We start from the raw sequence: 113,997 nt of genomic DNA on the forward strand, positions 1-113,997 counted from the left end.
TCAGCGGCGTGCTTGATGATGCCGAGGCCGTCGCGCAGCCATTGCACGGCTGAGCCTGCGACGAAAATCGAGCCTTCGAGCGCATAGGTGCGTTTGCCGTCGAGCTGGTAGGCGACGGTGGTGAGCAGCTTGTTCTTCGACACCACCGGCGTGGTGCCGGTGTTGAGCAAGGCAAAGCAGCCGGTGCCGTAGGTGGACTTCATCATGCCCGGGCGGAAGCAGGCCTGGCCGATGGTGGCGGCCTGCTGGTCGCCGGCGATGCCGGAGATGAGAATCGCGCCGCCGAACAGATCGGGGGTGCTTTCGCCGAAGCGGGCAGACGAGTCCTTCACCTCGGGCAGCATCGAGCGCGGCACGCCGATGATCTCAAGAAGCTCGTCGTCCCACTGGCCGGTGTGGATGTTGAACAGCAGCGTGCGCGAGGCGTTGGTGGCGTCGGTGGCGTGGACCTTGCCGCCGGTCAGGCGCCAGAGCAGGTAGCAGTCGACGGTGCCGAACATCAATTCGCCGCGCGCGGCGCGGGCGCGGGCGCCGGGGACGTGGTCGAGGATCCAGGCGATTTTGGTGCCGGAGAAATAGGGATCGATGATCAGCCCGGTCTTCTGCGAGATCACGGGCTCGCGGCCATCGGCCTTGAGCTTTGCGCAAATGTCGGCGGTGCGGCGATCCTGCCAGACGATGGCGCGGTGCACGGCCTGCCCGGTCGCGCGGTCCCACACCACGGTGGTCTCGCGCTGGTTGGTGATGCCGATTGCGGCGATGTCCTTTGCGCCGATGCCAGCCTGCGCGATCGCGTCGCGGCAGACCTTCACGGTCGACGTCCAGATGTCCTCAGGCTCGTGCTCGACCCAGCCCGAGGCTGGAAAATGCTGCGGGAACTCGGCCTGCGCCTTCGCCGCGATGGAGATGTCGCCGCGAAACACGATGGCGCGCGAAGAGGTGGTGCCCTGGTCGATGGCGAGGACGAAAGACATGGCGGCTTACCCTTGGCGTTGTCCCGCGGGGGATCATTTCGCGGCATAGGGAGCGGATTAACGCGGCAACGTCAAGGCAGGTCTCACTTACCCTCCCCTGGAGGGGGAGGGTCGGATCACATGCAGCGCAGCGGAATGTGATCCGGGGTGGGGTGAAGGTCTTTCCACATCCGACACTGCCCGTGTTGAGAGATCACCCCACCCCGCTCGCGCTGCGCGCGATCGACCCTCCCCCTCCAGGGGAGGGTAAGAAAGAGCGCGGCTCGATTCAGGTCGAAGTCTTCCGCTTGCGCCGGTGCTCAAGCGGCATGGCTTCAGCTTCGCGCGAGCCGTAGAGCTCGACATAGATGCGCTCCATTACAGCGGTTAGATCGTTCGAGACCTCCGAATTCCAGAATCGGACGACACGGTAGCCTTCGTTCTCAAGCCAGCGCTGGCGGACTAGATCGCGCGCCGCGTTGTCGTCCTCATTGTGGTGCCCGCCATCGAGCTCGATGATGAGACGCTTGGCCGGACAGAAAAAATCGACGACGTAGGGACCGACAGGTGCTTGCCGGCGGAAGTGCGAGCCGTCCAGCGGGAGTTCCTTGAGAGCACGCCACAGCATTCGCTCATGCGGCGTCGTGTTGGCTCTCAGCTTCTTTGCGGCGGCGCGTCGAATTGATGTTGAGACCATCGCTGTGGCTTCCACCCACCCCGCTCCGCGCAAACGCGAAACGACCCTCCCCTTCCAGGGAGGGTAAGGGAAGCGTAGCGTCGATGCAATCTCTCGTGGTGCGAGACTTACACCGCCGCCGTCGTCACACCACCATCGATCACGATGGTCTGCCCCGTCATGAAGCTCGACGCGTCCGAGGCAAGATAGGCCACCGCGCCGGCGATTTCGTCGGGTTCGCCGATGCGGCGCAGCGGGGTGGTGGCGGTGCGGCGCTTGAGGTTGGCTTCGTCTTCCCACAATGCGCGGGCGAAATCGGTCTTGACGAGGCCGGGCGCGATGCAATTGACGCGAACGCCCTTCGGACCCCACTCCCCGGCGAGCGAACGGCACAGCGCGAAGTCGGCGGCCTTGGAGATGCCGTAGGCGCCGATCACGGTGGAGCCGCGCAGGCCCCCGATCGATGAGATGATGATCACCGAACCCTTGCCGCGCTCGGCCATCTGGGGGATCGCCAACGCGGAGAGCCAGATGTTGCTCTTGACGTTCGAGCCCATGATCTTGTCGAAGGCCTCGTCCGTGATGTCGAGCAGCGGACCGTAATAGGGGTTCACCGCGGCGTTGCAGACCAGGATGTCGATCTTGCCGTAATGCTTCGTGGCACCGGCGATCAGCGCCTCGACCTCGGCCTTGCGCGCGATGTTGCAGGGGATGACGGTAGCCTCGCCGCCGGCAGCCACGATGCCGTCGGCAACTTCCTTGCAGGCATCGGCCTTCCGCGAGGAGACCACGACCTTGGCGCCGAGCTTCGCCAGCAGTTCGGCGGAGGAGCGGCCGATGCCCCTGCTGGAGCCGGTGACGATTGCGACCTTGCCGGTGAGATCGAAGGGGGTGTTTTTCATGGGTGTTGCCTCGCTGACGCCTCTCGTTCAGGTGTCATCGCCCGGCTCGACCGGGCGATCCAGTACGCCGCGGCTGAAATTGCGTGAACGAACTACCGCCGCGGAATACTGGATGCCCCGGTCAAGCCGGGGCATGACAGTTGTCGTGTGGTTCAGATCAACTCAGATCAACCCGCCGCCATCCGCGACGCGGCGCTGGTGGTAGTCGGTGTCGCCGAACGAGTTCTCGATCATGGTGAGGCGCTTGAAGTAGTGGCCGATCTTGGCTTCCATGGTCATGCCGATGCCGCCATGGAGCTGGATCGCCTGCTGGCCCACGAACTTCAGCGACTTGCCGATCTGCACCTTGGCCGCGGCGATCGCGTTGGAGCGCTCCTTGGCGTCCTCGAAATCACCGGCCATGGTCGCAAACATCGACATCGATCTCGCCTGCTCGGCGGCGACGAACATGTCGGACGCCCGGTGCTGCAGCGACTGGAACGAGCCGATCGCGACGCCGAACTGCTTTCGCGTCTTGATGTACTCGACCGTGGACTTGAGCGACTCGTCCATCAGGCCGACGGCTTCGGCGCAGAGCGCGATGCGGGCTTCATCCACCACGCGCTCGATCAGCGCGAGCGAATCGTCGGGATTGCCGAGCACGGCGTCCGCACCCACCTCGACACCGGTGAAGGTGATGTCGGCGGCGTGCAGGCCGTCCTGGGTCGGATAGCTCTTCTTGGCGACGCCCTTGGCATTGGCCGGGACCAGGAACACGCCGATGCCGGACTTGTCGCGACGGTCGCCCTTGGTGCGCGCCGTGACGATCAGGGTGTCGGCGTTCTCGCCGTTGAGCACGACGAACTTCTCGCCATCGATGACGTAAGCCTCGCCCTTCTTCTTCGCGGTCGTCGCGACGTCGAACAGATCGTAGCGCGAGTTCTTCTCGAGCTGGGCGAAGGCCAGCGTCTTGCTGCCGTCGATGATGCCGGGCACGTACGCGGCCTTCTGCGCATCCGAGCCCGCGTGACGCAGGAAGCCGCCGCCGATCACGACCGTCGCCAGATAAGGCTCGAGCACCAGCGCCTTGCCGAGCGCCTCCATCACAATCATGGTCTCGACGCCACCGCCGCCGAAGCCGCCATCGGCCTCTGCGAACGGCAGGCCGAGCAGGCCCTGCTCGGCGAGCTTGCCCCAGACCGCTTTGCTCCAGCCGCCCTTCTCTTTCATGTACTTCTTGCGGCTCTCGAAATCGTAGGAATCGGTCAGCAGGCCGTCGATGCTGTCCTTGAGAAGCCGTTGCTCCTCGTTCAGATCAAAATCCATTTCTCTCTCCAAAAATCGACGCCGCGCTTCTCGCCGGCCGTCGCCTCATCTTCAGACGTCATCCCCGCGAAGGCGGGGATCCAGTAAACGCAGCCGTCCGTCGTACTTACGACCGCCGCGGCGTACTGGGTCCCCCGCCTTCGCGGGGGACGACACCGTCTTTGTTGCGTCAAAGCCCCAGCACCGCCTTGGCGATGATGTTGCGCTGGATCTCGTTGGAGCCGCCGTAGATCGAGACCTTGCGGTTGTTGAAATAGCTCGGCGCGATCTGGGCGGTCCAGTCCATGGCTTCGTTCGAGCCGTCGTCGCCATGCACGTCGTAAGGTGCGGCGAACGGGCCGATCACTTCCATCAGCAGCTCGGTGGTGGTCTGCTGAATCTCGGAGCCCTTGATCTTCAGCACGGAGGAGGCCGGATTGGGCTTGCCCTTGCCGTGCTTGCCTTCGTCGGCGACGACACGCAGCTGCGTCAGCTCGAGCGCCTTCAGCTCGATCTCGCAGGCCGCCAGCTTCTCGCGGAAGGCGGGGTCCTGGATGATCGGCTTGCCTGATGATTCGACCTTGCCGGCGAGATCGCGGATGCGGCGCAGCCGCTCCTTGGAGACGCCGACGCGGGCGATGCCGGTGCGCTCATTGCCGAGCAGGAATTTGGCGTAATCCCAGCCCTTGTTCTCTTCGCCGATCAGATTCTCGACCGGAACTTCCACGTCGTCGAAGAAGACTTCGTTGACCTCATGGCCGCCGTCGATGGTCTGGATCGGGCGCACGGTGACGCCCTTCGACTTCATCGAGAACACGATGAAGGAGATGCCCATCTGCTTCTTGGCGTTGTTGTCAGTGCGGCAAAGGCAGAAGATCATGTCGGCGTGCTGGGCCAGCGTGGTCCAGGTCTTCTGGCCGTTGATGATCCATTTGTCGCCACGGCGCTCGGCCTTGGTCTTGAGCGAGGCGAGGTCGGAGCCGGAGCCGGGCTCGGAGAAGCCCTGGCACCACCAATCGTCGACATTGGCGATGCGCGGCAGATACTGCTTCTTCTGCGCTTCGTTGCCGAAGGTGTAGATGACCGGGCCGACCATGCTGACGCCGAAGGCGAGCGGCTGCGGCGCCGGATAGGACTGCAGCTCCTCGTTGAAGATGTAGTGCTGCACGGAGGTCCACCCGGTGCCGCCATACTGCTTGGGCCAGTGGCTGACGCCCCAGCCCTTCTTGTTGAGGATGCGCCACCAGGTCACCATCTCGTCCTTCGAGAGGTGACGGCCCTCGACCATCTTGCGCCGCGTATCCGGCGGCACGTTGTCGCGGAAGAACTGCCGCACTTCCTCGCGAAACGCCTGCTCTTCTTTCGTGAATGCGAGATCCATCGGATCCTCCTGTAAATTACTGCAACACCTCAAAAAGTCCCGCCGCGCCCATGCCGCCGCCGACGCACATGGTGACGACCGCGTATTTCGCCTTGCGGCGGCGGCCTTCGATCAAGGCGTGGCCGGTGAGGCGCGCGCCGGACATGCCGTAGGGGTGGCCGACCGCGATCGCGCCGCCGTCGACGTTGATCTTGTCGGGGTCGATGCCGAGCTTGTCGCGGCAATAGAGCACCTGCACCGCGAAGGCCTCGTTCAGCTCCCACAGGCCGATGTCGTCGACGGTGAGGCCGTGGCGCTTCAAGAGGCGCGGCACGGCGAAGACCGGGCCGATGCCCATCTCGTCCGGCTCGCAGCCGGCGGAGACGAATCCGCGGAAGATGCCGAGCGGCGTGAGGCCGCGCTTGGACGCTTCCTTGTCGCTCATGATCACGCTCGCGCTGGCGCCGTCCGAGAGCTGGCTGGCATTGCCGGCGGTGATGGAGAAACCTTCGCCGCGGACGGCCTTGAGACCGGCGAGGCCTTCGAGCGTGGTTTCCGGGCGCGGACCCTCGTCCTGCGACAGCGTGATGTCCTTCATCGACACGGTGCCGGTCGCCTTGTCGGTGACCGCCATCTGCGTCGTGATCGGCGCGATCTCGTCCTTGAACTTACCGCCCTGCTGGGCAGACGCGGTGCGGCGCTGGCTCTCGAGCGAATACTCGTCCTGCTTCTCGCGCGAAATGCCATAGCGCTTGGCGACGATCTCGGCCGTGTCGATCATGGGCATGTAGACCTCGCCCTTGATCTTGAGCAGCGCCGGGTCCTGGGCGTGGAAGCCGTTCATCTTGTCGTTCTGCACGAGGCTGATCGACTCGCCGCCGCCGCCGACCGCGATCTCGACGCCGTCGAAGATCACCGAGCGCGCGGCCAGCGCAATGGCCTGCAGGCCGGAGGCGCATTGCCGGTCGATGGTGGTGCCGGCGACGGTCACGGGAAGGCCGGCGCGGAGCAGCGCCTTGCGCGCGATGTTGCCGCCGGTCGCGCCTTGCTGCAGGGCTGCGCCCATCACGACGTCCTCGATCTCCTTCGGATCGACTTTCGCGCGCGCGACGGCCTCGCGAATCGCGTGGCCGAGCAGCGTTGCGCCTTCGGTGGCGTTGAGTGCGCCGCGATAGGCCTTGCCGATCGGGGTGCGGGCGGTGGAAACGATGACTGCGTCGGTCAAGAGCGACCTCCTGGTTGCGTGGATTGTGACGGTTTCTGCTGCTGGCGCAATTCGTGGCGCGACAATTTTCCGACCGGCGTACGCGGCAAATCGTCGACGAACTCGACCTCGGCCGGCAATTCGTGCTTGCCGACCTTGCCGGCGAGCTGGTTGCGCAGCTCCTCGAGCGCGAACGGCGTGACGCCAGGCTTGAGCTTGATGAAGGCCTTCGCCGCCTCGCCCCGGTACTGGTCGGGGATGCCGAGCACGATCACCTCGTGCACGCCAGCAATGGTGTAGATCGCCTGCTCGATCATCTGCGGATAGACGTTGAAGCCGCCGGAGATGATCATGTCCTTCTTGCGGTCGACCAGGAAGAAATAACCGTCGGCGTCGACATAGCCGATGTCACCGGTGAGGAAGCGGCCATCGACGAAGGCATCGGCGGATCCCTCCGGCCTGTTCCAGTACCCCTTGGTGACGTTCGGGCCCTTGATGCGGATCTCGCCGACTTCACCCGGCGGCAGCACACATCTCGGATCGTCCAGCGCAACCACGTCGAGCTCGATGCCGGGCAACATCAGGCCGATCGAGCCGGGCTTCTCCGGGCCGGTGGGCGGATGGCCGGTGCCGGGCGAGCAGGTCTCGGTCATGCCCCAGCCGCTCTTCAGCTTCTTGCCGACCTTGCGCTCGAAGAAGTTCGCGATCTCCACGGGCAGCGGCGCGCCGCCGGAGCCGATGGTCGCCAGCGAGGAGAAGTCACGCTTGTCCAGATCAGGGAGCGCCGCGATCGCGATCCACATCGTCGGCACGCCCGGAAAATACGTCGCGCGCTTGACCTCGATGTCGCGCATCACGGCCTCGACGTCGAAGCGCTGATGCAGCGAGATCAGATTGCCGCGGCTGAGCGAGGACAGCAGCACGACGGTGAGCGCGTAGATGTGGAACAGCGGCAACACGCAGATCACGCGCTCGATCACGTCGCCGCGCGTGGCGCGGCCAGGCTTGCCCCAGACGTCGTAGATCGACACCGCGGAGGTGAGATTGCCGTGCGTGAGCATCGCGCCCTTGGGCAGCCCGGTGGTGCCGCCGGTGTATTGCAGCAGCGCGACGTCGTCGGCCGTGACCGACGGCCATTGTGCCGGTGCTGTCGCCCCCTCGACGAAGGTCCTGAAGGTGACGATGCGGTGATCATCCGGGATCGCCGCCTGCGGCGTGCCGACCTTGCCCCAATGATCGTCCTCGCAGACGACGAGGCGATCGATCAGCCCCTTTTCAAGGAACTTCAGCGCGGTCGGCAGCAGGGCCTGGAGGTTCGAGGTAACGAGCAGGCGCGAGCCGGAATCCGACACCTTGTGCGTCAGCGCGATCTCGCCGTCGAGCGGCGACAGATGCGCGACGCGGGCGCCCGCCTTCAGCGCGCCAAAGAAATTGACGGGGTGGTCCGGCGTATTGCCGAGGAACAGCGCGACCGAATTGCCCTTGCCGATGCCTGCGCGCAGGAATGCCGCTGCCGCGCGCTCGGCCTGAGCTGCGAGCTCGGTGTAGGTGATCGGGCGATCGCGGAATTCCAGCGCGGTACGCGGGCCGTAATCGGCGGCGGCCTTCGACAGCAGGTCGGGCAGCGAGCCCTGGACGATGGGATCGTCCCACCGCACGCCCTCGGGGTAAAACTGTTCGCCGGGATGGGTCATTTTCTGCATCACATTCAACCGTCATTCCGGGGCGATGCAAAGCATCGAACCCGGAATCCATCTGGCAGCACACTCGAAGGTGAAATGGAGTCCGGCCTGGCCCCGCGGGCCATCTCCGTTGCGCAATTGCGCAACGGAGAATGACGCCGAGAGTGCAAGCCCTCCTCACGCCGCCTTCGACGCCGCCAGCGAGGCGAACGTCTTGCCCTCGGCCGCGAGCTTCTTCAGCAGCGGCGCGGGCTCGAGGCTGGGGTCGTTGGTCTCCTTGGCGTAGAAGGCCAGGCGATCGGCGATGTGCTTGAGGCCGACGCTGTCGGCCCAGAACATCGGGCCGCCGCGGTAGATCGGCCAGCCGTAGCCGTAGAGCCAGACCACGTCGATGTCGGAGGGACGCGCGGCAATGCCCTCCTCCAGGATCTTGGCACCCTCGTTGATCATCGGGTACATCATGCGCTCGAGGATCTCGTCATCGCTGACGACGCGCTTCTTGCGGCCGAGACGGGCGAGCGTCTCGTCGATCAGCTTCTCGACCTCCGGATCGGGCAGCGCCGAACGGGAGCCGGCTTCGTACTTGTAGTAGCCCTTGCCGGTCTTCTGGCCGAAGCGGCCGGCTTCGCATAGCGCATCCGCGATCTCCGACTTGATGCCGCGGTCCTTGCGCGAGCGCCAGCCGATGTCGAGGCCGGCAAGATCGCCCATCGCGAACGGCCCCATCGGCATGCCGAACTTGGTCACCACGGCATCGACCTGCTGCGGCAACGCGCCTTCGAACAAGAGCTTTTCCGACTGCTTGCCGCGCTGGGCCAGCATGCGATTGCCGACGAAGCCGTCGCAGACGCCGACCACGGCCGGCACCTTCGCGATCTTGCGCGCAATGTTCACCGCAGTGACCAGCGCGTCCGGCGCGGTCTTGTCGGCGCGCACGATCTCGCACAGCTTCATGACGTTGGCCGGCGAGAAGAAGTGCATGCCGAGCACGTCCTGCGGACGCTTGGTCGACTTCGCGATCTCGTCGATGTTGAGATAAGAGGTGTTGGAGGCGAGCACGGCGCCGGGCTTGACGTACTGGTCGAGCTTGCCGAACACTTCCTTCTTGACCGCCATGGTCTCGAACACGGCTTCGATGACGAGGTCGGCATCGCCGACATTCTCGATGCCGACGACGCCGTTGATCAGCGCCATGCGCTTGGCGGGCGCGTCGGCCGGGATGCCGCCGCGCGCCGCGGTCGCTTCCCAGTTCTTCTGCATGATGCCCATGCCGCGCTTGAGCTGCTCTTCGCCGGTCTCGATCAGGGTGACGGGGATGCCGGCATTGGCAAAGGACATCGCGATGCCGCCGCCCATGGTGCCGGCGCCGAGGATGGCGACGCGATTGACGGGGCGCGGCTTGGTGCCTTCAGGGACGCCGGCGATCTTGGCGGCTTCGCGCTCGGCGAAGAAGGCGTAGCGCTGCGCCTTGGACTGGTCGCTAGCGACGAGCTTGAGGAAACCCTCGCGCTCTTTCTTCAGACCTTCGTCGAAGGGTAGGTCAATGGCGTAGCCCACGGCGTCGGCGGCGGCGAACGGCGCCTCCAGCCCGCGCGACTTCTTGGTCATGGCGGCGACCGCATTGGTGAAGATCGAGCGGTCGGCCTTGGCGGCGGCGATCTTGGAATCGTCGTCGCGCAGGCGCCGCAGCGGACGCTTCTCGGCCAGCAGCTTGCGCACGAAGGCTTCGCCGCCCGATGCCGGCCCCTCGATGATCTCCTCGATCAGGCCGTTCTTGAGCGCTTCCGCCGCACCGATCGGATCACCGCCGACGATCATCTTGACGGCGAGCTCGGGCCCGACCGCGCGCGGCAGGCGCTGGGTGCCGCCGGCGCCCGGCAGCAGTCCGAGCTTCACCTCGGGCAGACCGAGCTTTGCCTCTTTAACAGCCACGCGGAAATGACAGGCCAGCGCGACCTCGAGGCCGCCGCCGAGCGCCGTGCCGTGGATCGCTGCAACCACCGGCTTGGGCGAATTCTCGATCTCGGACAGCACGTCGTTGAGGGCGGGCGGCTTCGGCGGCTTGCCGAATTCGGTGATGTCTGCGCCGGCGATGAAGGTGCGGCCGGCACAGGTCAGCACGATGCCCTTGATGGCGGGATCGGCGATTGCGGCCTTGATGCACTCCAGGATGCCACCGCGGACCGCGGCACTCAGCGCATTGACCGGGGGGCTGTCGACCGTGACGATCCCGACCTCGTCATGACGCTCAAGCTTGACCACTTCGCTCACAGTGTTCCCTCCTTGGTGAGGATTTACTTTTGTTCGATTTCGCGGTGCGGAATTTAATTCCGCATCTTGACGGCAGGGTTATTTTGAAGCACGTGGCTTGTCAACGACTCCGCGCAAGAAGCAGATCAGGGATGAAGCGTACAGGAAAGAAGACCGCGACCGATCGGAATTTCGTCGTCGCGCTCTCCCGCGGACTGGACGTATTGCGCGCATTCCACCCCAATGACGGCCTTCTCGGCAACCAGGAGATTGCGGCTCGGACCAACCTGCCGAAGCCGACCGTGTCCCGGCTGACCTACACCTTGACCAAGCTCGGCTATCTTGCGCCGGTTCCCCGCTTCGAGAAGTACCAGCTCACACCCGCCGCGATGTCGCTCGGCTACGCTGCGCTCGCCAATCTCGGCGTTCGTCATTTGTCCGAGCCGTTCCGCGAGGATGTGATGCGCGCAACCGGCGGCGCCGTCGCCGTCGGCGGCCGCGACCGTCACAGCATGATCTATTTCGGGCAAAGCCGCGGCAGCGAGACCGTCGGGGTTCAACTCGACGTCGGCTCCCGCGTGCCGATTGCAACCAGTGCGATGGGCCGCGCCTATTTCTGGGCGCTCGACGATTCGGACCGCGCAGAGCTGTCGCGCCTGTTGCGCGAACATTACGGCAGCCGCTGGCCCAAGATGCGCGACGGACTGGAACGGTCCGGCGAGACCGTCGCGAAACACGGCTTTGCGATCTCCGTCGGCGACTGGCACGACGACATCGGCGCGGCCGGCGTCGCACTCAGGCTCAACGACGGAACCGGTCCCTACGCATTCAATTGCGGCGCGCCGGCATTCCGCTTCACGGAAGAGCGTTTGATCAACGACATTGGACCGCGTCTGCTAGCGATGGTAAGGAACATCGAAGCGGCACTCGGGGGTCTGATGCCGCATTCCAAAAAAGACGTCAGCAAAAAGCTGAAATCAGGAGGGAAACTTGCTCGTGTGGCCGAGGGGATCAGATAGCCTTTGTCATCATCGGGAGCGGTTCGCATCGCCCCTTCGCTCACTGAACGACGTGAGCGAGACGAGATGACGCAGGCACAGCTCGCGCAGGGGACGTCGCCCCTGCTCGCGGTTCGCGACGTCAGCGTCGTGTTCGGCGGCATCATTGCGCTCAACGGCGTGTCCTTCGACATGCACAAGGGCCAGATCCTCGGCTTGATCGGCCCCAACGGCGCCGGCAAGACCACGCTCTTCAACTGCCTGTCCCGGCTCTATCAGCCGTCGTCCGGCGACATCCTGATGGAGGGCGCGAGCATCCTGTCGCGGCCGCCGCACCGGATCGCCGAGATCGGCATCGGCCGCACCTTCCAGAACGTGGCGCTGTTCCCGAACCTCTCGGTGATGGACAACGTCCGGGTCGGCGCGCATTCGAAGTCCTCGAGCGACATCATCAGCGACTCGCTCCGCCTCGCCTGGGTTCGCCGCAGCGAAGCCAGCATCAACAAGAAGGTGCACGAGATCCTGGCCTATCTCGATCTCGAGGACGTCGCCCACACCGTCGTCTCCGGCCTGCCCTTCGGCACGCAGAAACGCGTCGAGCTGGCGCGGGCGCTGGCTGCCGATCCCAAGATCCTGCTGCTCGACGAGCCCGCCGGCGGCCTCAACCACGAGGAAGTCTACCTGCTTGGCGACCTCATTCGCCGCATCCGCACCGAACGCCACATGACGGTGCTGCTGGTCGAGCATCACATGGGCCTCGTGATGTCGATCGCCGACCACGTCGTCGCGCTGAATTTCGGCAAGAAGCTCGCGGAGGGCACCCCCAGCCAGGTGCAGGCGGACCCCGACGTCATCAAGGCCTATCTCGGGAGCAAGGACCAATGACGACATTGCTCAACGTCAAGGACCTGCGCGCCTATTACGGTCAGGTCCAGGCGCTCCATGGCCTGTCCTTCTCGCTCAACGAGGGCTCGCTCGTGACGCTGCTCGGAGCCAACGGCGCCGGCAAGACCACCACGCTGCGCGCGATCTGCAACATGGTGCGCTCCACCGGCGGCATCGAGTTCGACGGCAAGCCGCTGAACAACCGCTCCACCGAGAGCATCGTGCGGTTCGGCATCGCCCACGTGCCGCAGGGCCGCGGCACCTTCACCACCATGACCGTGGAGGAGAATCTCCAGCTCGGGGCCATCACCCGCAAGGACAGCGCCGGGATCGTCTCCGACATCGAGCGCATGTACGCGCATTTCCCGGTGCTGAAACAGCGCCACACCCAGCAGGCCGGCACGCTCTCCGGCGGCGAGCAGCAGATGCTCGCGGTCGCGCGTGCCCTGATGCTGCGGCCGCGCCTGATGCTGCTGGACGAGCCCTCCTTCGGCCTCGCGCCGCTGGTGGTACGCGACCTGTTCGGCATCCTCGGCAAGATCAACCGCGAGGACAAGGTGTCGATCCTGGTGGTCGAGCAGAACGCCCAGCTCGCGCTCGAGCTCGCCGACCAGGCCTATGTGATCGAGACCGGCCGCATCGTGATGTCGGGCAATGCCAAGGACATCGCGAACAACGAAGAAATCCGCAAATCCTATCTGGGTTACTGAGGGAGCCGGGACAAATGGAGCTTTTCACCAACCAGGTCCTGGCTGGAATCGCCACCGGCGCCATTTACGCCTGCATGGCGCTGGCCGTGGTGATGATCTACCAGGCCATCGACCATCTCAACTTCGCGCAAGGCGAGATGGCGATGTTTGCGACTTTCGTCTCATGGCAGCTGATGCAGTGGGGCGTGCCCTACTGGGGCGCTTTCGTGATCACGCTGGTCTTCGCCTTCGTCGGCGGCGTCGCGATCGAGCGCATCCTGTTCAAGCCGCTCGCCAAGGCGCCGGTGCTGACCAATGTCGCCGGCTTCATCGCGCTGTTCGCGATCATCAACTCCTCGGCGGGCCTGATCTGGGATTTCACCATCAAGCAATACCCGACCCCGTTCGGCTCCTCGCCGTTCCTGGGCAGCCAGCTGATCTCGACCCACCAGGCCGGCATGATCGGTGTCACGGTGCTGCTGCTGATCGGGCTCTACTTCTTCTTCCAGTACACGCGGATCGGCCTCGCCATGCGGGCCGCCGCCTCGGTGCCTGAATCCGCCCGCCTCGTCGGCATCAACACGAGCTGGATGATCGCGCTCGGCTGGGGCATGGCCTCGGCGATCGGCGCCATCGCCGGCATGCTGATCGCGCCGGTCGTGTTCCTGGAGCCCAACATGATGGGCGGCGTGCTGATCTACGGTTTTGCAGCCGCCGTGCTCGGCGGATTGACCAGCCCGTTCGGCGCCGTCGTCGGCGGCTTCCTCATGGGCATCTTCGAGAATCTCGCTGGCACGTACATCCCGGGCGTCGGCAACGAGCTGAAGCTCCCGATCGCGCTCGCGCTGATCATCTCCGTCCTGGTCGTCAAACCCGCTGGCCTGTTCGGCCGGCACATCGTCAAGCGAGTTTGATCATGAGCGCAGCAGAAGAAGTCGTTGCCGAAGGCCACGAGGCGGTCGAGGCCGTTCCGAAGCGGGCCATGACGCTGGGCACGGGCACCTCGCTGGTGGTGCTCGCGGCGCTGATCATCATGCCCGTCTTCGTCAAGAACTTCATCATCTTCCAGATGACGATGCTCCTGATCTACGGGCTCGCCGTGATGGCGCTGAACATCCTGACCGGCGGCTCGGGCCAGTTCTCGCTCGGCCAGAGCGCCTTCTACGCCGTCGGCGCCTATACGTCGGCGGTGCTGATGGAGTACTTCAACGTCAACTATGCGCTGACAATTCCGATTTCCGCCGCGGTCTGCTTCGGATTCGGTTACCTGTTCGGCAAGCCGGCACTGCGTCTGTCGGGCGTCTATCTCGCGCTCGCGACATTCGCGCTTGCCACCGCGATGCCACAGTTGCTGAAGCTGAACTTCCTCGAGCACTGGACCGGCGGCGTGCAGGGCCTCGTCGTCACCAAGCCGGACGCGCCGTTCGGGCTACCCATGTCGCAGGACATGTGGCTGTACTACTTCTCACTGGCCGTCGTGATCGCGATCTACATCTTCTCGGTGAACCTGCTGCGCTCCCGCTCGGGCCGCGCCTTCATGGCGATTCGTGACAACGAGATCGCGGCCTCCTCCATGGGTGTCAACGTCGCGCTGTACAAGACGCTGGCCTTCGGGGTCTCCGCCGGTATCACCGGCGTTGCCGGCTCGCTTGGCGCCATCGCCGTGCAGTTCGTCGCACCCGACAGCTACACCATCACGCTCGCGATCTCGCTGTTCCTCGGCATGGTCGTCGGCGGCGTCGGCTGGCTGCCCGGCTCGTTCGTCGGCGCCGCGTTCATCATCTTCGTGCCGAACATGGCGGAGAGCATTTCCAAAGGCCTCTCCGGCGCCGTGTTCGGCGTGCTGCTTTTCCTCGTCATCTACCTCGTGCCGCATGGCGCAAGGCAGATCGCGATCCTGGGCCAGCAATTGGTCGGCAAGCTCAGGAAGAACTGAAGACCGTTAGATTAGAGAAGGAGATCGATTTGTCGTTTGGAAGAACACTCCGAGCCGCCGCGCTGGTCACGGCAACGGCGGCCGTCACTCTCGCCTCCGGCGCAGCACTTGCCCAGAAGAAGTACGACACCGGCGCGTCCGACACCGAGATCAAGATCGGCAATATCATGCCGTACAGCGGTCCGGCCTCGGCCTATGGCGTCATCGGCAAGACCGAAGAAGCCTTCTTCAAGATGATCAACGACAAGGGCGGCATCAACGGCCGCAAGATCAACTTCGTCACCTATGACGACGGCTATTCGCCGCCGAAAGCCGTCGAGCAAGTCCGCAAGCTGGTCGAGAGCGACGAGGTTCTCGTCGTCTTCAATCCGCTCGGCACGCCCTCGAACAGCGCGATCCAGAAGTACCTCAACGCCAAGAAGATCCCGCAGCTGTTCGTCGCCACCGGCGCCACCAAGTGGAACGATCCGAAGAACTTCCCCTGGACCATCGGCTGGCAGCCCTCCTACCAGAGCGAAGCGCAGATCTATGCCAAATGGCTGATGAAGGAGAAGCCGGACGCCAAGATCGCGATCCTCTATCAGAACGACGATTTCGGCAAAGACTATCTCAAGGGCACCAAGGACGGCCTCGGCGCCAAGGCCTCGTCCATGATCATCATGGAAGAGAGCTATGAAGTGTCCGAGCCCTCGATCGACGGCCACATCGTCAAGATCAAGGCGGCCAACCCCGACGTGCTGCTGATCTACACCACGCCGAAGTTCGCGGCCCAGACCATCAAGAAGACCGCCGAGCTCAGCTGGAAGCCGCTCCAGATCCTCACCAACGTGTCGATCTCTGTCGGCAGCGTGATGAAGCCGGCCGGCTTCGAGGCCGCGCAGGGCGTGCTGTCGGCGGCCTATGCCAAGGACTCCACCGATCCGCAATGGGCCAACGATCTCGGCATGAAGAAGTGGAACGAGTTCGTCGACAAGTACATGCCTGGTGCCGACAAGTCCGACACCAGCATGGTCTATGGCTACGGCGCGGCCTCGACCCTGGCCAAGGTGCTGGAGATGTGCGGCGACGATCTCACCCGCGCAAACATCATGAAGCAGGCCGCGAGCCTGAAGGACTTTGCGCCGGATACCCTGCTGCCGGGCGTCAAGATCAACACCAGTCAGACCGACTTCGCCCCGATCGCCCAGCTCCAGATGCAGCGCTTCAAGGGCGAGAAGTGGGAACTGTTCGGCGAGATCATCAGCGGCGACGTCACCTCCGAGTGACGCTGACGCCATAGTCCGGATCTGGTCCGAAACGACAGAGCCCCCGCGGGCAGCCCGCGGGGGCTTTTTGTTGACGTCAGGCGTCAATCTTGTTCAATGCGGCGCACCGATCCATTCCGGGGTGGGAGAAAGATGACTGCCGTTCGTTCTCAGGTTGCGGCCCTCTGGACCGCGCTCGCTTTGTGCACCGCAATGAGCAGCCCGGCACTGGCCCAGAAGAAGTACGACAGCGGCGCATCCGACACCGAGATCAAGATCGGCAACATCATGCCTTATAGCGGCCCGGCCTCGGCCTATGCCGCGATCGGCAAGGCCGAGGAAGCCTATTTCAACAAGGTCAATGCCGAGGGCGGCATCAACGGCCGCAAGATCAAGTTCATCTCCTATGACGACGCCTATTCGCCGCCGAAGACGGTGGAGCAGGCGCGCAAGCTGGTCGAGAGCGACGGGGTGCTGCTGATCTTCGGCTCGCTCGGAACCTCCACCAACAGCGCCATCCGCAAATACATGAACGAGAAGAAGGTGCCGCAATTATTCGTGGCGAGCGGCGCCTCGAAGTGGAACGATCCCAGGCAATATCCCTGGACCATGGGCTGGCAGCCGAGCTACGCGAGCGAGGCGCGCATCTACGCCAAATACATCATGAAGGAGAAGCCGGACGGAAAGATCGGCGTGCTCTACCAGAACGACGATTTCGGCAAGGACTATCTGAAGGGGCTGAAGGACGGCCTCGGGCCCAAGGCCTCGATGATCGTGCTGGAAGAGGCTTACGACACCTCCGAGCCCGCGATCGACGAGCACGTCGTGAAGCTGAAGGCCTCGGGCGCCGACGTCTTCATCAGCATCACCACGCCGAAATTCGCCGCGCAGGCGATCAAGAAGGCGGCGGAGATCAACTGGCATCCGGTCCACATCGTCTCCAACGTCTCCGCCTCCGTCGGCGGCGTGATCGAGCCGGCGGGCATCGAGATCTCGCAAGGCTTGCTGTCGGCGAGCTACACCAAGGACGGCTCCGATCCGCAGTGGAATGCCGACGACGGCATGAAGAAATTCTACAACTTCGTCGCCCAATACGACCCCAAGGCCAACAAGCTCGATGCCGGCGTCGTGTTCGGTTATGCCGCAGCTCAAACCATGGTAAAGGTGCTGCAGATGTGCGGCGACGACCTCACCCGCGAGAACGTCATGAAGCAGGCAGCTTCCTTGAAGGATTTCGAGCCCGACACGCTGCTGCCCGGCATCAGGATCAACACCGCAGCCGACAATTTCGCCCCGATCGAACAGCTGCAGATGATGCGCTTCAAGGGCCGGAAATGGGAGCTGTTCGGCGACATCATCTCCAGCGAAATGGGCCACTGAAGCAGCGCAACTCAAAATCGCTCGGGGATCCGTTAAGCAACTCAAGACAGCCGGATCTTCTCGCAGTCGCACAAGAGACCGGCCGCGCCCTTGACTACTAAAGAAGCAGCCCCTGCGACCCCGTCGCGGGGGCTTTCTGTTGAAGGCATCAGCCAAATCGTATTGAATTGCGGCAGCGTCGCCAAAAAAACCGAGACAAGAAACGGGGCGCACACACACCAAAGAAAATAGGGAGATAGGAATGCCCGCTGTCACCGGCAAACTTGCGGCCGCGTCACTGGCGCTTGCGCTCATTGCGGCCTCGGCCTCAACTGCATCGGCCCAGAAGAAATACGATACCGGCGCGACCGATACCGAGATCAAGATCGGCAACATCATGCCTTACAGCGGACCTGCCTCCGCCTACGGCATCATCGGGCGGACCGAAGCCGCCTATTTCAAGAAGATCAACGAGGAGGGCGGCATCAACGGCCGCAAGATCAACTTCATCTCCTACGACGACGGCTATTCGCCGCCGAAGACCGTGGAGCAGGCGCGCAAGCTGGTCGAGAGCGACGAGGTGCTGTTGATCTTCAATTCGCTCGGCACGCCGCCGAACTCGGCGATCCAGAAATACATGAACTCGAAGAAGGTGCCGCAATTGTTCGTCGCCACCGGCGCCACCAAGTGGAACGATCCGAAGGACTTCCCGTGGACCATGGGCTGGCAACCCAACTACCAGAGCGAAACGCAGATCTACGCGAAGTACATCCTGAAGGAGATGCCGAACGCCAAGATCGCCGTTCTGTTTCAGAACGACGACTACGGCAAGGACTATCTCAAGGGCCTGAAGGACGGGCTCGGCGCCAAAGCCGCGACCATGATCGTGGCCGAAGAAAGCTACGAGACGTCGGAGCCGACCATCGACAACCACATCGTCAAGCTGAAGTCGACGGGTGCCGACGTCTTCGTCAACATCACCACGCCGAAATTCGCAGCGCAGGCGATCAAGAAGAACGCCGAGATCGGCTGGAAACCGACTCATTTCCTCAACAACGTCTCGGCCTCGGTCGGCAGCGTGATCAAGCCGGCAGGGTTCGACAACGCGCAAGGCATCATCTCTGCGGCCTATCTGAAGGACACCACGGACACCCAATGGGCGAATGACGCCGGCATGAAGGGCTTCGTCGACTTCATGACGAAATACTTCCCCGAAGGCGACAAGACCGACAACGGCACCATCGTCGGCTACGGTGTCGCGCAGACACTGGTCCAGGTGCTCAAGAACTGCGGCGACGACCTCACGCGCGCGAACGTCATGAAGCAGGCCGCCAGCCTGAAGGACTTCCGCACCGAGGTGCTGCTGCCGGGCATCAAGATCAACACGTCGGCGACCGACTTCGCGCCGATCAGCTCGCTGCAGCTTCAGCGTTTCAAGGGCGAGCGCTGGGACCTGTTCGGCGACGTGATCAGCGCCGACGTCGGCGGCTAGCCGCCTGACGATTTGACCACGGAAAGCCCCCTGCGAGACCGTCGCAGGGGGCTTTTGCGTGGCCGCCGATCATGATCACGCGATTGCATAATCGAATGACGGCAAAGCCGGCTTACGCTTTGGCGCCCGATGCGGTAGGCAGGTGAACGGCGGCAAAGGCCGCCGGTCTCTTCCGTCTGCCGAAAGCCATCGTGATGACCGACCGCCGTCCCCTGCTCCGCGCGCTCTACGACGCCGCCGTTGCCGCCGCCCATCCCGATGTGGTGCTGGCGCCGCACTTGCGGCCCGCGCCCAAGGGACGCGTGATCTGCCTGGCCGCCGGCAAGGGCGCAGCCGCCATGGCGGCTGCGGCCGAGCGGCATTATCTCGACACGCTGCAGCTCGCACCGGAGCGCCTGGTCGGCGTCGCCACCACGCGCCACGGCTACGGCGTGCCGACGCGCCGCGTCCGCGTGGTCGAAGCGGGCCATCCCGTGCCCGACGAGGCCGGCTTGAAGGGCGCGGCCGACACGCTCGCGCTCGCGGGCGAAGCCGGGCCGGACGATCTGCTTCTGGTGCTGCTCACCGGCGGCGGCTCGGCGAACTGGATCGCCCCCAGCGAGGGCATCAGCTTCGCGCAGAAGCAGGCGGTCAACAAGGCACTGCTGCGCTCGGGCGCGCCGATCGGCGAGATGAACATCGTCAGGAAACATCTGTCGCGGATCAAAGGCGGACGTCTTGCGCGAGCGGGCAAAAATGCCGCCGAGATCGTGACGCTCGCGATCTCGGACGTGCCGCATGACGATCCTTCCGCGATCGCCTCCGGTCCCACGGTGCCCGATCCGACCACGCTGGCCGATGCGCGCGCCATCGTCGCGAGATACAAGCTCGACATCGACGATGCCGTGCGCCGCGCGCTCGACGATCCCGCCAACGAAAGCTGCAAACCCGGCGATGGCGCCTTCGCCCGCGCGCATTTCGAATTGATCGCGCGGCCCAAGCAGTCGCTCGACGCCGCGGTGAAGCTGGCGCGCTCCTCCGGTTACGAGACCGTCGACCTCGGCGCCGATCTCGAAGGCGAGGCGCGCGAGGTTGCCGCCGATCACGCCAGGCTGGCGCTGCAAGCGCGCGCGCAAGGCAAGCGCCTCGCGATCCTTTCCGGCGGCGAGCTCACGGTGACGGTGCGCGGCAATGGGCGCGGCGGGCCGAACCAGGAATACGCGCTGGCACTCGCCGCCCTGCTGCAGGACACGCCTGACGTTTCGGCGTTGGCCGGCGACACCGACGGTGCCGACGGCGGCGCCGGCAACCCCACCGACCCCGCCGGCGCGCTGATCGATGTGACAACGTTCGCGAAGATGAAGGCGCAGGGGCTTCAACCGCAGGCGTACCTGGACAACAACGACGCGACCAGCTTCTTCGAGGCGACGGGGGATTTGCTGCTGCCGGGACCGACGCTGACCAATGTGAATGACATCAGGGTGATCCTGGTGGATTGAGGCGTCTCAATCCCGGCACGTCATTGGCGAGCGCAGCGAAGCAATCCAGGATCCCTCCGCGGCGACACTCTGGATTGCTTCGCTGCGCTCGCAATGACGGGAGATGACAGTCCGCCTCAGAACTCGTTCGCGACCTTCGCGAGCATCGCGATGAGGGCTTCGCGGTTGGCCTGCCCGAGCAGCTCGTTCAGCCGGGCCTCGTGCTTGGTGGCGACGAGCTTCTTGGCGCGCGCCAGCACCGCCTTGCCCTTGTCGGTCAGCACCAGGATGTGCGAGCGGCGGTCGTTGGTGGAGCGGATCCGCGCGCAAAGGTCGCGACTCTCGAGATTGTCGAGCATGGCGACGAAGTTCGGCCTGAGGATGCCGAGGGTGGAGGCGATCTCGGTCTGGTTACGGCCCGGGTTCTTCTCGACCAGCAGCAGCACGGAGAACTGCGCCGGCGTGAGCTGGAGCGAGGCCATGCAGCGCAGGAAGTTCTCGAACACCTTGAGCTGCGCCCGCTTCAGCACGTAGCCGAGCTGTTCCGAGAGTTCGCCGAGCTGAAGCGCTTCGCCCGCCCCCTGACCTTGCAGCTCGGCCGCGTCCTTGCGGCCCTTGGCCGTGTCGGCCGGCTTTTCGGAGGACTTTTCGGCGGCTTTGGAAACGGTCATCGCCTCGTGCTCGTAATCCCGCTAAATTCGGGAGGGATCGTTCCCGCCCTTGATGTTATATTTGATAATTGTTATGGACCATATCAAATATCGTCAGCGTTTTTCAATGGCTGTGAGCAGACCATCCACCGCAATCCGGGGGACCGGTCCGTTATCTTAAGGGGGAGCGTCCGGTCTTGAATACCACCATCATGCTGTTCCTGGTGCAGGACGGCATCACCAATGGCGCGATCTATGCGCTGCTCGGCCTGGCGCTGGTGCTGGTGTTCGCCGTCACCCGAGTCATCCTCATTCCCCAGGGCGAATTCGTCACCTACGGCGCGCTGACCTATGCCTCGCTGGCCGCGGGCCAGATGCCGGGCACGGCCAAGCTCGCGCTGGCGCTGGGCATCGGCGCCTTCGCTTTCGACCTGTTCGTCGCACGCAAGGCGCTGCACGCTCGCCTGATCGTCCGCAGCGCCCTCACCAATATTGTGCTGCCGGCCATCGTGCTGGCGCTGACGGTCTACTTCGCCGCCCAGAAGCCGCCGGTCGCGGTCTCGATCGCGCTGTCGCTGGTGATCGTGGCGATGATCGGCCTCTATCTCTACCGCGTCGCATTCCAGCCGCTGGCACACACCTCCGTGCTGGTGCTGCTGATCGCATCCGTCGGCGTCCATCTGGCGCTGCAGGGCCTCGGCCTGCTGTTCTTCGGCGCCGAAGGCCAGCGCGGACCTGCGGTGCTGTCCGGCGCGTTCACCGCGGGCTCGCTGCGCTTCACCGGCCAGAGCCTTACCGTCTACGGCATCACCATCGCCTTCATCGTCGGCCTCTGGCTGTTCTTCGGCCTGACACTCTACGGCAAGGCGCTGCGCGCGACCGCCGTGAACCGGTTGGGGGCGCGGCTCGTCGGCATCCGCACCACGCTGTCGGGGCAGATTGCCTTTCTGCTGGCATCCGTCATCGGCGCCTTGTCGGGCATCATGATCGTGCCGATCACCACGCTCTACTATGACTCAGGCTTCCTGATCGGCCTGAAGGGCTTCGTCGCCGCGATCATCGGCGGCCTCGTCAGCTACCCCCTCACCGCCGTCGCGGCGCTGGTCGTCGGCCTCGTCGAGGCATTCTCGTCCTTCTACGCCTCCAACTACAAGGAGGTGATCGTCTTCATGCTGCTGATCCCCGTGCTGCTGCTGCGTTCGCTCGCCGCGCCCGCCGTCGAAGAAGAGAAGGACTGAGGCTTAAGATGCAGAGCCGCCTTCCCATCATCGTCTTCGCACTCGTCATGGCCGCGATTCCGTTCGTCCCGGGCATGCCGCCGTTCTGGATCGTGCTGCTCGACAATATCGGGCTTGCAGCCCTCGTCGCGATGGGCCTCGTGCTGCTGACCGGCGTCGGCGGCCTGACCTCGTTCGGACAGGCGGCCTTCGTCGGCTTCGGCGCCTACACCACCGCGGTGCTGTCGACGGCCTACGGCCTGTCGCCCTGGCTGACGCTGCCGCTGTCGCTTGTGGTCAGCGGATCGCTGGCGGTGCTGCTCGGGCTGATCACCGTCCGCCTCTCCGGCCATTATCTGCCGCTGGGCACACTCGCCTGGGGGCTCGGGCTGTTCTATCTCTTCAGCAAGCTGGAGTTTCTCGGCCGTAACGACGGCATCTCGGCGATCCCGCCGCTGTCGATCGGATCGTTCAAGATGCTCTCGCCCGGCTCGATCTATTACGCGATCTGGGTCGCGGTGATCGTCTCGGCCCTGCTGACCATGAACCTGCTGGATTCCCGCACCGGCCGCGCCATCCGTGCGCTTCGGCGCGGCCATGTCGCAGCCGAAGCCTTCGGCGTGCACACGCCGCGCGCCAAATTGCTGGTGTTCATCCATGCCGCGGTGCTCGCCGGCCTGTCGGGCTGGCTCTACGCGCATCTCCAGCGCGCGGTGAACCCGACGCCGTTCGGCGCGCAGGCCGGCATCGAATATCTCTTCATCGCGGTGGTCGGCGGCGCCGGCTATGTCTGGGGCGGCGTGCTCGGCGCGGCGATCGTCGTGGTACTGAAAGAGGTGTTGCAGAGCTATCTGCCGCTGATCCTGCCCGGCTCCGGGCAGGTCGAGACCATCGTATTCGGCATCATGCTGGTGGCACTGCTGCAGCTTGCACCCGGCGGCCTCTGGCCCTGGCTGATGTCGTTCCTCCCCGAGCGGACCGGCGGCAGGAAGCCGGACACCTCGCTGAAGCTGGAGCAGCGTCCCCGCGCGCCGGGCCAGTCCAACATCCTGCTCCAGGTCGACAAGGCGCGAAAGCAGTTCGGCGGCGTGGTCGCCGTCAACAACGTCTCCTTCGACGTCCAGGCCCGTGAGATCGTCGCATTGATCGGTCCGAACGGCGCCGGCAAGAGCACGACCTTCAACCTGATCACCGGCGTGCTGTCGGCCACGTCGGGCTCGGTCTCGGTGCTTGGCAAGAAGGTCGACAAGGCGCCGCCGCAGGAGATCGTCAAGCTCGGCATCAGCAGGACCTTCCAGCACGTGAAGCTGGTGCCCGACATGACCGTGCTGGAGAACGTCGCGATCGGCGCGCATCTGCGCGGCCATTCCGGGCCGATCGCCTCGATGCTGCGGCTCGACCGCGCCGACGAGGCCAGATTGCTTGCGGAAGCCGCGCGCCAGATCGAACGCGTCGGCCTCGCCGACCAGATGCATCAGCTCGCAGGCTCGCTCTCGCTGGGCCAGCAGCGCATCGTCGAGATCGCCCGGGCGCTCTGCGTCGATCCGATGCTGCTGCTGCTCGACGAACCTGCCGCCGGCCTGCGCCACATGGAGAAGCAGCAGCTCGCCAAGCTGCTGCGCGACTTGCGCGACGGCGGCATGAGCGTCCTCCTGGTCGAGCACGACATGGGCTTCGTGATGAACCTCGCCGACCGCATCGTGGTGCTCGATTTCGGCACCAAGATCGCCGAGGGCACGCCCGCCACGATCAAGACCAATCCCGAAGTGATCAAGGCCTATCTCGGAGTGGCGGCATGAGCGCGCTGTTGTCCGTCACCGACGCCCACGTCGCCTATGGCAAGGTCGAGGCGGTGCGCTCGGTCTCGCTCGAGGTCGGCCAGAACCAGATCGTCACCATCGTCGGCGCCAACGGCGCCGGCAAGACCACGCTGCTGTCGGCTATCATCGGCATCCTGCCGCTGAAAGGCCGCGTCACTTTTGCGGGGCAGGATCTCGCCCGGCTCGACATCGAGGATCGCGTCGCGATGGGGCTCGGGCTCGTGCCTGAGCACCGCGAGCTGTTCGTGACCATGAATGTCGAGGACAATCTCGAGCTCGGCGCCTTCCGCATCGAGCGAAGCAAGGCGAAGGCCTCGATAGAGCGGGTCTACACGCTGTTTCCGCGATTGAAAGAGCGGCGCAAGCAATTCGCCGGCACGCTCTCCGGCGGCGAGCAGCAGATGCTCGCGATGGGCCGCGCGCTGATGGGCGAGCCGAAACTGCTGATGCTGGACGAGCCGAGCCTCGGCCTCGCCCCGATCATCGTCGCCGACATCTTCCGCATCGTCACCGAGCTGCGCGCCAGCGGCGTCTCCGTGCTGCTGGTCGAGCAAAATGCGCAGGCCGCGCTGAAGATCGCGGACCAGGCTTACGTGATGGAGCTCGGCGAGTTCGTGCTCAGCGGCAAGGCCAGCGACATCGCGGCGAACGAGCGGGTCGCAGCGAGCTACCTCGGCTTCCAGCATGAAGGCGAGAGTGTGACCTGAGTTCGAGGCTCCGCTTCGATCTCAGCTGTCATCGTCCGCGAAGGCGGACGATCCAGCACTCCGCGGCGATCATGATTGAAGCGAGAGGCATCGGCCTACTAGATGCCCCGCCTTCGCGGGGCATGACAGCGAAGAACGCGGCGAGATCTGTGCCTAAGAGCCTGCCTTCTCCCCCTTCAACGCCGCCACCTCCGCCTCCAGCTCCGCGATCCTCGCATCCCGCGCCGCCAGCGCCGCGGCAACATCGCCCGCGTCGAATTTCTGCGGAATGTGCTGCGGGCAGTTGGTGTCCCAGGCTTCGATCTTGAACAGGATCACCTGCTCCGGCCGCGCGCGGTAGCCCTTCGGCATCAGCGACGTCGTCAGCGCCTCGTCGTCCTCGACCACGCGCGCCTCGCCCCAGAGCTTCACCCGGCGGCGATGGGCGTAGTCCATCACGAAGATATAGGCCTTGGGATTCTCCGAGAGATTGCCCTGGGTGATAAACTGCTGATTGCCGGCATAGTCGGCAAAGGCGAGCGTTTGCTTGTCCAGGATCTTGAGGAAACCCTTCGGGCCGCCACGGTGCTGGATATAAGGCTGGCCATCGGCCGATGCGGTGGCGAAGTAAAAGCTGTTCGCGTCCGCGAGAAAGGCCTCGAGGTTTTCATCGACCTCGGTGCGCCAGCCGCGCTGCTCGACGCGGCCATAGGCCTCGCGCGAACCCTTGCGCGCCTGGATCGCCTTCACCGCGGGGGTGAAGGCAACGTCGCTTGCATAAGTGTGGGCTGCCGTCGTCATCGGAACATCTCCTAAAATTCCGGCGCATTGCTGCGTCTTTCGCCCCCCAAGATGGACATTTCTCCGATCGAAACAATCGGCCTTCTTGACACTTCATCGTTGCAATATATGAAATAATGAGATGGACCGCCTTGAAGCTATGCACGTCTTCGTCACCGTCGCCGATCTCAGCGGCTTCGCGCCCGCAGCCCGAAAGCTGCGGCTGTCGCCCTCGGCCGTAACGCGGCTGATCGCGGCGCTGGAGGAGCATCTCGGCGCCCGGCTGCTGCAGCGGACCACCCGGCAGGTGAGATTGACCGACGTCGGCACGCGCTACCTGGAGCGCGCGCGGCGGATCCTCGCCGATGTCGAGGAGGCCGACGGCTCCGCGCGGGAGGAGCGCAACCGGCCGAGCGGACGGTTGGTGGTCTCGGCGCCGGTCGGCTTCGGCCGGCTGCATGTCGGGCCGGTCATGACGGCCTATCTCAAGCGTCATCCCGAGGTCGGCGCGGAACTGCGCCTGTCCGACCATCTCGTCAATCTCGTGGAGGACGCCGTCGATGTCGCGGTGCGGATCGGTCATCTCGCCGATTCCTCGCTGGTGGCGCGCCAGGTCGGCGAGATGCGGCGGATCGTGGTGGCGGCGCCGGGCTATCTCAAGCGCCACGGCGAGCCGAAGACACCGGACGCATTGCTCCAACACCAGACCATCCAGTTCGGCCCAACCGCCGGCTGGCACTTCGTGCAGGACAGCCGCGACGTCGAGGTCACCCCATCGCCCCGCTTCATCAGCAACAGCGCAGACGCCGCCCTGCAATACACTGAAGCCGGCGGCGGCGTGACCCGCGTGCTGGCCTATCAAGCCGCCGAAGGGCTGAAGCGCGGACGGCTGAAGATCGTGCTGGCGAAGTACGAGCAGCCGGCGCTGCCGATCCACATCATCTACCCGACCTCGCGCCTGCTCTCGGCCAAGGTGCGCGCGTTCGTCGATCTCGTGGTGGAAACCGCGGAGTGGAGGTTCGGGTGAGGCGCGTGTTGAGCGAGCCTACCCCTTCTTCGGAACCACGCGGAACGTGCCGCTCGCCCGCGCGATGGCGACGTCGTCGGCCTTGACCAGGCACTGCGCGAAGCAGATCGTCTTGCCGGTCTTGATCACGTCGCTCTCGATCGAGCACCACTGGCCGATCTCGGCGGAGCCGGCGAAATCGACCGTGAGCGAGACCGTTACGAACGACGTGGTCCAGCCCGTCGCCTGCGCGCAGCTATAACCCATGGCATTGTCGGCGAGCGCCGCGATGAGACCGCCATGGATCAGGCCGCGGCCATTGGTGTGCGGCTTGGCGAGCCGCAGGCCGATGATCACGGCCTTGTCGGTCTTCTTCGCGTAAAGCGGCTCCCAGGGCTCGGTGAGAGGACTCTTGCGGAACAGCGGCTCGAAGCCGTCGGGGATGTCGGTAGAGGTCATGACTGCCTCGCGTTGTCGTGTCGCCGGCATTGAACGCGATGTGGACGACAGTTTCACCGCCTACAAAGTTTTAAACGGGATTTGCGTGGGTGTTTGAAATGGGGTGCGCGCCGTTGCCACACCACAGCTGTCATCACCCGCGAAGGCGGGTGATCCAGTATCCAGTGACGGCCGTGATCGAATGGAGGGGCCGCGGCGTACTGGATGCCCCGCCTGCGCGGGGCATGACAGTCTTGGTCAAACCGGCAGCGCCTCCCTAAAACGGCAACCCCACGTAATTCTCCGACAATGACGTCATCGCGGCTTGCGACTGCGTGACGTAGTCGAGCTCGGCGAGCTGGATGCGCGCGCCGATGGTGCCGGTGTCCGGGAATTTGTGCAGCATCGAGGTCATCCACCAGGAGAAGCGCACCGCCTTCCAGACGCGCGCCAGGGCCGTGGCGGAATAGGCGTCGAGGCCCGTGCTGGATTTCTCGTCGTAGAATTCGCGCAAGGCGCTCGACAAATAATGCGCGTCGCTGGCGGCGAGGTTCAGGCCCTTGGCGCCGGTCGGCGGCACGATGTGGGCGGCATCGCCGCACAGGAACATCCGGCCGAAACGCATCGGCTCGGCGACGAAGCTGCGCAGGGGCGCGATGCTCTTCTCGATCGAGGGGCCCGTGACGAGGCTGTCGGCCGCCTCCTGGTCGAGCCTGCGCTTCAACTCGTCCCAGAAGCGGTCGTCCGGCCATTGGTCGACATGGTCGTCGAGCGAACACTGCACGTAATAGCGGCTGCGCTTCGTCGAGCGCATGGTGCAAAGCGCAAAGCCGCGGGCGTGGTTGGAGTAGATCAGCTCATGGCTGACCGGCGGCGTCTCCGAGAGGATGCCGAGCCAGCCGAACGGATAGATCCGCTCGAACTCCTCGATCGCGGATGCCGGGACGCTGGCACGGCTGACGCCATGGAAACCATCGCAGCCGGCGATGAAATCGCAATCCAGCGTGTGGGTGACGCCGTCTTTCACCCAGGTTACGCGCGGGTGACTGCCGTCGAAATCATGCGGCTGTACGTCCTTGGCCTCGTAGACCGAAGTAAGACCTGCAGCTTTCCGCGCATTCATCAAATCGAGCGTGACCTCGGTCTGGCCGTAGATCATGACCGTCTTGCCGGTCGCACCCTTCATGTCGATGCGGTGACGTCGGCCGGAGAAGGCGAGCTCGATGCCTTCATGCACCAGGCCCTCGGCATGCGCCCGCGCGCCGGCGCCGATCCGGTCGAGCAGCCCGACGGTTCCCTCTTCCAGAAGGCCGGCGCGGATCCGGCCGAGCACGTAATCCGGGCTCTGCCGCTCCAGGATGACATTGTCGATGCCGTAGGCCTGCAGCAGTTGCCCAAGCAACAATCCGGCCGGCCCGGCCCCGATGATTGCGACTTTTGTCCGCAATATCTGCTCCTCCCTGTCCCTTAGGCTTTCGTCGCAGCCCGCTTGTCGCGCTGCTCCGTGCAGGATAATTATATCATATAACAGTTGGGCAAAAGGGAGTGCTCGTCGCCGCGAACGGCGACAAATTCCTGCGACAGGGCTGACGGTTAAGGATACGACAGAGGTGCGCGCCAGTTCCGGCTTGAACACGTCCGGCATTTAGATAACATGTTAATTAATGAGACCGGGCCATCGAAGCCCGCCGTCGAAAACAGGGAGAGACGACCGATGAAGAAAGCCTGTCTGGCTTTGCTGCTCGCAGCAAGCGTGACGCCTGCGTTGGCGCAGGACAAGACCTTCGACCTGAAGGTCTCGCACTGGGTGCCGGCCTCGCATCCGCTGCAGAAATCACTGGAAGACTGGGTCGCCGCGGTGAACAAGGATTCCGGCGGCACCATCACGGGCAAGGTGTTTCCGGCCCAGCAACTCGGCAAGGCTTTCGACCATTACGACATGGCGCGCGACGGCATCGCCGACGTCACCTATGTCAATCCCGGCTACCAGCCCGGACGTTTCCCGATCATCGGAGCGGGCGAACTGCCGTTCCTGATCTCGGACGCCAAGGGCGGCTCGATGGGGCTGGACGCCTGGTATCGCAAATATGCCGAGAAGGAGATGAAGGACGTCAAATACTGCCTCGCCTTCGTCCACTCGCCCTCTTCGTTCCATTCCAAGACTAAGAAGATCGTGATGCCCGAAGACGTGAAGGGCATGAAAATCCGCCCGGCTCACGCCACCATGGCGAACTTCGTGACATCGCTCGGCGGCACCAACGTGCAGTCCTCGGCGCCTGAGGTCCGCGACATCATCGAGCGCGGCGTCGCCGACGGCGTCACCTTCCCCTGGGGCTCCCTGGTGCTGTTCGGCATCGACAAGGTAACCAAGTACGACATGGAGGCGCCGCTCTACACCACGACCTTCGTGTTCGTCATGAACAAGGACAAGTACAATGCGATGTCCGACAAGCAGAAGGCGGCGGTCGACAAGAACTGCTCGGTCGAGATGGCCGGCGTGGTCGGCGAGCACTGGGGCAAGTTCGAGGACGCCGGCATCGACAAGGTGAAGGCGGAATCCGGCCACGAGGTCTACAAGCTGACGCCCGAGCAGACCGCCGCCTGGAAGAAGGCCGCCGAGCCGCTGGTGAAGACCTGGTCCGAGGGCGCCAAGAAGGCCGGCGTCGATCCGGATGCTGCGATGACGGAGCTCAAGGCCTCGCTGAAGAAGTACAACGCGCTGGCGGAGTGACGGCGAACTGCGGCCACGCACTCGCTGCACCTCTCCCGCTTGCGGGAGAGGTCGCGCCGAAGGCGCGGGTGAGGGCTTTCTCCTCTTGGGGGTTCTCGATTGTGGAAGCACCCTCTCCCCAACCCTCCCCCGCAAGCGGGGGAGGGAGCGCACCTTCTTCGCGGCAACAGCTGAACCCAGCTTCGCTAATTCTATATAGGACTCATCGCCCATGAAGCGCTCCTGGATGGACCGCATCATCGATACGATCGAATGGATCGCAGCCGGCTTCGTCGGCATCGTCGCGCTCGACATTTTCCTGTCGGTGCTGCTGCGCAACACGCTGAACTACTCGATCCCCGACAGCTTCGACATCGGCCGCTTGCTGCTCGGCATTCTCATCTTCTGGGGGATCGCCGCGACCTCCTATCGCGGCACCCACATCACGGTCGACCTCGTGTGGGGCAACGTCGGGCCGCGCCAGCAGCGCTGGATCGACGTGTTCGCGACCCTGGTGCTGTTGTTCGTCGTTACCGTGCAGACCTGGACGCTGTTCGACAAGGTGCGCGGCACCTACAACGACAACGTCCAGACCTTCGACATGCACATGCCGACATGGCCGTTCTTTGCGGTCGCTTGGATCGGCGATGCCGCGGCCGTGCTGCTGATCGCGATCCGCACCTACCGCCTGATCTTTCATCCCGAAGACATGCACGATCCCAAATTGAAGGCGACGGAGTAATCATGAGCACCGATGCCGTCGCCTTAATCGGCTTCGTTTCCCTGTTCGTCCTGATGCTGCTGCGTGTGCCCGTCGGCATGGCCATGGGCCTCGTCGGCGTCTCCGGCTTCGCCTATCTCGTCAACGGCAATGCGGCGCTGAAGCTGGTCGGCCAGACCTCGATGCGCACGGTGACCGACTACACCTTCGGCGTCATCCCGATGTTCCTGCTGATGGGCTCGTTCGTGTCCAATTCCGGCATGAGCCGCGAGCTGTTTCGCGCCGCCAACGGCTTCGTCGGACATTTGCGCGGCGGGCTCGGCATCGCCACCGTCGGTGCCTGCGGCGGCTTTGCCGCGATCTGCGGCTCGTCGGTGGCGACCGCCGCAACCTTCTCCGCCGTCGCCTATCCCGAGATGCGCCGCTTCGGCTATCCGCAGTCGTTCGCCACCGGCGTGATCGCGGCGGGCGGCACGCTTGGCGCGATGCTGCCGCCCTCCACCGTGCTCGCGGTGTACGGCATCATCACCGAGCAGGACATCGGAAAGCTCTTCATCGCCGGCATCATCCCGGGCATCCTGGCGATGAGCATGTACATGGTCACGATCTTCCTGATCGGTTATTTCCGTCCCAATTTCCTCCCGAAGGGCAAGGTGACGCCGTGGCGCGAGCGCTTTGCGGGCCTGAAAGAAATCTGGGCGCCTGTGCTGTTGTTCGTATTCGTGATCGGCGGCCTCTACGGCCTGCCCTTCCTGCCGCGCTTCACCCCGACCGAAGCTGGCGGCGTCGGCGCCGCCGGCGCGTTCATCATCGGCGTTGTGACCGGCCGGCTCGACCGCGAGAAGATCCTGGCCTCGCTGCTGCAGGCGACGCGCACCGCGGCCGCCGTCTTCACCGTGCTGATCGGCGCGTTGATCTTCGGCTATTTCCTCACGGTGACGCAGACGCCGCAGAAGGTGACGGAATTCCTCACCGGCCTCGGTCTTGGCCCCTACGGCGTGCTGGCGCTGATCATGGTGATGTATCTCGTGCTCGGCTGCCTGATGGATGCCATGGCGATGATCATCCTGACCGTGCCGATCATCTTCCCCGTCATCACGCATCTCGGTTTCGACCCGATCTGGTTCGGCGTCATCATCGTCATGACCGTCGAGCTCGGCCTGATCCACCCGCCGGTCGGCATGAACGTCTTCGTCATCAAGAGCGTGGTGAAGGACGTCTCCTTCTCCACGATCTTCAAGGGCGTGATTCCGTTCGTGGTCACGGACCTGATCCGCCTGGTGATCCTGATCGCCTTCCCGCTGCTGGCGACCTGGCTGCCGACGCGGATGATGGCGAATTGAAGAGGTGAAGCGATGACCACACCGATGCTCGAGACCAAATATGTCTTCACCGTCACCGCGCGCATCGGCGACGTCGTCACCGCCGGGGAGACCGGGATCGGCGTCCGCCGCATCATCCCGATTATCGGCGGCGAAGTGACGGGCGCGATAACAGGCAAGGTCCTGCCGTTCGGCGCCGACTTCCAGACCATTCGCCCCAACGAACTGATTGATCTCGAAGCCAAGTACGCGTTCGAAACCAACGATGGCGCGATCGTCTATGTCGAGAACAAGGGCATGCGCTTCGGCCCCGTCGAATTGCTGCAGAAGCTCAAGCGCGGCGAACCGGTCGATCCCAGGCTGATCTACTTCCGCACCGTGCCGAAATTCGAGACCGGGCATGAGAAATATCGCTGGCTGATGGAGCGCATTTTCGTCGGCTCGGCCGCGCGCCATGCGGACCGCGTCGTGATCGACGTGCATCAGGTGATGTGACCACGTACTCCGCCGTCGTCCCTGCGAACGCAGGGACCCATACCTCATAATCTGTCGAGTGTGGGCGGGCGGAGTACAGAATGACGAGTCTCCGCCAAATTTCTTCCTAGGGTTATGGGTCCCTGCGTTCGCAGGGACGACAAGGTGTGCGGAGCAGCATTCTGCCCGGCCCTCCTTGACTCCCCGGGAATTCGTTATACAACATAACTATTCTAACAAGGACGCAAATGACACAGGGAAACGCCGAGACCGCTGACGCGGGCGCCTCCGGGCTACTCCGGATCGAGAGGGCGGACCGGGTTCTGACCGTGGGTCTGAACCGGCCGGCCAAGCGCAATGCGCTCAACGACGGCATCATCCTGGAAATCGGCAAGTGTTTTGCGTCCCTGCCCGAGGATATCGGCGCGGTCGTCATCCACGGCATCGGCGATCATTTCTCCTCAGGCCTCGACCTGTCCGAGCTGACCGAGCATGACGCGACCGGCGGCCTGCTGCATTCCCAGATGTGGCACCGGGTGTTCGACCGCATTCAGTACAGCCGCGTCCCCGTGATCGCAGCCCTCAGGGGTGCCGTGATCGGCGGCGGGCTGGAGCTCGCCTGCTCGGCGCATATCCGCGTCGCCGAGCCCTCGACCTATTTTGCGCTTCCGGAAGGACAGCGCGGCATCTTCGTCGGCGGCGGCGGCTCGGTGCGTCTGCCGCGCCTGATCGGCGTCGCCCGGATGATGGACATGATGCTGACCGGCCGCGTCTACAGCGCGACCGAAGGCGCGTCCTACGGCTTCGCGCAATATGTCACGGAGGCCGGCAACGGGCTCGGCAAGGCGATGGAGCTTGCAGCCAAAGTCGCTTCCAACGCGCCGCTGACGAACTTCGCCGTACTCCAGGCGCTGCCGATGATCGCGGAGGCCAATCCGCAGACCGGCCTGCTGATGGAATCGCTGATGGCGACCGTCGCGCAGAGCGACAAGGAGGCAAAGCGCAGGATCCGCGAATTCCTCGAGCACAAGACCGCAAAGGTGAAGCCAAAGTCATGAACGAGCAGCCGTCCTCTTCCAGCATGGAGCGCGGCGCGAGCACTTTCCCGCTGCGGCGCATCTCGTTCGGCGATCCCGCCGTCAACATCGAGCGGCGCGACGATGGGACAATTTACCTCAGGCCGAAGCAGCCGCTCGGCGACTACCCGGTGCGCCTCACCGACCGCCTGCATCATTGGGCCGCCACGACGCCGGACCGCGTCTTCATGGCCGAGCGCGAAGGCAGCCGCTTCTGGCGCAAGATCACCTATGCCGAGCTGCTCGTCGCCAGCCGTCACATTGCGTCGGGCCTGATCGCGCGCGGCCTGTCGGCGGACCGGCCGGTCGTCATCCTCTCGGGCAATTCGATCGATCACGCATTGCTCGCGTTCGGCGCGTTCTATGCCGGCATTCCGTTCTGCCCGGTGTCGCCGGCCTATTCGCTGGTGTCGAAGGACTACGGCAAGCTGTCCTATCTGATGAAGCTGCTGACGCCCGGCCTCGTCTTCGCCGAGGATGCCGACAAGTTCGCCGATGCGCTTGCCGCCAACGTCTCGCTCGGCACCGAGATCGCCGCGTCCTATGGCCACGTGCCGGGGCGCGACGTCACCCTGCTCGCCGACCTCATGGCGACGCCGATCCGCAGCGATCTCGACGATGTCCATGGCAGGATCGGCCCGGACACGATCGCGAAATTCCTGCTGACCTCCGGCTCGACCGGCAACCCCAAGGCCGTCATCAACACCCAGCGCATGATCTGCGCCAACCAGGTGATGCTGCGCGAGACGCTCGCCTTCCTCAAGGACGAACCGCCCGTCATCATCGACTGGCTGCCCTGGAATCACACCTTTGGCGGCAACCACAATATCGGGCTGACGCTCTACAACGGCGGCTCGATGTACCTGGACGCCGGCAAGCCGATGCCCGGCGGCATCGAGGAGACCGTGCGCAATCTCCAGGAGGTTTCGCCGACGGTCTATTTCAACGTGCCCAAGGGCTATGAATCGCTGCTGCCCTATTTGCGCGACGACCAGGGCCTGCGCGCAAAGTTCTTCGACCGCCTGCACGCGATGTTCTTCTCGGGCGCCGCGCTGTCGCCGTTCATCTGGGACAGCCTCGACGAACTCGCCGTGAAGGAAAAAGGCTATCGGGTGCCGATGCTGACCGGCCTGGGAGCGACCGAGACCGCGCCGTTCTTCATGTCGGTCAATCCACGCACCAGCCGCTCCGGCCATGTCGGATTGCCGGTATCCGGCAATGACGCCAAATTGGTGCCGAACAACGGCAAGCTGGAAGTGCGCGCCAAGGGGCCGAACGTGATGCCCGGCTACTGGCGCCAGCCCGACATCACCGCGAAATCCTTCGACGAGGAAGGATTTTACAAGATGGGCGACGCACTCAAGCCGTCCGATCCCCATGATTTCAACGCCGGGTTCGATTTCGACGGCCGTGTCGGCGAAGACTTCAAGCTTGCCAGCGGCACTTGGGTCAGCGTCGGCCCCTTACGCGCGCGTCTCACGGCGGCCTGCGCCCCGCTGGTGCGCGACGTCGTCATCGCCGGCATCAACCGTGATGAAGTCTCCGCGCTGGTGGTGCTCGACCTCGACGGCTGCCGGCTGATCAACCCGACGCTGCCGACCGACGATCTCGTCGTCGCGACGCGCGACCGGCTGGTCCGCGAAGCCTTTCGCGAGCGCCTGACCCGTTTCCTCGGCCAGGCCACGGGCTCCTCGACCCGGATCACGCGCGCGATCCTGATGGACGCGCCGCTCTCGATCGACAAGGGCGAAGTCACCGACAAGGGCTCGATCAACCAGCGCGCCGTGCTCGAGCACCGCACCGAATTGATCGAGGAGCTCTACGCTGCCAATCCATCCAGCCGTGTGATATCGGTCGGCTAAGAAATCACCATATCAGGAGAACGCCATGTTGTTGAAGGACCAGGCAGCCATCGTCACCGGCGGCGCATCGGGGCTGGGCGCTGCCACCGCGCGAAAACTGGCGGCGCAGGGCGCCAAGGTCGCGGTGTTCGACCTCAACGCCAAGCTCGCTGAGACGGTTGCGGCCGAGATCAAGGGCGTCGCCGTGACCTGCGACGTCTCCGATGCCGCCTCGGCCGAAGCCGCGGTCGCACAGGCCGCGAAGGCTCACGGCCCGGCGCGCGTGCTGGTCAATTGCGCCGGCATCGGCGTTGCCAAGCGCGTCGTCGGCCGCGACGGCCCGATGGCGCTCGCCGATTTCGACAAGGTGATCAAGGTCAATCTGATCGGCACCTTCAACATGCTGCGCCTCGCCGCCACCGAGATGTCCAAGCTGGAGCCGCAGGCAACTGGCGAGCGCGGTGTCATCATCAACACGGCCTCCGTTGCCGCCTATGACGGCCAGATCGGACAATCGGCTTATTCCGCGTCCAAGGGCGGCATCGTCGGCATGACGCTGCCGATCGCGCGCGAACTGGCGCAATTCGGCGTCCGCGTGCTGACCATTGCGCCCGGCCTGTTCCTGACGCCGCTGCTGGCGAACCTGCCGCAGGAAGCCCAGGACTCGCTCGCCGCCGCGATCCCCTTCCCGCGCCGGCTCGGCCACGCCGACGAATTCGCCGCGCTCGCTTTGCACATGGTCGAGAATTCGTACCTGAACGGCGAAGTGGTGCGCCTGGACGGCTCGCTGCGTATGGCACCGAAATAGGACGCGGCGCATGTTCGTGAACCGGCGCGAGGTCCAGATTCAGTGGGGCGATTGCGACCCCGCCAATATCGTCTACTACCCGCGCTATTTCGCGATGTTCGACGATTCGACCTCGACCCTGTTCGAGGTCGCCGGATTCTCCAAGCAGGACCTGGTCCGCAAATACGGCCTCGTGGGCATCCCCATGGTCGACACGCGGTCCAAGTTCTACATCCCCTCGACCTATGGCGACTGGATCACCATCGAAACGAAGATCGAGAGCATCAAGCGCTCGAGCTTCGAGGTGAAGCACAACGTCTACAAGGGCGAGGCGCTGGCGATCGAGGGTTTCGAGACCCGCGTTCTGGTCGGCCGCGATCCCGTTAACCCCGACAAGCTGAAATCGGCACCGTTCCCGGCGGAAATGGTAGCCAAGTTCACAGGGAGCCAAGTCCGGAGCTAAATCGCCGCATCGCCAAAAGAGGGGGCTGAATTACCCCCCGATTTCTGCTTTCAAAGAAACACGTAAAGGGAGGAATAAATGAAACGCTTTTACCTGACCGCCGCCATCGCCGCGGCAACGCTTGCCCTGCCGGCGCTGCCTGCACTGGCCCAGACCAGCGAAATCACCATCGGCATCACCACCACCACGACCGGCCCCGGCGCAGCCCTCGGCATTCCCGAGCGTAACGCGCTGGAATTCGTGCCGAAGGAAATCGGCGGCGTGCCGCTGAAGGTGATCGTGCTCGATGACGGCGGCGATCCCACCACCGCGACCACCAACGCCCGCCGCTTCGTGACCGAATCCAAGGCCGACATCATCATGGGCTCGGCGCTGACGCCGCCGACCATCGCGGTCTCCAACGTCGCCAACGAAGCCGGCATTCCGCATTTCGGCCTGGCGCCGTTCCCGATCACGCCGGAGCGCATGAAGTGGTCGGTGGCAATGCCGCAGCCGATCCCGATCGTGGGCAAGGTGCTGTACGAGCACATGAAGAGCAAGGGCGTGAAGACGCTCGGCTATATCGGCTATTCCGACTCCTATGGCGACCTCTGGTTCAACGATTTGAAGGCACAGGCCGTGCCGATGGGCATGACCATCGCCGACGAGGAACGCTTTGCCCGTCCCGATACATCGGTGACCGGCCAGGTGCTGAAACTCGTCGCCGCCAATCCCGATGCGATCCTGGTCGGCGCGTCCGGTACCGCGGCCGCGCTGCCGCAGACCGAACTGCGCGAGCGCGGTTACAAGGGTCTGATCTACCAGACCCACGGCGCCGCCAGCATGGATTTCATTCGCATCGCCGGCAAGGCGGCGGAGGGCGTGCTGATGGCCTCCGGTCCCGTCATGGATCCCGAAGACCAGCCGGATAGCGCGCTCACCAAGAAGCCGGGCCTGGCGCTGAACTCGGCCTACGAAGCCAAATACGGCCCGAACAGCCGCAGCCAGTTCGCCGGCCATTCCTACGATGCGTTCGAGATCCTCAAGCGCATCATTCCCACGGCGTTGAAAACCGCAAAGCCCGGCACGCCGGAATTCCGCGAAGCGATCCGCCAGGCGCTGCTGTCGGAGAAGGAGCTGGCGGCGAGCCAGGGCGTCTACAACTTCACCGAAAAGGACCGCTACGGCCTCGACGACCGTTCGCGCATCCTGCTGACGGTGAAGGACGGCAAATACTCGCTGGTGAAGTAAACGCAGCAGCAGTTCTGAGACGCAGCAGTTCTTAGACTACGAGAGCCGGCCCGATGGGCCGGCTCTTTTTTGTTCACCGAGCCCGCGGATACACTGCGTGCCTCAAGCCGCCTGCCGCAGCGGGGTCCAGGCGAACTCGGGATAATAATTGTCCATCATGCGGTCGACGTAGGCCGTGAGGTTCGGAAAGCCTTCGGCGCGCTCGCGCAGGGCCGATTCGAAGAACGGCGAGAGGATGCCGGCGAGCATACCGAAGGCGGTGGCGTCGACGCCGCAGGGCTTGCTGCCCATCAGATACGACTTGTCGCCGAGCTGCACCGAGAGCGCGAACAGCGAGCGCACGGCGAGCGCGACGTCGTCATCGGGCCCGTGGCGGCCGAGCCCCGAGAGCAGATAGTTCTCGGCGACGCGGAATTGCGCATCCTCGCGCAGCTTCTCACGATTGTGTTCCGGCGCGCCGTCGAAGAAATGCGCAGGCCCCTTGGCGAAATTGACCGGATCGACCCAGCGCGCGCCGACCAGCCCCCAATAGACGTGGTGCTCGATCATCCGCTCGAACGCCCAAGCCTGCGCGCGTTCGGCCAGCGACAGGCCCGCATCGAAATCGAAGCCGTAGCGGCGTTCGATATGGGCGCGGATGAAGGTGGAATCGGCCACCGCCTCACCGCCGTCGTCGATGAACGGCAACTGCCCCTTGGGCGAGGCCGGCGGCATCGCCCGTTCCTTCCGGTAGGGCAATCCCGCCATCTTGAGCTGCACTTCCGTCTTGATGACGAAGGGGCTGATTTCCGGCAGGCCGAAGCCGGTGCCAAATCCGTAGAGCGTGATCATGAAGCTTCTCCTGAACCACCGAAAAAGTTTGACGGAACCTAATGACCGGCTGCTGCCACCATGGTGGCAGCAGCCGTGATATCTTCTGCGAAACGGGCCCCCCGCCAGGCACGGCTCATCACATGTCGGGCCAGCGCGTCCGCAGCCTGGATCAGCGAGCGTGCCACCACGCTTGCGAGGGCAAACCGGAGGTCGACGGCCATGAAATCGAGTGAAACGAGGCGGCCGAACGCCGATGCGGACCACGCCTGTGCCCGCAACACCGGAATCGCCGGGCCGAAATGGGTCGGAATGATCATGGACAAATCCCCTTCAGTCGATGTGTTGTCCCGGTATAGAACCCCCCTGCTGCCAACATCCTGTCAGCAGCCGCGCGCCGTTTCCTGAAAGACCCCCAACGAGAGACCCGTCATGAGACGCGCCGACCGGCTGTTTCAGATCATCCAGGTGCTGAGGCGCACGCGTAAGCCGCTGACGGCGGATGCCATCGCGGCCGAGCTCGAGACTTCGAAGCGCACGATCTATCGCGACATCGCGACGCTGATCGGCCAGCGCGTGCCGATCCGCGGCGAAGCCGGCATGGGCTACATCCTGGAGAAGGGTTTCGACCTGCCGCCCTTGATGCTGACGCCCGACGAGATCGAGGCGGCGGTGCTGGGCGCACAATGGGTCGCCGGCCATGCCGATTCGGCACTGGCCCGCGCGGCCGAGGATCTGATGGCCAAGATCGCCGACACCGTGCCCGAGCGCCTGCGCCCCTTCGTGCTGGAGCCGGCGAGCCGGGCACGGCCGAGCTGGAACAGGGAGCCGGACCGCCTGGACATGGTGCGCACGCGCACCCAGATCCACGAAGGCAAGAAGATCATGCTGCGCTATCGCGACGAGCAGGGCCGCGCCAGCGAGCGCATGATCTGGCCGATCTCGGTCGGCTATCTCGAGGCCGTGCGCCTGCTGGCGGCCTGGTGCGAGCTACGCGGCGACTTCCGCAGCTTCCGCACCGACCGCGTGGTCGATGCCAACTATCTCGACGAGAGATATCCGGAGCGGCGCGACGTGTTGCGCGCGAAGTGGCGGCAGAGCCTGGTCTGGGGCCCGCCCAAGGACACCTGAGGGATACGTGACGAGATGGAAGAGAGCTCCCCCATCGATCTGTCGAGCTGTTGCCAGAGTTGCGGCGCTTGCTGCGGCTATTCGGCCAACTGGCCGCGCTTCTCGATCGAGAGCGACGAAGAGCTCGCCGCGATTCCGGAAGCGCTGGTCAACGACCGCCAATCCGGGATGCGTTGCGAGGGCGATCGCTGCTCGGCCCTGCAGGGGGACATTGGAAAAGCGACCGCATGCGGCATCTATGCGGTACGGCCGGAGGTGTGCCGCACCTGCATGCCGGGCGACGCCGAATGCGCGATGGCGCGGCGGAAGTTCAGGCTTCCGGCGCTTGAAGCAAGTTAGGCCGGAACGGCTTCGCTGATGTCGTCGTCGATCTCGTCGTCCAGCGGTGCGAGCACCGAGAGCGGCTTGGTCGACAGCGTGATCGGCTTGCGTCCGCCCGACAGCGACGGCGAGGATTTCGCCGTGCCTTCGCGCGCCAGCGCGTAGAGCGTCGAGCCGACGCGGCCGCCGTTCTCGATCAGGTCGCGCTCGTTGCAGCTGCTTGCGATCGCGACCGCCAGCGAATGCAGATGGCTGCGGCGATAGCAGAACAGCGCCAGCTTCGCGCGTGCATCTGGGGAAACACTCTCAACCAACCTCGGCAGGCCACTCTCGCTGGCGCGATACATCTCGCCAAGGAGTTCGTCCTGAACCGGGCAGAAATCGCTTTCAAAGGCGTCGCGGCTTGAAAACATTGCAGTTCTCCCTCGACGCCGAAGATGCAGTGCAATTCTATAATGAAAGGTTAACCACCCTGCCCGGTAGTCACCCGGTGTGCTTGCGCGCGCGCCGCGAATCAGAGGGGGCTTCAGACCAAATCTCTTGAGGGGGGCTGAATAGCCCGGATGGAGCGCAGCGCAATCCGGGAAGGGCGCAATACGTTGCACGGCCCCGGATTACGCTGCGCTCCATCCGGGCTACGAACTAGCCGCCGCCTTACGTGCGAGGCCTGCCGTCAGTTCGCCGCCATGAAAATGGAGAGGCCGAAGCCGGTGAGGTGGTGCAGCGCCTGGTCAACGCCGATCAGGGTCCAGAACCAGGGATGCGCAAGATCGACCCCGAAATTAGCCGAGACCAGCCCCTTGGCGCGGTCGATCGTGATGTGGATCACGAAGTCGATGAAGGCAACGAACCAGAATTTCGGCGCCACGATCAGGATCAGCGGCAGCGCAACCGCAAGGTGAATCAGGCAATGCACCAGCAGCGGCAGGGCCCAGCCGTGCTTCTGGTCCTTGCCGTGCGCCATCCAGGCGGTCTGAAGAACGAAATCGGCGATGATGTGCTTGAAGGTGAGCAGCAGCATCCAGCCAATGAGCGCTTCGACCGGAACCGCCGATGACATGGGTGGAAACGACAAAGCCGACGCCCTCATTGAGGTGACAAGAAAAATTGGAGCGTTCAGCGCAACTTCTTCTTGGGCCGGTCAAATCGCCGGGACCTCCGATTTATGACATCTCCCGCGGCGGAATGCAGCCGGGGGGAACCGGAAAATCGCCAAGTGTGGCTAACCGGTGATAGGATGCTCTTTCGTCGAGGCCGGATCGAGTAAGGTTACCCTCGGCTCGAAATTTGCATTCCGGACCTGGCGCGCTATCATTGCCGGCACAGAATATCGTTCTTTTTTCAGACGTTTAGGAATTGCAGGGCACTCGCCGCGATCACGTATGCGAGCCGCCCGTCACCCGAGAATAAGGCCAGAGTGCTGCCATGAGTACTGAACATGAGTACTGAAGGCCCCACCGCATCTCCGATCGAGCCGCCGCCGCGGCGCCCCAAGGTAATCAAGACCAATCAGCAACAGGTCTTCCTCTACGTCGTGCTGACCCTGCTGCTGTCGCTCGCCACCGTCTGGGGCGGCCGCGCCTTGCTGCATAATTCGGAGACGCTGACTTTTGCCGTCGGCGCCCCCAACAGCGACGAGGCGCTGTTCGCGGCCAAGCTCGCTGCCGTGCTGAAGTCCAACGCCTCGCGCTTCCGGATCAAGATCGTCAACAACGCCGACAGCGCCAAGGCGCTCACGCAGTTCGACCGCAAGCAGGCCGATCTCGCCGTGCTGCGCACGGACGCCAAGGTGCCGCTGCGGGCGCGCACGCTCGCGATCCTCGAGCACGATCTCGTGCTCCTGCTCGGTCCCGGCAACAAGAAGATCAAGTCGATCGCGGAGCTGAAGAAAAAGAAGATCGCCGTTCTCGCCGAGAGCGAAGCCTCGCTCGCCTTCGTCCGCAGCATCCTCGACATCCCCGACGGTCCGGACGCCGCGAAGATCCAGATGGCGCCGCAAGGCACGACGCTCGACAAGCTATTCGCACCGTCAAATGGCTTTGGCGCGGTGATTGCCATCGTCCATGCCTCCAGGGCGGTGCGCGACAAGGCTTATGAGCAGGTCGCCAAGCGCGGCGGCTTCACGCTCAACGCGATCGACGAGGCCAAGGCGCTGGAGCGCAGGCTTCCCGGCATTTCCAGCGAAACGCTGACGGCAGGCACGCTGTCGACCTCGCCGCAGATTCCTGACGACGACCTCGACACGGTCGGGCTCGAATGGCTGCTGGTCGCGCAATCCAGGATGGCGGCCTCCACGGCGGGCGAGCTGGCGCGTACCATCTACGAGAACAAATCCGCACTCGGGCTCGACAACGGCTTTGCCAGCAGAATTGAGCCGGCCTCGACCGAGAAGGACGCCTTCGTGATGGCGCACCAGGGGGCGGCCGACTACATCAACGACGACACCAAGTCGTTCATGGATAAATACAGCGACCTGATGTATCTGGGCGCCGCCGCGCTCAGCGTCATCGGCTCGATCTTCGCGGCGATCTACGCCAAGATCACCCGCATCGCGCCAGAGAAGGCCAGCGAGCTCTCCACCGCCATCCTCGACATCGGCGAGCGCATCGAGCACGCCCACTCTCTGGACCAGCTCGAATGTCTGCAGGACGAGCTGGAGGGCATTTTGCGCGGCGCCGTCATCGGCCTCAGGGACGGCACGATCAGCACCGACGGGCTCGACACCTTCAAGCTCGGCTATGAATTCGTCCGCGACGAGATCGGCATGCGCCGCGACTATCTGAAGCGCCATGCCGGCGAAACCGAAAAGACGGTGCGCGATGCCGGCCCTGCCCAGCACGACGACAGCAATGTCGTGGTGGTGAAGACCGCCCAGAGCGCCTGAAGTGCGGGGCCGGTCGGCCGCCCGTTACTCTGTTGTCCCGGTCCAGCAGCACGGCCCAAAGGCGTTGCGGCGCAGATAAAGCCTGCCACCTCGTTGACGGCCTCCGCACAGGCAGGCACTTTGGCGCGCCGCCGTCCCAGCCGGGACCTCGCAAAACCAGTCCCGATACCGAGCCGCCTTCTAGCATGTCCAAGCCGTTGACTACCGCTCTGGCCCAGTTCACGGCCGCCACGGCCGGCCGCAACATGACCAAGGCGGCCTATGTCGCGGTGACCGCCGGCGTGCTCAGCATGGTGCTGCTGACGGACAAGCGGGCCAACGAGGCGCACAATTGGGTCAGCGGCCTGCTCTGGACCTGCCTCGTCTATTTCGTGTTCGAATGGCTGGTCCGGCTGCGCCATATGGCGCGACAAGGACGGCTGTCGCTCTATGTGTCCTCCTCGGCCGGGCTGGTCGATGCGATCGGGGCGCTGGCCGTGCCGTTTGCGCTTCTCCTTGGCGCCGAGCCCAGGACAGCCTGGCTGCTCAGCGTGCTGTGGGTGCTGAAGGTGGTGCCGGGCATTCCGGGCCTGCGGCAGCTTCGCCGCGTGCTGGTGCTGGAATCGGGCCCGCTGCTCAGCGTGCTCGTGATCTTCCTGATGGTAGTCTTCCTCGCCTCCGTCGCCGAATACTTTTTGGAGCGGGACGTACAGCCGCAGACTTTTGGTAGCGTGCCGGCTGCGCTGTGGTGGGCCGTGGTGACCCTGACAACGACGGGCTACGGCGATGCCGTGCCGGTCACACCGGTCGGGCGCCTGGTGGCGGCCGCGGTGATGATCTCCGGCCTTGGTGTGTTCGGCCTCTGGACCGGTATCCTGGCGACCGGATTTGCCGCCGAGACGCGGCGCGACAATTTCCTCAAGACCTGGGAGTCCGTCAGCAAGGTGCCGTTCTTCGCGGCCCTCGGGCCCTCCGCGATTGCCGACGTCACCCACATGCTGCGGACCATGGAGCTGCCGGCGCGCACTTTGGTCATCCGCAAGGGGGCGCAGGGCGATTGCATGTATTTCATCGCCGCCGGCGAGGTCGAGGTCGACCTGCCCGGCAAGAAGGTGCAGCTCGGCGAAGGCGCCTTCTTCGGCGAGATGGCGCTGCTCGGCAACAATTTGCGCGGCGCCAACGTCTCGACCACGAAAGTGTCGCGGCTTCTGGTGCTCGACCTCGTCGACTTCCGCGTGCTGATGGCACGGCATCCCGATCTCGCCGAGACCATCGACGCCGAAGCGAAACGGCGCACACTCGAGAATAAGTAAAGGGAGACAAGAATGTCGGACATCACCGACGCAGCCACCGGCCCCGTGCTCGAACGCGACGGCGCACGCGCCACCATCCGCCTCAACCGGCCCAAGCATCTCAACCGGCTTCAGGCCGAGGACCTCGGCGAGCTCGTCAGACTGTTCGACCAAGTCGAGGCGGATCCTGAGATCCGCGTGCTGGTTCTGACCGGTACCGGCCGCGCCTTCTCCGCGGGCTACGACCTCAATTCGGTCGCCGAGCGCGCGGTCAGCGCCAACGCGCAGCCGAGCGCCGGCTCCGCCTTCGAGGTGGTCGTCAACCGCCTGGAGGATTTGGGCGTGCCGACGATCTGCCGGCTCAACGGCAGCGTCTATGGCGGCTCGACCGATCTTGCGCTCGCCTGCGATTTCCGCATCGGTATCGACACCGCCGAGATGTTCATGCCGGCGGCCCGCCTCGGGCTGCACTATTACCGGAGCGGCATCAAACGCTACGTCACCCGGCTCGGCGTCGACAATGCGAAGAAGCTGTTCCTGACGGCGCAGAAGATCAGCGCGCCGGAGATGCTGCGCATCGGCTATCTCACCGCGATGGTGCCGGAGGAGACGCTCGACGAGGAGGTCGATAAGCTCGCCAATATCCTCGCCGGCAATGCGCCGCAGGCGATGCGCGGCATGAAGCGCGCGATCAACGAATTCGCTCGCGGCGAGTTCGATGAGGCCGCCGCCGACCAGCGTCACCGCGACAGCATGCGCGGCGACGAGATCAAGGAAGGCATCAAGGCGTTCGCGGAGAAGCGAGCGCCGAAGTTTTGAGCGCGCCCCTTATCCTCCAACAGCTGCCGCGTGCTGAGCCGCCATCTCCTCGTCCGCCGCATTGATGCGCTGGAATGCCGGTCGCGCGGTCATGCGCTCGGCATAGCGGACGAACACGTCCTTCTTCGGCACGATGCCGAACATCATGGTCCAGTTGAACGCTACGCCCCACAGCACATCCGCGGCCGTCATCCGCTCGCCGAGCAGATACGGCCCCTTCGACAGCTGCGCTTCCAGCGCGCCGAGCATGGTGTCGTAGTCGGCATAGGGTGACTGCGTGATCGGCGCCGGCTCGCGCTGCATGAACTTGTCGATCAGCGCCGGCTCGAAGGATGAGCCGTAATAGGCGATCCAGCGCAGATAGGGCCCGCGCAACGGATCGTTCAGCGCGGGCGTCAGACCTGGCTGCGGGAAGAGATCGGCGAGATAGATGGTGATCGCGACCTGCTCGGTCACAAGGGCACCGTTGTGGCTGATCGCCGGGACCTTGCCGAGCGGATTGACGGCGAGATAAGCGGGCCGGCGCTGCTCGCCGGCCTTCATGTTGAGCACATGCAGATCGTAGGGCGCGCCCAGTTCCTCCAGCAGCACCCGCGTGCCGGTGGCGCGGCTTTGCGGCGAGTAATGCAGCGTGATGCGGTTCGGATCGGTCATGGCGGGTCTCCATCTGGCCTGCTGGCGATGACGCACCTTGTACGCAACCATACCTGACATCCTGTGTCAGGTATGATTTAAGCAATCATGCGCGCGAGCCGGATGTTGTCGATCCTTACTACCCTCCAGGCCAGGGGGCAGGTCACCGCGCCTGAGCTTGCGCACGCCTGCGAGGTCTCGGTCCGCACGATCTATCGCGACATCGACGCGCTCGCCGCCTCCGGCGTTCCCGTTTATGCCGACCGCGGCGCGGAGGGCGGCTATCGGCTGCTCGACGGCTATCGCGTGCGGCTGAACGGCCTGTCGCAGAGCGAGGCCGAGACGCTGTTCCTGGCGGGCTTGCCGGGCCCGGCGGCGGCGCTCGGGCTGGATGCGGCAATGATCGCTGCGCAGAACAAGCTGATGGCGGCGCTGCCCGTCCACCTGCGCCAGGATGCCAGGGGGATGCAGGAGCGCTTTCATCTGGACGCGCCCGGCTGGTTCGGCGAGGCCGAAGAGCCGAAGCATCTGCGCACGATTGCGGGCGCCGTGCTGCGCGGGACGCGGATCAAGATCCGCTATCAGAGCTGGCGCGCGGAGAAGCAGCGGCGCCTCGCGCCGCTCGGCCTCGTGCTGAAGGGCGGCAGCTGGTATCTGGCCGGACAAGTCGACACCAGCATACGCACGTACCGCATCGCGCGCGTGCTCGACTGCACCGCGCTCGACGACCGCTTCGATCGTCCCGCCGATTTCGATCTCGCCGGCTATTGGCAGGCCGCGACGCTGCGCCTTGAAGCGGAGATGCATCCCAATATCGCGATCGTCAGGCTGTCGCCGTTCGGCGTCAAATTGCTGGGCGCGCTGAGCCAGCCTTACGTCAAGGCGCGCACGCAGTTCGAGGAGACACCCGATGCAGAGGGCTGGCGCATTGCGCGCGTGCCTGTCGGCAAGACGTCCTGGCACGCCGCGTCCGAATTGCTGCGGCTTGGCTCCGAGGTCGAGGTGCTGGAGCCCGTCGATCTCCGCGACAAGATGGCTGAGATGACGCAAGCGATGGCTGCGCGATATCGCGCGGCGCGAAAAGCATGACGCCGGCATATTTCGCCGACACCCACGAAACAGTCCTGAAACACGATTCTCCCCCGACGGTGTGAACGCATTCGCGTTTCGGCCCGACCGAGATGCAGGGACACAACAACGGCCTTAGCGCCACACTGGAGAATGAAGATGTTTCGCAAGCTTGCTCTTGGTCTGATCGCTGCCGGTTCGCTCGGCGTCGCCGCTCTCGCGCCCACCGCGGCGTCGGCCGGCGGCTTCTATCCTCATCATCATTGGGGTCACGGCTGGGGCTACGGCGGCGGCATCTACCTCAACACCGGCGTCAGCAACTGCTACCAGGAGCGCGTCGTCCGGACCCGCCACGGCCTGCGCGTGCGCGTCGTGAATGTCTGCGCCTACGGGATCTACTGAGCCCGCCTGCATCGGTTGACGCAACCCCGGTCGTTCCGCGACCGGGGCTCGCGTTTCAGCTGGCCAAAGCTGTCAGCGTCGCCTGTTCGTCCGCGAAGGCATTGCGCTCCGATATCCATCGTTCGGCGCGCGAGCGCCGCAGCGAGGGCGCAAACAGGAAGCCCTGTGCAACGTCGCAGCCGATCCGACGGATGATCTCGAGCGCCTCCGGGCTCTCGACGCCTTCGGCCACCACCTTCATGTTGAACGCCTTCGCCAGCGCCACGGATGCCTCGACAATCTTCATCATGTCGTCGTCGGATTCGCAGCCCTTGATGAAGGACTGGTCGATCTTCAGCTCGCTGAACGGCAGCCGCACCAGGGCCGCAAGCGACGAATAGCCGGTGCCGAAATCGTCGATTGCCGTGCCGATCTTCTTGATGCGCAGCCTCACCAGAATGTCGTTGGCGCGGTCGACGTCGGCCATCGCCGAGGTCTCGGTGATCTCTACCATCAGCGACGATGGAGAGATGCTTTCGCGGCGCAGGATCTCCTCGATCCGGTCGGGCAGCGCCAGGTCCGACATCAGCGAGCCCGAGATGTTGACGGCAATGGTGAAGCCGGGGTTGCGCTCGATCAGCTTGCGGCCCTGCGACATCGCCGACGACAGGATGCAATCGGTCAACTCGCGCATGAGGCCGGCCGCCTCGGCGATCGGAATGAAGACCATCGGCGAGACCGACCCGAATTCGGCCGTGCGCCAGCGCGCAAGTGCCTCGGCGCCGACGACCCTGCCGGTCTGAAGCGCGACCTTCGGCTGAAACTCGACAAAGAATTCGCCGTCGGCGAGGCCTCGCGAGATCCTCTCCGGCGTGATCCCGAGCTGCGGCGAGGCGGACGTCGCGGCCGGCGGCGCGCGTTGCGGCAACTCCAACGCGCTGCGCAGGCGGTTGAGATCGAGCGGCTTGGTGAGGCATCCGCCGACCGACAGCTTCAGCCCGTTCGCGACCCGTCGCGTGGCCTTCATGACGCGATCGTCGCAGCCGCTGATGATCACGATCGACATCGTGCGGAGGCCGGCTTCCGCGACGAAGCGCAACAGCTCCACCCCGTCCCGTTCCCCGAGCGACAGGTCGAGCGCCATGACTTCGAAGGCGTCGCGGGCCAGAAGTTCGGTTGCCGCCTCGTAGGAGGAAGCAACCACCGTCTCATAACCGAGCTTCGCTCCGATCTTGCCGATCAGAACTCGCTGCACCAAGTCGTCGTCGACCACCAGAAGACGGCCTCTCGTCGCACTCATCACCAATCTCTCCAGACGTCGGCGGGGCTGATGTCGTCGACACTAGAGCAGCGGCCTCGCCTGGTGATGAATACAAGACGGATAAAACTTTCCCGATCCGGAAGGATTGGTTAGGCACGTTTTCTCGGCCTCCAAGTAGTTGACTCGCATGGGGTTTATGCGAGGCTCGGCGCAACGGTAGCGGAGTGTTCCGCGCCAAGCGCAACTGCAATGAACACGTCGTAAAGCTCGCTATCGGAAGCTGGCAAACGCGCGCGCGGCTAACCTGCCTGCCGCTGCCGGCGAAACCAGGTCCAGGTCTCGCGCGTCGTTCTGATGTAGCCGCGGCCGCGATGGACGATCTCGTCATCGACGATCTCGTTCAGCTTCGGCAGGGCGTGAAACGGGATCGAGGGATAGGCGTGATGCTCGACATGATAGGGCATGTTCCACGCAAACCATTTGACCATCGCGCCGGTGTAGGTGGTGCGGGTATTCTGGAAAGCGCTGCGCGTTCGCTCGCAACCGGTATGCTCGGCATAGAGATAGGGCCGCAGGAAGAACTGCCCGATGACGAGCGGAACGATCCAGACCCAGAGCAGCAGGGCCGAGGCGCACCACAGCGACAGCGCGAGCAGCAGCGCATAGAGCGCGACATAGACACGCGCCTCTCTCACGATGACGGCGCGCTTGTTTTCTGGGATCCAGGGGACGGTGACCTCTCCGGTGATCGCATGGCCGAGCATCAGCCGGAGGCGGCCCGCGACCTGGAGCACGCCGCTATAGGCGATCGCGAGCTGCGTGTCGGATGTCGGCTTCACCCCGACGATCAGCTCGGGATCCTTGTCCGGATCCTGGGTGTAGCGGTGATGGTCCCAGTGAAACAGGCAGTAATATTCGTAAGGCAATCCGATGAGGAAGGCCGAGAGATAGCCGACGACGAGGTTGAGGCCGCGGCTCCTGAACGCGGTCTTGTGGGCGGTCTCGTGCACCGCCATGAACAGGAAGGCGACGACATAACCCTGCACCGCCATCAGCGGCAGCGCCCAGAGCACGCCCCATGTCGATGAAATCTTCCAGATCAGCGTTCCCATCAGCACGATCACGCCATAATGGCCGAGGCTCTGCGCCGCGCCCCTGAGATCGGAGCGGACTGACAGCTCGCGCAGCATCGCCGGCGTCAGCGGCTTCAGGCGGTGGCCGGACTCTGAAACGGTCGCGTCGGTCATGATCGATGCCTGCCTTACTTGCCGAGAAGCGCCGCGACCTCGGCCCTGAGAAAGGCCTGGTCGCGCGGATTGCCAATGGGATTGCCGGCGCGATGGCCATGCAGCGACGGGATCGGATGCAGCACCGCCGATTTCGCGCCAGTCAGCCGGCCGAGCTCGTCTTCGTTGTCGCGGACGTCGAAATAGCGGTCGGTCGCACCCGGCATCAGCAGCATATGCGCCTTGATCGCCGCCAGCGCGCGATCGAAGTCGCCGGCGAAGGTCGCACAGCGGCTGATGTCGCCCTTCTGCCAGATCCCGATCTGCGCCAGCAGATCATTGGGGTCGCGGCGGGCGAAGGCCGCGTCCCAGACGCGGACGAGGTAATCCTCCAGCGAGGTGAACCCGGCCTCGCGCCAGAGCTCGTCGCGATAGAAGCCGTGCGACATCGCCCAGCCGGCATAGACCCGCCCCATGGCGCGATAGCCGGCAACGGGCTTCTCCACGAAGCGGCCGTCGCGGAAGGCGGGATCGGCGGTGAGCGCGGCCTTCACGCTCTCGAGGAAGACGTAATTGTAGGGCGCGCAACGCGCGCTGCCGCAGACCACGGCTGCACGTTCGACCATGTCAGGGTGCAGCGCCGCCCAGTGATAGGCCTGCACGCCGCCCATCGACCAGCCATAGACCAAGGCAAGCTTCGAAATGCCGAAGCGCTCGGTCAGGAGCCGGTGCTGGACCGCGATGGCATCGTGATAACCACCTCGGGGAACGGCACTGCTGTATTCGACGGCGAAGACGACAGGCCGTTGCCGAACAGGTTCGGGATGACGATGAAGTAGCGCGTCGGATCGAGCACGCCATCCGGACCGATCAGCCATTCGGTGTCGGTGTGCTGCGCACTGAACGAGGTCGGATAGAGGATGACGTTGTCTTTTGCCGGGCTCAGCGTGCCGTAGGTCTTGTAGGCGAGCTTCATCGAGGGGAAGACGGTCCCGGACTGCAGGGTGACGTCGCCAGCCTCGAAGATCTCGTAATGCGCCGTCATGAACCGAACTCCGCCTGCGCGGCTCCATGGCGCCGCGGCTTTCACGATGCATCGATCATGCCGGGCTCGCAGCTGCCTCATTGCAGCAGATTATAACTGTACCTATAGTACAGTTATTCGGGGCCGGCAAGATAAATCCGATCCGCTAGCGGCTCAGGCGATAGCCGCGATGTATCGCTCCACCGACGCCGCAAAGGCCGCCTTGGCGCCGCCAGCGATATTGCGGCCCCACCAGGCGCCATAGATGCGGTCGAAGGCGAGGGGCTCGACAGCGGCCGCGATCCGCCGCACCGCGGCTGCATTGAGCGGCATGTAGTTGGGATAGGAATACATGAAGCTGACGAAGCGGCGGTCCATCGTCACCTGTGCGATGTCGCCGGTGAGCAGCGCACCCCTGCCGTCCGCACTGCGCGCCGAATGCAGCATGGTGGCGCCAGCGAAATGACCGCCGGTCCGCAGCAGCAGCACATCGTCGGAGATGCGGTGGCTTTCTCCGGTCCAGTGGACGATGGAAGGATGCGGCCGCGTGACGAAAGCGCGATCGTCGGCATGCAGATAAACCGGCACGCCGCCAAAGGCGTCGCTCCAGTCGGCGACCGCGCCGTAGTAGTGCGGATGCGAGATCGCGATCGCCTTCAATCCGCCGGGCGCTGCGACGTATGGAATGGCGTCGTCGGTTGCGAGCGGAATGCAATCCCACATCACGCAGCCGTCGCCTTGAGGCACCAGCAGCGCGCGCTGCCCGATGGCGAAGCTCGGCTCCAAGCCGATTCCGGTGAGGCCGAGATCGTCGCGTCGCACCAGTCGGTGTCCCCGCGCCAGCTCCTCGCGCGTGAGAAAGGTTTGTCCCTTCCAGTTCACGAACTGCCGCTCGTCCTCGCAGATCAGGCAGGAGGCCGGCGGATTTCCGCCGTTCGGGAATTGCGCGCCGCAGGTTTCGCAGGTCCAGAGAGGCATGAGCAAAGCTCCGTCGGAAGATCGCAGGATGACATCGCGAACGAGCTTCGCGCCACCGACATCGGTTGCCGTTCAGGGAAACTCCACCACGATCTTGCCGAAATGACCGCCCTGCTGCATCAGCCGCAGCGCATCCGGCACGGCATCGAAACTGCACACGCGGTCGATCACCGGCTTCATGCCGTTGCGTTCGATTGCGGCCGTCATGCCCTCGAACATGCGGCGACTCCCGACCGAGAGGCCGATGACGTGCAGGTTCTTGGCGAACAGGCTCGGGATCGCGATCTGCTGCGAGAAGCCCGTGAGCACGCCGATCACCAGGATCGTGCCACCGACACGCGTGGCCTCGAGCGATTGCGCGAAGGTGTCCTTGCCGCCGACTTCGACGACGTGATCGACCCCTCCGCCGGTCCACTCCGCTGCGGCCTTGCCCCATTCCGGCATTGAACGATAGTTGATGGTATGGTCAGCACCGAGCGCCCTGGCGCGTTCGAGCTTCTCGTCGCTCGACGACGTCACGATCACGCTGGCGCCGGCGAGCTTTGCAAACTGCAACGCGAAAATCGAGACGCCGCCGGTGCCCTGCACCAGCACGGTATCGCCGGGCTTCACATGCGCTTCTTCGAACAACGCACGCCAGGCGGTGAGCCCGGCGCAGGGCAGCGTCGCGGCCTCCCGAAACGACAGATGCGAAGGCACGCGGCTGACACCCTCGGCGCCGAGCACCATCACCTGCTGCAGCACGCCGGGGCGCGTGCCGCCGAGCGCGTAGCGGCGGCTGGCAGCCGAAACCTGTCCGTCGATCCAGGACTGGAAGAACATCGGACAGACGCGATCGCCGATCGCAACACGGGTGACGCCTTCGCCGATTGCGACCACCTCGCCCGCACCGTCCGAGAACGGGATCAGCGGCAATCGGGTGACGCCGCCCTTGCCGTGGATCGTGAGCAGATCGCGATAGTTGAGCGATGCCGCCTTCATCCGCACCGCGACCTGGCCGGGCCCGGGCGCAGGCTCCGGCAGATCGGCCAGCTCCATCCCCTCGATCGACCAGTCGCGCGCGACCTGCCAGGCCTTCATGGGAAACGCTCCGTCTCAGGTGCCAAAACTCTTCTGCACGGCCTTGTCGAGCGTCTCGCCGCCGACGAAGCGCTGGCGCAGCTCGCGCTTGAGCAGCTTGCCGCTCGGGTTCTTCGGCAACGCATCCACGAAGATGACGCGCTTGGGCACCTTGAAATGCGCCATCTGGCCGGCGCAATGCTTGATGACGGATTCTTCGTCGAGCTTTTCACCATTCTTGACCACGATGATGGCGGTGACCGCCTCGATCCAGCGCGGATCGGGCAGGCCGACCACGGCGACCTCGGAAACCGCGGGGATGCGATAGACCATCTCCTCGACCTCGCGGCTCGCGACATTCTCGCCGCCGGTCTTGATCATGTCCTTGACGCGATCGACCACGGTGATGTGTCCCTCCTCGTCGACCGTGGCGAGATCGCCCGAATGAAACCAGCCGCCGCTAAACGCCGCGGCGGTCTTCACCGGGTCATTGTAATAGCCGGAGAGCAGATGCGGCGAGCGATGCACGATTTCGCCGACCTCGCCGGCTTTCACGTCTTCCATCGACGTATTGACCACGCGCGTCTCGACATTGAGCACAGGCTTGCCCGCGGACCCCGCCTTGCGCAGCTGATCCTCCGGCCGCAGCACGGTCGCGAGCGGCGCGATTTCGGTCTGGCCGTAGAAGTTCCAGAACTTGACGGCGGGCAGGCGGCGCTGCAATTCGAGCAGCACCTCCACCGGCATGATCGAAGCGCCGTAATAGCCCTTCTGCAGGGTCGACAGGTCGATCTTGTCGAAATTCGGCGAGCGCAGCATCGCGATCCAGATCGTCGGCGGCGCAAAGAACGACGTGATCTTGTGCGCCTGGATCAGCGCCAGAATGTTGTCGGCCGTCGGCTTGCCCGTGATCACGCCGGAGGCACCGAGATAGATCTGCGGCCCCAGGAACACATCCAGCTGGGCGCAATGATAGAGCGGCAGTGCGTGGAGGAATTTGTCGTCGGCGCTCATACCGCCGTCGATGATGCAGCTGACATACTGCCACATCACGGCTTCATGGGTCAGCATCGCGCCCTTGGGCAGGGATTCTGTGCCGCTGGTGTAGACGATCTGGGCGAGATCGCGGCTGTCGACCGAGGCTTCGAGGGACGAACCGTCGGCATCAAGCAGATCGTCGAAGGTGATGAGATCAGCCGGCGCCGACGCGGGATCCTCGCCCGGCAGCCAGAACATCTTCTCGACCGCGCAGTCCTTGCCGCTGGCTACGCGCGCCGGCTCGACGAAATCGGGACCGGTCGCGAGCAATTTTGCCCCGGAGCTCTTCAGGATGAAACTGATCTCGTCCGGATTGAGCATGAAGTTGATCGGTACCAGCACACAGCCAATGCGCGCCACCGCAAACCGCAGCGCGGCAAAGGCGTGCGAATTGCGCGAGAGCACCGCGATGCGGTCACCCTTCTTCGCGCCGAGACCAAGCAGGCCGCGGCCGAGCCGGTTGCAGATCGCGTCCATCTCGGCAAAGGTCCAGCTGACACGACCGCAGCTCACCGCCAGCTTGTCCGGTTCGCGGCCCGCCGAGCGGCGCAGGAGATCGCCGATCGAATGCTCGCGCGCCTTCGCGATGGTGGCTGCGGTGTCGCTCGACATTTTCGTTCCCCTGGAATTTTGTTGTCGACGCAAATGCCGGCTTGGACAGCCTCGGCATGTGCGCCCTTTTGGATCTGCGCGAAGCGTAATGGCCGCGACAGGCCGCGTCAAATCGGCCCCGCTCCGGCGCCATCACGCAAGATTTGGCGCGTCAGCGGCGCGAATCTGGGTTTATGCGTCATAAATAATTTCACGGGGGAAATGTTCATGTGCCGGAATGCGGGTGTTGCCGTTGCGATTGGATTGCTGTTGACGTCCTTTGTCGGTTCGGCTTCGGCCCAGCAGGCGCCGCTCAAGATCGGCGTGCTCTCCGACTTTTCCTCGGTCTATTCCGATATCGGCGGCATGGGAAATGTCGAAGCCACCAAGATGGCGATCGAGGATTTCGGCGGCCAGATGTTCGGCAAGCCGATCGACATGGTCTCGGCCGACGTGCTCAACAAGCCCGACGTCGCCTCCACCATCGCCCGCAAGTGGTGGGAGACCGAGGGCGTCGACATGATCATCGACCTGCCGACCTCGGCCACCGCGCTTGCGGTGATGGAGCTGTCGAAGCAGTACGAGAAGATCATGATCGTGACGGATGCGGCGAGCTCCGACATCACTGGAAAATCCTGCTCGCCCTACACCGCGCACTGGACCTACGACACCTACGCCAACGCGCATACCGTCGGCAGCGCGATCGTCAAGAACGGCGGCGACACCTGGTTCTTCCTGACCGCCGACTACGTGTTCGGCCATTCGGTCGAGCGCGATACCGGCGATGTCGTGAAGGCCGCGGGCGGCAAGGTGCTCGGCAGCGTCAAGCATCCGCTCAACACCGCCGACTTCTCCTCGTTCCTGCTGCAGGCCCAGGCTTCCAAGGCCAAGATCATCGGCCTTGCCAACGGCGGCGGCGACACCATCAACGCGATCAAGCAGGCCGGCGAGTTCGGTATCGTCGCCGGCGGCCAGAACCTGGCCGCGATCGTGATGTTCATCTCCGACGTGCACAGCCTGGGCTTGAAGCTCGCGCAAGGCCTGATCATCACCGAGGCCTATTACTGGGATCTCAACGACAAGACCCGCGCCTTCGGCAAGCGCTTCCTGGAACGCGTCAAGCGGATGCCGACGATGAACCAGGGCGCCACCTACAGCGCGACGCTGCACTACCTCAAGGCTGTACAGGCCGCGGGCACCAGGGACACCAAGACGGTGATGGCGAAGATGCGCGAGCTGCCGGTGAAGGACGCCTTCACCGACAACGGCATGCTGCGCGAGGACGGCCGCATGGTGCACAGCATGTACCTGTTCCAGGTGAAGAAGCCGGAGGAATCGAAGGGGCCGTGGGATTATTACAAGCTGCTCGCCGAGGTGCCCGCCGACCAGGCGTTTCGCCCGTTGAAGGATGGCGGCTGCCCGCTGGTGAAGTAAGGTGCCCGCCCCGGATCGCGCCGATAATGATCCGTTCAACAAGCCTCGCTCATTCGCCTGACCCATTCGGCAGGCGAGCGGCAACGGCGACGCGCAGCTCGAATTAGCGGCAAGAATGCTTCGCGCCAGCGTCTGATCTGCATCAAGTTGCGGTGCAAAATTTGGCTGCAATGTTGAGGCCGCCCTTCCGCGAAATCAGCGGGCGGGCGCTCGTGTCTCAACAGTGGGCGCCGCTTCACGGCGTTTTGAACAGATGAACTTCACTCCGGGTCGCGTCATCGCCGCGATCGCTGTCCTCGTTGCAGGCGGCGGCTATTACTATTGGCAGCACCGCGATACCAACACGCTGCCGACGGGCTTCGCCCGCGGCAACGGCCGCATCGAGGCGGTCGAGATCGACATCGCGACCAAGACGCCGGGCCGGATTCGCGAGATCCTGGTCAACGAAGGCGACTTCGTGCGTGTGGGCCAGGCTTTGGCGCGCATGGACACCGAGCAATTGCAGGCCCAGCGCCGTCAGGCCGAGGCGCAGCTCCAGCGCGCGTCCATCAATGTCGAGACCGCGAAGAGCCTGGTGAACCAGCGCGAAGCCGAACGCATGGCCGCCGAGGCCGTGGTCGACCAGCGGGTTGCCCAGCTCGACAGCACGAGCCGCAAGCTCGATCGCTCCGAACAATTGATCAAGACGAGTGCGGTGTCGCAGCAGGTGCTGGACGACGACCGCTCCGCCAACGCCACGGCGAAGGCGGCGCTTGCCGCGTCCCACGCCCAGGTCGCCGCATCGGAAGCCGCGATCAGCTCCTCTCGCGCCATGGTGGTCGATGCCGGCGCTTCGGTCGATGCCGCCAAGGCCGCGATCGAAAGCATCAACGCCGACCTCAACGACAGCGTGCTGAAGGCGCCGCGCGACGGCCGAGTACAATATCGCGTGTCGCAGCCCGGCGAGGTGCTCGCCGCCGGCGGCCGCGTCCTCAACATGGTCGATCTCGGCGACGTCTATATGACGTTCTTCCTGCCGACGGCCGATGCCGGCCGCGTCGCGATCGGCGCCGAGGTCCGCCTCGTGCTCGACGCCATCCCGCAATATGTGATCCCCGCCAAGGCCACCTTCGTCGCCGACGTCGCGCAATTCACGCCCAAGACCGTCGAGACCGAGGAGGAGCGCCAGAAGCTGATGTTCCGGATCAAGGCGCATATCGCACCCGAGCTGCTGCGGCAGCACATCGAGCATGTGAAGACCGGCCTGCCCGGCATGGCCTATGTGCAGCTCGATCCGGCCGCGCAATGGCCCGACAATCTCAAGATCAAGCTGAACCGATGAACGCGACTGCCACAGCCGATGAATCGGCTGCCGCCGGCAGCGTCGTGCATCTGGAAGGCGTAGGCCTGAGCTACGGCAAGGCCCGGGCGCTCGATGCCGTCACGCTCGACCTTCCGTCAGGCTGCATGGTCGGACTGATCGGCCCCGACGGCGTCGGCAAATCCAGCCTGCTCTCGCTGATCGCCGGGGCCCGCGCGATCCAGCAGGGGCACGTCAATGTCCTCGGCGGCGATATGGCGAGTTCGCGCCATCGCCGCAACGTGTGCCCCGACATCGCCTACATGCCGCAGGGCCTCGGCAAGAATCTGTATCCGACCCTGTCGGTGTTCGAGAACATCGACTTCTTCGGCCGCCTGTTCGGACACGGCAAGGCCGAGCGGACCAGGCGGATCGCCGGCCTGCTGCGAGACACCGGGTTGACGCCCTTCGCCGACCGGCCGGCGGCAAATCTATCCGGCGGCATGAAGCAGAAGGTCGGCCTGTGCTGCGCGCTGATCCACGATCCCGAACTCTTGATCCTGGACGAGCCGACCACCGGCGTCGATCCGCTGTCGCGCCGCCAGTTCTGGGAATTGATCGCCTCGATCCGGCAAGGGCGGCCCGGCATGAGCGTGATCGTCTCGACCGCCTATATGGAAGAGGCGGCGCAGTTTGATTTTCTGATCGCGATGAACGCGGGCCGCGTGCTGGCGACCGGAACGCCGACCGCGCTCAAGCAGCAGACCGGGGCCGATACGCTCGACGACGCCTTCATCCGCCTCTTGCCCGAAGCCGATCGCGACGACCATACCAAAGTGGTGATCCCGCCGCGGAGCGACGACCATGAGGAGATCGCGATCGAGGCCGATCACCTGACCCGGCGGTTCAACGGCTTCGTGGCCGTCGACGACGTCAGCTTCCGCATCAGGAAGGGCGAGATCTTCGGCTTCCTCGGCTCGAACGGATGCGGCAAGACCACGACCATGAAGATGCTCACCGGCCTCCTGCCGGTGAGCGAAGGCACCGCACGGCTGTTCGGCAACACCATCGATGCCGGCGACATGTCGGTGCGGCGGCGCATCGGCTACATGTCGCAGGGCTTCTCGCTCTATTCGGAGCTCACGGTCGCACAAAATCTCGATCTCCATGCGCGCCTGTTCGAATTGCCGGCGGAGACCATCGCCCCGCGCATCAGCGAGATGATCACCCGGTTCGATCTTGCCGACGTCACCGATGCCCTGCCCGATACGCTACCGCTCGGGCTGCGGCAGCGATTGTCGTTGGCGGTCGCGATGATTCACGCCCCCGACATCCTCATCCTCGACGAGCCGACCTCCGGCGTCGATCCGGTCGCCCGCGACCGCTTCTGGCAGATCCTCGCCGAGCTTTCCCGCAAGGACAACGTCACCATCTTCGTCTCGACCCACTTCATGAACGAGGCCGAACGCTGCGACCGGGTCTCGCTGATGCATGCGGGCAAGGTTTTGACGTCGGACACGCCCGCGGCGATCGTGGCCGCGCGCGGCAACACGACGCTGGAAGAGGCCTTCATCGCCTGCCTGGAAGAGGCTATCGCGGACACGCCGGAGCCGGCCGGCCGACCTTCGATCGCTTCGCCCCTGCCGGCCGCGACGGCGGAGCCCGCACGCAAGTTCAACCCGACCCGCATGCTCGCCTATTCCCGGCGCGAGGCGCTCGAGCTGCGGCGCGATCCGATCCGCGCCACGCTCGCGATCCTCGGCAGCGTGCTGCTGCTGTTCGTGCTCGGCTACGGCATCAGCATGGACGTCGAGAACCTGACCTTCGCCGTGCTCGACCGCGACGACAGCGCGATCAGCCGCGACTACAGCCTGCAGATCGCGGGGTCGCGCTATTTCACCGAGAAGTCGCCGATCATCGACTACGCCGATCTCGACCGCCGCATGCGTGCCGGCGAGATCGGCCTCGCCATCGAGCTGCCGCCGGGCTTTGGCCGCGACGTCAGCCGCGGCCGCCACGTCGAGATCGGCGCCTGGGTCGACGGCGCAAATCCGACCCGCGCCGAAACGCTGCGCTCCTATGCCCAGGCGATCCACGCGACCTGGCTCGCGCAAAAGGGCCGCGAGCTCTACGGCGAGGCGGCAATCGCGGGCTCCTACCAGCTCCAGCTGCGCTACCGCTACAATCCGGACGTCCGGAGCGTCGTCGCGATGGCGCCCGGCATCATCCCGTTGCTCCTGATCATGATCCCTGCAGTGCTCGCCGCGCTCGCGGTCGTGCGCGAGAAGGAACTCGGCTCGATCGTCAATTTCTACGTGACACCTGTGACGCGGCTGGAGTTCCTGCTCGGCACCCAGCTGCCCTACGTGGTGCTGGCCTTTGCCAACTTCCTGCTGCTGGTCGGCTTTGCGCTCACCGTCTTCCGCGTGCCCTTCACCGGCAGCTTCCCGACCTACGCGGTTGCCGCGCTGCTCTACGTCACGGCGACCACCGGCATCGGCCTCGTGATCTCGGCCTTCATGAAGAGCCAGATCGCCGCGCTGTTCGGCACCGTGCTGATCACGCTGATTCCCGCGATCCAGTATTCCGGCTTGATCGATCCGGTCTCCTCGCTGCAAGGGGCCGGCAAGATGATCGGTCTTGTCTATCCGACCAGCTATTTCGTGACCATCTCGCGCGGCACCTTCTCGAAGGGGTTGGGATTCGGCACGCTTCACAACGAGCTCCTGGCGCTCGCTGTCATGATCCCGGTGCTGGTCACCGCAGCTGCGCTGCTCCTGAAGAAACAGGCCCGCTGACCATGCGCCTTGGCAACCTGCTCCAGCTCGGAATCAAGGAATTGCGCGGACTGGCGCGCGACCCGGTGATGCTCGTGCTGATCGCCTATTCCTTCACGTTCGCGATCTATGAGGGCGCCAACACGCTGCCGGAGACGTTGAACCGTGCCGCGATCGCCATCGTCGACGAGGACCAATCGCCGATCTCGACGCGCATCACGACGGCATTCACCGCTCCCTACTTCTCTACGCCTCGGATGATCTCGCAATATGAGATGGACCGACGGATGGATGCCGGTCTCGACACCTTTGCCCTCGACATTCCGCCGGACTTCCAGCGCGACCTGCTGGCGCGCAAGGCGCCGGCCATTCAGCTCAACGTCGACGCGACACGCATCTCGCAAGCCTTCAATGGCGGCGGCTATGTCGAGCAGATCATCGGCGCCGAGATCGCCGAGTTCCTGGCGCGCAACCGCGAAGCTCAGATGCCGCAGATCGACCTGGCTCTGCGCGCCCGTTTCAATCCGGAGCTGAAGAGGTCCTGGTTTGGCGCGATCGACCACCTCATCATGTCGATCACCATGCTCTCGATCATCCTGACGGGCGCGGCGCTGATCCGCGAGCGCGAGCACGGCACCATCGAACATTTGCTGGTCATGCCGGTCACGCCGCTGGAGATCATGGTCAGCAAGGTGTGGTCGATGGGTGCAGTGGTGCTGGTGGCCTCCGCGCTGTCGATCGCCTTCGTGATCAAGGGATGGCTGGCGGTCACGATCGACGGCTCGGTCGCGCTGTTCCTGCTGGGCGCGGCGCTGCAGCTGTTCGCCACCACCAGCATGGGCATCTTCCTCGCCACCGTCACCGGTTCCATGCCACAGTTCGGGTTGCTTCTGATGATGACCTTGCTGCCGCTTCAAACCCTGTCGGGCAGCATGACGCCGCGCGAGAGCATGCCGCAATTCGTCCAGGACATCATGCTGGCGGCGCCCAACACGCATTTCGTGATGCTCGCGCAGGCGATCCTGTTCCGCGGCGCGGGCCTGGAGGCGGTGTGGCCCCAACTGGTCGCGCTCGCCGTGATCGGCGGCGTCTTCTTCGTGATCGCGCTGCGGCGCTTCCGCGCGTTCCTGGCTTAGGCCCCGGCTAGAGCTTGTGCCCCTTCCGGCGCAGCGCCTCGATCAGGCGCTGCTTCAGTTCGTCGGCGGCCTTCTGGCTGACGTCCTGGCCGATCTGCGCACTCGCCTGCGCCAGCGCGTCCGACTTCTCCAAAAACTTCTTTCCGGCCGGCTGGGCGTAGAAGCCGTCGATCTGGCGCAGCTCGTCCACCGTGAAACTCTGGGCATAGACCACCGCGATCTGCTCGACCATGGACGCAACGAACGGAGCATAGATATTGGAGCCGGGTGCCGTCACCGCATCGTAGTCGCGCTCGATCTCCGGCCTGTCCTGCGCAACCACGGGCCGAAGCTTGAGCAGGAGCTGCGGCAGCAAGGCGCGGTACTGATCGGCGACCTTCAAGGTGACGACGAGCTTGCGCGCCGCGCTCATCGCCTCCGGCGACGGCGCCTGTGCCGATGCACCGCAGACGAGAAGCAGGAGAGTGCCGGCGATCGTCAACAAACGTTTGGACATGAGGCTCTCCAGGACATGCGGACGATGCTTCAGCGGTTCGCGGGAGCCGCACCGGGGGGCGCGGCCTGCGCGCTCTCCACGATCTCCGGCTCCTCGACCTCGGTCACCTTCACGAACAGCTCCGGCACGCGCTTGGCGCGGTCGAGCAGCCAGGCCGCGCCGATCATGATGGCGATGCCGACGATGGAGACGGCGAGCTGCTCCCAGACCCCCTTGGTGTATTGCGTCAGGATCCAATGCGCCGAGAACGACAGGAACACGCCGAGGCAGAAGATCGGCAGCGAATGCTGGCCGCACAGGATGACGGGCCGCAGCCAGGCCCCGTGCAGCACCCGCCATTTGCGCGAGATGAAATGGGTCACCCAGATCGCCAGCGCCAGGAAATGGGTGAAGCGCAGCATGTCGAGGTCGGTCTTGTCGATCGGGTAGATCGCCTTGATCATCCATTTCGGGATCAGCGCCTCGAGCGCGGGGACGTGCCAGGTCATCACGATCAGCAGCGCGAACACCAGCCAGGCCGCGGCCAGCCCCATCGCCGCCCTCGACCACACCCATCCGGCGATCTTGTCGATCTGGCCGACGCCGCACCAGGCCGCGAACACGAACATCAGCTGCCAGCAGAACGGGTTGAAGTACCAGGTCGTGCCGGGCGGATAGGAAGCGATGTTCCAGTTGAGCCAGCGAGACAGCACGTAGAGCACGACGGAGGCGGCGAGCGTCAGGTTCGGCCGGCGCACCAGGCACCAGATGATGAAGGGCGAGGCGAGCACCAGCGTGATGTAGAGCGGCAGCACGTCGAGATTGACCGGCTTGTATTTCAGCAGGATCGCCTGCCCGATCAGTTCGTCCGGATGCGACAGGAAGTTGAATACGTTGAACTCGTGCTGGTACATCGGATTGTCGAAGCGGCGCGCGGTGCGGGCGATCTGCGCGGTGAACAGCAGAAACAGCATGATGTGCGCGACATACAACTCGGCCGCACGCCGCCACAGCCGCTTCATCGCGGCGAGAAACCAGCCGCCGGCGACGATCGGTCCGTAGATCCAGCCGACCAGATAGCCGGAGATGAAGACGAAGAATTCGGCGGCATCGCTGAAGCCGTAATTGCGCAGCGTCAGCCACGCCACGACGTCGTGCGGGATGTGATCGAGGAAGATCATCCACAACCCGATGCCGCGGAAGAGATCGAGCCTGAGGTCGCGCTCGACCGGCGCCAACAGAGCTGACTGGTCCCGTGTGATCATGGCCCCGCCTCGTCCGATGGGCGTCGCGCCATGGCGGCGCCGGCAAGATGCGATGCTAAAAAATGTTAATCAAAAGTCCATGGCCCTGCGGCTGGTACCGACGGTAGCCGACCTTGGCTTCGGTGCAAGGGCATCGTCGCTGCGGTGTGCGAGGCTGCATCTCGCAGCCGCCTGGCGACGGGCCCGATCAAAAATCGCGAAAACAACCCCATGCACAGTAGCTAACCCTTTGTTGCAATTATAAGATTTACTCGGCATTTTTGGCCCGACGGGTCGGTCCGCGGCGGCGCAATGCAGACCCGATCGGACACGGCGTCAGATTAGCTCGCTGCCCTGTCCGAGCACCTCGCTCAGCATCGCCTCGGCCTTGCGCTGGAGCGGCCGCGCGCCGCTCTCGGAGGCGATCGCGATGGCGGCGCGCAAGGACGCGAGGATGGCTGCCCTGCTCTCCGCACTGGAGGCCGGCGTCACGATGGCCTCGCCGAACAGGGCCTCGGCCTCGAGGCCCGAAAATCCCTGTTGTCGCGCGGTGTTGCGGGCCTCGCGCAGCATGTTCTGCGCGGCCCTGACATCGCCGAGGCGGCAGGTCGCGAGCGCAAGATAGATCGAGCTGCGCAGCACCGCCGAGGTATAGCCGACCGCCTTGGCCTCCTCGCGCGCCTCGGTCAGCATGCTCCGCGCGCGGTCGAACAGCCCCTGCTCCAGATAGGCCATGCCGAGGTGGCAGGCCAGCACCGGCACGAACAGCCGGATGCCGTGCTTCTGCGCCAGGACAAAACCGTCCTCGAGAATGGCGGCGGCAGCCGCCGGGTCGCCCCGGCCGAGCATCAGCCAGCCGCCGCTATAGGCGGCTCCCGCAAGATCATACGGGCGATTGGTTTCTGCCGCGATCGCGGCGGCCTCGCGCTGGAGCTGCTCGGCGGCGTCGAACTCGCCCATGACCGTGTGGGTAAAGCTCTTCATCATGCAGCAGAGCAGAAGCAAATACCTTGGAGTCGTCCCGATCGGCGCGCTGGCGTCCGGTCCCGCTAATTGAGCGTGCGCCAATGCCACCGTCCGCTCTGCCTCGTGGTAACGGCCGGCAAGGAAATAGGCTTGCCCGAGACCATATCTTGCCAGATTGAGCCACCCCAGATTGCCCCACCCTTGCGCGAGGCGGACCACCTCTTCATTGACCACGACCGCTTCGACCGGCGCGCCATAGAAGTTCTGCGCGCCGGCCCTGACCGTCATCGCGGCGACCTTGCGTCCGATGTCGTCGATCGCGTCGGCCCGCCGCTCCGCCTCCTTTCCCAGGTCCAACCACTCGGCGACCTGACCGGACGCGATGAACGCCGAGCGCGCCTCCATCCGCAGATCGATCGCGTCGGCCTCCCGCGCCCCCCTCGGCGGAGTCTTGTCGAGCGAGCCCATCGCGCTCTCGAAATAGTTGGCCGCGTCCGCAAAAGCCGACCGGCTCAAACATTTTCGTCCGGCACTTCTGCCGTGGACAAAGGCCTTGTGCCAATCCTTGGCGCGCACCGCGTGATAGCACAGCGTATCGGGCTCATCCGCGCAGGTTTCGTCGCTCTCCAACGTCCCGAGAATGCGTGCATGAATCTCCTCGCGCACCTTTTCGACCATCGAGTCGTATGTGACCTGGCGAACCATCTCGTGGCGAAATTCGAGTTCATCGCCCAATTCGCTGTCGATCCTGACCAGCAGCTCGGCGCGATCGAGCGCGGCAAGGCAATCCTGAACGCTACCCTCGGGAAACTCGACGAGCCTGCGCAGCATGGCGACGCTCGATCGCGGCCCAAGCGCTGCCGCGATCTGCAGGATGGAACGTTCCTGCCGCGACACGCGATCGAGGCGTGCTGCGATCACGCCCTGGATGCTCGAGGGGATGCCGAGTTCGTCGATGGGACGCACGAGCGCGAGATCGCCCCATTGGCCACGAAGCGTTCCGCTATCCCTCAGCCCGCGGCAGACCTCCTCGATGAACAGAGGGACATTGGCCGTGTGCGAGATGATCCGGTTCTTGAGATCGTCGTTCGCGATGGAGGGACCGAGCATGTCTGCCAGCATGGCCAGCCCCGAATCGTCATCGAGGGGCCGCATCGCCACGATTTCGGCGTGGCAGCGCGCGATCCACACCGGCATTCCGTTCGGCCTGGAGGTGAGGAGTACGAGAAGACCGGGCGCCTGCAACGAAGCAATCGCAGCCACGACCGTATCGCTGGCCCGGTCGATCCAATGCAGGTCCTCGAGCAAAACGACCGCTCGCTGGCGGCGAGCAAGCCCCTCGACGACGGCGCAGCTCGCATCGGTAATCGCGCGCCCCCGTGCATGAGGCTCCAGCTGATTCCACTCGGGCTCCGAGATCGGCAGGTCCAGCACGGCGTCGAGGGCGCTTTGATGGATCGGTGGCAGATCGCTTCGCGGGTCGCCGGAGCCATCCGGATCCTTCCCGGCCGCCTCCAGCAACGAAAGCAAGAGGCGCTTCAGCGTACTGAACGGAGCGCCCTGGAGGTTCGGGCTGCATTCGGCATCGACCAGGCGCCAGCCATCGGCCTTGCGTTCCTGGGCGAACTCGTGCGCCAGCCGTGACTTGCCGATGCCCGCATCACCCAGCAGCAGGACCGTCTGACGGCTGGCACCCACGCCGCCCGCGGCGCGGCCGAGCAGCGCCCGCTCTGTGACACGATCGACGAACCGTGAAACACTGCGCGCGCGCCGCACCCGCCAACTCGAAAGATCGCTGGCGCCGACGATTCGATAGACCGGCAGAGGCTGGTTGAAGCCACGCAGGGTCCTGCCGCCCAGGAACTCAAACCGGACATGCCCATCCGCGAGCTTCTGGCAGGCTTCCGACACATAAATCTGATTCGCTTCCGCCGCCGATTCCAGCCGCGCTGCCAGATGCTGGGCGGCACCGCCGATCTCGTAGACCTTGGAAAACTCGCTGGCGACCATGTAGGCGACGACATGTCCGGAATGGAGGCCAACCCGCACCTGCAGGCCGGGATCGCCGAGGCTTCCGACGCGCCGGACGAGTTCGAGCGCCGCATGGCAGGCCAGCGGGGCATGGTTGTCATCCGCGATGGGAGCGCCGAACACCGCGGCGATCCCGTCACCGAGCTCCTTGCTGACAATGCCGCCGAACTGACGCACCGCCGCTCTCATCGCGGCCAGGGCCGGCTCAAGGCGCGAGATCGCCTCCTCCGGCTCCAGCTCTGCCACCAGCCCGGTCGAATCTACGACGTCGGCACGGAGAATGGTGACGAACCGGCGTTCGCTATCGGGATCGGAACGTCGCACGGCCAGCCCGCATTTCGCGCACCAGCTATCGCTCGGGTCGATCGTCGCCTGACACGCGACACAATGCATTCCTGAGCCTTCAAAAGTCCTATGCCGACCGGTGCTCGCGGCGGAGCTTGGCGTAGAATACCCATCGGGACATGCATGGCAATCGAACTTGCAGCAAAACATAGCTGTGTCGTCCGAGGTGGCTCTCTGGACGAAATGCATTTTCGGGTGGTAGCTTCGTCGTCGCGCGAAAATGGGGCCGCGCGTCGGTGGGGCGCCGAGGCTTTCATAACGGCTGACGAGCTTTTGCTGGGCTGCACGATTCCCTTATCAATTTGATCGTATCGAAGGACCAGACGATGGGCGGAAGGACATATAGCGGCAAGGCTTTCAGGGATTTGATGAACGCCAATTACTATCCCCTCGCGAACATGAAGAAGAGCGTCGCCAAGCTCAAGGCATCCGACGACATCGACCTGCCGACCCTGGAATACGGCCAGTACCATTTGATCCTGAACCCGCCATCGAGATGGCCACAGGGCAGCGCCAAGTACTGGCACAAGGAAAAAGGCCGGGCTCGTCTCGACCTCAGCACCCAGCCGAACACGGTCCCGTTGTCCCGTGACGAACCCGGAGTGATTCCCCTGACGCGCTGCGACCTGCTCGATGCCTGCGTCCGGAAGTGCTTCAACTCCGAGCCGCCGATCCCGATGAAGACAAACATCATCGTCCACGCGCCGAGCGACGCCTATGCCCACCGGCACGAGATCCGGCTGGAGTGGGACTACAAGAAGGGCTCGGACAAGCCGACGCTGCTCCATCTGACGATGGTCTGTCCGTACAGGTCCTGATCGCCAACCCGCGCTCCTGTGCGGATGCCTCCATCAAGGCATCCGCACGTTGCTCTCGCTGACTCCATCGGTGCATCATCGATGCCGGGCACGCGGGCCGGCAGACCGGTCGGGCTGTTATCGCGAAAACAGTACAACCGGCGAAGCGCGAAGTTTCCGGCAACGGATGCGTCAAGCAGCCTGCGTGAACGCCAGCTTACCGATCGCATCTCTCAATACGCTGACGTCTGCCCCCGGCCGGGTCCCTTGCTCGGCAAGATGTCGGCGGAACGATCGCGCGCCAGGGACCGCGTGGAATGCACCGACGAAATGCCGCGTGATCGCGTGCAGCCGCGTGCCGCGTGAAAGCTGCCGCTCGACATAGGGTATCATCGCCTCGAGCGCATCCTGCATGGTCTCGTGAGGCGGCACCTCGCCGAAGATGTCGGCATCCACCGAGAGCAATCGCCACGGCTCCTGATATGCCGCGCGACCGAGCATCACGCCGTCGACATGCGCAAGATGCCCTCTCGCCTCGTCGATGCTCAAGATGCCGCCATTGATGATGATGGGCACATCCGGCATTGCGCACTTGAGACGATAGACGCGATCATAGTCGAGCGGCGGGATGTCACGGTTCTCTTTCGGTGACAGGCCGTTGAGCCAGGCTTTCCGTGCATGCACGATCAGCGTATCGCAACCAGCGGCGACCACTGACCGGGCCAGCGTATCGAGCGCGACTTCAGGATCCTGGTCGTCGATGCCGATGCGGCATTTCACCGTCACGGGAATGGCGACCGCCCGCTTCATCGCGGCGATGCCCTCGGCCACCAATTGCGGCTCCGCCATCAGGCAGGCACCGAAACGACCGTCCTTCACCCGATCGGACGGACAGCCGACATTGAGATTGATCTCGTCGTAGCCGAAGCCCCCGCCGATCCGCGCGGCCTCCGCAAGGTCGCTCGCGTTCGAGCCGCCAAGCTGCAACGCGACCGGGTGCTCGACCTGGTCGAACCCAAGCAGCCGCTCCCGATCGCCGTGAATGACGGCGCCGGTCGTGAGCATTTCCGTATAGAGCAACGCCGACCGGGACAGCTGACGGTGGAACACCCGACAATGGCGGTCGGTCCAATCCATCATGGGGGCCACGGAAAAGCGACTTGGCGAAATCTGCAAACTTGCTGCCTTCTTGGAGGAACGTGCTTTCCATACAGGAAATAACGCGAGGGGTCACACAACACTGCCCGCGACATTCCCCCCGACGCAAAAATGGCCCCGCGCGATGCGGGCCATTTTCGTATCGGATCCGGTCAAATCCAAATTTGGTTGCGGGGATAGGATTCGAACCTATGACCTTCAGGTCATGAGACAGATGGGCAAACGTTCAAACTATTGATTTCACTGTATTTAAATCTTCAGAAAATATTCTTGTGCTAGTGTTTGTGCTGAAACACGAAGAATTCAGCCTCTTCGACAAGGGAAAGCGGCAACGCGACTGCATCGCGTTCTTATTGTAGGTATTCGCAGCTTATAGACCTTGAGTGTCGCCAGCCGCTATCCACGGCATCGAGCCAGCGTTCCAGATGCGGGAACGGATCAACGTCCACGCAATCCAGCATCAACCTTCTGGCGTCGCCTTTCCAGGCCGCGACAGGAGCACCAAGTCGGTCGCTTCCTCGGCATCCCTGAGGAGCGTCTTGCGTGGCGTACCTATCAGCGCACGCATCGTAAGGCCACGAGCAAAATCCGTGACTTGGATCGCGCGTTCGGCCACAGGAAAGTCGGACGGGATTTCGCCTGCGGTGATCGCGTCCCGGAACCGACCTTCCACCAGCGCGGCGCCTCCGGCGGTCGCGTTTTGCAAGAACCTCCGTACCTCAGGGTCATCCACAAGCGGCGCGACGCAAATCAGAAGGCATCCCCGGGCGGACCCTTTCTCGGTCGCACTTTCGACGGCGAACCTCAGGAAGGCCGAGATCGAGGCGCGAAGACCCTGTGGCGAGAGGAGCACCTTCGCCGCGCGATCGCCCTTCGCCTCAGCATACGCCTTAAGGACGCGCAAGAATATCGCCCGCTTGTCGCCAAAGACGGCATACAGGCTCGGCCTTCCCACGCCCATCCCCGCGACGAGATCGTCAATCGTGACGCCGTCAAAGCCTTTCGACCAGAACACCTGGGTGGCCCTTTCCAGCGCCCCCGTTTCGTCGAAGCTGCGAGGCCGTCCACGCGGCTTAGCAGTATTCTGAACCATCCAGTTAAAAAATCCTTGCAACGCATCTTTGATTGCGACAATATATAACTGAACAGTTCGAAATTAGCAAGCTGGCCTGGGCCTCGCAGGGCTTTCCGACTCGAACTTCACCCTCAACATCGGAGATGCCCATGGAAAACTCGATCGCTCTCGTCACCGGCACCACTTCCGGGCTTGGTTATGCCGCAGCCCGCTTGCTCGCCATCAAAGGCTACAGCCAGGTCATCGTCACCGGCCGCAGCCTGGCCGGGGTTCAAGAAACGGCCGCACAACTCGCGGCTGAGACCACACGAAAGGTCTTCACGCCGTTCGAGCTGGACCTGGACAAGCCGCTCAGCGTTCAGTCTGCGCTCGCCGCGCTGGTCAAGCGAGGTCGGCCGATCGATTTCCTGCTGCTCAATGCAGGGATGGTTCCTGGCAAGGCGCGCGTGATCACTGCGGAGGGCATCGAGGCTTCTCAGGCGCCGCTGATCGGCCATCATCAACTGACCGTCGGCTTGCTTCGTGCCAACCTGCTGAGCCCCAACGCGAGGATCGTTATCGCCAGCGCGGAGCCCGCCCGAGGGGGCGTGCCCATGTTCAAATATACCAACGTGCCCGCCTTCGCGGCCAAATACTTCCGGGACGACCAAACCGCCGCTGTTGAAGCCCTGATTCGCAACGGGCCGAACGTGACGTACGCGCCCAACAATGCGTATGCCGATGCGAAGCTCATTGTCGCTTGGTGGGTCGCGGCGCTGGCGCGCCGGCTACCCTCCGGCATGGCCGTGTACGCTGTCTCGCCCGGCGCGTCGAACGCCACCAACGTGGCGCGAAACGCTGGCCCGTTGTTGAAGTATCTGATGATTCCAATCGTCAACCTCATTCCCGGCATGAATCAGACGCCGGAGACCGCGGCTGGTCGGTACCTCCAGGCGTCGGAATTCGGAACCGACGTCTCAGGGGAATTCTTCGCCTCGGCCAAAGGGAAGTTCTCAGGCCCGATGGAAGTCCAGCGCCAGCCACACCTCCACAATCGCGCCAGCCAGGAATCTGCCTGGCAAGCCGTGGTCAAGGTCTCCGGCATCGACTTGTCTAATCCATCATCCCTGAGCGCGGTGTCCTGAAGGCGCACCGAAAGGAAACAAGATGTCTCTATTAAAAAACAAGATCGCCGTCGTCACAGGAGGCAGCAGCGGTATCGGCCTCGCGACTGCCAGGAGATTCGTTGAAGAGGGGGCCTACGTGTTCATCGCCGGTCGCCGCCAAGCCGAACTCGACAATGCCGTCGCAGAGATCGGTACGAACGTCACCGCCGTAAAGACCGACATCTCCAAGCTCGATGACCTCGACCGTCTCTACGAGATCGTCGCGAAGAAGGGCAGAATCGACGTGATTTTTGCGAGTGCGGCCTTCGTCGAAAAGACGATGACCCCCGCTGCGACGCCCGAGCATTTCGACAAGACCTTCAACACCAACGCCCGCGGCACTTATTTCACCGTTCAAAAGGCGCTGCCCCACTTGAATGATGGAGCCTCCATCATCCTCGTGGCGTCTGCCGGCAAGAACAAAGGCATTCCGGGCCGCAGCACCTACAGCGCCACCAAAGCAGCGCTCCGGTCGTTCGCCCGGACGTGGACCAGCGAACTCAAGGATCGGAAGATCAGGACCAACGTGCTCAGCCCTGGCGCGGTGGACACGCCGATGTTCGACGAACAGTTCCCGTCCAAAGAAGGGGCCGCCGAAGCCAGAAACCAAATCACTGCGATGACGCCTCTGGCACGCTTGGCGCGCCCCGAGGAAATCGCCTCCGCTGCTTTATTCCTCGCCTCCGATCAGAGCAGCTACGTCGCCGGCATCGATCTGCCGGTCGATGGCGGCCTGACGGCTCTGTAGCCCGAACCTCGCGACCACCTTCGGAGGAGCCTCTGATGACACACACACAGCGAACCACTCAGAATACGGTGACAAGATTACAGTGACAGTGCACGAAATTGAGGACTGCTAGAGGTAGCAATTGCCGCGACGTCTCGTTCAAGCGCCTGAATCGACGCAGTTCGCTGATGCTCCGCCGACCACGTCGGAAGGCATACCGACCGAGGGACTCGTCATATCCCGAGACGTCCGGTGATCATGGCCAAAACAAAAATGGCCCGCATCAAGCGGGCCATTTTCGTATCGGAACCGGTCATTCCAAATTTGGTTGCGGGGATAGGATTTGAACCTATGACCTTCAGGTTATGAGCCTGACGAGCTACCGGGCTGCTCCACCCCGCGTTAAACACTTGCTTTGCCTTCAGCTGGATCCCGGGGACGGTCGGTTGAGGCCGGCGCTGTTCGCGTGGCTTTTCTCGTCCGTCCCAAAGGCTTCCTTGGAAGGCAACCCCGGGCAAAGCCCGTCGGGTGCTGGGCGTATGTATCAAGGCGAGGTGCCTTTGGAAAGGGCTGCGGGAACGTTTTTTTTCTACTTTATGACAGGGAATCGACCAAATTCCGCTGCGTTCCCTGCGCACTTGCCAGAAGTTCCACAAAGGGCCAGCTTGCGGCAACAAGATGAGGGCCGAAACGCGCCCTCGAGGGAGGAACGCCGTGGACAAATCCCTGACGAGCGCCCCGCTGGGAGCGCTGGAGGAGGCCTTCCACGCCATGGTCGCGCGGTCCCGGGACGAGCCGCCGGCCGGCCATGACGAGCGGCTCGACCGGCTGGCGCGGCTGCGGGCCGTGGTCGCCGACAATGAGGAGCGTTTCCGGCAGGCGATCTCGGCCGATTTCGGCCACCGCTCGGCGGTCGAGACCACCATCGCCGAGACGATGCTGGTGTTTTCCGAGATCCGGCACGCCACCAAGCACCTGAAGAGCTGGATGGCGCCGCAGCGGGTCGCCACCGCGCTGCAATTCCTGCCCGCGCGCAATCGGCTGATGCCGCAGCCGCTCGGCGTCGTCGGAATCATCGCGCCCTGGAATTATCCGCTGCAGCTCACGCTCGCGCCGGCGATCGGCGCGCTCGCCGCCGGCAATCGCGTCCTGATCAAGCCGAGCGAGCTCACGCCGCATTTCGCAGACCTGCTGAAGGAGACGGTCGCCGCGCGCTTCGATGCGACCGAGCTGCTCGTCACCGACATCGAAAACGAGATCGCCGAGGCGTTTGCACGCCTGCCGTTCGATCACCTCGTGTTCACCGGCTCGACCCGGGTCGGGCGGATCGTGGCGGAGGCCGCCGGGCGTAACCTCACGCCCGTCACCCTCGAACTCGGCGGCAAGTCGCCTGCGATCATCGACGCCTCGGCCGATCTCGACGAGGCGGCCGAGCGCATCGCCTACGGCAAGCTGCTCAATGCCGGGCAGACCTGCATCGCGCCGGACTATGTGCTGGTGCCGGAGCCGGCGTTGCAGGCCTTCGCCGAGAAGGTCCGCGCGCAGATGCGGCGGATGTTCGGCACCGATCCCGCCAACAAGGACTACAGCTCGATCATCTCGGACCGGCATTACGCCCGGCTCGAAGGCCTCGTCGCGGACGCGGCGCAGCGCGGCGCAAAGATCCTGCAGCCGGCGAAGGCGGATGATCCGAACTGGAAGGCGCATCGCAAATTCCCGCCGACGCTGATCGTCGGTGCGACCGAAGCGATGGCGGCGATGCAGGAGGAGATTTTTGGACCGGTGCTGCCGCTGCTCGGCTACCGCGATCGCACCGAGGCCATCGCCTTCATCAACCATCGCGACCGGCCGCTGGCGCTGTACTGGTTCGGCAAGGACGGCGCTGCGCGCGACGAGGTGCTGGCACGCACCATCTCCGGCGGCGTCACCATCAACGACTGCCTGTTTCACTTCACTCAGATCAACCAGCCGATGGGCGGCGTCGGCGCATCCGGCACCGGCGCCTATCACGGCGAGTGGGGCTTCCGCACGTTCAGCAAGCTGAAGCCGGTGTTCTATCGCTCCAGGTTCAACCGCCTCGCCGATCTCTATCCGCCCTACGGCGGCAAGATCGCGCGGCTGGAGAAATTGATGCGGTTCATGTCCTAGGGGCGGCGCAAGCGGTGTCATTCCGGGGCGCCTCGAAGAGGCGAGCCCGGAATCCATCTCACCACCGTCAAGGCGGATCAATGGATTCCGGGCTCGCGCTTCGCGCGCCCCGGAATGACAAAGAAAATGCGGGGGAAACATCAGTGACTGACACATTCGATTTCGTCGTCGTGGGCGCGGGCTCCGGCGGCTGCGCGGTGGCTGGGCGGCTGTCGGAAGATGCGGCGACGTCCGTGGCGCTGCTCGATGCCGGCGGCAGGAACGAAAGCTGGCGGATCACCACGCCGTTCGGACTCGCCCTGCCCTACAAGGCGGCCAACTGGGCCTTCGACACGGTGCCGCAGAAGGGATTGAACGGCCGCATCGGCTATCAGCCGCGCGGCAAGGGCCTCGGTGGCTCCTCGGCGATCAACGCCATGGTCTATATTCGCGGCCATCGCGCCGACTACGACCATTGGGCCTCGCTCGGCAATGCCGGCTGGTCGTATGCCGATGTGCTGCCCTACTTCAAGCGCTCGGAGAACAATTCCGATTTCGACGGCGCGTATCATGGCAAGGGCGGCCCGCTGCACGTCAACAGGCTGCGCTCGGACAATCCAATCCATGACGTCTTCCATCAGGCCGCACGCGAGGCGCAGTTTCGCATCCGCGACGACTTCAATGGTGAGGACCATGAAGGGCTCGGCAGCTACCAGGCGACGCAGCACAATGGCGAGCGCTGGAGCGCGGCGCGGGCCTATGTTCAGCCTCACATGGACAAGCGGGCGAATCTGCGCGTCGAGACGGGCGCGCACGCCACGAAGATCCTGTTCGAAGGAGGGCGCGCGGTCGGGATCGAATATCGGCAGGGCAGGCAGACGAAGCAGTTGCGGGCGCGCCGCGAGGTGATCCTCGCCGGCGGCGCCTTCCAGTCACCGCAATTACTGATGCTGTCGGGCATCGGCGACGGCGATGCACTTCGAACGCACGGCATTGGCGCCCTCCATCATCTGCCGGGCGTCGGGCGCAATCTGCAAGACCACCCGGATTTCGTGTTCGTCTACGCCTCCGACTATCCGCATTTCGTTCACGCCTCGCTCGGCCGGCTGCCATCCCTGCTCCGCGCCATCCAGCAATATCGCCGCGAACGGCGCGGCCTGATGACCACCAATTTCGCCGAGTGCGGCGGCTTTTTGAAAACCCGGCCTGACCTCGACGTACCCGACATCCAGCTCCACTTCGTCATCGCGATGCTCGACGACCACGGCCGTAAAAAGCACAAGGAGGCGGGCTTCTCGTGCCATGTCTGCCTGCTGCGGCCGAAGAGCCGCGGCAGCGTCTGGCTGAAGAGCGCCGACCCGCTCGCGGCGCCGATGATCGATCCGAATTTCCTCGGCGAGGAAGAAGACGTCGAGAGCATGGTCGCAGCCTTCAAGACCACGCGCCGCCTGATGGAGACGCCAGCGCTGCGCGCGCTGCAGAAGAAGGACATGTTCACGTCCGGGGTGCGAACCGACGACGACATCCGCAACATTCTGCGCGAGCGCGTCGACACCGTCTATCACCCCGTCGGCACCTGCAAGATGGGGACGGATGCGATGGCCGTGGTGGATCCGGCCCTGAAGGTGCACGGCGTCGAGGGATTGCGCATCGTCGACGCCTCGATCATGCCGACGCTGATCGGCGGCAACACCAACGCGCCGACCATCATGATCGGGGAGAAGGCGGCGGACATGATCAGGGCGGAGATGCGGTAGCTCCTTCCCTATCGTCATTGCGAGCGCCGCGAAGCAATCCAGAACTGCTCCGGCAGCAGAATTGCAACAGTGACGAGGACGGTTTCTTTACCGACATCGAATAGCTCCGACATCGGCAATCACCTTTACGCTCTTGGAGGCGGCGATACAGACGATTTTAGCGATCTGAAACCGGAATGATCGGTCCGGCGTTCATTCGTTCCATAGAGGCGATTTTTCCGATGAACAGTTTCGATCTCGCGGTCTATGTGGCGCTCGCCATTGCGGTCGTCTTCGGCTTCAGGACAGGTCTGCTCCGCAGCGCCATGACCATCCTCGCCTATCTCCTCGCCGCGCCGATCGCGGTGGCGCTGATGCCGTTGATCGTGCCGCAGATCGCCGGCAACCCGCATGCGCCGTGGCTGCAGAACTGGACCTGGCTGTTCGGCATCTTCGTGGTGGTCGGCATGCTGTTCGGCTATATCGGGCGCCTGGCGCTGACCGACACGATCCGCGACGCCGGCATCGGCGACCGGCTCGGCGGCGCTGCGCTCGGCGCCGCCAGGGTCGGTCTCGTCGCCACCACGCTGGTGCTGGTGTTCGACCAGATCGTGCCGGCCGACAAACAGCCGCCGTTTCTCGCCGGCTCGCATCTGCGGCCGCTGTTCTCGACGGCGGGTCAGATGGGCTTCAAGTCGCTGCCACCGGAAGCGGCCTCCGCGATCGACCGCCTCAAGCAGGAGCGGCGCATCTAGAGCTCAGCCGCATTTGCATCGCTGGCGGCGAGGTGCATGCATTTTGACGCGGGCCCATGCCTTATCAGCGGCGCCGATGTTGGCTAGAGTGCCACCATCCAAAACCTGCCTGACATTTACGGGAGTGAAACAGTGGATCTTGGGATCAAAGGTCGCCGCGCCATCGTCTGCGCATCCAGCAAGGGCCTCGGGCGTGCCTGCGCCATCTCGCTGGCGGAGGCCGGCGTCGACGTCACGCTGACCGCGCGCGGCGCCGAAGCGCTGAAGAAGACCGCGGACGAGATCCGCAAAGCCTATCCCGGCGTCAAGGTCACCGAGATCGTCGGCGACATCACGACGCCGGCAGGCCGCGAGGCGGTGCTGAAGGCGTGCCCCGAGCCCGACATCCTGATCAACAATGCCGGCGGCCCGCCGCCCGGCGATTTCCGCAACTGGACCCGCGACGACTGGATCAAGGCGATCGACGCCAACATGCTGACGCCGATCGAGCTGATCAAGGCGACCGTGGACGGCATGATGGCGCGCAAATTCGGCCGCATCGTCAACATCACCTCGGCCGCTGTGAAGGCGCCGATCGACATCCTCGGCCTCTCCAACGGCGCACGCGCCGGCCTCACCGGCTTCATCGCCGGCCTGTCGCGCAAGACCGTGATCAACAACGTCACCATCAACGGCCTGTTGCCCGGTCCGTTCGAGACGGATCGCCTGACCAGCACCGCGAAGGGTGAAGCCGACAAGCGCGGCACGACGCCCGAGCAGATCCTGGCCGAGCGCGCCAAGCTGAACCCGGCCGGCCGCTTCGGCCAGCCCGACGAGTTCGGCTATGCCTGCGCCTTCCTGTGCGGTGCCAAGGCCGGCTTCATCACCGGCCAGAACATCCTGCTGGACGGCGGCGCTTTCCCGGGGACGTTGTAATGCGTCGCGCCTGAAACGGCACGATCCACACTAGGCCGTCATGCCCGGGCTTGTCCCGGGCATCCACGTTCTTTCCACCACGCAGGAAGACGTGGATGGCCGGGTCAAGCCCGGCCATGACGATGTGGAAGTATCGGGGGCTCAATCGTTTCCCGGATCACTGCGAAGCCCGATCACCGCTGCTTTGTCGGCTCGTCCTCGTCCTGCTGACTTGGCGCGGAGGAATCGGCTGTCGTGCGCTCGTCGGTCCAGTCGATGCCGAATTCGTCCAGCCCGTTGGCGAGCAGATCGCCCAGCATGGGGTCGCCGAGCAGATAGCGCACGGTTTCGCGGCGCGGGCTGCTGTACTCAGCTCGCGCCTCCACCGCGCGGGCGCGCAACTCATCCCAATCGTCAATCGTGCCCTCGCCGCGGCCGAGCCAGGTCAGCGTGACGAGATCAAGCTGCTCGTCCTCGTTCAAGGCGATGATGAAGCCGCCGAGCTCCTGGACGACGGGATCGGAGCCGTCGTCCTCCAGGACATCGAGCGCACCGTCATCGCCGGGGTTGGAGCCGGAATCCGGATCGGAATTCCCTTCCTTGACGTCGAACTCACGCGCCTTCTCGATGATGAACGCGAGCTTTTCGGCCGATATTGCAAGCTCTGGCATCGCTCCTCCTTCGGTTCCCGCGATAACGCCGCATCGCGTCAGATGATCCATTGCGCATCATGGCGGAAAACCGCATGTTTCGGCGCCAAAACGACAATATGGGAGGTGCCGGATGCCGTGGAAGGTGGGAAGGGTCAAAATTACCAAAGTTGTGGAGCTGGAGACGGTTGGCTCGACCCGCTTCATCCTGCCGCTCGCTGGCAACGCCGAGATCCAGAACCTGCGCTGGCTGATCCCGCATTTCGCCACCGAGGAGGGCCGGCTGAAAATGTCGATCCATTCGCTGGTGGTGGAGACGCCGTCGCGCCGGATCGTGGTCGACACCGGCCTCTGCAACGACAAGCAGGGCCGCAACGTGCCGACCTGGAACAAGCGTACCACGCCGTTCCTGGAGACCATGGCCGCGGCAGGCTTTGCCCCCGACAGCATCGACACGGTGCTGTGCACACATCTTCATGTCGATCATGTCGGCTGGAATACGAAGCTGGTCGACGGCCGATGGGTGCCCACCTTTGCAAACGCGCGATATGCTTTCGGCAAGACCGAATACGAACACTGGCTGGAGCATTCGACCGAGCCGGACAAGCGAGCCGTGTTCGAAGATTCCGTGCAGCCGATCGTCGATGCGGGCAAGGCCGATCTGATCCCGAGCGATCATCGGCTGTGCGAAGAGATCAGCATGATCCCGACCCCCGGGCACAGTCCCGGCCATATGAGCATCCTGATCCAGTCGGACGGCGAGCAGGGCCTGCTGACCGGCGACGTCGCCCACCACCCCTGCCAGATGGCGCATCTCGACTGGTCATCGACCGCGGATTCCGACCAGAGGCAGTCGGCTACGACGCGGGCAACGCTGTTCAGCCGCTTTGCCGACACGCCGACGCTGGTGATCGGCGGACATTTCTCGGCCGGGCATATCAGGCGGGATGGCGACGCGTTCAGGTTCGTGGCGCTGGGGTGATCTCCGTTTTGAGCGGTTGAATTTCCCGCCGCCCTGTTCCATGAAGCTGTTAACCGATCGGTCCAATCTCCAGGGAGAAACGAGAATGAAGCTTGTTCGTTACGGCGAAAAGGGTGCGGAAAAGCCCGGCCTGATCGACAAATCCGGCCAGTTGCGCGACCTGTCGGCGCATGTGAAGGACCTCACCGGCGAAGCCTATTCGCCCGAGAGCCTGAAGAAGCTGGCAGGCCTCGATCCCGCCTCGCTCCCGGCGGTCTCCGGCAAGCCGCGGTTCGGCGCCCCCGTCACGGGCATCTCGAAATTCGTCGCGATCGGCCTCAACTATTCCGACCATGCCAAGGAGACCGGCGCCGATATTCCGACCGAGCCGATCATCTTCATGAAGGCCAACACGTCGCTGTCCGGGCCGAACGACGCGGTCGAGAAGCCGCGCGGCTCGACCAAGCTCGACTGGGAGGTCGAGATCGCCTGCATCATCGGCACCCGCGCCAAATACGTCTCGGAAGCCGACGCGCTGAACTACGTCGCCGGCTATTGCGTCTGCAACGACGTCTCCGAGCGCGCCTTCCAGATCGAGCGCCTGGGACAGTGGACCAAGGGCAAGTCGCACGACACGTTCGGCCCGCTCGGCCCCTGGCTCACGACCAAGGACGAGATCAAGGACGTGCAGAACCTGTCGATGTGGCTGGACGTCAACGGCCAGCGCCGACAGACCGGTTCGACCAAGACCATGATCTTCTCCATGGCCAAGTGCATCTCCTATGTCTCGCAGTTCATGACGCTGCTGCCCGGCGACGTCATCACCACCGGCACCCCGCCCGGCGTCGGCCTCGGCATGAAGCCGCCGACCTTCCTCAATGTCGGCGACGTCGTCACGCTCGGGATCGAGGGCCTCGGCGAGCAGAGGCAGGAGATTATCGCGGCGTAACGGCTCCGCCCTCTCCCCGTCATTGCGAGCGAAGCGAAGCAATCCAGAGATCGTCCGGCTGAGACAGTCTGGATTGCTTCGTCGCTTCGCTCCTCGCAATGACGAAAGCCAATTGCCGATCACCCCAGGACCCTTCCCATGAAACTCTCCTTCTCCCCCGCCTCGCCCTTCGCCCGCAAGGTGCGCATCGCTGCGATCGAGCTTGGGCTGATCGACAAGATCGAATTCACGCCCGCAAGCGTCGCGCCGGGCACGGCCAATGAGGACTATTCGAAGATCACGCCGCTGAAGAAGCTGCCGGTGCTGATCACCAATGACGGCGACGTGATCTTGGACTCCTACGTCATCGTCGAATATCTCAACGAGATCGCCGGCGGCGCCCTGATCCCCGGTTACGGTCCCGCGCGCTGGAAGGCCAAGACCAATCATTCCCTGCTCAACGGCATGCTCGATTCCATGCTGCTGTGCCGCTACGAGAAGATGGTGCGGCCGCAGGGCCTGCAATGGCAGGCATGGTCGGACGACCATTGGAACAGGGCGTGGACCGGCATGGCGCGGTTCGAAAGCATGCCTGAGGTTCTGAACGGCCCGTTCGACATCTCGCAGATCGGTCTCGTCTGCGTGCTCGGCTATGCCGACTTCCGCTTCGCCGATTGCGGCTGGCGCAAGGCCTATCCGAAGCTCGACGCCTTCCATCAGAAGATGCTGGAGCGGCCCTCGGTCAAGATCTCGGTGCCGCCGGCAGCGTAAGCAACTGGAGTCCTCATGAGCCTGAAGTTCTCGGTCGGCGACCTCACCATCCATCGCATCATCGAACAGGAGACGACCTTCCTGCCGGCGCTGGACATGCTGCCGGGTCTGACGCCTGAAGTGCTGGCCGAGAACCGCGCATGGATGCAGGAGTCAAAGGCGCTGGACCCGCAGGATACGCTGATCCTGTGTTTCCAGTCCTACGTGATCAAGACGCCGCATCACACCATTCTGGTCGACAGCTGCATCGGCAACGACAAGCCGAGGCCGCAGCGGCCGAAATGGAACATGAAGACCGACGACACCTATCTGCGCGGGCTCGGCGCCGCGGGATTTGCGGTCGAGGACATCGACTTCGTGATGTGCACGCATCTGCACGTCGATCACGTCGGCTGGAACACGCGGCTGGAGAACGGCCGCTGGGTGCCGACCTTCCCCAAGGCGCGCTACGTCTTCGGCAAGCAGGAATTCGACTACTGGACCGAGCAGAATGCGAAGGCGGACGTCGCCCCCTTCGTCGATAGCGTGCTGCCGGTGGTCGAGGCGAAGCGCCACGAGGTGGTCGGCAACGACCATCAAATCGGCGATCACGTCCGCATCCTGCCGACGCCGGGCCACACGCCGGGTCATATCGCCGTCACGATGGGCCGCGGCAAGGACGACGCCGTGTTCTCCGGCGACCTCATGCACTCGCCGATCCAGGCTCTCTATCCGGAAATGTCGGTGAAGTTCGACGTCGATCAAGCCGCGGCGGCGACCACGCGGCGCAGCTTCCTGGAGCGTTATTGCGACACTGATACGCTGTGCTGCACCGCGCATTTCCCTTCGCCGTCGGTCGGAAAGATCCGGCGCAAGGGCAGCGGGTTCGTCTGCGCGGCGCTATAGCAGGATTGCCGATCACCACGTCATGCCCGGGCTTGTCCCGGGCATCCACGTTCTTACAATCTATCGGCAACGAAGAACGTGGAGGGCCGGGACATAGACGAGCGGAAGCGACGCCGTCCTTCGGACGGCTATGCCTGGCCATGACGAGGAAACAAACATGACTGCGCTCCCCGACATCCCCCTTCCCGCCGGCATCCGCTCGCGCACCGTCGACGGCATCAACGGTCTGCGCATGCATGTGCTCGAGGCCGGGTTCGAGACCAAGGGCCGTCCCTGCATCCTGCTGTTGCACGGTTTTCCGGAGCTCGCCTTCTCCTGGCGCAAGGTGATGCCGACGCTGGCTGCGGCCGGCTATCACGTGATCGCGCCGGACCAGCGCGGCTATGGCCGCACCACGGGCTGGACGGCGGACTACGACGGCGACCTCACGCCGTTCTCGCTTCTCAATCTCGTGCGCGATGCGCTCGCTTTGGTGTCGGCGTTCGGCTACAGGCAGGTCGATCTGGCCGGGCATGATTTCGGCAGCCCGGTCGCGGCCTGGTGCGCACTGATCCGGCCCGATGTGTTTCGCTCGGTGACGCTGATGAGCGCGCCGTTCGGCGGACCGCCGCCCTTGCCCTTCGATACCGTCGACACACCGGCAAAGCCGCCCGCCGAAGACCCCGTTCATCGCGAGCTCGCCGCGTTGCCGCGGCCGCGCAAGCACTATCAATGGTACTATTCGACACGCGCCGCAAATGCCGACATGCAGCACGCGCCGCAGGGCGTGCATGATTTCCTGCGTGCCTATTATCATCACAAGAGCGCCGACTGGACCGACAACAAGCCGTATCCGCTCAAGGCCTGGTCCGCGGACGAGCTGGCGAAGCTGCCGACCTATTATGTGATGGATCTGAACGAGACCATGGCGCAGACGGTCGCGAAGGAAATGCCTTCGCCCGCCGCAATCGCCGCCAATCAATGGCTGCCCGACAGCGAGCTCGCTTATTACAGCGCCGAGTATGGCCGCACCGGATTCCAGGGTGGCCTGCAATGGTACCGCTATGGCACGTCGGGCACGCTCAACAGCGAGATGCAACTGTTTGCAGGACGCAGCATCGACGTCCCCTCCTGTTTCATCTCGGGCATGCAAGATTGGGGCACGCATCAGCGTCCGGGCGTGTTCGAGACGATGCAGACACGCGCGTGCACCAAGATGCTCGGCTGCCACCTCGTCGACGGCGCCGGCCATTGGGTGCAGCAGGAGCAACCCGCCGAGGTGAGCCGGCTGCTGCTCGACTTCCTCGCCAAGGCCGGCACCGCCTGATTTGACCCGGACACAGACGCGCCCTATATAGTTTAGAATAATTCTAAACTATCAAAACAGGGCCGCCGTGAAGAATTTTGCCGACCTGACCGAGCGCGAGGTGCTTGCGGTCGCGATCTCCTCCGAGGAGGAGGATAGCCGCATCTACATGACCTTCGCCGAGGATTTGAAGGAGCGCTACCCGGATTCGGCCAAGCTGTTCGAGCAGATGGCCGAGGAGGAGCGTGGCCATCGCCACATGCTGCTGGAACTCTACGAGCAGCGCTTCGGTCCGCATCTGCCGCCGATCCGGCGCGAGGACGTCAAGGGATTCCTGCGCCGCCGCCCGGTCTGGCTGACCAAGAACCTGTCGCTCGACGCCATCCGCAGGGAAGTCGAGACCATGGAGATGCAGGCGGAGCGCTTCTATGTGAAGGCCGCCCAACAGGCCCAGGACGTCGGCGTGCGCCGCCTGCTCGGCGATCTCGCCGAGGCCGAGAAAGGTCACGAGGAGACCGCCGCCAAGTTGACCGGCGAGATCCTGAGTTCCGACGTGCGCGCGGAGGAAGATCGCACCAACCGCCGCATGTTCGTGCTGCAATATGTGCAGCCGGGCCTCGCCGGCCTGATGGACGGCTCGGTCTCGACACTGGCACCGCTGTTTGCGGCGGCCTTCGCCACGCACCAGAACTGGCAGACGTTCCTGGTCGGTCTTGCCGCTTCAATCGGCGCCGGCATCAGCATGGGGTTTGCGGAAGCGCTCTCGGACGACGGCTCGCTGACAGGCCGCGGCTCGCCCTGGTTGCGTGGTCTCACCTGCGGGGCGATGACGACGCTCGGCGGACTCGGCCACACTTTGCCCTATCTCGTGCCGGACCATTGGGCCAACGCGTTCTGGATCGCGACCGCGATCGCCGGTGTCGTCGTGTTCTTCGAATTGTGGGCGATCGCCTTCATCCGCGCGCGCTACATGGATACGCCGTTCCTCCAGGCCGTGTTCCAGATCGTGCTCGGCGGCGCCATCGTGCTGGCGGTGGGGATATTGATCGGGGCAGCGTAGCCTCGGCGTCGGCTACGGGCTGACATCCGGCTCCGATTCGTGATCAAGATCATCATCGGCTACGCGTTCCCCGTGCCGGGTCAAAAGCCCGACGGCGGCAGACGCTTCAGCAACCCGGTCAACCCGTTTGGACATGCCGCCACGCGAACCTTCCAACCCTGACACCACCTGACCCCAGGGCTCCTCTCATCGAGACTCCCATGACGCCTCGTCTTCAATACGGCGCTCCCGCCAAGATCCTCCACTGGTCGATCGTGGCGCTGCTCGCCTTGCAATATCCGATCGGCTGGCTGATGCCGGACATCCACCGCGGCATGACCCCGGGGACGGGAATGACGTTTCACGTCTCGATCGGAATCCTGATCCTCGCGCTGACCGCCCTTCGCTTCCTGTGGCGGCTCACCCATCCCGTTGCGCCCGAGAGTTCTCTTCCCGGCTGGCAGCGCGTCTCTTCGGAGGCCGTGCACTGGCTGCTCTATGCGCTGGTGCTGGCAACGACGATCACGGGCTGGCTGTTCGCATCGTACCGGGGATGGTCCGTCTCGTTCTTCTATCTCGTGCCGCTGCCGATGCTGGCGTCGGACAACGCTGCCGCCGGTCGCAGCATCGACGGACTGCACCAGGCCACGGAGTGGGCGCTGCTGACCACGATCGTCATTCACGTCGCCGCCGCGCTCGCGCATCAATTCCTCTACCGCGATGGCGTCATGCAGCGGATGTTGCCCAGGTAGTTCTTGTAACAGGATAATTGCTCCCAAACGGCGGTTGCGGCATCGGGAAAAACTGCGCATCATCGGCTTCAGCGAAGCGCAGGAGCAGGTCGTGGCGAAATCGGAATTCAGCTTCAAGGGCGCCGTCGAGCTTAAGGCCGCGTTGACCGCAAAGAAGGTGTCCGCGGTCGAGCTTGCACAGGACGCGATCGATCGCATCGAGCGTCACGACGGCAAGGTCAACGCGATCTGCGTCCGGGATTTCGACCGCGCGCTGAGTGCCGCCCGCGAGGCGGACGCCGCCTTGGCGCGCGGCGAGCGCAAGCCCTTGCTCGGCCTGCCCGTCACGGTGAAGGAATCCTTCAACATCGCGGGCCTGCCCACGACCTGGGGCTGGACGCCGCAAAAGGATTTCAAGCCGGCGGAGGATGCGCTGTCGATCTCCCGGGTGAAGAACGCCGGCGGCGTCATTCTCGGCAAGACCAACGTTCCCGTGGGCTTGGGAGACTGGCAGAGCTACAACGACATCTACGGCACGACGAACAATCCATACGATCTCGGCCGCACGCCCGGCGGCTCATCGGGCGGCTCGTCGGCAGCGCTTGCGGCCGGTTACGGACCGCTCTCGCTCGGATCCGACATCGGCGGTTCGCTGCGCGTGCCCGCGTTTCATTGCGGGGTCTATGCGCACAAGCCGACCTACAATCTCTGCCCCACGCGCGGTCATACGCCGCCGCCATTTCCGGCGATCCCGATGGAACGCGATATGGCGGTGATCGGCCCGATGGCCCGGAGTGCGGCCGATCTGACGCTGCTGCTGGACGTGATGGCCGGCCCCGATCCGCTCGACCTCGGCGTCGGCTACAGGCTCGCGCTGCCGGACGCACGCCATTCCGGACTGAAGGAATTCCGCCTGCTGGTGATCGACAGCCATCCGCTGCTGCCCGCGAATGCCGAAATTCGCGGCGCGATCGAGGCACTGGCCGGGCGATTGACGGGCGCCGGCGCGAGCGTCGCGCGCGAAAGCCCGCTGTTTCCGGACTTCCGGGAGGCCTCGCGGCTCTACATGCGCATGCTGATGGGTTTTCTCGGGGCGTTCTTTCCGCCTGATATTCTCGCCGGCGCACGTGCCGGGGCGGCGCATCTCTCGGCCGAGGACAAGAGCCTTGCAGCCGAGCGGCTGCGCGGCATGACCTCCAGTCATCAGGCCTGGGTGTTCGACGAAGGCGCGCGTGCCGGGTTGCGCGCGCAGTGGCGGCAATTGTTCAGGACATTCGATGCGGTGATCTGTCCGATCATGCCAACCCCCGCCTATCCGCATGACCATTCGCCGGAGCAGGAGAAGCGCCGGATCAATATCGACGGCAAGGACCATGTCTACCCGGACCAGCTTGCCTGGCCCGGCATCGCCACGCTGACGGGCTTGCCGGCCACGGCCGTTCCACTCGGTCTATCCAAGGACGGCCTGCCGGTCGGCGTCCAGATCATCGGCCCATTCCTCGAAGACCGCACGCCGCTCAGGCTCGCTGAACTGATCGAGCGCGAGTTCGGCGGGTTCACACCGCCGAAAATGTTCGACGACTGACGCTTCCTCGTCACTGCGAGCGCAGCGAAGCAATCCAGACTGCATCCGCGGAGACAGATCTGGATTGCGTGCTGCTCATAAATCAATCGCTAACCAAACAATCCTTTCCCGGGCGATGGGCCGACCGCGCATCTGACGTTTATCCCGCTGGCAATTGTTCGCCCCTAGACATTGCGGGGCACGGCCGCTCAAATCCAGCAAGAGTGATTGGGTGATAAAGGACACAATCGAGATAGGCGCGCTCCGCGAGCCCTGTCATCGCGTCAATCCGGACGCAACGCTGCCCGAGAGATGGCGTATTCCGATTGCCGTCGCGATCGGGTGCGGGCTGATCGGCATCGTGCTCCGTTACCTCGCGCGGGAACACGCGACCGCCGACGCCGCCGAGTACATCACCTGGTATACCTATGCGCGAGATCACGGCATTGGCGGGCTCGCCGAGGCATTCACCAACTACACGCCGTTTTACAGCTACCTTCTTCTGATCGCCGCGCAGTTCGATTGGCTAGGCCAGCCGCTGTCTCTCGTGAAGGCGATGTCGGCAGTATTCGAGCTCGGCTGCGCGATCGTCGTGGCCCAGATGGTCTGGCGATTTACCAAACAGCCGTTGCGCGCGTCTCTCGGCTTCTGCACAGTATGGCTTGCGCCGACGGTGTTATTCAACGGCGCAATGTGGGCGCAGGCAGATTCGATCTGGACCTTCTTCGCGCTGGTCTCGGTGTCGATGTTCATGCGGGACCGAAATGGCGTTCTGCCATTCGCAGTCGGCTGCTCGGTGAAAGCCCAGGCTGTGTTCCTGGGGCCGTTCGTGTTGGGCATGATCCTGCGCCGCAAGAATCATTTGGCATGGCTCGCCGCCATTCCGGCAACCTATGCGATCCTCGCCATTCCGGTCCTCGTCGCCGGCAGATCCCTGGTCTCCGTGCTCGGGGTCTATCTCGACCAGGCTCACACCTTTCACCGCCTCACGATGAATGCAGCGAATGTCTGGGTGTTTGCCGGCGGAACACCGTACGCGGTCGGAGTTGCCGCCGGCCTCGCGCTCGCAGCGGCGTGCGGACTTGCCCTGTCGATCTTCATCGCACAGTCCAAGCGGACGGGGCCGGAGTTCATCCTGCTCGTCGCGTGCGCATCGCTCATCCTCATGCCGTACCTGCTCCCGAAGATGCACGAGCGCTATTTCTATGCGTTCGAACTCGCCTCCATCGCCCTGGCCTGCCTCAATCTGCGCTATCTGCCGTTCGCGGTGATTGCCCAGGTCGACGGCGTGCTATCCTATCTCGCGTTCGAGAGCGGGATCGTCATGGGTCTGCTGCCGGCGGCGCTCTGCAATACCGTTCTCGTGTTCTACCTCGTGCTCGATCTCCGCCACGGCGAAATTGGATTTCGCTTTCCGCGTTTTGCCTGGCTTGGCTTCACTGCGTCGACCGCGGGATTGTTCTCCTATCTGCTGTTCGTGGGTCCCGGCCTGAACGTATCCCTCGCCTATATGCTCGTCGCGGGTCTCGCCACGGCCATGACGCTGATGCTCGTGAAGGAGACGCGCCACGCCTCGGCCGACGCTTCCGCCGCGTCGCGCTGACTCAGGTCCCGGGCGACGACGGTGTCCGCTAACTGTCGAATACGATCACGCTGCGCAGCGTCTTGCCGGCTTTCATGTTGGCAAAGCCCTCGTTGATCTCCGACAGCTTCAATTTCGCCGAGATCCAGTCTTCCAGATGCAGCCGCCCCCGCAGGTAGAAATCGACCAGGCGCGGCATGTCGACGCGAAAATGGTTCGAGCCCATCGAGGAGCCCTGGATCCGGCGCTCGCGCAGGAAATCGAAGCCGTGCAGCTCGATCTTCTGGCCGAACGGGATCATGCCGACGATGGTGGCGGTGCCGCCGGAGGCGAGCATGCCGAATGCCTGCTCGGCGGTTTCCTTGCGGCCAAGCACCTCGAAGGAATGATGCACGCCGCCATTGGTGAGATCGCGCACCTGCTTCACCACGTCGCCGTCGGCGGGATTGATGATGTCGGTCGCACCTAGCTTGGTCGCAAGCTGGAGCTTGGCCGGATTGGTGTCGATCGCAATGATGCGGCCGGCGCCAGCGATCTGTGCGCCGTTGATCGCGGCCATGCCGACGCCGCCGCAGCCGATCACCGCCACGGTTTCACCCGCCGTCACTTTCGCGGTATTCACCACGGCGCCATAGCCGGTGATGACGCCGCAGCCGATCAGTGCGGCGAGATCGAGCGGCATTTCCTTGCGGATTTTGACGATCGCGTTCTCGTGCACCAGCATCTGCTCGGCAAAGGACGAGAGATTGAGAAACTGGTGCAGCTTCTCGGGCTTCGACCACTGCATCCGGTTTGAGACGCCCGGCAGCAGCTTCACGGTGGTGTCGGTGCAGAGCACGGTGCGGCCCGTGGTGCAATTGTCGCAGGTGCCGCAGAATACCGACAGGCAGGTGACGACGTGGTCACCCGGCTTGACGTAAGTGACATCGGAGCCGACCTGCTCGACGACGCCGGCGGACTCGTGGCCGAGCACCGCGGGCAGCGGATGCGGATAAAGCCCTTCCATGAAATGCAGGTCGGAGTGACAAAGCCCGGCGACCGTGGTGCGGATCAGGACTTCGCGCGGGCCGGGCTTCGGCAGGCTGACATCCTCGATGACCAGCGGCTGGTTGACTTCATAGAGGACGGCGGCCTTCATCGAGCTCTCCCTGTCGCGTTTCTTGGTTTGATCGTGGCGTGCAGCCTACGCCGCCAGAACCAGTTCGCCAACCTCGCTCATGCCGGCTGAGCTGTCGCCGAGCAGCAGCGCGGCGATCCGGGCTTGCGTGGCATTTTCCGTGAGCCGGAACGGATCGCCTGGAGACACCCGATGATCGATCACCAGCCGCGACAACAGCAGCCGGCGCGCATCGCCGCGCATCTCGTGGATGCGGTGTGCTTCCCACGCCAGAGCGACTGCGCTGGCGACATGATACAGCAGGCTCGTCGCACGACGCGCGTCGGCTTCGTTCTCCGATTTCGCGGCAACCTCGCGCGCAAAGCCGACGGCGCGATCGACGAGGCCGCGCAAACGTTCGCGCCAGGCCTGCGGCACGGAAGCGCTGTCATCGAGCCGGGCATGCAGATCGGCTGACAGCGCTGATTCCGCGCCATGGCGGCCGACCGCGCGCCGGAGCGCATCGATCGCGACGATGTTGCCGGTGCCTTCCCAGACCGAACCGAGATGCGCGTCGCGCAGCAGCCGGGCGGTGGCGAACTCCTCGATATAGCCGATGCCCCCGCGCATCTCGAGCGCATCGCCGCAGACTTTTCGCGCATCACGGGTGGCGCGGAATTTCAGCGTCGGGGTGAGAATGCGCAACAATGCCGCCGCATCCTGGCTGCCGGCCTCGGCGCGGTCGAGCGCGTCCGCGGTGAGGAAGCTCATCGACAGCGCCTGCTCGACCGGCAGCATGATCTTCAGCATCTGCCGCCGGCCGAGCGGCAGGTCGATGATGCGGCTGCCGAACACGACGCGGTTGGTCGCAACCGTCATGGCGTCGTGATAGGCGCGGCGCATCAGCGCGGTCGACTTGACGCCGTTGGAGAGCCGCGACGAGTTCACCATCTCGGCCATCTGCACGAAGCCGCGGTCGAGCTTGCCCACGGCATAGGCGATGGCGCCCTCCAGCTTGATCTCGCCCGAGGCCATCGAGCGAGTGCCGAGCTTGTCCTTCAGGCGCACGATCCGGTAGTGGTTTTGAGAGCCGTCGTCGAGGAAGCGCGGCATCAGGAACAGCCCGACGCCGCGGGTGCCGGGGCCGGCGCCTTCCGGGCGCGCCAGCAGCATCACGACTTTCGCATCGGCATTCGAGCAGAACCATTTCTCGCCGGTGAGGCGCCAATGGTCGCCTTCCTGCACGGCGCGCGTGGTCAGGGTGCCGACGTCGGACCCGCCCTCCTTCTCGGTCATGAACTGGCCGCCCTGGGTCAACTTGCTCATGTCGGTCGAGGTCAGGCCGTCGAGATATTTCGCCTTCAGTGCCTCGCTTCCGAAGTTCGCCAGCAGCTTGGCGCAGCCGTCGGTGACGTTGATCGGGCAGCCCATCCCGAATTCGGTCTGATTGAAAAGAAACGTGAAGGCGTGCTTGGCGACGACAGGATATTTGTCCGGCCAACCCATGATGCCCTTGCGGAGCGAGAGCGCGTGAATGCCGAATTCGCCGAACGCTGCCTTCTCCAGCTCGCGGTAGGCCGGATGATATTCGATCGATTGCATATCGCGGCCGAACTTGTCGCGCTGGTGCAGCACCGGCGTATGCCGGTCGGCGAGCCGTGCGCATTCGTCGAGCGGCCCGCCGGCAAGGTCGCCGAGGCGGTCGAGATGCGGCTCGATGTGACGAAACAGCGCGTCCGGCAGGTGGATGCGCAGCAAATCGGTGAGCGCGGGATCGGCGCGGTAGAAGTTCATGCCTGACGTATCGGGAGCCAGCAGGCCGGATGGTGCGGCCGCGACATTTTTTGCCTGCCCTGTGAGCGGCTTGTGCATGATCGTCCTCTTCGTTCCTGGCCCTGCGAACATTTTGCGCTGATTTGGCGCTTGCCGCGTTGAATGATGTCGATCATGCTCCAGGCTTGAGAGGCGATAAAGCCGCAAATTGTCAGGGAGGCATGAGCCCCGTGAAGGAGCAATTCGCTCTGCGGAATTGTGACCAGCGCGGCTGGTCGTCAGCCCGGACCGTGCATAGATCAGCGGCTCCCTGTCTCCGAGAGATCACGCCATGGAACATCCGAAATACAAGATCGCCCTCATCGTCGGCGCCGGTGAAGGCCTGAGCGCCTCGCTGGCACAGCTGCTCTCCAAGCAGGGCATCCGCGTCGCGCTGGCCGCGCGAAAGATCGAGAAGCTCGGCGCGCTCTGTAGCGAGACCGGCGCCAGGGCCTATGCCTGCAACGCGACCGAGCCCGACGAGGTCGAGCGGTTGTTTGGCCTCGTCGAGCGCGAGATCGGCACGCCGGACCTCGTCGTCTACAACGCCAGCGGCCGCACCCGCGGACCGTTCGTCGACCTCGTTCCGGCGGACGTCGCGCAAGCCATTGCCGTCAGCGCTTATGGCGGCTTCCTGGTGGCGCAACAGGCGGCGAAACGCATGGTGCCCAACAAGCATGGTGCGATCCTGTTCACCGGCGCCTCCGCCAGCGTCAAGGGCTACGCGCAGTCGGCATCGTTCGCGATGGGCAAGTTCGCATTGCGCGGCCTCGCGCAGAGCCTGGCGCGCGAATTGTCGCCGCAGGGCATCCATGTCGCGCATTTCGTCATCGACGGCGGCATCCGCAGTGCGGCGAGGACGGAAGCCGAAGACAAGCCGGATTCGATGCTCGATCCCGATGCGATCGCGGAGAGCTATTGGAACGTGCTGCAGCAGCCGCGCAACGCCTGGAGCTGGGAGCTCGAGCTGCGCCCCTGGGTGGAGAAGTTCTGAGGCAATCACGTAACAACAATAGCCGTCATTGCGAGGAGCGAAGCGACGAAGCGATCCAGACTATTTCCGCGGAGAGAGCCTGGATTGCTTCGCTTCGCTCGCAATGACGGAGGGAGAGAGCAAACATGACCACGGAAACCACCATCGACACCGGCACCAACGAGCTCCTCTGCGTCATCCGCGACCGCGTCGCGATCATCACGCTGAACCGGCCGGAGGCGCGCAATTCGCTGTCGGATGCGTTGACCCCGGCGTTGCGTACGATGATCCGGAGTTGCGGCGAGGATCGCAACGTCGGCGCGCTCTTGATCACCGGCGCGGGCGAAGCGTTCTGCGCCGGCGGCAACGTCAAGGGCATGGGCGCCCATCGCGACCAGGCAAAGCTCGAGATGCCGCTTGAAGATCGCATCGCCGATCTGCAGGAACGCCAGCGGCTGCTCACCGGCGCGCTGGTGTCGGTGCGCAAGCCGACCATCGCCGCCCTGCCCGGCCCCGCGGTCGGCGCCGGGCTCGCCATCGCCATGGCCTGCGACATCCGCATCGCCGCGCAATCGGCCTTCGTCGCCACCGGCTATGCCCGCATCGCACTCAGCGGAGATTACGGCATCGCCTGGCTGCTCACCCGTCTGGTCGGGACAGCGCGGGCGCGGGAGCTGATGTTCACCGGCGACCGCATCAATGCCACGCGCGCCGAGGCCATCGGCCTCGTCAACCGCGTCGTGCCTGACGATAAGCTGCAGGCCGAAGCCTTTGCGTTGGCGAAGTCGCTCGCCGAAGGTCCGCGCCTGGCGCTGCGCTACATGAAGGACAATCTCGACGAGGCCGTGCTGTTCGACTTCGAAACCGCGCGCGACCACGAGGCCGAACGGCTGATCCGCCTGACCACGACCGCCGACCACAAGGAGGCGGTGCAGGCCTTCATCGAGAAGCGCAAGGCGGTGTTCACGGGGAAGTAGATCTCTGATCCGTCGCCCTGAGGTGGCCGCTTCTTTAGCGGCCCTCGAAGGGCGACGGCCCGGCTGTCGCCGCGGGGAATCTCGCCTCATGAGCAGAGGGGCCGTTCATCCTTCGAGGCTCCCCACGCGTCGCGCGTCTCGCACCTCAAGATGACGGATCGGCAAAAAAAATACCCAGCCCTGGTTTACCCAGGGCCGGGCTTCTCAGTTGTGTCAGACCGAGGCTGAGGGGCTTTCGGCCTGACGGGAAAGGGCGGCGAGGCGCCAGCTGGCGCAGGGAATGTCTTTCGGTGCGATCGAGATCTCCTTGTCGAAGCGCACCAGCTTCCAATCATCGGGGTGATTGACGAAGGCGAAGCCGGATTTGCGTGCGAGCGAGATCATGGTCGCGTTGGAGCGCAGCGTCTCGCCAAAGATGTGCTCGGCGCCGAGCGCGGCGGCGCGACATTCGAGGTTCTTCATCAGCGCGGTGGCGATGCCGTGGCCCTGCCAATGATCATCGACCGACAGGCCGAATTCCAGCGTCATGGTTTCGGCATGCAGGGCATAGCGCGCTTCGGCGACGATGGTCTCGAAGCCGTCGATCATCATGGTCGCGACCACGGTGAAGCGATCGCGCTCGCCGACCTCGAGGAAATCCTGCAGCAGCGCTTTCGGCAGTTCGCTGATCGCACCGAAGAAGCGATTGTAGCGGGAACGAACAGAGAGCGAGCGAAAATAGTGCTGGAGCTCATCGATGTCGCGCGGCTCGACGAAGCGGACACTGAGCGCCTTACCCTCCCGGGTACGTAGCGTGTCCGAATATTGCTTCAGATCTTCCAGGCGAAGAGCGGTCATTACACATGCTCGGGATAAAAGGGACCGCCGGCGCCCCCACAGTCAGGCGGCGCCGGCCTGGCGGCCAATCAGGCCCGCCAGAAGGGCTTGTCCGCCTCGAAGGCGATGTCGCTCCAGGACAGTCCGACGTCGTGGAGATCGCGTGCGGTCCAGTGGGCCAGCTCCCGCCTGGTTCGGTAGCGCTCGTGCCAGACGTGAAGGGTCTCGCCGATCTGCTGGATCAGGCCGGGCGCATGATGATTTGTCATCGAATTATGGGTCAAAGTAGACATTTTCAGCTCCTTGAGCTAACCTGGCCGCTAATATCTGCTTCCTGGTGCACTGCGACAAACGACAATTTGTACCCTTTCGCATGAAATAACGTCATGTATCCTGCTGCCAGATGACTGCCAGATTGCCGTCCCTGAACGGATTGCGGGCGTTCGAGGCCGCCGCACGCCATCTCAGCTTCACGCTGGCTGCCTCCGAGCTGAACGTGACGCAGACCGCGATCAGCCATCAGATCCGAAGGCTCGAGGAAGAGCTCGGCATCCGCCTTTTCATCCGGCAGAACCGCGCGCTGGCGCTGACGCCGGAGGCGCGCGACTATTTGCCGGGCGTCCGCGCCGCCTTCAACGACCTCCGGCTTGCGACCGACCGGCTGTTGCGCAAGGACGACGACAAGGTGCTGACGATCTCAACGCTGGCCTCGCTCGCGGCGAAATGGCTGCTGCCGCGACTGACTGATTTCCAGGAAAGCCATCCCGGCATCGACGTCCGCATCACCACCTCGACCAGCCTGGTCGATTTCCAGCGCGACAATGTCGATGCGGCGATCCGCTATGGCCGCGGCCAATGGCCGGGCCTGCGCGCCGATTGGCTGATGGCGGATGAGCTGTTTCCGGTGTGCAGTCCGTCGCTGCTGCGGGGCGACAAGCCACTGCGGCAACCGGAGGATCTGCGAGGCTATCCGCTGCTGCACACATCGAACGCCAACAGCGACGATTGGCGGCTATGGCTGACCGCGGCGGGCCTGCCGGCCGATATCGCGCGGCAGCCCGGCATCACCTTCGACATGATCTTCATGACCATCCAGGCCGCGATCGACGGCATCGGCGTGGCGATGGGACGGACCTCCTACGTCCAGGACGACATCGCCAAGGGGCGGCTCGTGGTGCCCTTCAAGATCGCGCTGCCGGCCGACGCCGGCTTCTACCTGGTCGCGCCGGAGGGGCGCCGCGAAGCGCCGAAGCTGACCGCATTCCGCCAATGGATGCTCGCTGCGACGCAAAATAAAGCCTGAAAAATCATCAGCTTCCGCGGCAAAATCAATTGACTCGCAGCCCCCTGCGCGGGAAGGGATGAGACAGATTGTCACAGCATCAATCTGTCGCCTTGCCGTGAAATGAGTTCCGGTCCGGCCGCGTCTTTAAGGGAGCAACGTCATGGCTGGACCAGCAACCAATCCGCCCGAGATCAAGTCGCGCATCGGCGCGATCCTGCGTGCCACGTCAGGCAATTTCCTCGAGCAGTTCGACTTCTTCCTGTTCGGCTTCTATGCACAGGATATCGCAAAGGCGTTTTTCCCCGCCGCAAACGAGACCGCAGCACTCCTTAATGCGTATGGCGTGTTTTGGCTCGGTGCGCTGATGCGTCCGGTCGGCGCAATCTTGCTGGGTGCCTACATCGACCGCATCGGCCGCCGCCAAGGCCTGATCGTCACGCTTGCGCTCATGGCGCTTGGTACCGTGGTCATTGCCTTCTGTCCGTCTTACGCCGCGATCGGCGTTGCCGCCCCGGTCATTGTCCTGATTGGCCGGCTGATACAGGGGTTCTCGGCTGGCGTGGAGCTGGGCGGCGTCTCTGTTTATCTGTCCGAGATCGCGACGCCTGGCAATCGCGGCTTTTACACCTCGTTCCAGTCTTCCAGCCAGCAGGTCGCGATCTTCGTCGCGGCGATCATCGGCTTCATCCTGAGGGAAGCGATTCCGAGCGATACTTTCCTGGATTCACTCGGGGGAATCGCGAAGTGGCGCATCCCGTTCTTCGTCGGCTGCATCATTATCCCCGTGATCTTCATGCTGCGGCGATCGCTCGAGGAAACACCGGCCTTCCTCGCCATGAAGAAACATCCGACCGCAAACGAGGTGTTCGCCTCGGCGATCGCGAACTGGCGCATTGTCATTCTCGGGATGATGATTGCGGTGCTGACCACGACGACGTTCTACTTCATCACGGTGTACGCCCCCGGTTTCGGCAAGCAGCTCAACCTTTCGCCGACGGGGACATTGCTCGTGACCCTTCTCGTTGCGGTGACGAACTTCATCTGGAATCCGGTGGGCGGCGCGGTCTCCGACCGGATCGGCCGCAAGCCTGTGCTGCTGACGATCGCGAGCCTGGCGTTCCTGACGGCTTACCCGGCACTTTCCTGGCTCGCAGCGGCCCCCACCTTGGGAAAACTGCTGGCAGTCCAGATGATGTTCTCGTTCTACTTTGGCGTCTACAGCGGCACGATGCTGGGGTGTCTGGTCGAGATCGTGCCGGCACACGTCCGTACCACCTGTTTCTCGATCGCGTTCGCATTGGCTGCAGGCATTTTCGGAACGTCGACCCCCTTTGTGGCAACCAAACTGATCAGCATGACCAACGGAGACAAGGCCTCGCCGGCGTATTGGCTCATGTTCGGTGCGGTGCTCGGCATCATTGCCGCATCGATCGTCTATCGCGGCGGGCGCCAGGCGGTGACGACGTATGATGCCACGGCCGAGCCGGTGGCGGGGCACTAGGACGGCGTCATTCCGGGGCGCCCGAAAGGGCGAGCTACGGTGCGCAATTGCGCACCTGACAATCCATTTCTCCCGGCACTCCTGCGGCGCCATGGATTCCGGGCTCGATGCTTCGCATCGCCCCGGAATGACGGCGGGGCCTACAGCTCCACCACCACGTAGTCGCTCTCGACGCTCACCGCGATAGTTTCGGCAACATACGGCCCCTTCACCACGCTCGCGCCAGGCTCGACATGGGCCGGATAGGCCTTCACGCGGAAGCGGCGAGGATCGCAATAGGACTGGCCGGTGCGGATGTCGAACTCCCAGCCGTGCCAGGGGCAGCGGATGATCTCGCCGAGCTTGGTGTACTCGATCTCGCCGGGATTATTCGACTGCGCGAGCCCGATCAGCGGCCCCTCGCACAGCGACGCGCCCTGATGCGGGCAGCGGTTCATCAGGCCGAAATATTCGCCCTTGATGTTGAAGACCGCGATCGGCCGCCCGTCGATCTCCAGAAATTTTCGCGTGCCCGGCGGCAGTTCATCGACCGGCGCGATCACATGCCGCGCCATCAACCAATCCCGTACAGCGCGCGCGCATTGCCGAGATAGAACGCCTCGCGATTGGCCTCGCTGACGCCGGCCGGCAGCACGCGCGACGGCTCGTCGTAATCCCAATGTGGATAGTCGGTTGCGAACAGCAGGCGGTCCCAGCCGATCCAGTTGATGACGTCGAACAGATCCTCGCGGCTTTCAGGGTCTTCCATCGGCTGCGTGGTCCACCACACCTGCTCGCGGATGTATTCCGACGGCGGCCGTTTGACATGCGGCACCTCGCTCCTGAGCCGTTGCCAGACCTTGTCGAGCCGCCAGGCCAGCGACGGCGCCCAGCCGAAGCCGGCCTCGATCATCACCATCTTCAGTTTCGGGAAGCGCTCGAACACCCCCTCCAGCACGAGGCTCGCCAGCGCCGATTGCTGGCACTGCGAATGCCCCACCATCTCCTCGATGTAATAAGACGGCCAGCCCGACGGCGTGATCGGATTGCCGCCGAAGCCGAAGGCGTGGACGCCGACGGGAAGGCCGGCTTCCTCCGCGGCCTGATAGATCGGCCAGTAGCGGCGCTGTCCGAGCGGCTCGACATTGCGACTGAGCAGCAGCACCTGCACGAAGTTCTTGTCGCCGGCGCGCTCGCGGATTTCGGCGGCGGCCGACAGCCCGTCCTCATTGCCGACGACGATGGAGGCTTTCAGCCGCTTGTCCTTGCTGGTCCATTTGTCGATCTGCCAGTCGTTGATCGCCGAGCACAAGGCGGCCGCGAGTTCGTGGTTGCGGATGCCCTGCCCGGTGTTGAGCGGATTGAGCACGCCGAGCTGCACGTTGTTGGGATCGAGCAGCTGTTTCTGCATGAAGGAGAGCGAGGAGCCCTGCGGCCCGCCTTCGGGCGGATAGGCGTCGCGGCGCGAGGCGTTGGGCTGCGCCTTCGGATAGGGCGGGCCTTCCATCATGCCCTGATAGGCATGGACGCCGTAGACCTCGAGATGATGCTGCCAGCGTTTGGCGAGATAGGGATAAAGCTCGGTGCGAGTAGCGCGCGCCGGATGGATGTCGCAGTCCGCGATCGCGGTTTTGACGGTCAGGGGGGACGCGGCTTCCTGGTTCTCGCGGAATTGGATATTCATCGCCTTGCCTCCTTTGGCAGCGGGCTAGATCAGGCGGGGATAGGTTGCATGCGGATTGTCGATCATGATCTTGCGCACGAGATCGGGGGTGAGACCTTCGGGCAGCGCATCTCGGCCGTCGAACTGCCAGTGCGGATAGTCCGTGGAGAATAGGACCAATTCGTCGGACTGCATATGATCAAACAGGCGAATTAATGTCTCGGCCTCCGGCGGCGCATCAAATGGCTGTAAGGAGAAGCGGATGTTGCTGCGCACAATATCCAGCGGCGCGCGGTCGACCCAAGGCGTCTCCATCCGTACCCCGCGCCAGAACTTGTGCAGCCGCCAGAGATAGGGGGAAATCCAGGAGACGCCGGATTCCAGCATCACCATTTTCAGGCGCGGATATTTGGCGAACACGCCCTCGACGATCAGGCTGGTGAGCTGGGTCTGGAACGCCTGGGCCTGACCGACATAATCCTCGATGTGGTAGGACCCCCATCCCACCGCGGTCGGCGGATTGTGATAGGCGGAGCCCGCGTGGACGCCGACAGGAAGTTCCAGCCGTTCCGCGGCTTCATAGATCGGCCACAGCGCGCGCTTGCCGAGCGGCGTGTCGCCCATCACCAGCATCAACACCTGGACGAAGCGCTTGTCCTGCGCGCAGCGTTCGATCTCGGCCACGGCCTTCTCGACGCTTTGCGTCGGGATCACGATCGAGCCGCGCAGCCGGTTGTCGCGATCGAGCCATTCCTTTGCCAGCCACTCATTCAGCGCGCCGCAGAAGGCGGCCTGCAAATCCTCCGAAAACACCATCTGCACGCCGTAGAGCGGATTGCAGATGGCGTAGCTGAGCTGGAAGGGATCGAGTACATGGCGCTGCATGTCCTCCAGGCTTTCGCCGGGTTTGCCGCTCTCGGGGCGCCAGTCCGGCCGCGCCGTGATCGGTGAATTCGGCGGATAGGATTGCGAGACGAGGTCGACCATGCCGCGCGTCGTCACCTGATCGCGCCAATAGTCGTTCAGGTACGGCAGCAGGCTGGTCAGATGCGGCACGGCCGGATGCACGTCGCAATCCACCCCGCCTGCGATCAGGGACGCCATGACGTTTCCCTTCTCACGTTTCCTCGCATGTCTCTTCTTTGTGCCCGCCATTCAAGCAGGCCTGCCCTCCGCCCGCAACTCGGCCAAGCCTCGTGTCATATGCTAGGAAGGCTGAGCTCGGTTGCGAATGAATAGGGGGTGCGGAATGAAAGAGCTCGTCGGCATTGCGGAACAGGTCGCAGCGAAGCTGATCGCGCGCAAACAGACCATCGCCGTGGCGGAATCCTCGACCGGCGGCCTGATCTCGGCCAGCCTGCTCGCGGTACCCGGCGCATCCGCCTATTTCCTCGGCGGCGCCGTGGTCTACACCCGCGATGCCAGGCGCGTGCTGATGGATATTTCGGACGAAGGAATGAAGGGCTTTCGCTCCTCGTCGGAGCCCTACGCGCAACTGCTGGCGGAGCAGATGCGCGGCCGCTTCAACTCCGACTGGGGCCTGTCAGAGACCGGCGCAGCCGGCCCCACCGGCAACCGTTACGGCGACGCCGCCGGTCATAGCTGCATGGCGGCGAGCGGACCTGTGGCGGAGGTGATGACGCTGGAGACCGGCAGCAGTGACCGGCTCGGCAACATGCAAATGTTTGCCGCGACGGCGTTGAAGCTGCTGCTGCGGAAGCTGGAGGGGTGAGGTGCCTAGCGCGAGCAGCGACCACGTCTTTCGAACCGTCATCCTGAGGTGCGAGACACGTGGCGCAACGCGCCGCGTGGGGAGCCTCGAAGGATAACGGCCGAGCTGCCAGCCGGGCCGTCGCCCTTCGAGGCTCGCCGAAGGGGCGAGCACCTCAGGGTGACGGTCGCAACTCGCGATCGCGGCGATGATCGACATCACCGTCCCAGATGCCGCATGAAAATCCGTACCACGTAGCCCGGCACCCGCGGCGCCTCGTCGTAGATATCGGACGCGATCCGTTCGATGGTCTCGCGCAGGGAGAGGAACTGCGCCTGCCGCGCGCTGCTTTCGGTGCCCTGCATTCCCGCGAGCTCGTCCATCGCGGCGTCGCTGATCTGGCACTGCACGACCTCGTCGCCGCTCAGCATGGTGAAGCGAAAGGCCAGCCGTTCGAGGTCATGGCCGATGACCCTGTCGCGCATCAGTGGCATGGAAAGCGGTCCGGTCGGCCCCCGCCGGCAATGCTTGGGATTACCGGGCTTGTCAGCCGCAATGAGGTTGAAGCGCTCTACTGGAACGCGACTTCGGCAAAACTGCGGAGTTTTCGCGAATGCAGCCGCTCCGATTCCTGCTGCTTGAGCCGTTCCAGCGCCTTCAGGCCGATCTCGAGATGCTGGCCGACACGGCGACGGTAGAATTCGCTGGCCATGCCGGCGAGCTTGATCTCGCCATGCAGCGGCTTGTCGGAGACGCAGAGCAGCGTGCCATAGGGGACACGGAAGCGGTAGCCGTTGGCGGCGATCGCGGCCGATTCCATGTCGAGCGCGACCGCGCGCGATTGGGACAGGCGGCGGATCACCTCGGGCCCGCTGATCTCCCAATTGCGGTTGTCGACGCTCGCGACCGTTCCCGTGCGCATCAGGCGCTTGAGCTCGAATCCTTCGAGGCCGGTGACGTCCTCGACCGCCTCTTCCAGCGCGACCTGCATCTCGGCCAGCGCCGGGATCGGCACCCACGGCGGCAATTCGCGGTCGAGCACATGGTCCTCGCGGACATAGCCGTGCGCCAGCACGTAATCGCCGAGGCGCTGCGTGTTGCGCAGGCCCGCGCAATGGCCGAGCATCAGCCAGGCGTGCGGCCGCAGGACGGCGACATGGTCGGTGACGTTGCGCGCATTGGACGGACCGGTGCCGATGTTGATCAGCGTGATGCCGCGATAGCCCGGCGCGACCAGATGGAACGCCGGCATCTGCGGCATGCGCGCTGGTGCATCTCCACTGGTGGCACCGCCGCTGCGCATGACGACGTTGCCGGGCGCGACGAAGGCATCGAGGCCAGCCTCGCTCGCCTGAAGCCGTTGCTGGCAGGCTTGCGCGAAGGCATCGACATAGAATTGGTAGTTGGTGAAGATGACAAAATTCTGGAAATGCTCGGGGTCGGTGCCGGTGTAGTGATAGAGCCGGCGCAGCGAGTAGTCGACGCGCGCTGCGCGGAACAGCGACAGCGGCTCGGGCGCGCCGGGCTGAAGCTCGAAGGTGCCGTCGGCGATCGAATCATCCATGGTGCCGAGATCGGGCACATCGAACGCGTCGCGTAGCGATCGCGCGACGGGAGAACTCTCGCTGGTGGTAATTGCAGCTTCGATGTTGATGTCGCGGCGATAGGCGAAATGGATCGGGATCGGCTCGGCGGATTCGCCGATCTCGACGGGCACGCCGTGATTCTGGATCAGCAGGCCTATCTGCTCGGTCAGGTAGGTGCGAAACAGATCCGGCCGCGTCACGCTGGTCTCGTGCACGCCGGGGCCGGCAACGAAGCCGTAAGCGAGGCGCGAGTCCAGCCGCGCATGCGTCGCGGTGGTGACGCGCACGAACGGATAATAGGCCCGCACACGCGTCGTGATCGCCTCGCCGCCGACATAGGCCTCGAACCGTTCGCGCAGGAACCTGGTATTGCGCTCGTAGATCTCTTCAAGCCGCGCCACGGCAAGTGAGGCGTCGGAGAAAGATTCAGTGGCGATGGTGGGAAGGGATTGCATGGTTCGACCGTCGGGTTGCCTGGGCTTCGAGTCGAACTATAGCAAAGAAGGCGGTGCCGTAGGGTGGGCAAAGCGAAGCGTGCCCACCACCCCATCGTCGTTGAAAGATCGTGGGCACGGCGCTTTGCGCCTTTGCCCACCCTACGCGAACGAATTTGCCGCACGAGATCCCGGATGCGCGCTAAGCGCGCTCCGGGATGACGCGCTTTCGCGGGTCACTTCTCTCGGAACGCCCGCATCAGTTGGTCGTGCAGCGGCTTCATCAGGTAGGACAGCATGGTGCGGTCGCCGGTCTGGACGAAGGCTTCCACGGGCATGCCCGGGATCATCTTGACGTCGCCGAGACGGGCGATCTCTTCGGCCGGCATCGTGACACGGATGGTGTAGTAACTCTGGCCGGTGCGCTGGTCGGTGGTGACGTCGGGCGACACGCGGCTGACGAGGCCGTTGAGTTCGGGCGTGGTGCGCTGGTTGAACGCGGAGAGGCGCAGCAGCGTCTTCTGGCCGATCTGGAGCTTGTCGATGTCGACCGGATTGACCTTGGCCTCGACCTGGAGATCGTCGGCCTGTGGCACGATCAGCATCAGCGCGTCGCCGGCGGTGACGACGCCGCCGACGGTGTGCACGTTGGATTGCAGCACCATGCCGTCCTGCGGCGCGCGGATGTCGATGCGGCGTAGCTGGTCTTCGGCGGCAACCTTGCGCTCGATCAGCTCGCCGATCTTGTCGTTGGTCTCGCGCAGGTCCTTGGAGACTTCGCTCACCACGTCCTTGTCGACCTGGATGATCTGTAGCTCGGTCTCGGTGATCTTGCCTTTGGCCTGGGCGCGCGAAGCGATGTACTGCGCGCGCTCACCGTTGAGGCGTGCCGAGTCGCGTTCGAGCTGGGTCAGGCGCGAGAGCTGCACCAGACGCTTGTCGTAGAGATCGCGCACGCCGGTCAGTTCGTTCTGCACCAGCGCGATCTCCTGATCCTTGGCCTTCTCCTGGGCGCTGAGACCGGCGATCTCCTCGTTCAGCTGGGTGATGCGCTCGCGCAACTGCGCCTTCTGTCCGGCTCGGCCATTGACGCGCACGTCGAACAGCTTGGTTTCGGCAGAGAGCAGCAGCTTGACGTCGGGATCATTGGCGCGATCGAGCAGGACCTGCGGAAATTCCAGTCTGTCGACACCGCGTTGCTCGGCCTGCAATCGCGCTGCGCGCGCCTGCGCGGCGTCGAGATTCTTGGTGACGATGGCGAGGTTCGCCTTCGTGACGGTGTCGTCGAGCCGCACCACGATGTCCCCGGCCTTGACCAGGTCACCGTCGCGGGCGCGCACCTCGCCGACCACGCCGCCGGTCGGATGCTGCACCTTCTTGACGTTGGATTCGACCACGATCTGGCCCGGCGCGATCAGCGCGCCCGAGATCAGCACGGTCGAGGACCAGCCGCCGAGACCGACGACCAGGACCACCACGATGCCAAGTCCGAGCAGGAGGTGGAACTTGATCGAGTCCCGCACCGACTTCTTCGCGGCCGGCTTCGCGCCGCCGATGGCCATCGTGCTCATGACTTTGTACTCATGGCTTGGCCACTCCGCCTTCGCTGACGATCTTGATCGGGGCCGGCGGCGTCACGCGCGGCTGCAGCACCTGGGCGAGCACCTGCTCCTTCGGGCCGAACGCCTGCATGCGACCGTCGCGCAGCACCAGCACCTGGTCGACCGCCTCGACGCCGATCGGGCGGTGCGCCACCACGACGACGATGGCACCGCGCTCGCGGGCGGCGCGGACGGCGCGGGTCAGAGCCTCGTCGCCTTCGGTGTCGAGATTGGAGTTGGGCTCGTCGAGCACGATCAGGAAGGGGTTGCCGTAGAGCGCGCGCGCCAGCGCCACGCGCTGCGCCTGGCCTGCGGAAAGCGCCGTGCCCTGCTCGCCGACCTGCGTGTTGTAGCCCTCGCGCATCTTGATGATCATCTCGTGCACGCCGGCTTCCTTCGCCGCCGCGATGATGCCGTCGGAGGTCGCCTCCGGATCGAACCGGCTGATGTTCTGGGCGATGGTGCCGCCGAACAATTCGACGTCCTGCGGCAGGTAGCCGATGTGCCGGCCGAGCATGTCGGACGACCATTGATCGAGCGCCGCGCCGTCGAGCCTCACCTTGCCGCGCACCGGCTGCCAGACCCCGACGAGGGCGCGAATCAGCGACGACTTGCCGGACCCGCTCGGGCCGATCACGCCGAGGCCGTTGCCCGCGACGAGTGCGAAGGTGATGTCCTGCACGATCAGGCGCTGGTCGCCGGGCGGCACCATGGCGATGCCTTCGACCGAGAGCCTGCTCGTGGGCGCCTGCAACTGCGTCGGCATCGTCTGCGCCGGCATCTGCTCCAGCAGGCGGGTGAGGCGGTGCCAGCTCTGGCGTGCCGCGACGAAGGATTTCCAGTGCGCAATGGCGAGATCCACCGGCGCCAGCGCGCGGGCCGACAGGATCGAGCCGGCGATGATGATGCCGGCGGTCGCCTCCTGGTGGATGACGAGATAGGCGCCGACCGCCAGCACCGCCGATTGCAGCATCATGCGCAACACTTTTGCGACCGCACCGAGACCGCCGGCGACGTCGCTCGCATGCTGATTGCCGGCGAGATATTTTTCGTTGGCCTCGCTCCAGCGCGCGTTCATCCGGCCGGCCATCCCCATCGACACCATGACTTCGGCGTTGCGGCGGCTGGCCTGGGCCAGATCGTTGCGCTGCGCGGCAAGGCCCATCGCGTCCTTTGCCGGCTGGCGGGACATGAACTCGGTGACCAGCGTCAGCCCGACCAGGATGACGGCGCCGACGAGAGCGGTGACGCCGATCATGACGTGGAAGGCGAAACAGATGGCGAGATAGAGCGGCAGCCAGGGCAGGTCGAAGAACGCGCTCGGGCCCATGCCGCCGAGGAAGGAGCGGACGTTGTCGAGGTCGCGCAGCGGCTGGAGACCTTCGTTGCGGCTGCCAACCAGCAGCGGCAGGCGCACGATGGTGTCGAACACGCGCTTGTTGAGGGCTTCGTCGAGCGCCGTGCCGATCCGCCCCAGGATCCGGTTGCGGATCATGTCGAGCACGCCCTGCGCCATGTAGAGGAAGCTGGCGAGGATGATCAGGCCGACCAGGGTCGGGACGCTGCGGCTCGGCAGCACCCGGTCGTAGACCTCCAGCATGAAGATCGACCCGGTCAGATAGAGCAGGTTGATCATGCAGCTCATCAAGCCGACGCCGATGAACGCCGTGCGACAGGCGCGCAGGGCGTCGCTGAGCTCTGAACGGCGGACGCCGGGACCGGCTGCCATCAGTCTGATCTCTTTCAGGTGGGGGCCAAGGCCCCTGATTTCACAGGCGATTCAGGGTACGCGCCCCGAATTAACATCCCATTGGCACTGCGTCCAACGCCGGGTTCATCGCAAACCCCGAGACGCCACATCTACCCGTAGCTGCCCCGTGCGCAAGCCCGGTATTTCACAGTCTTTGCGGCTTTTTGGTGTAAAGCGGCCGCCACTCCCGGTTCGGGAGAGGCGGCCAGTTCCGATCGATCGAGCCGGGCGGCTGCTAGAACCGGCCGCCACCGCGCACCAGCCGCACCACCAGCAGCAGGATGACCGCGCCGATGGCGGAATAGACGATCTCGGAGACCAGGCCCGTGCCGATGCGAATGCCGAGCTTTGGAAACAGGAGGCTCGCGACCAGCGCGCCACAGATGCCGATGACGATGTCGCCGATGATCCCGAAGCCTGCGCCCCGCACGATCTTGCCGGCGAGCCAGCCGGCGACCAGGCCGACGAACAGGATGACGAGCAGGCCCTCGTTGGAAATGTACATCAGTCTGATCCCTCTCCGTGAATGGCCGCATGGAACGGGAACCGGGATGAATGGCATCTGAATGCTATTCGCTTCAGCCGGCTCCGACCGAAATGTCGAAAACAACCCCATGCAAAGTAGAACGGCGTTTGCCTGCAGTGCTGCGTGAACTGTGACACCCCGGTGTTGCCGCAGAGGAATTTCAAGGGAAGGAGCGTAACGGCGACAGCGCTCAAATATTATGACAGCGCCGCCGCCTGCTCCGCCAGCACACATCGCGCCGCCCGGCCCGGCCCGACCGCCACATTGGCAGGCAATTGCTCCAGGCAACGCGGCTGCGCCACGGCGCAGCGCAGGGCGAAGGAGCAGTTGTGGGGCTTCTCGGCCAGCGAGGGCGGCGTGCCGGGGATGGTTTCGAGCCGCGCGCCCCGCTTGGCGCCGTGAATGGTCGAGGCAAGCAGGCCCTTGGCATAGGGATGCACGGGGTTCCGGACGATGTCGCGAAGCGTGCCCTGCTCCACGATCTGACCGGCATACATCACCGCGACACGGTCGCAGATCTCGATCGCCACACCAATGTCGTGGGTGACGAAGATGACGGACATGCCGAACTCGCGCTGCAGCTCGCGCAGCAGCAACAGGATCTGGATCTGCACGGTGGCATCGAGCGCGGTGGTCGGCTCGTCCGCGAGCAAGATTTTCGGCCGGCAGGCGAGCGCCAGCGCGATCATCGCGCGCTGGCGCATGCCGCCGGACATCTCATGCGGATAGGCATCGAGCCGGCGTTTTGCGGAGGGAATGCGCACGACCTCGAGCATTTCGAGTGCGCGCGCCCTGCCCTCCGCGTAGCTCTTGCCTTCGTGGCGCACGACGCTCTCGGCGATCTGCGCACCGATGGTGTAGACCGGATCCAGCGCCAATGCCGGCTCCTGGAAGATCATCGACACGGTCTGGCCGCGGAAGGAGGAGAGCTGCTCGTCGTTCATGGCGAGCACATCCTGCCCCATGACGTTGACCTTGCCCGATATCTGCGTGCGCTTCTTCGGCAACAGCCGCATCAGCGCACGCAGGGTCACACTCTTGCCCGAACCGGATTCGCCGAGCAGGCCCAGCACCTCGCTATTCCCCAGCGACAGGCTGAGGTCGTTCACGGCATAGACCGTGCGCTCGCCGGTAAAGCGGATGTTGAGGCCTGAGATCTCGACGAGGTTTGTCATGACGGCAATTTCGGCAATCGATCGTGATAATCGGTAACGCGCTGGAAGGCGGCGCCGATGGTGAGCAGGGTCGCCTCGTCGAAGCAGCGGCCGATCAGCTGCATGCCGACCGGGAGGCCGCTCTTGGTGAAGCCCGAGGGCACCGTGAGCGACGGCAGCCCCAAGAAGTTCACCGGGCGGGTGAACAGCGTCAGCCGCTGCACCATGGCCGGCGCGTTCGGGCCGCCGCCGACGTCGCTCTCCTCGATGGTCGGTGCCGGCACCGGGGATGCCGGCGCGATCACCGCATGGACTCCTGCCGTCGCGGCATTGTGCGCCGCGAGCGCGGGACCGCGCCAGCGCATCGCCTCCAGATATGTGATGGCGGGAACGGCGAGGCCGTTCTGCAGCCGCATCAGCACCTGTGCACCATAATCCTGCGGACGCTCGATCATCCAGCGCTTGTGGAAGGCGGCAGCTTCCGCGGCGAGCACGAGCTGGCTCGCCGAAGACAATTGCCGCTGGTCCGGCAGTTCGACCTTGACGATGTCGGCGCCTTCACGCTTGAGCACCGCGATGGTCTCGTCCAGCACGCGCGCGACCTCGCTGTCGAGATCGTCGACATAGAACGAAGTGGGCACGCCGATCTTGAGGCCTTTCAGCGAGCCCTTGGTCGCGCCGACATAATCGGACAGCGGCTCGTGGCTGCAGGTGGAGTCCGCGGGGTCGGGGCCAGCCATCAGCGCCAGCAGCAGCGCGCAATCCTCCGCGGTGCGGGCGAGCGGACCGACGGTGTCGAGCGATTGCGACAGCGGCATCGCGCCGGCGCGGCTGACGCGGCCGACCGTGGTCTTGAGGCCGGTGACGCCGCAGAAATGCGCGGGCATCCGGATCGAGCCGCCGGTGTCGGAGCCGAGCGCCGCAAACGTCAGGCGCGCCGCGACCGACGAGCCGGAGCCGGACGAGGAGCCGCCGGTGATGTGGGCGACGTTCCAGGGATTGCGCACCGGGCCGTAATGAGCGTTATGCCCGGTCGGGCCATAGGCGAATTCGGCCAGATGCAACGTGCCGAGCCTGATCTGGCCGGCGTCCTTCAACCGCTGCAACGCCGTGGAGGTCACGGTCGGCACGAAATCGCGGCGGATCAGCGAGCCGCAGGTCGCGACATGGCCGGCATCGTAGTACATGTCCTTGTGCGCGAGCGGCACGCCATGCAGGGCACCACGAACATTGCCCTTGGCCAGCTCGGCATCGGCGGCGTCCGCCGCTTTCAACGCGGCCTCGGCCTCTATCGACATGAAGGCATTGAGATGCGGCTGCCACTGCGCGATGCGGTGCAGCAGCGCGCGCGTCACCTCGTGCGAGGACACCTGCTTCATCGCGATCGCGCGCGCGACCTCGGTGAGCGTCATCAATGCAGGCTCACTGCTCATTTCGACACCTTCTGCGCCTGCACGACAGGATAGAGCGCGGGCTCGAGGTCGAACGGCAGCGTGCCGGCGATGGCCTCGAAGCCTTCGAAGGCAGGCCCGATGGAATTGGAGATACGCATCGCGATCTCGTCGTCGACGGGGACGCCGGCGATTTGCGCGATCGGCTTGATCTCTTTCGGTGTCGGTCTCGTCATGCGGTCTTCTCCCTGGGCGCGCGGCTATGGCCTGAACCCGGTATCGCCATGTAGCACGCGGCCTCGTGGCCCATCTTATCGAGTGCGATGAGCTTTGGTGTCGCATTTGCGCAGAGCGGCTCCGCAAACGGACAACGGGTGTGGAAGCGGCACCCCGGGGGCGGATCGATCGGATTGGGCGGATCGCCGGTGATCGGCGGCTGCTCAGTACGCCTGTCGGGATCGGACGACGGCATCGCCGCAAGGAGCGCGCGCGTGTAGGGATGCGCGGGGTTGTCCCAGACCTGGTCCACCGGGCCGAGTTCGACGACTTCGCCGAGATACATCACCAGCACGCGATCGCTGATGTAGCGCACGACGTTGAGGTCGTGGCTGATGAAGAGATAGGTCAGCCCGAACTCGCGCTTGAGGTCCGCCAGCAGGTTGAGCACCTGCGCCTCGACCGATTTGTCGAGCGCGGAGACAGCCTCGTCCAGGATCACCAGACGCGGCGACAGCGCCAGCGCCCGCGCGATGTTGACGCGCTGGCGTTGGCCGCCGGAGATTTCGTGCGGATAGCGGTTGGCGAAGTTCGCAGGAACCAGGCCGACCTTGCCGAGCAGCTCGCGCGCCAATGCGCGTGCCGCGCCGTCGGCCATGCCGTGCACCTTGGGACCGAAGGCGATGGATTCCTCGATCGTCAGGCGTGGATTGAGCGAGGCGTAGGAATCCTGGAACACCATCTGCATGCCGCGGCGCAATTCGCGCAAGGAGAGCGATTGGCCGACTGTCATGCCGTCATAGATGATGTCGCCGGTATCGCGCGGCATCAGATGCATCAGGAGGCGCGCGGTCGTGGATTTGCCGCAACCGGATTCGCCGACGATGCCGACGGTTTCGCCCTTGGCGACGGAGAAGGAGACGTTGTCGACCGCGCGCACGGTCCGCTTCGCGGCGAACAGGCCGCCGCGAACAGGGAAGTGCTTGGTGAGGCCGTTGACCTGAAGCAGCGGCTGCGCGACGCCACCGACGTCTTCGACCGGCTCGAGCATTTCAACGGATGCGTTGCTCTCGCTCATGGCCTAGTTCCTGATGTCCATGGCGCTGCGCAGGCCGTCCGAGAGCAGGTTGAAGCAGATCGAGACCGCGAAGATCATAGCGCCCGGCAAAGCGGCAACCCACGGATTGACGTAGATCGCGGTGCGGAGCGTGTTGAGCATCAGGCCCCATTCAGGCTCCGGCGGCTTGGTGCCGAGGCCGAGGAAGGAGAGACCTGCCGCGAGGATCATCGAGACCGAGATCAGGCTGGTCGCATAGACGAAGATCGAGCCGAGCACGTTGCCGAGGATATGCACGCGCATGATGGTAAAGGGTCCGGCGCCTGAGGCCCGCGCGGCCTCGACGAAGTCCATGTTGCGCACGCCCGTGGTGACGCTTTCGGCGACGCGGGTGATCTGCGGCACGAACACGACCGTCAACGACACGATGGAATTGAGGATGCCGGCCCCCAGCGCGCCGGAGATCGCGATCGCCAACAATACCGAGGGAAAGGCGTAGAACACGTCGATCGTGCGCATGATCGCGGTGTTGATCTTGCCGCCGACATAGCCGGCGACGAGGCCGAGCGAGGTGCCGATTCCAAACGCAAGGATCACGGGCAGGATGCCGATCACCAGCGACAGCCGCCCGCCATAGATCAGCCGCGCCAGCATGTCGCGGCCGAGCTCGTCGGTGCCGAGCGGGTAGCCCGGCGTACCGATGTGGCGCAGGCGCCGGATCATCGAGCCTTTGTAGGGATCTTCCAGGCCGAGCCATGGCGCGAGGATCGCAGACAGGAAGATCAGCAGCAGCACCAGCGCGCAGGCCATGCTGACCTTGTCACGCCGGATCCGGCGGCCGACGGTCGCCCAATAACCGCGCGCCTTGGTCGCGGGCGCAGCCTGCAGCGCGGCGTCTGCGGTGGCGGATAACGGAAGCTCGCTCATCGGCAGGCTCCCGGTGAGCAATGGGTCACTCGATGCAAGTCGAAGCGGCGGTGCACCTCTCCCGCTTGCGGGAGAGGTCGCGCCGCAGGCGCGGGTGAGGGTTCTCTCCACTCGGGGGTTCTCGCGAGGAGAGACACCCTCTCCCCAACCCTCCCCCGCAGGCGGGGGAGGGAGCGCACTGCCGTCGCGGCTATAGCTGGGCTCGATCTCATCCCACTAGCCCCGCTTGATGCGCGGGTCGATCGCGGCTTGCGCGATGTCGACCATGAGATTGAGGAATACGAAGAACAGCGCCAGGACCAGGATCGTGCCTTGCAGCAGCGGCAGGTCGCGCTGGAAGATCGCGGAGTTGAGCAGGAAGCCAGAGCCCGGCCAGGAGAACACCGTCTCGATCAGGATCGAGCCGCCGAGCATGTAACCCAATTGAAGCCCCATCACCGCCAGCGCGGTCGGCGCGGCGTTCTTGATGACGTGGCGGAACACGCCGCGCTCGTGCAGCCCCTTGGCGCGCAAGGCCTCGACGAAATCCTGGCTGAGGATGTCGCCGGTCAGCGCGCGCACCGTGCGGGTGACGATGCCCATCGGAATCACCGAGGTCGTGATCGCCGGCAGCACGAGATATTTCAGATGCGCCCAGTCCCAGGCCCAGGAGTTGGAGCCGTTCGGCCCGGCGCCGACCGCAGGCAGCCAGTTGAGCTGAACCGAGAAGATGATGACGAGCACCATGCCGAGCCAGTAATGCGGCACCGACACGCCCGCGATGGCAAAGGACGTCGCGAGCTTGTCGATCCAGGTCTCGCGGAAATAGCCGGCGATCAGGCCGAGCAGGATGCCCATTGTGAAGCCGATGATCGCGGCGGCAATCGCCAGCGTGACGGTATTGCTGACGGCGCGCATGACTTCGGCGAGCACGGGGCGCCCCGTCGCGATGGAATTGCCGAGATCGCCGTGGAGGGCGCGAAGCAGCCACAGCCCGAACTGCACCGGCAGCGGGCGGTCAAAGCCGTAGGCCGTGCGCAGCTGAGCCGCGAGCTCCTGCGAGGCATCCGCGGGGAGCACGGCGACGAGCGGATCGCCCGGCGTGATGTGCACGAGGAGGAAGCACACCAGCGCAACGCTGATGACGATCGGAATGACGTAGACGATGCGTCTGGCGATATAGGCGAGCACGTTGTTTCTTCTCTGTCCTTCTCCCCTTGTGGGAGAAGGTGGCGCGAAGCGCCGGATGAGGGGTATCTATCCGCGGATGCAATTGCGTCAGTTGAGGGGTCCACATTCGCGGAGAGAACCCCTCACCCGGCTTCGCTAACGCGAAGCCACCCTCTCCCACAAGGGGAGAGGGTGCACCGAGTTCAGTGCTAGCACCTCACTCCTTCATCGACACCAGCGAGAAGTCGATGAACCAGCTCTTCGGCTGCACGACGCCCGTGACCTTCGGGCTCATCGCGCGCGGGCCGACGTCGTGGGCCACGTAGAGGAAAGCAGCGTCATCGACGGAGGCTGCATGCAGCTCGGCGAGTGCGGCGTCACGCGCGGCGGGATCGAAGGTCTGGCGCGCCTTCTTCACCAGCTCGTCGAACTTGGGGTTGTTGATGAAACCCCAATTGTTCGAGACCGGCGGGGCCATGCCCGATTGCAGGAAGCGCACCAGCGCGAAGAACGGGTCCATCGCCGCATAGGTGACGTTGGTGGCATTCGAACCATTCGCGCTGGGGTCCTTGGCGCCGCGACGCCAATTGGTGAACAGCGTGTTCCACTCGATGACGTCGAGCTTCACGTCGAAATAGCATTCGGCCAGCGCCTGCTGGAGATATTCGTTCATCGCCAACGGCTGCATCTGGCCCGAACCGGACGCCGACGTCTGCGTCTTCACCGTCAGCTTCTTGTTGGGACCGAAGCCGGCCTCCTGCATCAGCTTCTGCGCAGCCGCCTTGTCGTACTTGATCTCGAAAGTCGGCTTGCCGCGCCAGGGATGGCCGGGCTCGAAGGTGCCGGTCGCGGGCACCATGAGGCCGGCGAGCAAGCCGTCCTTGAGGCCTTCACGATCGATACAGAGGTTCGCGGCCTTGCGTACGCGGATGTCGTTCCAGGGCGAACCCTCGACCCGCGAGAACTGCCATGGCCAGACATGCGGCTGCTCGTTGGCGTAGAGCTTGAAGCCGCGCTGCTTCAGCTCGGGCAGCGCGTCCGGCGCCGGCGCCTCGACCCAATCGACCTGCCCCGAGAGCAGCGCCGCGGTGCGCGCGTTGGCCTCCGGCATCGGCAGCAGCACCATCTTGTCGACCTTGGGCACGCGCGCCTTGTCCCAATAATTCGCGTTCTTGACGAGCTCGAGCCGCTCGCGCGGCGTGAAGCTCGCCATCTTCCACGGGCCGGTGCCCGCGGCATCCTTGGCAAACGCAGTCCATGCGGCCTGCGACTTGGCCTTGGCATCGGCGCCTTCGGCCTTGTCGTAGAAGTGCTGCCACTTCGCCGGGCTCGCCATGAACAGATTGGTGAGGTTGATCGGCAGGAAGCTGTCGGGCTCCTTGGTGGTGAGCTCGACGGTCATGTCGTCGATCTTCTTCGCGGAGGCCAGCGTCGGCATACGCGAGGCCGTGACGCCGACCTGGCTGGCGTCGAATTGCGGCGCGTCCTGCTTCAGCACCTTGTCGACGTTCCACACCACGGCATCCGCATTGAACGGCGAGCCGTCGTGGAAGGTGACGCCGGGGCGCAGCTTGAAGGTCCATTTGGTCTTGTCGGCATCGTCGACCTTCCATTCGGTCGCAAGGCCGGGAATCACCACGCTCGCCTTCTCGGCGGAGGACAGGTCCCAGCCGGTCAGCGCGTCGTACATGGTGAGGCCGGTGAAGCGATTGCCTTCAAAACCCTGATCCGGCTGGCCCAGCGTGCGCGGAATATCGGCAGCGGTCATGCCGATGCGCAGCACGGTCTCGGCGCTGACCGCACGCGGCCATGCAGCCGCCGTCGTTAGAGCGAGCACCGCGACCAATGCCGCGCGTGTGGTTTTCTTCATAAGCATCGCCTCAATCCTTTTCCGGCTTCGATGACTATTTTTGATGCAATCGTATGCAATGGCTATGCCAAGGAGAAACTTTTTCTGCGAATTGCCCCTGCGACGACAAGTCTTTGTGATCTCGAGCGTACAATCGCCTCTCGCTGCCTATTCTGGCATCAAGATTGCAGGTTTGGTCCCTGATTCTCTCTGGGGGCTTTGGACCATGCGTATTCGCCTATCGACTTGTCTCGCCGTGCTTGCACTGGCGTTGTCCGCAATCTCGGCGCGCGCCGAAACGGTGGTGCGCTACGGCATCTCGATGGCGGACATTCCGCTGACCACCGGCCAGCCTGATCGCGGCGCCGGCGCCTATCAGTTCACGGCCTACACGATTTACGATCCGCTGGTGGCGTGGGAGATGGACGTCGCCGACCGCCCGGGCAAGCTGGTGCCAGGGCTCGCAACCGAGTGGAAGGTGGACGACAAGGACAAGACCAAATGGCGCTTCACGTTGCGCAAGGGCGTGAAGTTTCACGATGGCAGCGAGTTCAACGCCGACGCGGTGATCTGGAATCTGGACAAGGTGCTGAACGACAAGGCGCCGCAATTCGACAAGCGGCAAAGCGCACAGGTGAAGACGCGGCTTCCTTCGGTCGCGAGCTACGCCAAGATCGACGATTCCACGGTGGAGATCACCACCAAGACGGTCGACTCCTTCTTTCCCTATCAGATGCTGTGGTTCCTGGTGTCCAGCCCGGCGCAATACGAGAAGCTCGGCAAGGACTGGGACAAGTTCGCCAGTCAGCCCTCCGGCACCGGCCCGTTCAAGCTGACCAAGCTGGTGCCGCGCGAGCTCGCGGAGCTGACGAAGAATCCGGACTACTGGAACAAGAAGCGGATTCCCAAGGTCGACAAGCTCGTGCTGGTGCCGATGCCGGAAGCGCTGACGCGCACCAATGCGCTGCTGGCGGGGCAAGTCGATCTGATCGAAACGCCGGCGCCGGACGCCGTGCCGCAGCTGAAAGCCGCCGGCATGAAGCTGGTCGACAACGTCACGCCGCATGTCTGGAATTATCACCTCAGCGTGCTGCCGGGCTCGCCCTGGACCGACATCCGCCTGCGCAAGGCGCTGAACCTCGCGATCGACCGCGACGCCGTCGTCGGCCTGATGAACGGCCTCGCAAAACCCGCCAAGGGCCAGGTCGATCCCTCGAGCCCGTGGTTCGGCAAGCCGACCTTCGACATCAAGTATGATCTGGCCGCCGCCAAGAAGCTGGTCGAAGAGGCTGGCTACTCCAAGGCCAAGCCGCTGAAGACCACCTTCATCATCGCACAGGGCGGCACCGGCCAGATGCTGTCGCTGCCGATGAACGAATTCCTGCAGCAGAGCTTCAAGGAGATCGGCATCGACATCGACTTCAAGGTCGTCGAGCTCGAGACGCTCTATACGCATTGGCGCAAGGGCGCGGCCGACGAGATCAATGCCGGCATCACCGCCAACAACATCGCCTACGTCACGTCCGATCCCCTCTACGCCATCGTCCGGTTCTTCCATTCCGGGCAGATCGCGCCGGTCGGCGTCAACTGGGGCGGCTACAAGAACCCGAAGGTGGATGCGCTGATCGACGAAGCCAAGCAGACCTTCGACAGCGCCAAGCAGGACGAATTGCTGGCGCAGGCGCATGCGTTGATCGTGGACGACGCCGCGCTGGTCTGGGTCGTCCACGACACCAACCCGCACGCGCTGTCGCCGAAGATCAAGCAGTTCGTGCAGGCCCAGCACTGGTTCCAGGATCTCACGACGATCGGGGTGGAGTGAGGCGACGAACGCAGACGCCGTAGGGTGGGCAAAGCGAAGCGTGCCCACCATTTCCTCCTTGCGGAGCAAGTTGGTGGGCACGGCGCTACGCGCCTTTGCCCACCCGACGAAAGCGGTGACGGCCGCTACTTCGTCAGC

General features: G+C 64.3%; 104 protein-coding genes, 1 tRNA gene and 1 pseudogene (2 of these 106 running past the window's edge). 56 read left to right on the forward strand and 50 right to left on the reverse strand.

Annotation, left to right across the window (positions count from 1 at the left end):
* From glpK to CIT40_RS29795, 8 genes are all read right to left on the reverse strand, one after another.
* Positions 1-974, reverse strand: partial view of a glycerol kinase GlpK gene (glpK, locus tag CIT40_RS29760; RefSeq protein WP_094892851.1) — the 5' portion only. It extends 532 nt beyond the left edge of the window; 974 of the gene's 1,506 nt are visible here — the first part of the coding sequence; the start codon lies at positions 972-974; its stop codon lies off the left edge, out of view.
* Positions 975-1,242: 268 nt separating this feature from the next.
* The gene (locus CIT40_RS29765) at positions 1,243-1,665 is read right to left on the reverse strand and encodes an endonuclease domain-containing protein (protein WP_244611872.1); all 423 of its coding nucleotides are present in this window, start codon (positions 1,663-1,665) and stop codon (positions 1,243-1,245) included.
* 92 nt (positions 1,666-1,757) lie between these two features.
* Positions 1,758-2,531 carry an SDR family NAD(P)-dependent oxidoreductase gene (locus tag CIT40_RS29770; protein WP_094892854.1) on the reverse strand — a complete coding sequence of 258 codons (774 nt, stop codon included), beginning with the start codon at positions 2,529-2,531 and terminating at the stop codon, positions 1,758-1,760.
* Positions 2,532-2,693: 162 nt separating this feature from the next.
* Positions 2,694-3,836: a pimeloyl-CoA dehydrogenase small subunit gene (gene pimD / locus CIT40_RS29775; protein WP_094892855.1), complete on the reverse strand. Its 1,143-nt coding sequence runs from the start codon at positions 3,834-3,836 to the stop codon at positions 2,694-2,696.
* Between the two features lie 169 nt (positions 3,837-4,005).
* Positions 4,006-5,196 carry a pimeloyl-CoA dehydrogenase large subunit gene (gene pimC / locus CIT40_RS29780; RefSeq protein ID WP_094892856.1) on the reverse strand — a complete coding sequence of 397 codons (1,191 nt, stop codon included), beginning with the start codon at positions 5,194-5,196 and terminating at the stop codon, positions 4,006-4,008.
* A 16-nt stretch (positions 5,197-5,212) separates the two neighbouring features.
* Entirely contained in the window at positions 5,213-6,400 is a 1,188-nt protein-coding gene (locus CIT40_RS29785; protein ID WP_094892857.1) for an acetyl-CoA C-acyltransferase, read from the reverse strand.
* Complete coding sequence (gene pimA / locus CIT40_RS29790; protein ID WP_094892938.1) at positions 6,397-8,073, reverse strand: dicarboxylate--CoA ligase PimA; 1,677 nt, start codon at positions 8,071-8,073, stop codon at positions 6,397-6,399. The genes CIT40_RS29785 and pimA overlap by 4 nt, the downstream gene beginning before the upstream one ends.
* 165 nt (positions 8,074-8,238) lie before the next feature.
* Positions 8,239-10,332: a 3-hydroxyacyl-CoA dehydrogenase NAD-binding domain-containing protein gene (locus CIT40_RS29795; RefSeq protein ID WP_094892858.1), complete on the reverse strand. Its 2,094-nt coding sequence runs from the start codon at positions 10,330-10,332 to the stop codon at positions 8,239-8,241.
* 131 nt (positions 10,333-10,463) lie between these two features.
* On the opposite strand from CIT40_RS29795, the gene CIT40_RS29800 reads away from it, so the two are divergent.
* The 9 genes from CIT40_RS29800 (at position 10,464) to CIT40_RS29840 (ending at position 20,392) form a co-directional block, all read left to right on the forward strand.
* The gene (locus CIT40_RS29800) at positions 10,464-11,330 is read left to right on the forward strand and encodes an IclR family transcriptional regulator (RefSeq protein WP_162307908.1); all 867 of its coding nucleotides are present in this window, start codon (positions 10,464-10,466) and stop codon (positions 11,328-11,330) included.
* Positions 11,331-11,396: 66 nt separating this feature from the next.
* Complete coding sequence (locus tag CIT40_RS29805) at positions 11,397-12,194, forward strand: ABC transporter ATP-binding protein (RefSeq protein ID WP_094892859.1); 798 nt, start codon at positions 11,397-11,399, stop codon at positions 12,192-12,194.
* On the forward strand, positions 12,191-12,904 hold the full coding sequence (locus tag CIT40_RS29810; protein WP_018318824.1) for an ABC transporter ATP-binding protein: 714 nt from the start codon (positions 12,191-12,193) through the stop codon (positions 12,902-12,904). Before CIT40_RS29805 ends, CIT40_RS29810 begins: the two co-directional genes overlap by 4 nt.
* A gap of 14 nt (positions 12,905-12,918) precedes the next feature.
* Positions 12,919-13,797 (forward strand): branched-chain amino acid ABC transporter permease, encoded by an 879-nt coding sequence (locus tag CIT40_RS29815; protein ID WP_094892860.1) that lies wholly within the window; start codon positions 12,919-12,921, stop codon positions 13,795-13,797.
* 2 nt (positions 13,798-13,799) lie between these two features.
* Positions 13,800-14,819: a branched-chain amino acid ABC transporter permease gene (locus tag CIT40_RS29820; RefSeq protein ID WP_094892861.1), complete on the forward strand. Its 1,020-nt coding sequence runs from the start codon at positions 13,800-13,802 to the stop codon at positions 14,817-14,819.
* A 29-nt stretch (positions 14,820-14,848) separates the two neighbouring features.
* Positions 14,849-16,084, forward strand: a complete 1,236-nt coding sequence (locus CIT40_RS29825; protein WP_094892862.1) for an ABC transporter substrate-binding protein — start codon at positions 14,849-14,851, stop codon at positions 16,082-16,084.
* Positions 16,085-16,216: 132 nt separating this feature from the next.
* Positions 16,217-17,443, forward strand: a complete 1,227-nt coding sequence (locus CIT40_RS29830) for an ABC transporter substrate-binding protein (RefSeq protein ID WP_094892863.1) — start codon at positions 16,217-16,219, stop codon at positions 17,441-17,443.
* A 241-nt stretch (positions 17,444-17,684) separates the two neighbouring features.
* Complete coding sequence (locus tag CIT40_RS29835) at positions 17,685-18,914, forward strand: ABC transporter substrate-binding protein (protein WP_094892864.1); 1,230 nt, start codon at positions 17,685-17,687, stop codon at positions 18,912-18,914.
* 194 nt (positions 18,915-19,108) lie between these two features.
* On the forward strand, positions 19,109-20,392 hold the full coding sequence (locus CIT40_RS29840) for a glycerate kinase type-2 family protein (RefSeq protein ID WP_094892865.1): 1,284 nt from the start codon (positions 19,109-19,111) through the stop codon (positions 20,390-20,392).
* A gap of 116 nt (positions 20,393-20,508) precedes the next feature.
* On the opposite strand, the gene CIT40_RS29845 is transcribed toward CIT40_RS29840, so the two are convergent.
* Entirely contained in the window at positions 20,509-21,042 is a 534-nt protein-coding gene (locus CIT40_RS29845; protein WP_094892866.1) for a MarR family winged helix-turn-helix transcriptional regulator, read from the reverse strand.
* Positions 21,043-21,218: 176 nt separating this feature from the next.
* On the opposite strand from CIT40_RS29845, the gene CIT40_RS29850 reads away from it, so the two are divergent.
* Genes CIT40_RS29850 through CIT40_RS29860 form a run of 3 tightly spaced genes read left to right on the forward strand, consistent with a single transcriptional unit; the run spans position 21,219 to position 24,765 of the window.
* On the forward strand, positions 21,219-22,259 hold the full coding sequence (locus CIT40_RS29850) for a branched-chain amino acid ABC transporter permease (protein WP_162307738.1): 1,041 nt from the start codon (positions 21,219-21,221) through the stop codon (positions 22,257-22,259).
* Between the two features lie 8 nt (positions 22,260-22,267).
* Entirely contained in the window at positions 22,268-24,037 is a 1,770-nt protein-coding gene (locus CIT40_RS29855) for a branched-chain amino acid ABC transporter ATP-binding protein/permease (protein ID WP_094892867.1), read from the forward strand.
* A complete protein-coding gene (locus tag CIT40_RS29860; RefSeq protein WP_094892868.1) occupies positions 24,034-24,765 on the forward strand; it encodes an ABC transporter ATP-binding protein in 732 nt (243 codons plus the stop codon). The genes CIT40_RS29855 and CIT40_RS29860 overlap by 4 nt, the downstream gene beginning before the upstream one ends.
* A gap of 153 nt (positions 24,766-24,918) precedes the next feature.
* Here the strand turns inward: CIT40_RS29860 and CIT40_RS29865 are convergent, their stop codons facing one another.
* Positions 24,919-25,545: a pyridoxamine 5'-phosphate oxidase family protein gene (locus CIT40_RS29865; RefSeq protein WP_094892869.1), complete on the reverse strand. Its 627-nt coding sequence runs from the start codon at positions 25,543-25,545 to the stop codon at positions 24,919-24,921.
* A 121-nt stretch (positions 25,546-25,666) separates the two neighbouring features.
* Here CIT40_RS29865 and CIT40_RS29870 point away from each other — a divergent pair, with 121 nt between their 5' ends.
* Positions 25,667-26,551 (forward strand): LysR family transcriptional regulator, encoded by an 885-nt coding sequence (locus tag CIT40_RS29870; RefSeq protein WP_094892870.1) that lies wholly within the window; start codon positions 25,667-25,669, stop codon positions 26,549-26,551.
* Between the two features lie 18 nt (positions 26,552-26,569).
* Here CIT40_RS29870 and CIT40_RS29875 read toward each other — a convergent pair whose 3' ends face one another.
* Together CIT40_RS29875 and pobA are read right to left on the reverse strand one after the other, a co-directional pair.
* Positions 26,570-26,989 carry a PaaI family thioesterase gene (locus CIT40_RS29875; RefSeq protein WP_094892871.1) on the reverse strand — a complete coding sequence of 140 codons (420 nt, stop codon included), beginning with the start codon at positions 26,987-26,989 and terminating at the stop codon, positions 26,570-26,572.
* A gap of 256 nt (positions 26,990-27,245) precedes the next feature.
* On the reverse strand, positions 27,246-28,415 hold the full coding sequence (gene pobA / locus CIT40_RS29880; protein ID WP_094892872.1) for a 4-hydroxybenzoate 3-monooxygenase: 1,170 nt from the start codon (positions 28,413-28,415) through the stop codon (positions 27,246-27,248).
* Positions 28,416-28,682: 267 nt separating this feature from the next.
* Between pobA and CIT40_RS29885 the strand changes: the two genes are divergently transcribed.
* From CIT40_RS29885 to CIT40_RS29925, 9 genes are all read left to right on the forward strand, one after another.
* A complete protein-coding gene (locus tag CIT40_RS29885; protein ID WP_094892873.1) occupies positions 28,683-29,699 on the forward strand; it encodes a TRAP transporter substrate-binding protein in 1,017 nt (338 codons plus the stop codon).
* A 211-nt stretch (positions 29,700-29,910) separates the two neighbouring features.
* Positions 29,911-30,420 carry a TRAP transporter small permease gene (locus CIT40_RS29890; protein WP_063200609.1) on the forward strand — a complete coding sequence of 170 codons (510 nt, stop codon included), beginning with the start codon at positions 29,911-29,913 and terminating at the stop codon, positions 30,418-30,420.
* Positions 30,421-30,422: 2 nt separating this feature from the next.
* Positions 30,423-31,742 (forward strand): TRAP transporter large permease, encoded by a 1,320-nt coding sequence (locus CIT40_RS29895; RefSeq protein ID WP_094892874.1) that lies wholly within the window; start codon positions 30,423-30,425, stop codon positions 31,740-31,742.
* Between the two features lie 12 nt (positions 31,743-31,754).
* Positions 31,755-32,216, forward strand: a complete 462-nt coding sequence (locus CIT40_RS29900) for a DUF3237 domain-containing protein (RefSeq protein WP_094892875.1) — start codon at positions 31,755-31,757, stop codon at positions 32,214-32,216.
* Between the two features lie 227 nt (positions 32,217-32,443).
* Positions 32,444-33,253 (forward strand): crotonase/enoyl-CoA hydratase family protein, encoded by an 810-nt coding sequence (locus tag CIT40_RS29905; RefSeq protein ID WP_094892876.1) that lies wholly within the window; start codon positions 32,444-32,446, stop codon positions 33,251-33,253.
* Positions 33,250-35,133: a feruloyl-CoA synthase gene (locus CIT40_RS29910; RefSeq protein ID WP_094892877.1), complete on the forward strand. Its 1,884-nt coding sequence runs from the start codon at positions 33,250-33,252 to the stop codon at positions 35,131-35,133. The genes CIT40_RS29905 and CIT40_RS29910 overlap by 4 nt, the downstream gene beginning before the upstream one ends.
* A gap of 25 nt (positions 35,134-35,158) precedes the next feature.
* On the forward strand, positions 35,159-35,920 hold the full coding sequence (locus tag CIT40_RS29915) for an SDR family NAD(P)-dependent oxidoreductase (protein WP_094892878.1): 762 nt from the start codon (positions 35,159-35,161) through the stop codon (positions 35,918-35,920).
* 10 nt (positions 35,921-35,930) lie between these two features.
* Positions 35,931-36,362, forward strand: coding sequence for an acyl-CoA thioesterase (locus CIT40_RS29920; RefSeq protein ID WP_094892879.1), 432 nt, complete (start codon positions 35,931-35,933; stop codon positions 36,360-36,362).
* A gap of 78 nt (positions 36,363-36,440) precedes the next feature.
* Positions 36,441-37,592 (forward strand): ABC transporter substrate-binding protein, encoded by a 1,152-nt coding sequence (locus tag CIT40_RS29925; protein ID WP_094892880.1) that lies wholly within the window; start codon positions 36,441-36,443, stop codon positions 37,590-37,592.
* 102 nt (positions 37,593-37,694) lie between these two features.
* Here the strand turns inward: CIT40_RS29925 and CIT40_RS29930 are convergent, their stop codons facing one another.
* Together CIT40_RS29930 and CIT40_RS29935 are read right to left on the reverse strand one after the other, a co-directional pair.
* The gene (locus CIT40_RS29930; RefSeq protein WP_094892881.1) at positions 37,695-38,423 is read right to left on the reverse strand and encodes a glutathione S-transferase family protein; all 729 of its coding nucleotides are present in this window, start codon (positions 38,421-38,423) and stop codon (positions 37,695-37,697) included.
* 38 nt (positions 38,424-38,461) lie between these two features.
* Positions 38,462-38,722, reverse strand: a complete 261-nt coding sequence (locus CIT40_RS29935; protein WP_094892882.1) for a hypothetical protein — start codon at positions 38,720-38,722, stop codon at positions 38,462-38,464.
* Between the two features lie 112 nt (positions 38,723-38,834).
* On the opposite strand from CIT40_RS29935, the gene CIT40_RS29940 reads away from it, so the two are divergent.
* A complete protein-coding gene (locus tag CIT40_RS29940) occupies positions 38,835-39,533 on the forward strand; it encodes a helix-turn-helix transcriptional regulator (RefSeq protein ID WP_094892883.1) in 699 nt (232 codons plus the stop codon).
* 15 nt (positions 39,534-39,548) lie between these two features.
* Positions 39,549-39,872: a YkgJ family cysteine cluster protein gene (locus CIT40_RS29945; RefSeq protein WP_094892884.1), complete on the forward strand. Its 324-nt coding sequence runs from the start codon at positions 39,549-39,551 to the stop codon at positions 39,870-39,872.
* Here CIT40_RS29945 and CIT40_RS29950 read toward each other — a convergent pair.
* The gene (locus CIT40_RS29950) at positions 39,869-40,267 is read right to left on the reverse strand and encodes a hypothetical protein (protein ID WP_094892885.1); all 399 of its coding nucleotides are present in this window, start codon (positions 40,265-40,267) and stop codon (positions 39,869-39,871) included. The genes CIT40_RS29945 and CIT40_RS29950 overlap by 4 nt on opposite strands.
* A 260-nt stretch (positions 40,268-40,527) precedes the next feature.
* Entirely contained in the window at positions 40,528-40,875 is a 348-nt protein-coding gene (locus tag CIT40_RS29955) for a DUF3307 domain-containing protein (RefSeq protein ID WP_049801962.1), read from the reverse strand.
* Between the two features lie 417 nt (positions 40,876-41,292).
* Here CIT40_RS29955 and CIT40_RS29960 point away from each other — a divergent pair, with 417 nt between their 5' ends.
* The 3 genes from CIT40_RS29960 (at position 41,293) to CIT40_RS29970 (ending at position 44,828) form a co-directional block, all read left to right on the forward strand.
* Entirely contained in the window at positions 41,293-42,738 is a 1,446-nt protein-coding gene (locus CIT40_RS29960) for a TAXI family TRAP transporter solute-binding subunit (protein ID WP_094892887.1), read from the forward strand.
* A gap of 185 nt (positions 42,739-42,923) precedes the next feature.
* A complete protein-coding gene (locus tag CIT40_RS29965) occupies positions 42,924-44,030 on the forward strand; it encodes a cyclic nucleotide-gated ion channel (protein ID WP_094892888.1) in 1,107 nt (368 codons plus the stop codon).
* A 12-nt stretch (positions 44,031-44,042) separates the two neighbouring features.
* Positions 44,043-44,828: an enoyl-CoA hydratase/isomerase family protein gene (locus tag CIT40_RS29970; protein ID WP_094892889.1), complete on the forward strand. Its 786-nt coding sequence runs from the start codon at positions 44,043-44,045 to the stop codon at positions 44,826-44,828.
* 9 nt (positions 44,829-44,837) lie between these two features.
* Here CIT40_RS29970 and CIT40_RS29975 read toward each other — a convergent pair whose 3' ends face one another.
* Positions 44,838-45,482: a glutathione S-transferase family protein gene (locus tag CIT40_RS29975; RefSeq protein WP_094892890.1), complete on the reverse strand. Its 645-nt coding sequence runs from the start codon at positions 45,480-45,482 to the stop codon at positions 44,838-44,840.
* A gap of 87 nt (positions 45,483-45,569) precedes the next feature.
* Here CIT40_RS29975 and CIT40_RS29980 point away from each other — a divergent pair, with 87 nt between their 5' ends.
* Positions 45,570-46,550 (forward strand): helix-turn-helix transcriptional regulator, encoded by a 981-nt coding sequence (locus CIT40_RS29980; RefSeq protein WP_094892891.1) that lies wholly within the window; start codon positions 45,570-45,572, stop codon positions 46,548-46,550.
* A gap of 138 nt (positions 46,551-46,688) precedes the next feature.
* Complete coding sequence (locus CIT40_RS29985; RefSeq protein ID WP_094892941.1) at positions 46,689-46,931, forward strand: hypothetical protein; 243 nt, start codon at positions 46,689-46,691, stop codon at positions 46,929-46,931.
* A 55-nt stretch (positions 46,932-46,986) separates the two neighbouring features.
* On the opposite strand, the gene CIT40_RS29990 is transcribed toward CIT40_RS29985, so the two are convergent.
* The 6 genes and pseudogenes from CIT40_RS29990 to CIT40_RS30015 form a co-directional block, all read right to left on the reverse strand.
* Positions 46,987-48,210, reverse strand: a complete 1,224-nt coding sequence (locus CIT40_RS29990) for an EAL domain-containing response regulator (RefSeq protein WP_094892892.1) — start codon at positions 48,208-48,210, stop codon at positions 46,987-46,989.
* A 260-nt stretch (positions 48,211-48,470) separates the two neighbouring features.
* The gene (locus tag CIT40_RS29995; protein ID WP_094892893.1) at positions 48,471-49,418 is read right to left on the reverse strand and encodes a fatty acid desaturase; all 948 of its coding nucleotides are present in this window, start codon (positions 49,416-49,418) and stop codon (positions 48,471-48,473) included.
* A 14-nt stretch (positions 49,419-49,432) separates the two neighbouring features.
* A pseudogene (locus CIT40_RS30000) lies at positions 49,433-50,442 on the reverse strand (alpha/beta fold hydrolase).
* 153 nt (positions 50,443-50,595) lie between these two features.
* Positions 50,596-51,399, reverse strand: coding sequence for an MBL fold metallo-hydrolase (locus CIT40_RS30005; RefSeq protein ID WP_094892894.1), 804 nt, complete (start codon positions 51,397-51,399; stop codon positions 50,596-50,598).
* 72 nt (positions 51,400-51,471) lie between these two features.
* Positions 51,472-52,479, reverse strand: a complete 1,008-nt coding sequence (locus CIT40_RS30010) for a zinc-dependent alcohol dehydrogenase family protein (protein WP_094892895.1) — start codon at positions 52,477-52,479, stop codon at positions 51,472-51,474.
* 15 nt (positions 52,480-52,494) lie between these two features.
* Positions 52,495-54,108 carry an acyl-CoA synthetase gene (locus CIT40_RS30015; RefSeq protein WP_094892896.1) on the reverse strand — a complete coding sequence of 538 codons (1,614 nt, stop codon included), beginning with the start codon at positions 54,106-54,108 and terminating at the stop codon, positions 52,495-52,497.
* A 207-nt stretch (positions 54,109-54,315) separates the two neighbouring features.
* On the opposite strand from CIT40_RS30015, the gene CIT40_RS30020 reads away from it, so the two are divergent.
* From CIT40_RS30020 to CIT40_RS30035, 4 genes are all read left to right on the forward strand, one after another.
* Positions 54,316-55,521 carry an ABC transporter substrate-binding protein gene (locus CIT40_RS30020; protein WP_094892942.1) on the forward strand — a complete coding sequence of 402 codons (1,206 nt, stop codon included), beginning with the start codon at positions 54,316-54,318 and terminating at the stop codon, positions 55,519-55,521.
* 253 nt (positions 55,522-55,774) lie between these two features.
* Entirely contained in the window at positions 55,775-56,842 is a 1,068-nt protein-coding gene (locus CIT40_RS30025) for an HlyD family secretion protein (protein WP_094892897.1), read from the forward strand.
* Positions 56,839-59,598 carry a ribosome-associated ATPase/putative transporter RbbA gene (gene rbbA, locus CIT40_RS30030; protein WP_167443382.1) on the forward strand — a complete coding sequence of 920 codons (2,760 nt, stop codon included), beginning with the start codon at positions 56,839-56,841 and terminating at the stop codon, positions 59,596-59,598. The genes CIT40_RS30025 and rbbA overlap by 4 nt, the downstream gene beginning before the upstream one ends.
* 2 nt (positions 59,599-59,600) lie before the next feature.
* A complete protein-coding gene (locus tag CIT40_RS30035; protein WP_094892899.1) occupies positions 59,601-60,713 on the forward strand; it encodes an ABC transporter permease in 1,113 nt (370 codons plus the stop codon).
* Positions 60,714-60,720: 7 nt separating this feature from the next.
* Here CIT40_RS30035 and CIT40_RS30040 read toward each other — a convergent pair whose 3' ends face one another.
* From CIT40_RS30040 to CIT40_RS30050, 3 genes are all read right to left on the reverse strand, one after another.
* On the reverse strand, positions 60,721-61,209 hold the full coding sequence (locus CIT40_RS30040; protein ID WP_094892900.1) for a DUF2059 domain-containing protein: 489 nt from the start codon (positions 61,207-61,209) through the stop codon (positions 60,721-60,723).
* Positions 61,210-61,238: 29 nt separating this feature from the next.
* On the reverse strand, positions 61,239-62,453 hold the full coding sequence (locus CIT40_RS30045; RefSeq protein WP_094892901.1) for an OpgC domain-containing protein: 1,215 nt from the start codon (positions 62,451-62,453) through the stop codon (positions 61,239-61,241).
* Positions 62,454-62,768: 315 nt separating this feature from the next.
* Positions 62,769-65,822, reverse strand: a complete 3,054-nt coding sequence (locus tag CIT40_RS30050; RefSeq protein WP_094892902.1) for an ATP-binding protein — start codon at positions 65,820-65,822, stop codon at positions 62,769-62,771.
* A gap of 278 nt (positions 65,823-66,100) precedes the next feature.
* On the opposite strand from CIT40_RS30050, the gene CIT40_RS30055 reads away from it, so the two are divergent.
* A complete protein-coding gene (locus tag CIT40_RS30055; RefSeq protein WP_094892943.1) occupies positions 66,101-66,592 on the forward strand; it encodes a hypothetical protein in 492 nt (163 codons plus the stop codon).
* A gap of 171 nt (positions 66,593-66,763) precedes the next feature.
* Here the strand turns inward: CIT40_RS30055 and dusA are convergent, their stop codons facing one another.
* Both dusA and CIT40_RS30065 read right to left on the reverse strand, forming a co-directional pair.
* Positions 66,764-67,711: a tRNA dihydrouridine(20/20a) synthase DusA gene (gene dusA, locus CIT40_RS30060; RefSeq protein WP_094892903.1), complete on the reverse strand. Its 948-nt coding sequence runs from the start codon at positions 67,709-67,711 to the stop codon at positions 66,764-66,766.
* Positions 67,712-68,189: 478 nt separating this feature from the next.
* Positions 68,190-68,822, reverse strand: a complete 633-nt coding sequence (locus CIT40_RS30065; protein ID WP_094892904.1) for a TetR/AcrR family transcriptional regulator — start codon at positions 68,820-68,822, stop codon at positions 68,190-68,192.
* 131 nt (positions 68,823-68,953) lie between these two features.
* Between CIT40_RS30065 and CIT40_RS30070 the strand changes: the two genes are divergently transcribed.
* Positions 68,954-69,928 (forward strand): SDR family NAD(P)-dependent oxidoreductase, encoded by a 975-nt coding sequence (locus tag CIT40_RS30070; protein WP_094892905.1) that lies wholly within the window; start codon positions 68,954-68,956, stop codon positions 69,926-69,928.
* A gap of 22 nt (positions 69,929-69,950) precedes the next feature.
* Positions 69,951-70,697: an SDR family NAD(P)-dependent oxidoreductase gene (locus tag CIT40_RS30075; RefSeq protein ID WP_094892906.1), complete on the forward strand. Its 747-nt coding sequence runs from the start codon at positions 69,951-69,953 to the stop codon at positions 70,695-70,697.
* Positions 70,698-71,001: 304 nt separating this feature from the next.
* On the opposite strand, the gene CIT40_RS30080 is transcribed toward CIT40_RS30075, so the two are convergent.
* Positions 71,002-71,078 (reverse strand) — tRNA-Met (locus CIT40_RS30080).
* A gap of 276 nt (positions 71,079-71,354) precedes the next feature.
* On the opposite strand from CIT40_RS30080, the gene CIT40_RS30085 reads away from it, so the two are divergent.
* The 4 genes from CIT40_RS30085 (at position 71,355) to CIT40_RS30100 (ending at position 76,209) form a co-directional block, all read left to right on the forward strand.
* Positions 71,355-72,824, forward strand: coding sequence for a coniferyl aldehyde dehydrogenase (locus tag CIT40_RS30085; RefSeq protein ID WP_094892907.1), 1,470 nt, complete (start codon positions 71,355-71,357; stop codon positions 72,822-72,824).
* Positions 72,825-72,967: 143 nt separating this feature from the next.
* Positions 72,968-74,560, forward strand: coding sequence for a GMC family oxidoreductase (locus CIT40_RS30090; protein WP_162307741.1), 1,593 nt, complete (start codon positions 72,968-72,970; stop codon positions 74,558-74,560).
* A 221-nt stretch (positions 74,561-74,781) separates the two neighbouring features.
* The gene (locus CIT40_RS30095; RefSeq protein WP_094892944.1) at positions 74,782-75,294 is read left to right on the forward strand and encodes a CvpA family protein; all 513 of its coding nucleotides are present in this window, start codon (positions 74,782-74,784) and stop codon (positions 75,292-75,294) included.
* Between the two features lie 132 nt (positions 75,295-75,426).
* Entirely contained in the window at positions 75,427-76,209 is a 783-nt protein-coding gene (locus CIT40_RS30100; RefSeq protein ID WP_094892909.1) for an SDR family oxidoreductase, read from the forward strand.
* A 173-nt stretch (positions 76,210-76,382) separates the two neighbouring features.
* Here CIT40_RS30100 and CIT40_RS30105 read toward each other — a convergent pair whose 3' ends face one another.
* Positions 76,383-76,859, reverse strand: a complete 477-nt coding sequence (locus tag CIT40_RS30105; protein ID WP_094892910.1) for a DUF3775 domain-containing protein — start codon at positions 76,857-76,859, stop codon at positions 76,383-76,385.
* Between the two features lie 112 nt (positions 76,860-76,971).
* Between CIT40_RS30105 and CIT40_RS30110 the strand changes: the two genes are divergently transcribed.
* From CIT40_RS30110 to CIT40_RS30155, 10 genes are all read left to right on the forward strand, one after another.
* Positions 76,972-77,820, forward strand: coding sequence for an MBL fold metallo-hydrolase (locus CIT40_RS30110; RefSeq protein WP_094892911.1), 849 nt, complete (start codon positions 76,972-76,974; stop codon positions 77,818-77,820).
* Positions 77,821-77,905: 85 nt separating this feature from the next.
* Entirely contained in the window at positions 77,906-78,748 is an 843-nt protein-coding gene (locus tag CIT40_RS30115) for a fumarylacetoacetate hydrolase family protein (protein ID WP_094892912.1), read from the forward strand.
* Between the two features lie 138 nt (positions 78,749-78,886).
* Positions 78,887-79,498, forward strand: coding sequence for a glutathione S-transferase family protein (locus tag CIT40_RS30120; protein WP_094892913.1), 612 nt, complete (start codon positions 78,887-78,889; stop codon positions 79,496-79,498).
* A gap of 15 nt (positions 79,499-79,513) precedes the next feature.
* The gene (locus CIT40_RS30125) at positions 79,514-80,383 is read left to right on the forward strand and encodes an MBL fold metallo-hydrolase (RefSeq protein WP_094892914.1); all 870 of its coding nucleotides are present in this window, start codon (positions 79,514-79,516) and stop codon (positions 80,381-80,383) included.
* A 157-nt stretch (positions 80,384-80,540) separates the two neighbouring features.
* Positions 80,541-81,689, forward strand: coding sequence for an alpha/beta fold hydrolase (locus CIT40_RS30130; protein WP_094892915.1), 1,149 nt, complete (start codon positions 80,541-80,543; stop codon positions 81,687-81,689).
* A gap of 67 nt (positions 81,690-81,756) precedes the next feature.
* Positions 81,757-82,728, forward strand: a complete 972-nt coding sequence (mbfA, locus tag CIT40_RS30135; protein WP_094892916.1) for an iron exporter MbfA — start codon at positions 81,757-81,759, stop codon at positions 82,726-82,728.
* Positions 82,729-82,767: 39 nt separating this feature from the next.
* Positions 82,768-82,890, forward strand: coding sequence for a hypothetical protein (locus tag CIT40_RS30140; RefSeq protein ID WP_283810033.1), 123 nt, complete (start codon positions 82,768-82,770; stop codon positions 82,888-82,890).
* A gap of 38 nt (positions 82,891-82,928) precedes the next feature.
* The gene (locus tag CIT40_RS30145; protein ID WP_094892917.1) at positions 82,929-83,459 is read left to right on the forward strand and encodes a cytochrome b; all 531 of its coding nucleotides are present in this window, start codon (positions 82,929-82,931) and stop codon (positions 83,457-83,459) included.
* 91 nt (positions 83,460-83,550) lie between these two features.
* The gene (locus CIT40_RS30150) at positions 83,551-85,023 is read left to right on the forward strand and encodes an amidase (RefSeq protein WP_094892945.1); all 1,473 of its coding nucleotides are present in this window, start codon (positions 83,551-83,553) and stop codon (positions 85,021-85,023) included.
* A 340-nt stretch (positions 85,024-85,363) separates the two neighbouring features.
* Entirely contained in the window at positions 85,364-86,605 is a 1,242-nt protein-coding gene (locus CIT40_RS30155) for a hypothetical protein (protein ID WP_244611873.1), read from the forward strand.
* 28 nt (positions 86,606-86,633) lie between these two features.
* Here the strand turns inward: CIT40_RS30155 and CIT40_RS30160 are convergent, their stop codons facing one another.
* Both CIT40_RS30160 and CIT40_RS30165 read right to left on the reverse strand, forming a co-directional pair.
* Entirely contained in the window at positions 86,634-87,722 is a 1,089-nt protein-coding gene (locus CIT40_RS30160; protein ID WP_094892919.1) for a Zn-dependent alcohol dehydrogenase, read from the reverse strand.
* Between the two features lie 45 nt (positions 87,723-87,767).
* On the reverse strand, positions 87,768-89,552 hold the full coding sequence (locus tag CIT40_RS30165) for an acyl-CoA dehydrogenase family protein (protein ID WP_094892920.1): 1,785 nt from the start codon (positions 89,550-89,552) through the stop codon (positions 87,768-87,770).
* Between the two features lie 232 nt (positions 89,553-89,784).
* On the opposite strand from CIT40_RS30165, the gene CIT40_RS30170 reads away from it, so the two are divergent.
* The gene (locus tag CIT40_RS30170) at positions 89,785-90,486 is read left to right on the forward strand and encodes an SDR family NAD(P)-dependent oxidoreductase (RefSeq protein ID WP_094892921.1); all 702 of its coding nucleotides are present in this window, start codon (positions 89,785-89,787) and stop codon (positions 90,484-90,486) included.
* A 125-nt stretch (positions 90,487-90,611) separates the two neighbouring features.
* The gene (locus tag CIT40_RS30175; RefSeq protein WP_094892922.1) at positions 90,612-91,442 is read left to right on the forward strand and encodes an enoyl-CoA hydratase; all 831 of its coding nucleotides are present in this window, start codon (positions 90,612-90,614) and stop codon (positions 91,440-91,442) included.
* Between the two features lie 213 nt (positions 91,443-91,655).
* On the opposite strand, the gene CIT40_RS30180 is transcribed toward CIT40_RS30175, so the two are convergent.
* Positions 91,656-92,279, reverse strand: a complete 624-nt coding sequence (locus CIT40_RS30180) for a GNAT family N-acetyltransferase (RefSeq protein ID WP_094892923.1) — start codon at positions 92,277-92,279, stop codon at positions 91,656-91,658.
* A gap of 68 nt (positions 92,280-92,347) precedes the next feature.
* On the reverse strand, positions 92,348-92,551 hold the full coding sequence (locus tag CIT40_RS30185) for a DUF1127 domain-containing protein (RefSeq protein WP_094892924.1): 204 nt from the start codon (positions 92,549-92,551) through the stop codon (positions 92,348-92,350).
* A gap of 110 nt (positions 92,552-92,661) precedes the next feature.
* Here CIT40_RS30185 and CIT40_RS30190 point away from each other — a divergent pair, with 110 nt between their 5' ends.
* Both CIT40_RS30190 and tcuC read left to right on the forward strand, forming a co-directional pair.
* The gene (locus CIT40_RS30190; RefSeq protein ID WP_094892925.1) at positions 92,662-93,561 is read left to right on the forward strand and encodes a transcriptional regulator GcvA; all 900 of its coding nucleotides are present in this window, start codon (positions 92,662-92,664) and stop codon (positions 93,559-93,561) included.
* Positions 93,562-93,703: 142 nt separating this feature from the next.
* Positions 93,704-95,044, forward strand: a complete 1,341-nt coding sequence (gene tcuC / locus CIT40_RS30195; protein ID WP_094892926.1) for an MFS transporter — start codon at positions 93,704-93,706, stop codon at positions 95,042-95,044.
* A gap of 140 nt (positions 95,045-95,184) precedes the next feature.
* On the opposite strand, the gene CIT40_RS30200 is transcribed toward tcuC, so the two are convergent.
* The 3 genes from CIT40_RS30200 to CIT40_RS30210 are packed head-to-tail and all read right to left on the reverse strand — an operon-like array spanning position 95,185 to position 97,790.
* A complete protein-coding gene (locus CIT40_RS30200) occupies positions 95,185-95,598 on the reverse strand; it encodes a Rieske (2Fe-2S) protein (protein WP_094892927.1) in 414 nt (137 codons plus the stop codon).
* Positions 95,598-96,707 (reverse strand): amidohydrolase family protein, encoded by a 1,110-nt coding sequence (locus CIT40_RS30205; RefSeq protein ID WP_094892928.1) that lies wholly within the window; start codon positions 96,705-96,707, stop codon positions 95,598-95,600. The genes CIT40_RS30200 and CIT40_RS30205 overlap by 1 nt, the downstream gene beginning before the upstream one ends.
* A gap of 24 nt (positions 96,708-96,731) precedes the next feature.
* Positions 96,732-97,790 carry an amidohydrolase family protein gene (locus tag CIT40_RS30210; RefSeq protein ID WP_094892929.1) on the reverse strand — a complete coding sequence of 353 codons (1,059 nt, stop codon included), beginning with the start codon at positions 97,788-97,790 and terminating at the stop codon, positions 96,732-96,734.
* 145 nt (positions 97,791-97,935) lie between these two features.
* On the opposite strand from CIT40_RS30210, the gene CIT40_RS30215 reads away from it, so the two are divergent.
* The gene (locus CIT40_RS30215) at positions 97,936-98,418 is read left to right on the forward strand and encodes a CinA family protein (protein ID WP_094892930.1); all 483 of its coding nucleotides are present in this window, start codon (positions 97,936-97,938) and stop codon (positions 98,416-98,418) included.
* Between the two features lie 197 nt (positions 98,419-98,615).
* On the opposite strand, the gene CIT40_RS30220 is transcribed toward CIT40_RS30215, so the two are convergent.
* From CIT40_RS30220 to CIT40_RS30275, 12 genes are all read right to left on the reverse strand, one after another.
* Positions 98,616-98,891, reverse strand: a complete 276-nt coding sequence (locus CIT40_RS30220) for a DUF1488 family protein (RefSeq protein ID WP_094892931.1) — start codon at positions 98,889-98,891, stop codon at positions 98,616-98,618.
* A 77-nt stretch (positions 98,892-98,968) separates the two neighbouring features.
* Positions 98,969-100,438 (reverse strand): AMP nucleosidase, encoded by a 1,470-nt coding sequence (locus CIT40_RS30225; RefSeq protein WP_094892932.1) that lies wholly within the window; start codon positions 100,436-100,438, stop codon positions 98,969-98,971.
* Between the two features lie 215 nt (positions 100,439-100,653).
* Positions 100,654-101,988 (reverse strand): HlyD family type I secretion periplasmic adaptor subunit, encoded by a 1,335-nt coding sequence (locus tag CIT40_RS30230; protein WP_094892933.1) that lies wholly within the window; start codon positions 101,986-101,988, stop codon positions 100,654-100,656.
* A gap of 10 nt (positions 101,989-101,998) precedes the next feature.
* Entirely contained in the window at positions 101,999-103,747 is a 1,749-nt protein-coding gene (locus CIT40_RS30235; protein ID WP_109862239.1) for a type I secretion system permease/ATPase, read from the reverse strand.
* Between the two features lie 256 nt (positions 103,748-104,003).
* Complete coding sequence (locus CIT40_RS30240; RefSeq protein WP_035964451.1) at positions 104,004-104,273, reverse strand: GlsB/YeaQ/YmgE family stress response membrane protein; 270 nt, start codon at positions 104,271-104,273, stop codon at positions 104,004-104,006.
* 218 nt (positions 104,274-104,491) lie between these two features.
* Positions 104,492-105,469, reverse strand: coding sequence for an ABC transporter ATP-binding protein (locus tag CIT40_RS30245; protein WP_094892946.1), 978 nt, complete (start codon positions 105,467-105,469; stop codon positions 104,492-104,494).
* Positions 105,466-106,881 (reverse strand): amidase, encoded by a 1,416-nt coding sequence (locus tag CIT40_RS30250; RefSeq protein WP_094892947.1) that lies wholly within the window; start codon positions 106,879-106,881, stop codon positions 105,466-105,468. Before CIT40_RS30250 ends, CIT40_RS30245 begins: the two co-directional genes overlap by 4 nt.
* Complete coding sequence (locus tag CIT40_RS30255) at positions 106,878-107,075, reverse strand: hypothetical protein (protein WP_094892948.1); 198 nt, start codon at positions 107,073-107,075, stop codon at positions 106,878-106,880. Before CIT40_RS30255 ends, CIT40_RS30250 begins: the two co-directional genes overlap by 4 nt.
* Positions 107,072-108,133: an ABC transporter ATP-binding protein gene (locus CIT40_RS30260; protein ID WP_162307742.1), complete on the reverse strand. Its 1,062-nt coding sequence runs from the start codon at positions 108,131-108,133 to the stop codon at positions 107,072-107,074. The genes CIT40_RS30255 and CIT40_RS30260 overlap by 4 nt, the downstream gene beginning before the upstream one ends.
* 3 nt (positions 108,134-108,136) lie before the next feature.
* Complete coding sequence (locus CIT40_RS30265; RefSeq protein ID WP_094892949.1) at positions 108,137-109,039, reverse strand: ABC transporter permease; 903 nt, start codon at positions 109,037-109,039, stop codon at positions 108,137-108,139.
* Between the two features lie 216 nt (positions 109,040-109,255).
* On the reverse strand, positions 109,256-110,209 hold the full coding sequence (locus CIT40_RS30270; RefSeq protein ID WP_094892950.1) for an ABC transporter permease: 954 nt from the start codon (positions 110,207-110,209) through the stop codon (positions 109,256-109,258).
* Positions 110,210-110,405: 196 nt separating this feature from the next.
* Positions 110,406-112,064 carry an ABC transporter substrate-binding protein gene (locus tag CIT40_RS30275; protein WP_094892951.1) on the reverse strand — a complete coding sequence of 553 codons (1,659 nt, stop codon included), beginning with the start codon at positions 112,062-112,064 and terminating at the stop codon, positions 110,406-110,408.
* A gap of 199 nt (positions 112,065-112,263) precedes the next feature.
* Here CIT40_RS30275 and CIT40_RS30280 point away from each other — a divergent pair, with 199 nt between their 5' ends.
* The gene (locus CIT40_RS30280; protein ID WP_094892952.1) at positions 112,264-113,859 is read left to right on the forward strand and encodes an ABC transporter substrate-binding protein; all 1,596 of its coding nucleotides are present in this window, start codon (positions 112,264-112,266) and stop codon (positions 113,857-113,859) included.
* Positions 113,860-113,984: 125 nt separating this feature from the next.
* On the opposite strand, the gene CIT40_RS30285 is transcribed toward CIT40_RS30280, so the two are convergent.
* Positions 113,985-113,997: the 3' portion of a CHASE2 domain-containing protein gene (locus CIT40_RS30285; protein WP_094892953.1), read on the reverse strand. 2,219 nt of this gene lie beyond the right edge of the window; 13 of the gene's 2,232 nt are visible here — the last part of the coding sequence; its start codon lies off the right edge, out of view — the gene reads right to left on this strand; the stop codon is at positions 113,985-113,987.

The organism is Bradyrhizobium amphicarpaeae, from assembly GCF_002266435.3.
Taxonomy (GTDB): Bacteria; Pseudomonadota; Alphaproteobacteria; order Rhizobiales; family Xanthobacteraceae; genus Bradyrhizobium; species Bradyrhizobium amphicarpaeae.

Excerpts from the sequence above, each read along its gene's own strand:
- CIT40_RS29770 (WP_094892854.1), bottom strand. The coding sequence starts at position 2,531 with ATGAAAAACACCCCCTTCGATCTCACCGGCAAGGTCGCAATCGTCACC.
- pimD (WP_094892855.1), bottom strand. The coding sequence starts at position 3,836 with ATGGATTTTGATCTGAACGAGGAGCAACGGCTTCTCAAGGACAGCATC.
- pimC (WP_094892856.1), bottom strand. The coding sequence starts at position 5,196 with ATGGATCTCGCATTCACGAAAGAAGAGCAGGCGTTTCGCGAGGAAGTG.
- pimA (WP_094892938.1), bottom strand. The coding sequence starts at position 8,073 with ATGACCCATCCCGGCGAACAGTTTTACCCCGAGGGCGTGCGGTGGGAC.
- CIT40_RS29800 (WP_162307908.1), top strand. The coding sequence starts at position 10,464 with ATGAAGCGTACAGGAAAGAAGACCGCGACCGATCGGAATTTCGTCGTC.
- CIT40_RS29805 (WP_094892859.1), top strand. The coding sequence starts at position 11,397 with ATGACGCAGGCACAGCTCGCGCAGGGGACGTCGCCCCTGCTCGCGGTT.
- CIT40_RS29810 (WP_018318824.1), top strand. The coding sequence starts at position 12,191 with ATGACGACATTGCTCAACGTCAAGGACCTGCGCGCCTATTACGGTCAG.
- CIT40_RS29815 (WP_094892860.1), top strand. The coding sequence starts at position 12,919 with ATGGAGCTTTTCACCAACCAGGTCCTGGCTGGAATCGCCACCGGCGCC.
- CIT40_RS29820 (WP_094892861.1), top strand. The coding sequence starts at position 13,800 with ATGAGCGCAGCAGAAGAAGTCGTTGCCGAAGGCCACGAGGCGGTCGAG.
- CIT40_RS29830 (WP_094892863.1), top strand. The coding sequence starts at position 16,217 with ATGACTGCCGTTCGTTCTCAGGTTGCGGCCCTCTGGACCGCGCTCGCT.
- CIT40_RS29835 (WP_094892864.1), top strand. The coding sequence starts at position 17,685 with ATGCCCGCTGTCACCGGCAAACTTGCGGCCGCGTCACTGGCGCTTGCG.
- CIT40_RS29840 (WP_094892865.1), top strand. The coding sequence starts at position 19,109 with ATGACCGACCGCCGTCCCCTGCTCCGCGCGCTCTACGACGCCGCCGTT.
- CIT40_RS29845 (WP_094892866.1), bottom strand. The coding sequence starts at position 21,042 with ATGACCGTTTCCAAAGCCGCCGAAAAGTCCTCCGAAAAGCCGGCCGAC.
- CIT40_RS29855 (WP_094892867.1), top strand. The coding sequence starts at position 22,268 with ATGCAGAGCCGCCTTCCCATCATCGTCTTCGCACTCGTCATGGCCGCG.
- CIT40_RS29860 (WP_094892868.1), top strand. The coding sequence starts at position 24,034 with ATGAGCGCGCTGTTGTCCGTCACCGACGCCCACGTCGCCTATGGCAAG.
- CIT40_RS29865 (WP_094892869.1), bottom strand. The coding sequence starts at position 25,545 with ATGACGACGGCAGCCCACACTTATGCAAGCGACGTTGCCTTCACCCCC.
- CIT40_RS29870 (WP_094892870.1), top strand. The coding sequence starts at position 25,667 with ATGGACCGCCTTGAAGCTATGCACGTCTTCGTCACCGTCGCCGATCTC.
- CIT40_RS29875 (WP_094892871.1), bottom strand. The coding sequence starts at position 26,989 with ATGACCTCTACCGACATCCCCGACGGCTTCGAGCCGCTGTTCCGCAAG.
- CIT40_RS29885 (WP_094892873.1), top strand. The coding sequence starts at position 28,683 with ATGAAGAAAGCCTGTCTGGCTTTGCTGCTCGCAGCAAGCGTGACGCCT.
- CIT40_RS29890 (WP_063200609.1), top strand. The coding sequence starts at position 29,911 with ATGAAGCGCTCCTGGATGGACCGCATCATCGATACGATCGAATGGATC.
- CIT40_RS29895 (WP_094892874.1), top strand. The coding sequence starts at position 30,423 with ATGAGCACCGATGCCGTCGCCTTAATCGGCTTCGTTTCCCTGTTCGTC.
- CIT40_RS29900 (WP_094892875.1), top strand. The coding sequence starts at position 31,755 with ATGACCACACCGATGCTCGAGACCAAATATGTCTTCACCGTCACCGCG.
- CIT40_RS29905 (WP_094892876.1), top strand. The coding sequence starts at position 32,444 with ATGACACAGGGAAACGCCGAGACCGCTGACGCGGGCGCCTCCGGGCTA.
- CIT40_RS29910 (WP_094892877.1), top strand. The coding sequence starts at position 33,250 with ATGAACGAGCAGCCGTCCTCTTCCAGCATGGAGCGCGGCGCGAGCACT.
- CIT40_RS29915 (WP_094892878.1), top strand. The coding sequence starts at position 35,159 with ATGTTGTTGAAGGACCAGGCAGCCATCGTCACCGGCGGCGCATCGGGG.
- CIT40_RS29920 (WP_094892879.1), top strand. The coding sequence starts at position 35,931 with ATGTTCGTGAACCGGCGCGAGGTCCAGATTCAGTGGGGCGATTGCGAC.
- CIT40_RS29925 (WP_094892880.1), top strand. The coding sequence starts at position 36,441 with ATGAAACGCTTTTACCTGACCGCCGCCATCGCCGCGGCAACGCTTGCC.
- CIT40_RS29930 (WP_094892881.1), bottom strand. The coding sequence starts at position 38,423 with ATGATCACGCTCTACGGATTTGGCACCGGCTTCGGCCTGCCGGAAATC.
- CIT40_RS29935 (WP_094892882.1), bottom strand. The coding sequence starts at position 38,722 with ATGATCATTCCGACCCATTTCGGCCCGGCGATTCCGGTGTTGCGGGCA.
- CIT40_RS29940 (WP_094892883.1), top strand. The coding sequence starts at position 38,835 with ATGAGACGCGCCGACCGGCTGTTTCAGATCATCCAGGTGCTGAGGCGC.
- CIT40_RS29945 (WP_094892884.1), top strand. The coding sequence starts at position 39,549 with ATGGAAGAGAGCTCCCCCATCGATCTGTCGAGCTGTTGCCAGAGTTGC.
- CIT40_RS29950 (WP_094892885.1), bottom strand. The coding sequence starts at position 40,267 with ATGTTTTCAAGCCGCGACGCCTTTGAAAGCGATTTCTGCCCGGTTCAG.
- CIT40_RS29955 (WP_049801962.1), bottom strand. The coding sequence starts at position 40,875 with ATGCTGCTGCTCACCTTCAAGCACATCATCGCCGATTTCGTTCTTCAG.
- CIT40_RS29960 (WP_094892887.1), top strand. The coding sequence starts at position 41,293 with ATGAGTACTGAAGGCCCCACCGCATCTCCGATCGAGCCGCCGCCGCGG.
- CIT40_RS29965 (WP_094892888.1), top strand. The coding sequence starts at position 42,924 with ATGTCCAAGCCGTTGACTACCGCTCTGGCCCAGTTCACGGCCGCCACG.
- CIT40_RS29970 (WP_094892889.1), top strand. The coding sequence starts at position 44,043 with ATGTCGGACATCACCGACGCAGCCACCGGCCCCGTGCTCGAACGCGAC.
- CIT40_RS29975 (WP_094892890.1), bottom strand. The coding sequence starts at position 45,482 with ATGACCGATCCGAACCGCATCACGCTGCATTACTCGCCGCAAAGCCGC.
- CIT40_RS29980 (WP_094892891.1), top strand. The coding sequence starts at position 45,570 with ATGCGCGCGAGCCGGATGTTGTCGATCCTTACTACCCTCCAGGCCAGG.
- CIT40_RS29985 (WP_094892941.1), top strand. The coding sequence starts at position 46,689 with ATGTTTCGCAAGCTTGCTCTTGGTCTGATCGCTGCCGGTTCGCTCGGC.
- CIT40_RS29990 (WP_094892892.1), bottom strand. The coding sequence starts at position 48,210 with ATGAGTGCGACGAGAGGCCGTCTTCTGGTGGTCGACGACGACTTGGTG.
- CIT40_RS29995 (WP_094892893.1), bottom strand. The coding sequence starts at position 49,418 with ATGACCGACGCGACCGTTTCAGAGTCCGGCCACCGCCTGAAGCCGCTG.
- CIT40_RS30005 (WP_094892894.1), bottom strand. The coding sequence starts at position 51,399 with ATGCCTCTCTGGACCTGCGAAACCTGCGGCGCGCAATTCCCGAACGGC.
- CIT40_RS30010 (WP_094892895.1), bottom strand. The coding sequence starts at position 52,479 with ATGAAGGCCTGGCAGGTCGCGCGCGACTGGTCGATCGAGGGGATGGAG.
- CIT40_RS30015 (WP_094892896.1), bottom strand. The coding sequence starts at position 54,108 with ATGTCGAGCGACACCGCAGCCACCATCGCGAAGGCGCGCGAGCATTCG.
- CIT40_RS30020 (WP_094892942.1), top strand. The coding sequence starts at position 54,316 with ATGTGCCGGAATGCGGGTGTTGCCGTTGCGATTGGATTGCTGTTGACG.
- CIT40_RS30025 (WP_094892897.1), top strand. The coding sequence starts at position 55,775 with ATGAACTTCACTCCGGGTCGCGTCATCGCCGCGATCGCTGTCCTCGTT.
- rbbA (WP_167443382.1), top strand. The coding sequence starts at position 56,839 with ATGAACGCGACTGCCACAGCCGATGAATCGGCTGCCGCCGGCAGCGTC.
- CIT40_RS30035 (WP_094892899.1), top strand. The coding sequence starts at position 59,601 with ATGCGCCTTGGCAACCTGCTCCAGCTCGGAATCAAGGAATTGCGCGGA.
- CIT40_RS30040 (WP_094892900.1), bottom strand. The coding sequence starts at position 61,209 with ATGTCCAAACGTTTGTTGACGATCGCCGGCACTCTCCTGCTTCTCGTC.
- CIT40_RS30045 (WP_094892901.1), bottom strand. The coding sequence starts at position 62,453 with ATGATCACACGGGACCAGTCAGCTCTGTTGGCGCCGGTCGAGCGCGAC.
- CIT40_RS30050 (WP_094892902.1), bottom strand. The coding sequence starts at position 65,822 with ATGCATTGTGTCGCGTGTCAGGCGACGATCGACCCGAGCGATAGCTGG.
- CIT40_RS30055 (WP_094892943.1), top strand. The coding sequence starts at position 66,101 with ATGGGCGGAAGGACATATAGCGGCAAGGCTTTCAGGGATTTGATGAAC.
- dusA (WP_094892903.1), bottom strand. The coding sequence starts at position 67,711 with ATGATGGATTGGACCGACCGCCATTGTCGGGTGTTCCACCGTCAGCTG.
- CIT40_RS30065 (WP_094892904.1), bottom strand. The coding sequence starts at position 68,822 with ATGGTTCAGAATACTGCTAAGCCGCGTGGACGGCCTCGCAGCTTCGAC.
- CIT40_RS30070 (WP_094892905.1), top strand. The coding sequence starts at position 68,954 with ATGGAAAACTCGATCGCTCTCGTCACCGGCACCACTTCCGGGCTTGGT.
- CIT40_RS30075 (WP_094892906.1), top strand. The coding sequence starts at position 69,951 with ATGTCTCTATTAAAAAACAAGATCGCCGTCGTCACAGGAGGCAGCAGC.
- CIT40_RS30085 (WP_094892907.1), top strand. The coding sequence starts at position 71,355 with ATGAGGGCCGAAACGCGCCCTCGAGGGAGGAACGCCGTGGACAAATCC.
- CIT40_RS30095 (WP_094892944.1), top strand. The coding sequence starts at position 74,782 with ATGAACAGTTTCGATCTCGCGGTCTATGTGGCGCTCGCCATTGCGGTC.
- CIT40_RS30105 (WP_094892910.1), bottom strand. The coding sequence starts at position 76,859 with ATGCCAGAGCTTGCAATATCGGCCGAAAAGCTCGCGTTCATCATCGAG.
- CIT40_RS30110 (WP_094892911.1), top strand. The coding sequence starts at position 76,972 with ATGCCGTGGAAGGTGGGAAGGGTCAAAATTACCAAAGTTGTGGAGCTG.
- CIT40_RS30115 (WP_094892912.1), top strand. The coding sequence starts at position 77,906 with ATGAAGCTTGTTCGTTACGGCGAAAAGGGTGCGGAAAAGCCCGGCCTG.
- CIT40_RS30120 (WP_094892913.1), top strand. The coding sequence starts at position 78,887 with ATGAAACTCTCCTTCTCCCCCGCCTCGCCCTTCGCCCGCAAGGTGCGC.
- CIT40_RS30125 (WP_094892914.1), top strand. The coding sequence starts at position 79,514 with ATGAGCCTGAAGTTCTCGGTCGGCGACCTCACCATCCATCGCATCATC.
- CIT40_RS30130 (WP_094892915.1), top strand. The coding sequence starts at position 80,541 with ATGACTGCGCTCCCCGACATCCCCCTTCCCGCCGGCATCCGCTCGCGC.
- CIT40_RS30145 (WP_094892917.1), top strand. The coding sequence starts at position 82,929 with ATGACGCCTCGTCTTCAATACGGCGCTCCCGCCAAGATCCTCCACTGG.
- CIT40_RS30160 (WP_094892919.1), bottom strand. The coding sequence starts at position 87,722 with ATGAAGGCCGCCGTCCTCTATGAAGTCAACCAGCCGCTGGTCATCGAG.
- CIT40_RS30165 (WP_094892920.1), bottom strand. The coding sequence starts at position 89,552 with ATGCACAAGCCGCTCACAGGGCAGGCAAAAAATGTCGCGGCCGCACCA.
- CIT40_RS30170 (WP_094892921.1), top strand. The coding sequence starts at position 89,785 with ATGGAACATCCGAAATACAAGATCGCCCTCATCGTCGGCGCCGGTGAA.
- CIT40_RS30175 (WP_094892922.1), top strand. The coding sequence starts at position 90,612 with ATGACCACGGAAACCACCATCGACACCGGCACCAACGAGCTCCTCTGC.
- CIT40_RS30180 (WP_094892923.1), bottom strand. The coding sequence starts at position 92,279 with ATGACCGCTCTTCGCCTGGAAGATCTGAAGCAATATTCGGACACGCTA.
- CIT40_RS30185 (WP_094892924.1), bottom strand. The coding sequence starts at position 92,551 with ATGTCTACTTTGACCCATAATTCGATGACAAATCATCATGCGCCCGGC.
- CIT40_RS30190 (WP_094892925.1), top strand. The coding sequence starts at position 92,662 with ATGACTGCCAGATTGCCGTCCCTGAACGGATTGCGGGCGTTCGAGGCC.
- tcuC (WP_094892926.1), top strand. The coding sequence starts at position 93,704 with ATGGCTGGACCAGCAACCAATCCGCCCGAGATCAAGTCGCGCATCGGC.
- CIT40_RS30200 (WP_094892927.1), bottom strand. The coding sequence starts at position 95,598 with ATGGCGCGGCATGTGATCGCGCCGGTCGATGAACTGCCGCCGGGCACG.
- CIT40_RS30205 (WP_094892928.1), bottom strand. The coding sequence starts at position 96,707 with ATGAATATCCAATTCCGCGAGAACCAGGAAGCCGCGTCCCCCCTGACC.
- CIT40_RS30210 (WP_094892929.1), bottom strand. The coding sequence starts at position 97,790 with ATGGCGTCCCTGATCGCAGGCGGGGTGGATTGCGACGTGCATCCGGCC.
- CIT40_RS30215 (WP_094892930.1), top strand. The coding sequence starts at position 97,936 with ATGAAAGAGCTCGTCGGCATTGCGGAACAGGTCGCAGCGAAGCTGATC.
- CIT40_RS30220 (WP_094892931.1), bottom strand. The coding sequence starts at position 98,891 with ATGCCACTGATGCGCGACAGGGTCATCGGCCATGACCTCGAACGGCTG.
- CIT40_RS30225 (WP_094892932.1), bottom strand. The coding sequence starts at position 100,438 with ATGCAATCCCTTCCCACCATCGCCACTGAATCTTTCTCCGACGCCTCA.
- CIT40_RS30230 (WP_094892933.1), bottom strand. The coding sequence starts at position 101,988 with ATGAGCACGATGGCCATCGGCGGCGCGAAGCCGGCCGCGAAGAAGTCG.
- CIT40_RS30235 (WP_109862239.1), bottom strand. The coding sequence starts at position 103,747 with ATGGCAGCCGGTCCCGGCGTCCGCCGTTCAGAGCTCAGCGACGCCCTG.
- CIT40_RS30240 (WP_035964451.1), bottom strand. The coding sequence starts at position 104,273 with ATGTACATTTCCAACGAGGGCCTGCTCGTCATCCTGTTCGTCGGCCTG.
- CIT40_RS30245 (WP_094892946.1), bottom strand. The coding sequence starts at position 105,469 with ATGACAAACCTCGTCGAGATCTCAGGCCTCAACATCCGCTTTACCGGC.
- CIT40_RS30250 (WP_094892947.1), bottom strand. The coding sequence starts at position 106,881 with ATGAGCAGTGAGCCTGCATTGATGACGCTCACCGAGGTCGCGCGCGCG.
- CIT40_RS30255 (WP_094892948.1), bottom strand. The coding sequence starts at position 107,075 with ATGACGAGACCGACACCGAAAGAGATCAAGCCGATCGCGCAAATCGCC.
- CIT40_RS30260 (WP_162307742.1), bottom strand. The coding sequence starts at position 108,133 with ATGAGCGAGAGCAACGCATCCGTTGAAATGCTCGAGCCGGTCGAAGAC.
- CIT40_RS30265 (WP_094892949.1), bottom strand. The coding sequence starts at position 109,039 with ATGAGCGAGCTTCCGTTATCCGCCACCGCAGACGCCGCGCTGCAGGCT.
- CIT40_RS30275 (WP_094892951.1), bottom strand. The coding sequence starts at position 112,064 with ATGCTTATGAAGAAAACCACACGCGCGGCATTGGTCGCGGTGCTCGCT.
- CIT40_RS30280 (WP_094892952.1), top strand. The coding sequence starts at position 112,264 with ATGCGTATTCGCCTATCGACTTGTCTCGCCGTGCTTGCACTGGCGTTG.